Source organism: Acinetobacter sp. 243_ASPC (genome assembly GCF_001054715.1).
Taxonomy (GTDB): domain Bacteria; phylum Pseudomonadota; class Gammaproteobacteria; order Pseudomonadales; family Moraxellaceae; genus Acinetobacter; species Acinetobacter soli.
In genome coordinates this window covers 57,672-173,014 of the sequence record NZ_JVOR01000091.1, presented here as the reverse complement: position 1 = coordinate 173,014, position 115,343 = coordinate 57,672, and the positions used below count along the sequence as shown (strand labels likewise).

The window sequence follows — 115,343 nt, the reverse complement described above, 5'->3', positions numbered from 1 at the left end:
GTTAACCACTATCGAGCAACGCGTACAAACCATCAATGCTGCCATCAGTAAAGACGATGTGAAAAAAGCCATTATGGCCAACAATCCATCATTTACCGCTGCTGAAGCTGATCAAGCCGCAGAAAACTTTATGCAGGCACGTACTCAAGCCACAGTTAAAGTTCAAACCTTCTTTAACGATTTGACCGTCAACATCAATAATTCAGAGAAAAAATACGAACAGTTAAAAGAGCAAGTCCGTGAGCAGGCTGCTGCTGCTGCCAAAGCGGCTGCCAAAACTGCGTTGTGGTCGTTCATTGGATTGTTTATTGGAATGCTGGTTACGATTTTTGCAGGTCGTTTCGGTGCAACTGCATATCGCCGCTAATTAAATAATCTAAGTTTGCCTCATGGTACGGTGTGCCGTGCCATGACGGATCTCAGTATGATGGTTTCTCCTGCCAATCAGACACTCCGACACAAAATGTCGCACAAAAATGAAAAGTTTGGGCTTGAACATTTTTCATGCGCTATCATATACCTCTTTTAAAAATTCATTTTAGGATCGATTTATGAGCCAAAGCCATATCCGTATTCGAGGTGCACGTACCCATAACCTAAAAAATGTGTCTCTCGATATCCCACGTGATAAATTTGTGGTGATTACGGGACTCTCAGGCTCTGGCAAGTCATCTCTTGCATTTGATACGCTTTATGCCGAAGGCCAACGCCGTTATGTGGAATCGTTATCGGCTTATGCGCGTCAGTTTTTATCGCAAATGGAAAAACCTGATGTCGATGCAATTGAAGGCCTCAGTCCTGCAATTGCCATTGAGCAAAAATCGACAAGCCATAACCCGCGTTCGACTGTGGGAACCATTACCGAAATTTATGATTATTTACGTTTGCTCTATGCACGCGTCGGAACGCCCTATTGTCCAGAACACGATTTGCCGATGGTGGCACAAACCGTTTCCGAAATGGTCGATGCAGTCAAAGCCTTAGAAGAAGGTACAGCACTGATGCTGCTGGCACCTGTCGTGCGTGAGCGTAAAGGTGAATATTCACAGCTCTTTGAACAACTACAAGGTCAAGGCTTTGTGCGGGCTCGTGTCGATGGTGAAATTGTCGATATCGATGCGGCACCTGAATTAGACAAAAAGAAGAAACACACCATTGAAGTGGTCGTGGATCGTTTCAAAGTACGCGATGACTTGGGCAACCGGATTGCAGAATCGTTTGAAACTGCACTACGCCTCGGTGGCGACTTGGCTATTTTATCGTGGATGAACGCCGAACAGCCCGATCGTGTATTTTCGGCCAAACACTCCTGTCCGGAATGTGATCGTGCTGTGGCAGAGCTAGAACCACGGATGTTTTCTTTTAATAATCCGTTTGGTGCTTGTCCGGTCTGCGATGGCTTGGGCACGCGCAGCCATTTTAGTGCAGAAAAGCTGATTCCAGATCCGAGCTTGTCACTGAGTCAAGGTGCGGTACGCGGTTGGGATCGTCAGCGCCCGTATTATTATTCGATGCTGCAAAAAGTTGCGGAGCATTTTGAGTACTCGCTCGATACACCGTGGAATACGCTTGAAAAAGAGGTACAAAAGAAATTCTTATACGGTACCGGTAAAGAAAAAATCGATTTAAGTTATATCGATGAACGTGGCCGTCGACATAACCGCGTCATGCCATTTGAAGGCATTTTAACGCATCTCGAACGCCGTTACCGTGAAACCGAAAGTAATTATGTGCGTGACGATCTGGCACAGTATTTGTCAAATGCTGCATGTGATGCCTGTGGTGGATCTCGTCTGAATGAAATTTCCAGAAATGTGAAAGTGAAAGACAAAACCATTGCACATATTACCCAGATGTCGATTGGTGATGCCGAACAGTATTATCAAGATTTGAATCTTGAGGGTGCTAAAGGCGAAATTGCCGATAAAATTTTTAAAGAAATTCGTGAACGTCTGCACTTTCTGGTGAGTGTCGGTCTGAACTATTTAAGTTTGGCTCGTTCAGCCGAAACCTTGTCGGGCGGTGAAGCACAGCGTATTCGACTGGCCTCACAAATTGGTGCTGGCCTGATGGGTGTCATGTATGTGCTGGATGAACCTTCGATTGGTTTGCATCAGCGTGACAATGACCGTCTGCTACAAACCCTGATTCGTTTACGTGATTTGGGCAATACCGTGCTGGTGGTCGAGCACGACGAAGACGCAATCCGTGCGGCCGATCATATTATTGATATCGGGCCGGGTGCTGGGGTGCATGGCGGTGAAATTATTGCCGAAGGGACAGCCGATGAACTGAAAAAGCATCAGGACTCTCTCACCGGGCAATACCTCTCAGGCGCGCTTAAAATCGCCGTGCCGGCGCAGCGTTTGAGTTCGCCTACACCAGATCAGACCATTAAACTGTGCGGTGCAGCCGGACATAACCTTAAAAATGTGGATTTAACAATTCCACTAGGCATCATGACCTGTGTGACGGGTGTATCGGGTTCGGGCAAGTCGACCCTCATTAACCGGACCTTGCTGCCATTGGCTGCCACTCAGTTAAATGGGGCCACCACGCTTACCGCAGAAAAATTCGATTCGATTAATGGCTTACAGCATTTGGACAAGGTGGTGGATATCGATCAGAGTCCGATTGGCCGTACCCCACGTTCAAACCCGGCCACCTACACCGGATTGTTCACCCCTATTCGTGAGTTATTTGCACAGACGCCAGAAGCCAAGGCACGTGGCTACGCGGCTGGTCGCTTTTCATTTAATGTTAAAGGCGGTCGCTGTGAGGTCTGTGAAGGTGACGGCATGATCAAAGTGGCAATGCACTTTTTACCCGATATGTATGTACCGTGTGATGCCTGTCATGGCAAACGTTATAACCGTGAAACACTGGAAGTGACCTACAAAGGTAAAAATATTTCTGACGTACTGGAGATGACGGTAGAAGATGGTGCCGAATTCTTTAGTGCCATTCCAGTGATTCATCGTCGTTTGGAAACTCTTACCCAAGTGGGGCTGGGCTATATCCGTTTAGGCCAAGCAGCCACCACACTCTCTGGTGGTGAAGCGCAGCGTGTGAAACTGGCACGTGAGCTGGCCAAACGCGATACGGGCAAAACCCTGTATGTGCTAGATGAACCGACGACTGGCCTGCATTTTCATGATATTGCCAAGCTGCTCGACATCTTGCATGAGCTTCGCAACAAAGGAAATACCATTGTGGTGATTGAGCATAATCTGGATGTGATTAAAACCGCAGACTGGGTGATTGATCTTGGGCCAGAAGGTGGTGCGGGTGGCGGTCAGATTATTGCCGAAGGTACACCAGAACAAGTGGCCGAAGTGGAGATTTCGCATACGGGGCGTTTCTTAAAGCCGATGTTGAGTTAAGTTAAGCCACCATTTCGTTTCTATAAAGGGTGAATAAGGTCGACTTATTCATCCTTTTTTTATAGTTAAATGATCATTATGAAAGCGCTGCTTCCACCCGATTCTTTCCTTTGGCTTTCGACTGGAGTAAGGCGGTATCGGCTTTTTGAAATAACGTCAGCCAGTTTTCTGCTCCTACCGCTACTCCCATACTCACCGATACATCAATCTGTAATTCAATCGAAATAACCTCAATTTGGGCACGGATCATTTCTGCGACATCAAGCGCATCATTTCGTGCGATTTGCTCAATCAAAAGTAAGAATTCATCTCCACCATATCGCACCACCAGATCAAATTTTGATTCGTGAGCCATGAGTTGCCGAGCCACCGCTTGAATCACATGATCACCTGCAATGTGTCCGTGTTGATCATTGATTTGTTTAAAAAAATCGATGTCCAGTATTATCAAGCATAAATCTGACCACGGTGCCGTTCTAGCTCCCAAATAGGCATTAAGGGCCTTACGATTTGCTACACCACTTAAGGTATCGGTATGGGCAATTTTGCGAAGCTTGAGCTCGAGTTTATCTTTTTCTATTAAAACTTCTCTCAGCCTCGCAATTGCGTCAAAGAGCTCGACAAATTCACCATGTACGCGTTTACTTTTTGGTTTTTGGCGCAGCGGCGTCCGTGGATCGAACAAGTGTAAAACTTCTTCGCGGGCTTGAATTAATGGCGATAAAATATAACGCTCAATATAGTGTAGCGTTAGCACAGACACCAGTAGAGACAACAAAGACAATATCACAGTGGTAATAAATTTTTGTTTTGCTTCTGCCTGCTGTTTAGTCGCCTCATCGAGTGTTTCTTTAACCAAATAGCTTTGTAATTCAATAATCGCACTAAATTTTTTCACAAGATGTTCGGTCAGTTGCGTTGCCGTGAGTGAATACGGTTGTTTGCGGTCACTTTCTTGAATCAGGCCAGATACCAATCCGATTCCTTGATCGAGAAATTGGATTTTCACTTGATGGTATAAATAATTATATTCCGCAGTACGCGGATATTGTGTCTGCAATGTATCGATCATTTTCCATAGGTATAGCGCCTGATACTGGGTTTGCAATGATCTTGCACGGTTTTCTTCAGGAATTTGTTGTTGGTAACTGACCGAGGCAATGATATTTGAGGCCACTCGCCCAGACTGATCACGAAGATCTGAAACCAATAAAATTAAAATCATATTTCGAAACAATTCGTCATCTTGTTGATCGGAATTGATGATCTTCATTTTCAGGGCTTCACGATAATAATCCCACGCATTAAACATTTGTTTTACAGCACGATCATATTGTTGAAAACTTTTTTGTTCGGGCTGGGTCTGTGCATAACGATCGACGGACAGACGAGCTAAATTTAAATTTGGTTGTGCTTTCGTGATTAAATAATCTGCAATTTCTTTATTATCGTTTGAGCGCAACAATTGAATTGTCGTGTTCAAAGATTGATTGACCTGAGTACGATAATCAAGTAATTGTGCACGTCGCTGATCGATTTGCTCTGGCGGACTAGACATCAGTTTATTGGCAAACGCACGTTCTTTAGAAATATGATTGGCACCCTCAGAAAGTGCTTTTAATAATTTAATTTCAATTAAAGCATCATTACTTTGCTGGTATTGCTTATAGCTGCTCAAAATAAGTGGAATTGCAATTACTAAAAAACAAAGTATTAAAATGAAAACAAAAAAGAATAAACGATGACGTATTGATGAATTGGCTTTAGTGGAAGTAAAAACAATTTGACGCTGAGGATCTATTTTTTTTGACTTCACTACATTTATTTTTTGCTGATTATGTCACCATAGTTTAACTGAAGTTGCTTAAAATTTGTCAAGAACTTGTCATAGTGAAACGATACGAGCACCGAAGCTCTGAAATCATCGTGTTTCTCAATCATAATTATAAAAATAAACAATTTTGCAAATGATGAAAAATTCCGCATCATACACTTAAGGGTTAAATCATGATGTTTTTAGCTTCCTCTAAGGATGTTCTCCCAATCAAATAACATCCTTTTCGCCTAGTGACCCCTCTTGAGCACTAGGCTTTTTTTTGTCCGAATAACTGTCACGTTCCACACAATTGACACATTCAAAAGCAAAAAAATACCCAGTTTTAGGGAAAACCGGGTGAGTTGAATAATACAATCGACAGCGTTACAGAACGATAGAGGGATCATCCATTGCATTCGACGTGTATTATCAGCAAAAACAAGTACTACCCAATCAAGCTACCACCATAATGATAAACAATCAACATATTTAAAATATATTGAGATTTAAATCACATTAAAATCTATTTAATTTCAGTCAGATATTCATATTCAGTTACCAATATGTAACAATGTAAAAATAGGTAAAATTAAGATTTAACTTTAAATAAGCTTCACTTTGGTAAAAATATGTGACACAAGTCACATTAAAATCAGTTTTTACCGATAATTTAAATAATAACCATCTATTTTTACAATCGAAAAAACGATGTATATTTAACCAAAATGTAATATTTATTGTTTCATTTTCCATCTAGTCGATTGTTATACAGACTATTTTTCAGGTTGACACGATTCAATTTAACTGTATTTTTTTTGTTCAATATTTTTAAGTGTTTTTTTGAGCAACAGATGCTGGGCTGAAGACACATTGACTAAATAAATTGTTACAATAGAATGACCACAGCTTAATCTCTTGTTAATGCTGGAAACTCTTATGAAAAAACTCGGTTTAGCCACTGCTTTATTACTCGCCATGACCGGCGCTCAAGCGTATCAAGTTGAAGTTCAAGGTCAATCTGAATATGTAGATACGACTGCAAACGACAAAAACTTCACTGGTGACGTTGCTGGTACTTTCTATTTGAAAGATGTTGATGCGTCTAAAGGGCCTTTAGCCGAAGCCGCGTTCTTGAACCAAGCATCTAGCGTATCGCTTGGTTATAGCTACCAGCAATATGACCAAAACAACGGTCTTAACTACCATGTAGGTACTTACGGCGTGAAGGGCGAAACATACATCCCTACGCCATACCTACCAGTATACGCAAGCGCAACTTATAACCATACTGACGTTGATGGTAAAAATGCGATTTCTCGTGATGACAACGGTGACCGTTATGCATTAGAAGTGGGTGCAATGTTGCTTCCTAATTTCTTGATGAGCGTAGGTTACACCAGCGTTGCAAACCAGTTTGCATTAGATAACTTTGGTATCGTAAACAACGGTATTTATTCTGCTGTGAACCAAACTGCTGCGATCCAAAACGATCAAGACGCAGTAACAGCTCGTGCGAAATATGTTGGTCCAATCGATGGTACTAACATGGCAATCGGCTTTGAAGCTGCTGGTGCATTTGGTCAAGAAAACCAATACGGTTTAAAAACTGACCTTTACCTCACACCTAAGTTGAGCGTTGGTGCAACCTTCATCGGTAACGATGGCGAAGCAAACATCAAAGGTCAAGACCTTGGTGAATTCCGTCAAGCATGGGGTGGTAACGTAAACTACTTCGTTACTCCAGCAATCTCTGTTGGCGCATCGTACATCAAAGCAGATGCTAAAGGTTCTGCATTCGATACGCAAACAATCGGTTTAAATGCAAAAGCTCGTTTCTAATCGAAACTGAACTACGCATAAAAAAAGGACTCATTTGAGTCCTTTTTTTTATTGCTTCAATTAGTTGATGGTTTGGCTTCGCATCACATTTAAGAAATACAGGTGGCGTTCATACTGATCGATAATATCCTGAATCAAATCTTCTTCAGTCCAGTCCATCACATCATAGTTTTGCCCGCCCTCACGTAAAAACACTTCAGCCTGAAAATATTTATCGGTACTTTCCTGCTCGGATTGCAGCATGAAACTTGGTGGAACTGTTTCACGTGAAACCACATGATAGATAAAATTAATTTCATTGTGATGATCCACTTTGAGCATCAAGCCTTCGTCGGTTTCATGAATCTGTACCATTAACTGACGGCGCTTAAATTCGCGCTGCAAGTTATGAAAAGCATCTTTTACGCGGCCTTGAATAAATGCATCCACGTCTGCTTTAGCATGTGGATAATGCATGATCAGCCCAAGACGTTGCTGCCAGCTTCGTGGATTCTGAATGGCCCGCGGTGTGGTTCTTGCTTCCTGAATCGCCTGCATTTTGGTGGAGTCAATCCGTAATGCCTTGATCAGTCCCCAGCAAATAAACAGCATGATGACCGTAAATGGTAAGGCGCTCATGATAATCGCAGACTGTAAGGCATTGAGTCCGCCAGCGAGCAGCAGCACAATCGACAGCCCCGCCATTACCACAATCCAGAAAAGACGTTGCCACATCGGTGAATCATCCGTCTTGGCGGTAAGATAATCCACCACCAAAGCCCCAGAATCGGCAGAGGTCACAAAAAATAAAATGATCAACACTGTGGCCAATAAGCTCATCGGTCCAGCAAATGGCAATGAATTTAGAAACTCAAATAAAGCCACGGATGAATCACGTTGCACCGCCGCCAACAGCATCTGATTGCCTTCATGCAAAATACTGTAGAGTCCTGCGTTGCCCATAAAGCCCATCCAAATCAGGGTAAAACCTGTTGGAATCAGCATGACGCCGACAATAAATTCGCGAATGGTTCGTCCACGAGACACCCGCGCAATAAACATGCCGACAAAAGGTGACCATGAAATCCACCATGCCCAGTACATGATGGTCCAACCACCAATCCAGCCATTGGGTTGATAGGCATACAGATTGAAGGTCATTTCAAATAAATTAGAGATGTATTGTCCAGTGTTTTGAACCGTGGTTTGTAATAGATAAATACTTTGGCTGGCAAAGAATACAAATGCCAGTAAAACCAGAGCCAGTATCAGATTCAGCTCGGCCAGACGCTTGATGCCCTTATCGAGACCAAATCCGACAGAAAGACCCGCCATGGCACTGACCACAATAATCAAAATAACTTTGGACCACGCTGTTGATTCAAAGCCAAATAGATAATTTAAGCCTGAACCAATTTGGGTGACACCAAAGCCCAATGTGGTGGCCACACCAAAAATCGTTCCGATTGTGGCAAAGGTATCCACGGCATCACCAATGGGGCCATAAATTTTTTTACCAATCATCGGATATAAAGACGAGCGGATTTTTAAGGGTAAATCATGCCGATAGGCAAAGTAAGCCAACGAAAGAGCCACGATGGCATAAATACCCCATGCATGTAGTCCCCAGTGGAAAAAGGTCACCCGCATGGCCTGCTGTGCTGCCAGTACCGTTTCAGGCTGTCCCGAAGGCGGGCTCACATAATGCATGATCGGCTCGGCAATACCAAAAAACATCAGGCCAATCCCCATCCCCGCTGTAAACAGCATGGCAAACCATGACCGATTACTGTAGTCGGGCTGGCTATGATCGGGCCCGAGTTTGATCTTACCGCTCGATGAGCAGGCAATAAACGCCAAGATGATTAGAAACAAAGCCACGGACAACACATAAAACCAACTAAAGGATTCTGTGATCCAGTTTTTGAGCTGCTGGGTCAGAAACTCAAATGAATCTGGCATTAATAAGACAATCGCCAGAAAGATCGCAATAATGATGATCGTACTGACAAATACATTTGGATTAATATTTGCAAACCTAGATGAGGTTTTGGAAGGCATACATCCCCCATATTTTTTTTGATAAAAACCAACGACAACGATGTGTCAGAAAAATTCACTGTCGTGAAAAGCAAAAAGGCGCATTAAGCGCGTTATTATTGTATAGCCTGCTGAAAAATAAAGAAGTTACAGAGCTGTAACAGGCTATGTATCATCATGATAATTTTTTTCTGGCAAATGCGAAATATATTGCAATGCCACCAGACGTGACACCACCACGGCCAAAAACATCACGCCCATAAACATTTGAAGAATTGAAATTACCCGTGCCGCAGGGCTGATCGGAAAAATATCGGAAAGCCCGGTAGCCGATTGTAAACTAAAACTCAAAAATAATAGGTCTAACCAGCTTTGTAAGCCCTGATGATCGGGTTTACTAAAACTCATCGGCACCAACAACTGGCAAATGTTGTACAAAAAGGCAAACCCCCATGCAATGAGTGTAAACACTGCCCCTGCTGCAAATAGCTCATCTTTGGTTAGATATCGGTCTGCAAACATATAGCGCAATAAGCCATAGGCGGCATAGAAATAAGCACATGCCTCAAATCCATGCGTCAGAATCTGAATTGAAACCTGATTAAAGCCCAGTAAAATCAAGACTGAAAAAAAGAGTGCGCCCAACACAAAAAATAAGCCCGTGAGAGTAAATACACTGGTTTCACGAATGACTCGACCAATCAATAAAAGTGCCAGTACCCCCAAAATCCAAGTCAGTACACGATAGGCACCATGATCATAGGTAAAAAAAGACAAAATCAAAATGAACAGTTGCACCACCAGTAGCCAAGCCGAAGGCAGTAAACGGAAATGTTGTTTGAAATCTTGAGCAATCGACATAAAAAGAGGCGTCCCGTTCTTGTTGTTTTCATCTGAGCGAATGTCTGAATCTTGTCGTGTGCTTAAGCAAGTCGTCAAGTGATTTTATAGATGAAAGCGGAAATAGATCACGTTTTATGACATAACATTATCAAACTGCACTATTTGACCCGAAATAATCGGTGCATACTCAAAAGTATCAATGAAGCGAAGAGGGCTTTATATGCATATCAAAACAACACTCATGGGCTGCTGCATGGCCTCGCTACTGTTTGTCGGATGCAGCAAAACCAATCCGATGCTCGAGCAGCATCCAGAATATATTGGCCAGTGGAAAAGCAGTCACAGTAGTTTGGTGATTGAAAAAACCGGGCAAGTGGATTATCGGCAGAACGTGACTCAAGAACAAAAAACGCCAGATCACGATTTGAAATATGCTGCCAAGTCAGACTTAAAAGCCAGTATCAGCGACTTTAATGCACAGCAGTTTCAGATCGGTCAAGGCGAATTTAGTCAGGTGTTCAAAATTGATCGCGCGCCGTATCAGATGAATCAAAAATGGCACATGCAGCTCAACGGCGATGTATACACCAAGCAATAAAAAAAGCGCCAACGGCGCTTTTTTTATGTGTCTGACAGACGCACCTTAGTGATCTGAAGCACCCGAAATTCCAATACCGGTCATTGAACGCACATACTGCGCATCAAATGCTTTACGTTCTGCTTTGGCACGGGCCGAATTATCAGTCACCGAGAACAACCAGCAGCAAATGAACGACAACGGCATTGCAAAAATTGCTGGGCCATTAAATGGATTGATCGGTGTATCTGAGATTTTAAGTGTGTCTACCCACACGGCTTTAGACAGAATAATCAGGACTACCGCCGTCGTCAAACCAACCACGCCACCAATCACGGCGCCACGTGTGGTTAAACCTTTCCAGAACATTGACAATACAAGCACCGGGAAGTTCGCACAGCACGCCACAGAGAAGGCCAAGCCAACCATGAACGCAACGTTTTGTTTTTCAAACAAGATACCCAGAATCATGGCGAAGATTGCCAAGCCTAATGTTGCGATTTTTGACATACGCAATTCAGATTCTGGTGTGGTTTGACCTTTTTTGAATACGTTGGCATACAAGTCATGTGAAATTGCAGATGCACCCGACAAGGTCAAACCTGCCACTACAGCCAAAATGGTTGCAAAGGCAACAGCAGAGATAAAGCCCATGAACAGATCGCCACCGAGTGCATCACTCAAGTGAACCGCTGCCATGTTGTTTCCGCCGACCAATTCAAGCTTACCTGTTACCGCTGCTTTGGCAACATCAAGGAATTGCGGATTGTTCGAAACAAATAGAATCGCACCGAAACCAATAATAAACGTCAGCAAGTAGAAGTAGCCAATAAAGCCAGTCGCCACCACTACAGATTTACGCGCTTCTTTAGCATCTTTTACCGTAAAGAATCGCATCAAAATATGTGGCAGACCCGCTGTACCAAACATGAGCGCTAAGCCAAGAGAAATCGCATCAATTGGGTTGGCGGCCAGTTTCCCTGGTCCCATAATTTTTGCTGCCTCTTCCATGCTGATACTACGCACATTGGCATAAACATCGATGGCTTGGGTAAACATGTTACTGAAGCTAAATCCAACCGCTTTCATCACCATAAACGCCATGAAGGTTGCACCAGACAGCAACAGTACCGCTTTGATGATTTGTACCCATGTGGTCGCCAACATGCCGCCAAACATCACGTAGGCCATCATGAGTAAACCCACAATTACAACCGCAATGTTATAGTTCAAACCGAAAAGTAGTTTAATGAGCTGCCCTGCACCCACCATTTGCGCAATCAGATAAAACGCCACTACCACAAGCGAGCTAAAAGCTGCCAAGGTACGTACTGGTTTTTCTTCCAAACGAAATGACACCACATCAGATAAATTGTATTTACCCAAATTACGTAAACGCTCTGCGATCAAGAACAATACGATTGGCCAGCCCACCATGAAACCCAGTGAATAAAGCAAGCCATCGAAGCCTGAGCTAAAGACTAAAGCGGAAATTCCCAAGAACGATGCCGCAGACATGTAGTCACCGGCAATCGCCAAACCGTTTTGAAAACCTGAGATTCCGCCACCTGCCGTGTAGAAATCTTTGGTATTGGTGGTTTGTTTGGCTGCCCATTTGGTAATGAACAAGGTTGCACCGACAAACATCACAAACATGATAATTGCGTGCCAGTTGGTGGCCTGTTGCTGCGCTTCGCCCAAATCAGGCCCCGCAACTGCGAGGGTTGACATCAGCAAGCTGATTGCCATCAGTGCTGGCGCTTTAAATGAAGTCCATTTCATCTTAGTGCAGTCCTTTCTCATGAGTGATGTTCTCAACTTCTCTCAATGCAGCTTCATTGAGATGGTCAAGGCTGTTGTTGGCGATATACGAATACACACCGCACAAAACAAATGACAGAACAATAATGCCAAGACCAAGCGGGATACCCCAGGTGGTGACACCGCCACTAAAAGAGCTCATTAGAAACTCTTTGTTGTATCCAACCAACAACATAAAGCCCACATAGACCACCAACATAATGATGGTAAGAGTCCAACTGAGTGTGGCTTTTTTGCTGACCATTTTTTTAAATTTTGGATTCTGTAGAATTCTTTCTACCTGAACGTCATCCATAATCTGCTCCTTTTACCGCGGCCATCGTCGGACGCTTTTTGTAATCCTTTTTCTTCACGCTATAACGTTAGCAATGTTGTATGAGGTTCGTAACTTAGACTTTGGTCGCTAAATTTTAATCAACATGCAGGGCTTTAAAGTGGCTTAAGGTATGATAGGCCTGTGTTTTCATAGATTCGATCGCATGAACAGCTGGCTTATTATCGGCGGACTCGCCCTCTATATTTTAGTCTTATTTCTCTGCGCTTTTTTTGGTGAGCGGCATGCCAGCCGTTTAGGACCTCGCGGACGAATGCTGCTGTTTAGCCTGACACTGGGCGTATATTGTTCATCTTGGACCTTTTACGGCGCCACAGGTGCCGCTGTGCGAGATGGTATTATTTTCCTGCCCATTTATCTGGGTCCCCTGATTTTTATCTGGTTTGGCTACGATATTTGGCGACGCTTAGGCCGTGTTCGCCAGCACCATGCTGTCTCATCGATTGCCGACTTTATTGCCGCACGTTACGGTAAAAGCGGGACCTTGGCTTCACTGGTGACCATTTTGGCGGTGATTGCGATTATTCCGTACTTGGCGTTGCAATTGCGTGCCGTGGCATTGAGTACTGCGGTGATTTTAGATCAGGCCACCGATCATTTGACTACGGCCACCAATAGCGTATTACTCCTGACCGGCATATTGGCTTTGCTGGCCATGATGTTTGGTACACGGCAAATTGCCAATACCGAACAACATGGCGGTCTCATGCTGGCAGTCGCCTTTGAGTCATTTGTCAAGCTGTTTGCCCTGCTGTGCGTGGCGGTTTTTTTTCTGATTGAATCGCCCGCCAATATGCGACAAGTCAGTGAAGATGTCGCCAAAACCTTTCACAATGTACAGATGTTTGGTGTACCAGAAACCTTCTGGATTCAAACGCTACTTGCCGGACTGGCCATTATTTGTTTACCGCGGCAGTTTCATGTGGCGGTGGTCGAGTTACGTGACGAAAAACATATTCGCGGTGCGCGCCGCTGGTTTGCGGTGTATTTAATTTTAACCACCGTGGCAATTATTCCGATTGCCAGTTGGGCACTGCATGCATCACCTAATTTTTTAACTATTCCAGATGTGGCAGTACTGTCACTGCCATTAAGTTTTAATCAGGATTGGCTCAGCTTACTGGCATTTTTGGGAGGTTTTTCGGCATCAACCGGTATGCTTCTGGTATCGTCAGTGGCTTTGTCGATCATGCTCAGTAACGATCTGATCATGCCAGCACTCTGGCGCCTAAATTTATTATCCAGACACGATAAACGCTTACCACAATTTTTAAAGCTCACCCGACGTATTTGTATTTTGGCTGTGATGCTACTCGGGTTTTTATTTTTCCACTTTTTTAATGATATCGATCAGCTTTCAGTCTTTGGTTTACTGGCCTTTAGTGCAGTAGCACAATTTGCGCCCTCACTTATTGGAGGTTTGTACTGGCGCGGTGGAAGCCGTCAAGGCGTATATGCCGGACTCATTGTCGGTTTTTTCATGTGGACCTATACCCTGCTGTTCCCGACAATTTTAAGAAGCCTTCCAGACGCCTATCAAGCCTTCGCGCATCAGGTGCTGGTATTTGGTCCTTTTCACTTAAACCTCTTGCGCCCTGAGGCTTTGCTTGGCTTCGAATCTTTTGCGCCATTGACTCACGGGGTGATCTGGTCATTGGGCCTCAACACCATTTTGTATGTCTGGATTTCCAAGATTTATCGCCCCAGTGTGGCAGAGCAGATTCAGGCGGAAAGTTTCTTTTACTACGAAACCAAGCCTTTACCATCGCATCACACCTCAACAGATATGAGCTATCTGCATCACGATGCGGCTCGGCTTAAAGTGGGTGATTTGATCACGCTGGCCAAACGCATTACCGGTGAAGGGCCAACACAACAGGCCTTCAAACAGTTTTGTGAGCAAAATGATGTGTTGCTTAATCCCAACAGCGTCGCCAACGGCATGTGGTGGCGCTTCACCGAGCAGTATTTGGCGGGCACGATTGGGGCGGCATCTGCACGGACATTACTCACCACCGCCATGGTCAATAATGGACTGGCCTTGGGTCAGGTGGCCAATATTTTGGACCAAGCCTCGCAGTGGCAGCGCTTTAACCAGAATTTGCTCATGACCATGATCGATCATATGACCCAAGGCGTGAGCGTGGTCGATGAAAACATGTGTCTGGTGGCATGGAACAATCAATATTTAAAGCTGTTTGATTACCCGAAAGATCTGGTGTACGTCGGCTGTCCAATTGCCGATCTGATTCGTTATAACGCCGAACGCGGTGAATGCGGACCAGGCTCAATTGAAGAACATGTACGTAAGCGAATTCACTGGATGAAAGTGGGCAGCGCACATGAATTTGAACGGATTCGTAAAGATGGCCGTGTCATTCAAATGCGCGGTAATCCTATCGAAGGCGGTGGCTTTGTTACCACCTTTGCCGACATCACGGCGTTTCGTGAAAATGAGGCGATTTTGGAAGCACGGGTCAGTGATCGTACCCAGCAGCTTGAAACCGCTTTGGCCGAGCAACAGCTTGCACGTGAACAGGCCGACAAGGCCAATATGTCGAAAAGCCGCTTTATTGCTGCAGCCAGTCACGATCTGCTTCAGCCCATGCATGCGGCGCGTTTGTTTAGTACTGCATTGGAGCAAAGTGTGTCTCGTGAGGACGATCGTAAAACGCTCCAACAGCTTGATCGAGCGCTACATGGTGCCGAAAGCATGTTGTCTGCATTGCTCGATATTGCACGTCTTGAAGGCGGCTCATTACAGCCCAAACGACAGTCTTACCCACTGCATGATTTATTGAGCGATCTCGAACTGCAATTTAAGTCGATTGCAGCGCAGCGTAATATTCGCCTGAATGTCCACGATGCCAAATTCTGGATCGATACCGATCCACAGTGGATTCGTCGGATTATTCAAAACTTTGTCAGTAATGCCTTACGTTACACCGCCAAGGGCCGTGTGGTGGTGGGCGTGTTACGCCATAGCACCCGACCACAGCATATCCGTATAGGGGTATGGGATACAGGCCCAGGGATTGCAGAAGAACAGCGCATCAAACTGTTTCAAGAGTTTGAACGCTGCGGCCATACTTCGCCTTGGGGTGAACAAGGTCTAGGATTGGGTCTGGCAATTGTACAGCGTATGACCAGTTTGCTCGATCATCCGGTCGAGGTGTACTCCCAAATTGGTCAAGGCTCATGCTTTATCATTGAGGTACCTACCGTAGATGCGCCTAAAGTGATGGCACCGCAAGCACAGGCGATTCCCCTAAAAACCAAAGCTTACCGGATTTTATGTTTAGACAATGACGAAACCATTTTGGAGGGGATGAGTACGCTGTTGTCGAAATGGGGGTATGAAGTCTTTAAAGCCACAGAACCCGAACAGGCCTACACCTTGATTCAACAGCATAATATTCAGGTCTGGTTGATCGACCAGCATCTGAACAACCAGCAACTCGGCCTCGACTTTATTTTGCAGCATCGACAAGATCAGGTTCCGGTTGCACTGATTACCGCAGACTCCGATCCCGAGCTGCCACAGCGACTCAAAGAGCTCAATGTGATGTTACTCAAAAAGCCACTTAAACCGGCCGGATTACGGGCATGGTTATCTGGCTTGAAAATTTCATCTCCAACTCGCTAAAACGCTTGGCTCTACCTACCCGCTTCAGGCCATTTTTTGCAAGAAATGACCTGAAGCCATGCCACATAGACGAATGGTTGGCAAAAGTGTTCAGATAGCGCGCTTTTTTTTGGCGATTGATTGATCAAATCCAGCAAAGTACGAGTGACTATGGCAAAGTCTGACCTTTTTGTAAATGAACACTGCCATAGTTAGTTACAATTCAATAATGATTTGAAAAATATAACTTTTATCATAAAAATAGCCACTATAAAACTTTAGTCTAATATCTATTGCATTCCAAAAAACTCATAACAGTGAAAAGCAGCCCACATCAACCCGATCGGTTGATCTCTTGCAGATATAAGAAAGGACATTCGTCATGATTACCTCAGATGATGCAGCTTCATTCGATCTACACAGTTCACAGCAATTTTATCGTGAATACAGTGCCAATGCCCTGTTACCCGATATCGATTGGGACGTTTTGTTTCCACACAGTAAACTCAAAGCAGAACACAAACAGGCCCTCGATACCATATACCGCAGTGTTGTGCCACTGGCCTTGCAAGTGTTTGATGAGTTACAGCTCGACGTGTTTGAACCGGCCATGTATCGCCCACAAGGACTCGGATTATTTGAAAAACTTGCCCAAAAAGAAGAAGATCTGCTGCAACAGCTTGAATCGGAAGGCAACATGCTAGATGAAAAAATCCGCCATCAAATGTGGAGCATGTTACTTCGTGGCGGTGCGGTGTTGGTGTTTAAAGCATGGCTTGGACGAGTCAAACACGGTCATGAGGCACTGGATATGTCGCAGTTTGATGAACTATCGGATCTACTTTTTATCAAGACAGCACCTAAAAAGCTGGCCCAGCGCTTGAATGTCGACATGCGTGCCGAAGATGATCATATCTTTTTAATGTATGGCGACGATATCTTTCTGGATCGATTCAACAGCCTCGAAACGGCGGCCTTGTTTGTCGATTTAGGGGTGTATGACGCCACCTTTTTGAGCTTGCGCGATGATCGCGTGGCCGAGTATCTCAAACAAAAAGGTTATGTGACTCAAGATCAAATCGATGAACTGCACTGTGCGCTTAATCCGCTGTACTGTGACAACATTACCACCAAGCAAGACTGTCTGGCTTAAATTTTTGGCCATAAAAAAACAGGGGATTTTCCCCTGTTTTTTACATATACACTTAAATAGTTAAAGTCTTTTGTCTTCAATATTTAAGGCGTTAATCGCCAATACCGCTTGGGTACGATTTTGTACGCCCAGTTTACGGAAAATAGCGGTCACATGCGCCTTAATGGTCGCTTCTGAAACATCTAATTCATAGGCAATTTGCTTATTGAGCAAGCCTTCAGCCACCATCATTAAAACGCGAAACTGCTGCGGCGTCAGCGACTGAATACGTTCGGCCAGCTCAGTTTCATCTGCAGCGCGCGGATCGAAACTTAAATTATTAGGTAAGTTGGGTGGCAACCAGATTTCACCTTCGAGCACATGGCGGATGGCTTCGCCAATATGACTTGGATGCGCAGATTTTGGAATATAGCCCATGGCACCATGAGCAATCGCACGCTGGATAATCGAGGTCTCTTCATGTGCAGACACCACAATAATCGGTAGGGACGGATATTGCGCACGCACATGCACCAGCGCAGAAAAGCCCGATGCACCCGGTAAGTTTAAATCCAGCAATACCAGATCTGGCTCTGCTCCACTTTCTAAGCGCTCGTAAAATTCATTGACTGCTGCAGTTTCATAAATTTGAGCTTGAGGCAGACTGTATCGCACCGCCTGAATTAGGGCATGGCGAAACAGAGGATGATCATCGACGATTAAAATATTCATAAGCGAAACGAGAGATCTCTGGCGCAGTATCTTGATTTTACTCATACTGCTGGCTTTAAGGATAGAACCATATTACCCAATTTTTATATAAAATGTCGGTTAAGCCGTTAGATTTCAGTATTTTTTTCGTTTTTTCAAAATCGCTTAAAGCTTAGTGATTATTGTTATAATTTTATTAAAAATACTGAAGACCTTATCTTAAAGAAGAAAATAAAATAAATTCATAGGGTTAAAATAGCCTTTATACACCGATGAACGCGTGTGCCAATATAGAAGAAAAAACGATAAGGTTTCACAATTTGATTATTTTACCTGAGGCTGGAAATACCGATTAATAGGATCAATCGTTTTATTTGCTATTTAGGTTGATCATGCCACAACATTCAAATACTCAAAAACCACTCAATATTGTTGCCGTTTCTGGCGGTTTAAATCATCCATCTAAAACTGAAGCACTGGTTCAAGAAATTCTAAATGAGCTGGCCGATGCAACCCCGATTCAGGTGCATTTTATTAAGTTTAGCGAAATCGGTCATTTGCTTGGCGGTGCGATTTACCGTAACCAGCTTCCCCAGCGCGTGCAAGACGATCTGGCCAAGGTTGAAGCAGCCGATGCCTTGATTGTAGGTACGCCGGTATACCGTGCATCTTTTACTGGTCTATTTAAGCATTTTTTTGATTTCGTTGAACAAACCGCGCTGGTTGATGTCCCTGTTTTGCTGGCAGCCTCAGGTGGTAGTGACCGCCATGCCCTCGTACTTGAACATCAGCTACGCCCATTGTTTAGCTTTTTCCAAGCCCAAACACTGCCAATTGGCGTCTACGCCACCGATCGTGACTTTGCGAAAGACTATAGCATTCAAAGCGATTTACTTCGTGACCGTATCACGTTGGCTGTGGCACGTGCATTGCCTATTTTGGAATGGGCACCTGCCAAAGGCCAGCGCGCCGAGGTGGTCAAAGACAAAACGGCACAGGCCAACCAAAATCTGGGCATCAACAAACAAATCGAGCAGGACGAAGTTTTGCCATCGGCTGCGGTTCCCAATCTGGACGCTGCCGAATCTCGCTTGCATCCTAAAAATTTAAAAAGCAACGTGGCCTAAGCCGTACCGTTTATGAGAAGGAGTTTTGCCATGAGTCAATCAACTGCACCCATCAAATTTGCGTACTGGGTCCCCAATGTCAGTGGTGGACTCGTGGTCAGCAATATCGAACAACGAACTGACTGGAGCTACGAATACAACATTAAACTGGCTCAGGCCGCAGAAGCAAATGGCTTTGAATATGCCCTGACCCAGATTCGCTTTACTGCGGGCTACGGCGCAGAGTATCAGCATGAATCGGTGAGCTTTAGTCATGCCTTATTGGCCAAAACCGAAAAGCTTAAAGTAATTGCGGCCATATTACCCGGCCCATGGAAACCCGTACTGGCAGCCAAACAACTGGCGACCATTGACTATCTCACGCAGGGGCGTATTGCCATCAATGTGGTGAGTGGCTGGTTTAAAGGTGAGTTTGATGCCATTGGCGAACCATGGCCAGAGCACGATCAGCGCTATGCACGCTCTGAGGAATTTATCCGCAGCCTAAAGGGCATTTGGACACAAGACAATTTTAGTTTTGACGGCAAGTACTATCAGTTTCAAAACTATACCTTAAAGCCAAAACCGCTACAGCAACCGCATATCGAAGTCTTTCAAGGAGGCAGCTCACGGGCAGCACGTGATATGGCTTCCCGGGTATCGGACTGGTATTTTACCAACGGCAATAGCGTCGAGGAAATTCAAAAACAAGTACACGATATTCGCAGCAAAGCCAAGGCCAACCAGCATCAGGTTAAAATTGGCGTAAATGCCTTTATTATTGCCCGAGATACAGAACAAGAAGCGCAAGCCGTATTACAGTCAATTATTGATCAGGCCAATACCGAAGCGGTACATGCCTTTGGCGATGCCACACGTCAGGCGGGAGCTGCCAGCCCCGAAGGTGAAGGAAACTGGGCCAAGTCGACCTTCGAAGATTTAGTGCAGTATAACGATGGCTTTAAAACCAATCTGATTGGAACACCGCAGCAAATCGCAGAACGCATTGTTGCCTTGAAACATGTGGGGGTTGATCTGATTTTGTCTGGGTTTTTACATTTTATCGAAGAAGTCGAGTATTTCGGACAGCATGTGTTGCCACTGGTACGCGAACTGGAACAGCAGCAGGAAATCACCGCCAAATCTGCTTAAGGAGAAATTATAATAATAACGTGGTGGTACATACATCTTTACCCTGAGACTCGGCTCGGGGTATTTTTTTATTTTAAAAATGCTGTAACGCAATCATTCTTCAAATCACAATAACTCATGAGATAACGAAGCCCAACAATTTTACCTCAATCTGACATGGTATCGAGGGATATTCCCATTTAAGCTAAAAACATCGCATCATCAAAACGAGAATAAACCATGAAACAAGCGTTGCTGATCATTGATGTACAAAATGACTATTTTGAAGGTGGTGCAATGACACTGGCGGGCCCAGACCAAGTGCTCAGCCAGATTAATCGTCTTGAAACGTATTTTGTCGAGCAGAATTTACCGGTTATCTATATTCAGCATATCAACCCACCAGAAGCCACTTTTTTTCGTCCCAATACATCTGGAGTCGAGTTACATACCGGGCTCAAGCGCCAAGCTCATGCGATTGTCATTCCAAAAAACAAACCGAATAGTTTTTTAAATACTTCACTAGAAGACACCTTAAAAACCTTAGAGATTGAACAGTTGGTCATTACCGGCATGATGACGCACATGTGTATCGACTCCAGTACCCGTGCCGCAGCAGAGCGTGGCTATCAGCCGATTTTAATTGCCGATGCAACAGCAACACGCGATTTAACCTTTGAAAATCACACCACACCCGCCGATGCCGTACAACATGCGTTTTTGAGTGCACTCACCACCTTTGCCGATGTTCAAAGCACCGCGGCTTTTTTACAGGCGCACGCTGCAACCTGAGATTCAACACCAAAGGTCATGGTTAGGAATAAAAACTAGGATGCGGAACTTTGCCAGTTAATATCCACTCCCCGACCTCTTGATATTTATAATCGATCGGATCGTGCAAGGTTTGGGTCCGTACATTTCGCCAGAAGCGATCCAGATTCAGCGCTGCTGTAGTCGCTCTGGCACCCATCACCTGAAACATATCTTGTGTGAGCATCAGCCCCGTGCGAGTCGCTGCAATTTTCGCTGTGGCCACCGCCACCGATACCTCACCCCGTTGCTGAGCACTCAAGTCTGGCCCTTCGTTCCACGCGTTTTGTAAGAGCGTACGGGCTTTGTTGGTCAGTAAGCGGACACTTTCAAGTTGCACGTAAAATTCGGCAAAATGCTTTTGAATATAGGGGTCATCTACACTTTGCGTTGCGCTTGACGTGGCCCATGCTTTTTGATGTTGCACCGCCTGATGCGCGACTTTAAAAGCGCCCTCTGCGACGCCCAAAAACAAATGCACAAAAATCAGCTGCGCAATTAAAGGCCTTAGGCTCGAATACGGTGTACTCAGTGGCCCGGGATTGAGCAGTAATTCATGCTTTAAAATCTTGACCTGTTCAAAATGAGTTGTGCCGCTGTCGGTCTGGCGCTGTCCCATGTTATTCCAGTCGCCTAAAAAACGAATACCGTCACGTTGCGTGGGCACTACCGCAATCAGCAGTTTATCCTCTTGGGTATAACCCGAACAAAGCAGCATGTCTGAATCGATTGAACCCGAACAAAAGCTTTTTTCACCCTGAAAAATAAAAGTATCGTCGTTGAGCGCTTGCACCTGCGTACGCCGATCTAGCGGATTCAGTGCATTGCCCCAAAAGAGCTGTTGCTGAGCGGTCTGGCGAAACCAGCTCTCATACTGCTCGGGCTGGGCAAAAAGCTGAACCGTGGCAATCAGTAAGTGGTGGAAACCATAGACATGCGCCAAAGAACTATCGACCTGTGCAATCAGTTGAATGGTCTTAAAAATTGTTTCCCAGTCGGCTCCCTGCCCACCATATGCTTTGGGAATTGAAAGCGAGAGTAGTCCGCTTGCCCGAATCAAATCACGCTCAATTTTGGCCGTGCCCCCTTGCTTGTCCCGTACGGCTGCGGTTTTCTCAAACGCTGCCGCCAAGCTTTGAGCTTGTGCCAAGGGATCAAATGTCTGTGCAAAATAAGGTTGATTCATGCGCAAATCCGAAGGACCAAAACAAGGTCTAAGCCTAGCAAATCTCTGCCCACTGCTTTATGCAAATTTAGGCATAGCTTTGCTCAAAACAATAAAATAAAAACACCTCCTGCTCACTTAAGCAGGAGATGCTGTCAGTACTTAAGTGGCTGCTTTCGACGCTGGGTATACCGTATGAATCAGATGTTCAACCACGGCGGGATCTGCCAAGGTGGAGGTATCGCCCAAGCTGTCTAGCTCATTTGCCGCAATTTTTCTTAAAATGCGCCGCATGATTTTTCCAGAGCGGGTTTTGGGCAAAGCAGGTGCCCAGTGCAGCGCGTCTGGGGTAGCAATCGGTCCCAGTATTTTTCGCACCCACTGTACCAGCTCTTGACGTAATTCTTCAGACTCTTCCACACCTGCCTGTAGCGTCACAAAGGTACAAATGCCTTGCCCTTTAATGTCATGCGGCATACCCACCACCGCAGCCTCAGCCACATGCGGATGCGCAACCAGTGCACTTTCGATCTCGGCTGTACCCAAGCGGTGCCCCGAAATATTCAACACATCATCGACTCGTCCGGTAATCCAGTAATAACCGTCTTCATCACGACGTGCACCATCGCCGGTAAAGTAACGCCCGGGAAAGGTCGAGAAATAAGCTTCAATGAACCGTTTCGGATCGCCCCAGATGGTTCGCATCTGTCCTGGCCAAGCATCTTTAATCACAAGATTGCCTTCGGCAGCACCTTCAATTTCATGTCCGTCACCATCTACCAGTGCAGGTTGCACACCAAAAAATGGACGTGTAGCCGAGCCCGGTTTTAGGTCGGTTGCACCCGGAAGTGGTGCAATCAAAATTCCGCCAGTTTCGGTTTGCCACCAAGTATCAACCACCGGACAGCGTCCCTCTCCCACGACGTTGTAATACCATGACCACGCTTCCGGATTAATCGGCTCACCCACCGTGCCCAGCAGTCGTAAACTGCTCCGATCACTTTCACGTACATAGGCATCGCCTTCACGCATCATGGAGCGTATTGCCGTTGGGGCAGTATATAAAATGGTGACCTTGTGCTTATCGATAATATGTCCAATTCTGGCCCACGTCGGATATTGTGGTACACCTTCAAACATCAGCGTACTGGTACCGTTCGACAGCGGCCCGTAAATCAGGTAACTGTGCCCCGTGATCCAGCCCACATCGGCAGTACACCAATACACATCATCTTGCTTGATATCAAAAACTTCTCTGAATGTGGTGGTGGCGTACACCAAGTAGCCACCTGTGGTATGCAGTACACCTTTGGGTTTACCCGTCGAGCCGGAGGTATACAAAATAAATAACGGATCTTCTGCATTCATGGGTTCGGGTGGACACACATCATTCACTTCGGTAATCACCACGTGATACCAAAGATCACGCCCCTCTTGAAAGCGAACCGGATTACCTGTGCGATGAACCACGATCACATGCTCAACCGACTCGGTTCCCTTAACTTTTAGGGCTTCATCGACACTTTCTTTTAATGGCAGTAACTTACCGCCACGCATACCAGCATCGGCAGTGATCACCAGTTTAGCCTGACAATCTTCTATCCTGCTGGCGAGCGAATCGGGTGAAAAACCACCAAATACCACACAATGCACCGCACCAATCCGTGCACAGGCCAACATGGCGATCGCCGCTTCAGACACCATTGGCATATACAACACCACACGGTCGCCCTTTTCGATGCCATATTTTTTTAGCACGTTGGCGAAACGGCACACCTCTTCATACAGCTCTTTGAAGGAAATAATTTTATGCCGTGATGGATGATCGCCTTCCCAAATGATGGCAGGCTTGTGCGGATGTGTTTTAAGATGTCGATCCAGACAGTTGGCACATACATTTAATTGCCCGTCGGCAAACCATTCAATTTTAAAATCATCGGCCGCGTAATTGGTATTTTTAACTTGTGTAAATGGCTTGATCCAATCGACATTGCGGGCTTCTTCTGCCCAGAATCCATCAGGGTCATCGATTGATTGCTGATAGCGCGCCAAATAATCGGCTTCAATGGTTCGGGCTGTTTTTTTAAACTCTTCTGGTACTGGATAGATTTCATTCATAGTATCACTTCCTTGATTTTTAGGCCCCATCACGAGGCTTTTTTAACCGACACTGTGTTTGATCTTTTTTTGTTGTTGCTGAAGCAGTATCCACACACGTGGTTGGGCCTGACAATACGCATTTGGTCGTATATTTTTCAACCTATCAGATTCGAAACAATTTAAACACCCAAAGATTCAACATTTTTTGTATGTTGGTTGTAGTATTTCTTGAAGACATTCATACGATTGCCTGTATCCGCATCTATCTTGACGTTTCAGGCAGCGCTTCAACAGGAGGATGATATGCATTCTACCTCAACCGATCATTCCGACTGGTCATCACACCCTGCACGCCGTAACGATCACCCCTTCTCGACTCGAGGGCGCTTTAATCGTTTAAGCTACTTGGGCTGGTATGGTTTCTTTAATTTGTTACCCATTGCATTGCTGTTATTGCTTCACTTCGGCTTAGGTGTAATTCGTCTTGATTTCGGAACACTGTACGATCATGGGTTTGCATTATGGCTCGATGGCTCGGGGTGGTTGCTGCTCGCTGGCACGTTGTTATTTATCTATCTTCATCTGCTCCTTATCATTCGACGCTTACACGACACCAATCATTCTGGCTGGTGGAGCCTGCTGTTTTTACTGCCCGTGATTCAATGGATTCTACTGCTGTATTTACTGATCGCGCCGGGTTCATCTGGGGTAAATGATTATGGTCCACCCCGACCTTCTCGTTTTTTAGAAAAGCTGATGGGATGGTTGGTCGTGTTGATGTTTGTGATGAGCATTTTGGTTTTTGGACAAGCCATGCACTTTATGATGAGTACTGGCAATATCGATTTACAGCATTTAATGCTTCAGTCACACACTGGTTATTTCTAAACAAAATATGTGAAAGGTTGAGCGAATATACAGTTCATACTACACTTTCGCATTACTTTTCTCTTAACTTTTATCACATCAGGAATTCGAGTGTCTGAAGAAAATAAACTAGATCAGGTCGCATCAGATACAGCGATGCTATTGCAACAAGCGGGGCAAAAAACCACTCAATCCGTTCTACAGCATACCGAGAAATACCATGAAACTTATACTGCAATTGATAAAATTGTAGATAGTTTTTGGGAGCGTATTCCTTATTTATGTATCGCGCTTGTCGTATTTTTAGTTTTCTGGTTGTTGACCAAAGTCTTTAAACTATTCGTTGATAAAACCCTGACCAATCGTAGTTATACCCGTCAAAATTTGGTCTTGGTTCTGAATCGTGTTGGATCTGTCCTCATCTTGTTTATCGGTTTTCTGATTGCACTGGTGATTGCGATTCCAGGATTCACACCAGGCCAGCTCATGAGCGCACTCGGTATCGGTTCGGTGGCAATTGGTTTTGCATTTAAAGATATTTTCCAAAATCTGTTATCTGGCGTACTGATTTTACTGGGTGAACCGTTTCGTATTGGCGATGACATTGTTGTCAACGGAATGGAAGGTACAGTTGAAGATATCCAGATTCGCGCAACCTTTATTCGTTCCTACGATGGGCGCCGCATTGTGATTCCAAATGCCACGGTATACACCAGTGCCATTACCGTGAATACCGCCTATCAGCGCCGTCGCTGTGAGTTTGTGGTCGGAATCGGTTATGACGACGATGAACAACAAGCCAAAAGTATTATTTTGAATATTTTGGACAATAATCGTAATGTCCTCAGCCAGCCTGCATTTAGTGTGAATGTGACAGCACTGGCCGATTTTTCGGTTAACCTCACGGTGCGTTGGTGGATTGATACCACTGAAACCAATATTTCGGCTTCAGTGAGTGAGATTCAGACTGAGGTGAAACGTGCTTTTAATCAGGAAGGTATTAATATTCCTTATCCGGTACAAGAAGTAAAAGTACATAAAGAGTCGACCGCAGCATTGCCACATACTGCCTCAGCGCCTACCGACTCAGCTAAACAGTCGACCTAACACGTAAGATACTGCGGTTTCGGTTCGCAAAATACGGCTGCCTAACTGATACGTCTGGCAGCCGTTTTTTTGCATCAGTTCGACTTCATATGGAATAAAGCCACCCTCGGGGCCAATAATGAGTGAACAGCCGTGTGAAATATTGATAGGCATGGTTTGTGCGCTATACGGATGCGCCACGTAGGCTGGACGTTCTGGTTGAATCATGCCCGGTAAAATATCTTCTACAAACGGTTTGAAGCGTTTGTAGAGCTGAATGTCTGGAGCAATTGTATCGCCGGCCTGTTCTAGCCCCAGTTGTACATAATCATCAAGCTGCTGTAAAAATGGCGTTTGCCAGTAACTCTTATCCACCCGATAGCTGTGAATCAGGCAAATTCGCTCAACACCAAGTGTCACACTGTCCATGATTAAACGGCGCAGCACTTTGGGGCGTGGCAGTGCCACAATAAGCGTAACTGGAAGTTTTTTAGGACACGCTTCTTGCTGTAGCGGCATTACCTCAATAGATTGCGCTGTAATTGTCATCACTCGGGTGAGATAGCGTGCCTGCCCCAGTATCCCGACTTTGAGCGTATCTCCCACTTGCAGGTTCAGTTGCTCGCGCAAATGCATGACCTGACGCGGTGCATGAATTTGCCATGGCCCAGAGAGATTTTCTTGTGGTGGAATCAAGACCAGATTCATGTGATATATCCATCGAGCAGCGTAATATGGCGATCCAGTGCTCCCTGATTACGGGCTAAAATGGTTTGCGCATGTTGAGCACGTGCCGCGGCTTGCGCAGATGCGTTGGCATAGCTGAGTAAATACTCGACTGCCTGAAGCGCATCTGGAGCAACATCAATCGCTGCTGCCTCGACAAACTCATCTACAATGGTTTGAAAATTGAAATAACGTGGCCCAATCACCACCGGACAATCCAGTGCCATAGGTTCTAAAATATTATGACCACCGCCGGGCGTATTGAGTGATCCCCCAACAAAAGCAACCTGTGCCAGTGCATACCACAACCACAACTCTCCCATACTATCGGCCAGATAAACCTGCGTCTCGGGCATGATAGATTCGGCAAGACTGCGCCGTGAGGTATTTAAGCCTAGATCCTGACTCACACGAAAAACCTCATCAAAACGTTCGGGATGGCGTGGCACTACAATACAAAGTAGCGCAGGATCATGATTTAGATGCGTTTTAAGGGCAGTCAAAAGCTGCTGTTCTTCGGGTGCATGAGTACTGGCAAGCACCATTATTTTACGTGTGCCGAGTTGCCACTGCTGCACTAGAGATGCCGCTTGCAACCCTACCGCTTCGGGTGCATGAATATCAAATTTGATATTTCCCACCACTTGGGATTTATCTGCGGCTAGGCCCAACGCAATATAACGCTGCTGAGTATTCTGGTCTTGCGCCAATAATGCGCTCAGATTGTTCAACATCCCTCGGGTAAGACCCGCCACACGGGCATAACCCCGTGCGGATTTTTCCGACAGGCGCGCATTGATTAAGACTCGGGCGACTCCATGTTGTGCGGCCTGATCAATCAAATTGGGCCACAGCTCAGTTTCGACCAAGATTAGTATTTTAGGCTGATAACGCGCAAAAAATTCACGCAGTAAATGCACCTGATCGACTGGTAGATAAACTGCTTGAAAACGATCCTGATAGGGCGGTTTTAAAAAAAGCGTCTTGGCACGTGCTTGACCCGTTTTGGTGGTATTGGTGACCAACACCGGATGACCCGCTTGAAGATAATGTTCGATGAGTGGCTGTGCTGCATTGGTCTCACCGACTGAGACTGCATGAAACCAGATGGCATGACGATGTTGAGGAGGCTGAAATGGACCAAAACGTTCACAACATTCTTGCTGGTATGCTGCGTCACTCTGGGCACGTTTACGGATTCGCCAACGGTACAAAGGTTTGAGTAAAACCAAGGCCGCGTTGTACCACAATGGAGTCGCCAATACATCTGTCTCAATACATATTCGATGGGCAGAATATAGCAGAGCGCCATACATTTGTTAATGTATGGCGCTCTGATTAACTCACGCAAATTTAGGCGTCAAGCGTCAATTCACGTAGCGTAGGATAGTCGGTATAACCTTCTGCACCTTTGGCATACAAAGTTTCTGGATTGACATCATTCAGCGGTGCATGGTTGATCAGTCGCGTGTACAAATCAGGATTCGCGATATACGCTTTACCAAAAGATACGGCATCGGCATCGGCATTGGCCAATATACGACGCGCAGAATCTGGCGTTAGGCTTTCATTGGCAATCCATACACCACTAAATTGTTTACGCAATTCAGGCCCGATGCTGTCTGCGGCTTCATATTCACGCGAAAATACAAAAGCAATTTCTCGCTCACTGAGCTGACGCATAACATAACCGAAGGTTTCAAGTGGGTTGGCATCGCCCATATCGTGCGAATCACCGCGAGGGGCAATATGTACACCAACACGTCCAGCACCCCAAACTGCAATGAATTCATCGACAATCTGCAACAGTAAACGTGCACGATTTTCGAGTGAACCACCGTATTGATCATCACGCTGATTGGTTTGCGATTGCAAGAACTGATCGACTAAATAACCATTGGCAGCATGTAATTCTACGCCATCAAAACCAGCCAGTTTGGCCATTTCAGCCGCATGTCGGTACTGTTGAACAATCTCATCAATTTCTTCGAGCGATAATGCGCGCGGTGTCACATAAGGACGTTTCGGACGCAATAGGCTGACATGTCCTTCTGGCTGAATCGCGCTCGGTGCAACCGGGAGATCCCCATCAAGCAGCTGAGGATCTGAGATCCGGCCCACATGCCAAAGCTGCGCCACAATTTTGGCGCCTTGTGCATGAACCGCCTGAATAATGGGTTGCCAAGCATGTGCTTGTTCTTCTGTCCAAAGTCCCGGTGTATCTTCATAACCGACGGCTTTAGGAGAAATCACCGTGGCTTCCGTCAAGATCAGACCTGCATTGGCACGCTGCTGATAATACTCTTTCATCAGCGCATTTGGCACTCGGCTTTCCCCACTGCGCGAGCGAGTCAGCGGCGCCATCACCAAACGGTTTTTTAATTCAAAATCACCAACTTTTAACGGAGAACTTAGTTCAGCCATCACAACCTCAGCTTACGCTCGATTAAAGCGTTTCTTTTAAATGATCGAGATATTGCTGAATCAACGCTTCGTTGCGCGAAAAATAAGACCACTGGCCATATTTCTCTACCGTAATGAGACCTGCCTGTTGTAAAACAGACAAATGATTAGACATGGTCGATTGTGACACATTGCCTAATCGCTCAATTTGCCCGGCACAAACACCCCGCTCAAAATTGCCGCATTCTTCTGCGGCCCAGTATTTTGTTGGATGCTTGAGCCATTCCAAAATCTGACGACGAGTCGGATTGGCGAGGGCTTTAAAAATTACATCGGTATCCATAAGCAAAGCTCAAAGATTAGGGCGCAAAGCGTTGTTCAACACCATACTTTAAATTGTATCGCATAATTACGATATTAATATCTATTTTTATAAATATTAATATCGATTTTCATAGATATATTGTAAGCACAGGTAAACACGCTTTGCGGATGTTTACAATTACAAGCCTTGTTTCAAACTGGCTTCGATAAATTTATCCAGATCGCCGTCGAGTACAGCACCTGTATTTGAATTTTCGACACCAGTACGCAAGTCTTTAATACGTGAGTCATCCAGTACATAGGAGCGAATCTGGCTACCCCAGCCGATATCAGACTTCGAGTCTTCAAGGGCTTGCGCAGCTTCATTACGCTTTTGCATTTCAAGTTCGTACAATTTTGCACGTAACTGTTTCCATGCATGGTCACGGTTCGCATGCTGAGAACGCTGGTTCTGACAAGCCACCACAATCCCTGTCGGCGCGTGAGTCAAACGCACGGCAGAATCGGTTTTGTTAATGTGCTGTCCACCGGCACCCGATGCACGGTATGTATCGGTACGTACATCGGCCGGATTGATTTCAATTTCAATATTGTCATCAATTTCAGGTGAAACGAATACAGCACTAAACGAGGTATGACGACGGTTGCCACTGTCAAATGGCGACTTACGCACCAGACGATGTACACCAGACTCGGTACGTAACCAGCCATATGCGTACTCGCCTTCGACTCGGATAGTGGCCGACTTAATGCCCGCTACATCACCATCTGATTCTTCCATCAATTCAGCTTTAAAGCCATGACGCTCGATCCAGCGCATGTACATACGCAGTAACATGGAAGCCCAGTCTTGTGCCTCGGTACCACCCGAACCTGCCTGAATCTCGACATAACATGGGTTCGGGTCCATCGGATTGCTAAACATCCGGCGAAATTCGAGCTTGGCCAAGGCTTCTTCTGCCGCCACAAGCTCTGCATCAACATCTTCGAGCAGGCTTTCGTCATCGGCTTCAACGGCAAGATCCAGCATTGCTTTAGCATCGTCGAGCTGATTGGCAAGCCCATCTAAAACGTTTAGAACGTTTTCAAGCTCACCTTTTTCTTTGGCCATGGCTTGAGCACGGCTTTGGTCGTTCCAGATCGCCGGATCTTCAAGCTCGCGTAAAACTTCTTCTAGACGTTCTTTTTTTAGATCGTAGTCAAAGATACCCCCGTAGTGTTTGACTACGTTCGGTTAAATCTTTTAATTGGTTCAAATACGGATTAATTTCCACGCCACAATTCCCACATTACATTCATTTATTTCGTTGTCTAGTTTAACACAGCCCGCTTCGAGAGAGAAAAACTGCGTTTTAGTCCTATAAAAAAACCCCAATTTGTTTGAAATCTAACCCCTATAAGGCGTTATGAATTTGTTTTTACAACATTAATCTAATCTTCATTGTGGAGGTCTAAACTGGTGCGTTTTAAATACAATTGGTCACAATATTGATGATTAATTGTGCATATTCGTGATAACTTCACAAAACCCTCTAGCTTTTAATAAAACAAAACATTTTATATTTATTATAGAATATCAAAAACTTAAAAATATTTAATTACACGAATTCCACATTATTACCGTTCGGTTACGTTGGCCTAATTGACGCACTAAAATTTTTCACTAGACTGAAAGTTGTAACAAAACATTAATTATTATTTTTTGGAGGGGAGATTTTCCATGAAAAAGTTAACACTGGCATCGGCACTCTTATCTTCACTCGCGTTGGTTGGCACTGCGCATGCATACCAAGCTGAGGTAGGCGGATCACTTGATTACCTAGACCCGGACAACAGCAGCAGCGTAACTAAATTTGGTGTAGATGGCACCTACTATTTTAATCCTGTTCAAACGCGTAATTCTCCACTGGCTGAAGCTGCGTTTTTAGACCGCGCAAGTAATGTAAGCGCACAAGTTAAATATGGCGACAACAGCGGCACCAAAGATACCCAATACGGTGTAGGCGCTGAATACTACGTCCCGAATACCGATTTTTATGTAAGCGGTAATGTGGCACGTCAAGAACTTGAATACGACAATATTAATGCTGAACGTAAGAAAACAACATATGGCGCTGAAGTGGGTTATTTGCCAGCACCTGGTTTGTTAGTGGCGTTGGGTGTTAAAGGTTATGATGTCAAAGGCGGAAACGATGGTGCAGACCCAACGATTCGTGCCAAATATGTCACTCAAGTTGGTCAACATGACGTAAACCTTGAAGCCTACGGCGGCTTTGGTGATCTTGACGAATTTAGCGTACGCGGCGACTACTATCTCGATAAAACACTTAGTGTAGGTGTAGATTATTATAATGATGACACACTAGACAAAGATGAATGGGGCATCAATGCCAAGAAATTCTTAAGTCAGCAAGTGAGTGTAGAAGGTCGTGTTGGTTTTGGCGACAACTACAATACCTATGGCGTTCGTGCAGCGTATCGCTTCTAAGCAATCGGTTTAGACTTATAAAAAAACTGCTCCTCGGAGCAGTTTTTTTATGTCTGATCTAAATGTAGGATACGAAGCTGCAAATTCACACTGCCGTTAAATTCGTTTCGATCTAACTCATAGACCAAATTGACATACGGTATACTCGGATCAAATTCGAATTGATGTGCCGCATTAAATGCAATCGCATCTACGGTTCCGTACTGATCCAGCGAGAGCTTTAGCTTTAAATGAAGTTCTTTGAGCCAGCGATAATCGAGCACCTGAAAGCGGCCTTCAAACTGTGGGTAAGGAAATTTTTGTCCCCATGGGCCTAAACGCTCAATCCAGTTTAAAGTATCGAGCTGGTGTGCAGACATCGGTAAAACGCCATCTGTCCAGAGTACCGCGTCCAGTAAAGATTCATCCATTTGAGCAACATACTGGGTAAAAATACGTTTAAACTCATCGAAATAATGTTTTTTCAGCGTTAAACCCGCCGCCGCCGCATGTCCACCAAAATGACTGACCAAATGCGGATATTGCTCAGCCACCTGCTCAATGGTATCGCGAATGTGAATACCATCAATGGAACGTGCAGAGCCCTTGATGTGCTCGCCATCGGTATCGGGTGCAAACACAATGGTTGGTCGATGAAACTGCTCTTTTAAACGCCCTGCAACAATACCAATCACGCCTTGATGCCAACTCTCTTCGAACAACACCAGCGCTGGTGGAATTTGTGTTTCATTGAGTTGAAGTGTTTCCAGATAGCCCAGTGCCTGCTGTTTCATTTCAGTTTCGACTTGACGGCGCTCTAGATTTAGCCGATTAAGTTGCTCTGCAATTGGATAAGCCGTTTTGAAATCTGGCGCCATCAGGCATTCAATTCCAATATTCATACTGTCCATCCGACCAGCAGCATTGATACGAGGCCCAAGCACAAAACCTAAATCCTGTGCTTTAAGCGTTGCAGCGTCACGCTTGGCAATCTCGAGCAAGGCTAAAATACCCGGCCGACACTGCTGTTGCTGAATACGCTTGAGTCCTGCATCGACCAAAATCCGGTTGTTGTAATCTAGCGTCGCGACATCGGCATACGTGCCCAGCGCCACCAAATCCAGATATTGACTGATTTTGCAGCTCGATTTTTGTTGCTGCTGACGTAAAGTACACAAATGCGCAAGTAAATAAAACGCCACGCCCACACCGGCCAAGGCTTTACTTGGAAAGGCACACTCAAGCTGATTGGGATTGACCACCGCTTCGGCATCGGGTGGCTGTTTGGTGGTGAGGTGATGATCGGTAATAATCACCTGCATGCCTAATGCCTGCGCGCGCGCTACTCCAGCATGACTGGATATTCCGTTGTCTACAGTAATCAGTAAATCTGGTGCGAAAGTGGTTTCGGCCAGTTCTGCAATTGCAGGCGTCAGCCCATAACCGTATTTAAAACGATCCGGTACGATATAATCGACATGGGCGCCCAACGCTTTGAGCACCAAACACATCAATGCCGTGCTGGTCGCACCGTCTGCATCGTAATCGCCCACAATCACAATATGCTCATGCCGATCAATCGCTGCATCGATCAACGCTGTTGCAGTGGCCAAATCTTTGAGTTCTGGCTTGAGCAAATGCCGTAACTTTAAATCCAGTTCCTGTTCGGACTGCACACCGCGTCGCGCCAAAATCTGTGCAAGAAATTCAGGCACCGCCTGAAAAGATTCTGGCGGCGTGAGTAAAGGGCGCTGCTTGATCTGAACGAAGTTCATTAAGGCATTAATCGTTGCATGATCCATTGATCATCATGCTTGTCATAGCTGATTCGATCGTGCATCCGATTACGTCGACCCTGCCAGAACTCATAGTGATCTGGCTGTACCCGATAACCGCCCCAGAAGGCTGGCTTTTCAATCTCGGCCTGATCTTGCACCTGCTCATGAAATGCCTTAAAGCGCTGTTCAAGCAATTCACGGCTTGCAATCACCCCGCTTTGCGGCGTACTTAAATGTGCTGCAATCTGGCTATCGCGTGGGCGTTTATGATAATACGCCGTCGACTCAGCCTCTGGAATCTTGACCACACTGCCACTGACACGGATCTGGCGCTCAAGACTCGGCCAGTAAAACAGTAATTCAGCAAAGGCTGATTCGGCCAAATCAAGCCCTTTTTGGCTATCGTAGTTGGTATAAAAGTCATACCCCTGTTCAGTCGCACCACGGAGTAAAACCGTTCGAACGTGCGGCCGACCAGCACGGTTACACGTCGCCAGTGACATAGCATAGGGTTCAAGAAAATTCTCTTGCAAGGCATGGTTAAACCACTGTAAAAACTGGCCATGTGGATTTGGATCCACTTGACCCTCATCTAACTGCCCTTTTTCGTAGCTTAAACGCAGCTCACTCAGATCTTTAATGGTATCTGTCATCTGAATCTCTCTTATGCAGCAGCATGTTCACGGACGCAGTCTGCTAAACGATGCGCTAGGGTCGTCACTTCTTCTTCGTTATCGCCTTCCACCATCACACGAATCACAGGTTCGGTTCCTGATTTTCGAATCAGTAAACGTCCACGTCCTTTAAGTTGTGCTTCGGCCTGATTAAACTCCTGTGCCAGTTCAGGAATAGCATACGGATCGATCATTTGATCCAGACGTACATTGACCAATACCTGTGGGAACAGCTCAAAACCAGCCACAAGCTCATGCAAGGCTTTGCCTTTTTCAACCATAACAGTCAACACTTGCAAGGCAGCAATAATGGCATCACCCGTGGTGCTCTTGTCGAGTGTCAAGATATGACCAGATGGCTCACCACCAATCACCCATTCATTTTCTTCAAGCGCCTGAAGCACATAGCGGTCACCAACTTTGGCACGCACAAATGGCACTTCGGCTTTGGCCAGTGCTAACTCGAGCGCCATATTGCTCATCACTGTCCCGACGATACCTGCCGGTTTCTTTCTGGCCTGGGTCGCCAGAATATACAGAATATGATCGCCATCGACCAATTGTCCGAATTTATCCACTAAAATCACGCGATCAGCATCGCCATCAAAGGCAATACCTAAATCTGCTTTATAATGCACCACGGCCTTTTGTAAGTTTTCTGGATGGGTCGAACCACAATGTTCATTGATGTTCATACCCGTCGGATCGTTATACAGCGCAATCACTTTTGCACCGAGTTCACGAAACACCGATGGCCCGACATTGTAGGCAGCACCATTGGCACAATCCACCACAATGGTCAAACTGCGTAAGTCGAAATGATAGGGAAAGGTAGATTTACAAAACTCGATATAGCGACCATTAGCATCCTTCACACGGACACTTTTACCTAAATTGGCGGTATCTTCAATCAAAAGCTCATGCTCAAGCTCCTGATTGATCGCATCTTGTAAATCATCAGGCAGTTTTTTGCCTTCACCTGAAAAGAATTTAATACCGTTATCGAAATAAGGATTGTGCGATGCGGAAATCACAATACCGGCATCGGCATGTAAGGCACGTGTGAGATGTGCAATAGCAGGCGTCGGTAACGGCCCGAGTAGGTGGACATAAACACCTGCGGCGTTTAAACCGGCCTGTAAAGCAGACTCTAAAATATAGCCAGATAAACGGGTATCTTTACCTAAAACAACAATGGGTTTATGAATTGGACTTGTTCGTTTTAATACTTTTCCAGCGGCAAACCCTAACTTTAGTGCAAATTCAGGTGTGATCGGCGTTACACCGAATTTTCCACGAATGCCATCGGTTCCAAAATAACTCATTTTTGACTCACTTTTCATTTTATGGTGACGCCACCATCCATGTGTTTACTTTACACCAAATCAAAAACGCCGTCAGTGGACTGACGGCGTTTTTCACTGAGGTCCGTAAGTGGTAATTAACCAATACGGTAGTTCGGTGCTTCCTTCGTAATCGTCACATCGTGAACGTGTGACTCTTGCATACCTGCTGCTGTGATTTTCACAAACTGGGTATTTTGGTGCATCGCTTCGATGTCGGCAGAGCCTGTATAACCCATAGATGAACGTAGGCCGCCCATCATCTGATGTACAATCGCGCTCATTGGCCCCTTGTAAGGCACACGACCTTCAATCCCTTCCGGCACCAACTTTTCCACACCCGCTTTCGCGTCTTGGAAATAACGGTCTGATGAACCACTCACACCCGACATCGCACCCAATGAACCCATACCACGATACGCTTTGTAATAGCGACCTTGGAACAATTCAACTTCACCTGGCGCCTCTTCGGTACCTGCCATCAAAGATCCGACCATAATGGTGCTTGCACCAGCCGCAATCGCTTTCGCCATATCACCAGAGAAGCGAATACCGCCGTCTGCGATCAATGGAATTTCACCTTTGAGGGCACGTGCCACGTTGTCAATCGCAGAAATTTGAGGTACACCAATACCTGCAACAATACGCGTGGTACAGATCGAACCTGGACCAATACCAACTTTGACCGCATCTGCACCCGCATCAAGCAATGCCAAGGCTGCATCTGCAGTTGCGATGTTGCCGCCAATCACTTGTACTTGCGGATAGTTCTGCTTCACCCAACGTACACGCTCAATCACACCGGCTGAGTGACCGTGTGCGGTATCGACCACAATCACATCTGCACCAGCATCGACCAGTGCTTCAACACGTGCAGGGGTTTCAGCACCTGTGCCGACTGCTGCGCCAACACGTAAACGACCTAAATCATCTTTACAGCTGTTTGGATAAAGCTCGGCTTTACGAAAATCGGTTACGGTGATCAGACCTTTTAAGGCATGATGATCATCAACAACCAAGACTTTTTCGATACGATGCTTTTGAAGCAACGCTTGAATACTTTCTTTTGACGCACCTTCTTTCACCGTCACTAAACGATCTTGAGGGGTCATAATATTGCTAACAGGTTGCTCAAGATTGGTTTCAAAACGTGTATCTCGACCGGTCACAATACCCACAACCTTGCCGTCCTGTACCACAGGCACACCACTAATGTTATTGGCTTGCGTAATGGCAATCAATTCACGTACGGTGGTTTGAGGGGTTACAGTAATCGGATCTTTGACCATACCGGCTTCGAATTTTTTGACACGACGAACTTCAGCTGCTTGAGCTGCAATGTCCATGTTTTTGTGCAAAATACCGATACCACCGTTTTGCGCCATTGCAATGGCCATACGTGATTCAGTCACGGTATCCATTGCAGCCGAAACGAGTGGAATATTTAGTTGAATGCCGCGAGTCAAACGTGTCTTTAAGGAGACATCTTTTGGGAGAACTGTAGAATAGGCAGGGAGTAATAAGACATCATCGAAGGTTAACGCTTCTTGAACGATGGTCAGCATAACAATCTCACTGGTAATTTCCGTGAGCTATTATAAACAAATTTGCGCTTAAATTTCATTTTTTCTTGCGCTAATTTTTAAATTCTAACACTTGTTACATCAATCAGCGCCCAGAAGGCGCTGAAATAATTAAATTAATTCCGCTTTTTTCATTTCACTTTTAAAGTATGCATAGTAAATCGGTGCAGCCACCAAGCCAATCAGCCCAAAAACGGCCTGAAATACCAGCATCGCAATTAATAGCTCCCACGCCTTGGCATTAATTCGCTGACCAATAATATCGGCATTTAAGAAGTATTCCAGTTTATGAATCAGAACCAGATACAACAGGGCAATGGCCGCCGTAGTAAAAGACACGCTCATGGCGGATAAAACAATCAAGGTATTGGACATTAAGTTACCAATCACGGGCAACAGGCCAAATACAAAGGTTAAAATCACCAAGGTTTTTCCAAAAGGCAAATGCATTCCCATCAGCGGTAAGGCAATGAAAATAAACAGTCCCGATAAAATCGTATTGATCAGAGAAATTTTGACCTGCGCAAAGACGATATTCTTGAAGGCACGGTATAACGTATCTAAGCGCTGCAGAAAAACGCGCCGAAACATTGGCATGTCTTTTTCGTCTTGATTCGGATGTAGTGAAATCAAGGCACCTAAGATCATGCCGACAATCATGGTGACAAAACCATGCAATACATCGGTTCCGGCATGTTGCAACGTGATCAGATGCTCTTTGGATAAGCGCAGCAAAGTATCTTTCATCTCATCGATACTTTCAGGTACAAATCCAGGAAAATACCCGCCCACTTCACTTTGAAATTTTTTGAGCAAGGCATCCAGATTGGCATTGACCTCAGCCAGCCCACCGCCGCGTAAATCATGCACCACATAGGCACTTAAACTCACCATGAGCAGTACCAACAGACTGATAATCACCACACTAAATAATGCCACCACCGTTACACGGCCATACTTTCGATTGGAAAAGCGCTCGACATAGGGACTTAAACTGGTGACCAACGCGTAAACCAGTAAACCCGACAAAAGCCCAGGCAACAGATGTAGCGGTAAAATCATGAGTAAACTGATGGTCATGATCAGATAACTGGCAATTACACACTGACGCTCATTTAGTAATGGCATACATGAATCCTTTTTCCTGCGTTCACTACAGATTTCTGATGCTTGAAGAATTTTTTTATATGAGGCTTGAGTAAGTTTCGCTGCTCACTCATGATTTATTTTAGCGCAAAATAAACATGATCCGATTTTTTCTGATACGACTTTTTGAAAAAAACGCGCATGAGATTGCGCGTTTTTAGGTCGACTTGATTTTTTATAGCAATTTAAAAGAAGTAATGCTGTACCAGTGTAGATACACCCACCACTAAGAAAATAGCCGCGCCAATCTTGTGAATGAGCGAAATAGGTAAACGATCGGCCATTTTGTTGCCAATAAATACCGCTGGTGCATTGGCAATCATCATGCCGACAGTGGTCCCGAGCATTACCCAAAACACACTGTCAAAACGTGCTGCCAGTGCAACGGTCGCGATCTGGGTTTTATCGCCAATTTCTGCCAAGAAAAATAAAATAAAGGTGGCGCCAAATACCCCAAAGCGTTGCCATTTATTGATGCTATCGGTTTCGTCATCGAGCTTGTCTGGCACCAGCATCCACAGCGCCATTGCAATAAAGCCAATGGCCAATACCCACACCATAACGGTAGGATTTAAGACGGTCGTCAGCCACTGTCCTAATACCGCAGATAAACCATGGTTAATGGTGGTCGCCAATAAAATCGCGATTAAGATAGGAACAGGTTTGCGGAACCGGGCTGCGAGTAAAAGCGCAAGGAGCTGGGTTTTGTCGCCCATTTCAGCAAGGGCAACAACAGAAGTCGAAATCAGGAATTCTTGCATATCTGTTCTCTGGCTAGCATAACGTACCGATGACTTACCGCCCCTGCTAGCCAAATGTGCAGAACGATAAACCAAAGGTCTTGCCAACTCGGAAACACACGTATGCGTTTAAGCTATGATGACCATGTTCTGTGGAACAATTATGTTGATCATCACCTATTTACATTGCGTAAATAGAGGCTACTCCCCAATGAAGTGAATTGATTATACCTGTTTGATCGCCTAGTTTCAATTTGCTTTGATCTGAAACACATATTCAACCACTTTAAATCAAAAAACCCTGCCGAAGCAGGGTTTTTAAATAAACGATGACTTAGATCAGTAAGCTGCGGATATCTTGCAACAATTTGGTCAGCTTGTTGGTAAAACGCGCTGCATCGGCACCATTAATCACACGGTGGTCATACGACAATGACAACGGTAACATCAAGCGAGGCTCAAAATCTTTGCCATTCCATACTGGCTGCATCGCAGCAGGTGAAATACCTAAAATCGCCACTTGTGGCCAGTTCACTAACGGTGTAAAGGCTGTTCCGCCAATCGCGCCCAAGCTTGAAATGGTGAAATTGGCACCTTGCAAGTCTTTTGGTGATAATTTCTTATCACGTGCCTTTTGACCAATTACACCTAGCTCAACCGCGATCTGCTTAATCGATTTCTGATCTGGGTTACGTAGTACCGGTACAGTCAAACCGTCTGGCGTTGCAACAGCAATCCCCATATGGATTTCGTTGCGAAGCAGTACTGATTTACCATCGTCAGACAAATGACCAGCAAACTCACGCTCTTCTTTGAGCAGGTGTGCCACAGCCTTGATGATAAACGCCATGATGGTCAGGCTGATGCCTTCTTTCTTGAAGTTACCCTTCAAGTCATTGCGCCATGCTTCAAGCTCAGTAATATCCGCATGATCAAACTGAGTCACTTGCGGAATAAAGTTATTGAGCGACAATTGCGGAATCGAAACTTGCTGTAAACGCGTCAGTGCTTTTTCTTCAACGCCACCAAATGCGCTGAAATCTGGCAATGACGGCAAGCCTGATGCCACTGCAGCCACTGCTGCTTTTGGCGCAGCAACTGGTGCAGTTAAGCGCTGCTTCACGTATGCATAAATGTCTTCTTTAATCAGACGACCATGCTCACCAGAATTTTTGACCTGTGCCAACACCACACCCAATTCACGGGCGAGTTTACGTACAGCTGGACCAGCATAGACTTTGGCATTTTCAGCTTCTTGCTCTTTGGTCAATTTGCTGTCTTGGCTTGCCTGTGGCGCTGCATGATCAGCTTTGGCAGCAGGTGTAGGCGCTGCTTTTGGTGCCGCTGATGCAGGTGCTGCTTCAGCTTTTGCTGGTGCTGCTTTCGGTGCACTTGGCGCTGCGCCTTCGGCTTCAACTGTAATCAGCAGTACGCCTTCTTGAACATCTTGTCCGGCTTGAACATGCACGGCTTTAACCACGCCTGAAACCGAACTTGGAACTTCAACTGTTGCCTTGTCCGATTCAACCACCACGATACTTTCGTCTTTGGTGATTTTGTCGCCCACTTTGACCAAAATCTCAGCCACTGCAGCCTTGTCCACACCTAAATCTGGAACATTGACCTCAACATCACCCGCAGGTGCGTTTGATTCAGTAGCAGGTTGTGCCGTTTCTGCCGCAGATTCTTTGGCAGGTGCATTAGTGCTTGATGCAGCAGGTGCTTGTTCAGGCGCAGCAGATGCACCGCCCGCTGTTTTAAGCTTAAGCAGCACAACACCTTCTTGAACCGTGTCGCCTTCTTTGATCGCAATAGACACCACAGTACCTGTTGCTGTACTTGGCACTTCAACCGACGCTTTGTCCGATTCAAGCAAAACTAGACTGTCATTTTCGGCAATCTCGTCGCCAACTTTCACCAAAATCTCGGCAACTGTTGCTTTTTCTACACCAATGTCAGGAACCTGAACCTCAATTTCCTGAGTTGCACCGCCAGCAGCAGGCTGTGCAGCTGGTGCTTCTTGTGCAGGTGCTGCTTCTTGTGCAACTGGTTTTTCTTCTGGTGCTGGCGCAGCGGCAGGTTCTGCCATTGCACCCTCACTTTCAAGCTCAACCAAGTCTGTACCTTCAGTGACTTCATCACCAAGGCTAACCAAAATACGTTTGACCACACCAGCTGCTGTACTTGGTACTTCAACCGATGCTTTGTCCGATTCGAGCAAGATCAGGCTGTCGTTTTCAGAAATCGTGTCACCAACCTTTACCAAGATTTCAGCAACCGTTGCTTTATCTACGCCAATATCAGGTGTTTTCACTTGCATGTCTTAGTTCCCCTCACCTGAGTGTTCTTCATACGCTGCCACAGGATGAACCTCTGGATGCGTCTGTGGCGCCCATGCAACTGGACGGTCTGTTTCGAGTTCGAAGCTTGAAATCGCATCTTTCACCAGACGGTTTTCTACTTCACCTTCATCAGCCAGTTTTTTCAGTGTTGCCACCACAATGTGAGCTGCATCGACACCGAAGTAGCTACGTAGGTTGGCACGCGTATCTGAACGGCCATAACCATCGGTACCCAAAGTCACGTATGGACGGTTGTCTGGGAGGTAGGCACGAATCTGTTCGCTATAAGCACGCATATGATCCGTTGCCGATACCACGATACCGTCTGTACCACGAAGCTGCTGAGATACCCAAGATTCTTTGGTTTCTTCGGTTAGCGGATGCAAGCGGTTGTATTCATCACAGGCCATACCGTCGCGCGCCAACTCGTTGAAGCTGGTAACACTCCAGATATTTGAGTGAATTTGATATTCTTCACGCAAGATTTTCGCCGCTTTGATGACTTCACGTAAGATCACGCCAGAACCAAGTAACTGAACAGTGGCTTTTTCATCTTTTTCAAACAGGTACATACCACGTTTGATGCCTTCTTCAGCGCCTTTTGGCATTTCTGGATGCTCGTAGTTTTCGTTCATGAGCGTTAGGTAATAGAATACACGCTCTTGATTGACATACATGCGCTTCAAGCCATCATGTACGACCACTGCAAGCTCATAACCGAAACATGGATCATAAGAAATACAGTTTGGAATCGTTCCTGCAAGGATATGCGAGTGACCATCTTGGTGCTGTAAGCCTTCACCGTTTAGCGTCGTACGGCCAGCGGTCGCGCCCAACAAGAAACCTTGTGCCTGTGCATCGCCTGCTGCCCATGCAATATCACCGATACGCTGGAAACCAAACATTGAGTAATACATGTACATCGGAATCATTGGCAAGTTATTGGTTGAATAACTGGTTGCCAACGCGGCCCATGCACTCATCGCACCCGCTTCGTTGATGCCTTCTTGCAACATGTGACCGTCTTTTGCTTCACGGTAGTTCATGAGCTGTTCATTGTCTTCTGGGGTATATTTCTGACCATGAGCAGCATAAATACCCAACTGGCGGAACATCCCTTCAAGACCGAAGGTACGTGCTTCATCTGGCACGATTGGCACTACGCGATCTTTAATCGCTTTTTCTTTTAACAACGACGCGATCAAACGCACCATCACCATGGTGGTCGATTGTTCTTTACCGTTGCTACCGCTCAACACACTGTCAAATACTGAAATTTCAGGAATCGCCAAAGATTCGCTTTCTTTACGACGTGCAGGCAGATAACCACCTAAAGCCTCACGACGCGCTTTCATGTATTTAAGTTCTGGCGAGTTTTCCGCAGGACGATAGAACGGCAGATCTTCTAATTGCTCATCGTTAAATGGCAAGTTAAAACGGTTACGTACATATTTGAGTGAGTCAACATGCATTTTCTTGATTTGGTGCGTTTTGTTGACCGCTTCAATTTCGTCAGACAAACCGTAACCTTTCACAGTTTTTGCCAGAATAACGGTTGGCTGACCAGTGCTCTTCATTGCCTCAGCATAAGCTGCGTATACTTTGTACGGATCGTGACCACCACGATTCAGATTGTCGATATCTTCATCGCTTAAGTTTTTCACCAGCTCTTCAGCTTCTGGATATTTACCAAAGAAGTGCGCACGGGTGTAAGCACCACCTTTTACTTGGTAGCGTTGGTAGTCACCATCAACTGCTTCATCCATAATTGCTTTAAGTGCACCTGAGGTGTCTTTGGCCAAAAGTGGATCCCAATGACGGCCCCAAACCACTTTGATCACGCGCCATCCGGCACCGCGGAACAATGATTCAAGCTCTTGAATAATTTTACCGTTACCACGTACAGGGCCATCAAGACGCTGTAAGTTACAGTTGACTACCCAGATCAGGTTGTCGAGTTTCTCACGACCTGCCAGTGAAATTGCACCAGTACTTTCTGGCTCATCCATCTCGCCATCGCCGAGATATGCCCAGACTTTACGGTCTTCTTCTTTGATCAGACGACGGTTCATCAAGTACTTTTGAATATGTGCTTGATAAATCGACATGATTGGACCCAAGCCCATCGATACGGTTGGGAACTGCCAGTAATCTGGCATTAAGTACGGATGTGGATAGCTTGATAGACCATTGCCATTTACTTCACGGCGGAAATTATTGAGTTGGTCTTCTGTCAAACGGCCTTCAAGAAAAGAACGCGCATAAATACCAGGTGCACAGTGACCTTGATAGTAGATCATGTCGCCGCCAAAGCTGTCGCTGTTGGCACGGAAGAAGTGGTTAAATCCAACGTCGTAAAGCGTTGCTGAAGATGCAAAGCTGGCCAAGTGACCACCTAAGTCGTCGCCTGTTTTGTTGGCACGTAGTACCATGGCCAACGCGTTCCAACGGATCAATGCACGAATACGGCGTTCCATGTCTTGATCGCCCGGCATTGCAGGCTGTTCATCCACAGAAATTGTATTGAGATAAGGTGTATTCAAGCGTTGAATGGGAACATGCTTCGCAATCGCGCGTTGATAAAGCTTTTCCAATAAAAAAGCTGCACGTTCAGTTCCCATGTGCTGTAAAACCGAATCAAATGCATCTTGCCATTCTTGGGTTTCTTGTGCGTCGGAATCACCATAAAACGCCATAGTTCACCTTTTCCTTAGTCTTTTGTCTAGGGTGTATTTTTATCATATTTACCGCCATGCAAGTTATCCCCGCAGGTGAATACAGATAGGCACTATTATTTAGATAATAAATACTGATTGACTTTTTATAACCCAAAATAACAAAAAAACGCCAATTAAAGCTGTTTTTTTATACACGAGTATTTGAAATTTGATGTTAGAGTCAAATTTGGCTTAACAATACACAAACCGCGACTTTTGCGCGGTTTGTGTATTGTTAAGAATTTATGTAAAGCAAGATTTAATAAAACAGGAGTCAGATGGATATAAAGAACTTATGGCAACATGGCAAGATAAGAACCTGGATTCTTGCGCTGACCGTCTTTCACCACTTCAAAGTGTAAATGTGGTCCCGTGCAGCGCCCTGTACAGCCAACATTGGCAATGTGCTCACCCGCACCTACACGGTCACCGACCTGTACCATTACGCGTGAAGCATGTGCATAGCGTGTGAGGTAACCGTTGCCGTGATTAATCTCGACATATTGACCATAACCTGTACCCCAACCCGCCTTGGTCACAATACCCGGGCCAGAAGCATAGATCGGTGTACCACTTGGCGCAGAGAGATCAATTCCTTCATGTGCGCGTGTGGTGCCGAGTAAAGTTCGTGTACCAAATTCCGAAGAGACACGCACCATGTCTGGCAATGGATGCGTTACTAACCATGAGTAAGGGCTGTTATTTGAGGCGGCGCTATAACGCGAAGAAGAGGATTTACCGTACTTTTTTTCGATGCTTTGATTGTTCAGTTCAGTTGTTTTTTCTCGTAAGGTGACTGAAACCTGTGTCTTACCGGGAATATCCAAATCGTCTGGATGCGTGTAAGAACCTTGACTGAGTGTACGGGAAAGCTGTTCGAGTCGGTCGGATGATGTATCTGTCTGGTCAATCGTTTGGTAATCAGCGAAAGCAACTGATGCGGCAGAAGCTGCCAGAGAAAAAGCAAGTAAAATTCGACGCGTATGCATAAAAAACCTCGTGAAACTGTTCTTACTAAAAGTTCCTTGCGTGATCTCTTCCTTGATATCCATTGAATGACGCGTATAAGATGAGACATTGCCTGTAGTGAGTCACGACTATGTCTGAACCTAAAAACGTGTTTCAACAAACAAGAAAACACATAAAAACAGGAAACTTAACGTTTCTTACAACGCAAGTTGCACAGTGGCAAAAACTTACGAAATTAATTCAACCCTTATTGCCGCAACCTGAAAAATGGCAAGTAGTCTGTTATCAATATGGTGTCTTGACCCTCACCGGCGAAAATCAGGCCATGATTAGTCAGCTCGGTTATCTTCAAACACAATACATTACGAAATTAGCTCAACTAGAAGGCTTACACGAACTGCAACGACTCCAAGTGCGTTTACGACCAAAATCGCAACTTCCCCCAACATCATCACCGTCAGTTACCTCTCTCCCACCAGAAACCCAAGATATGTTACAAGGTGCTGCTGGTTTGGTGAGCGACCCTAAGCTTAGCCAAGCTTTACTACGTTTGGCAAGCAATAAAAAATAATCTCGAGCGTTAGGTCTGGCTCGTGGTGCGTCAAATTTGTGATGCAGTTATCTCTTTAAAGAATTACACTATAACATAACAACTGCGAGACAATGACTTAGCCGATGTTTACGTAAGAAATTGGGCAATCCTGTGCGTCATCAAATGTTACAATTTTATAATTAGCTGGATCACTTTGTACGTTGCGAAGTAACTGGTTATTTAAAGCATGACCAGATTTGTAGCCATCGAACTTGGCAATAATCTGATGACCCATCAAATACAAGTCCCCTACGGCGTCTAATATCTTATGGCGTACAAACTCATCCGAAAAACGCAAGCCTTCTTCATTCACAACACCGGTATCATCTACACCAATGGCATTTTCAAGACTGGCGCCTAGTGCAAGATTATTGGCTTTTAAGTAATCCAAATCTTTCATGAAGCCAAATGTACGTGCTTCACTCACCTCGTATACAAACGTTTCGGTCGAAAAATCAATCGTGGCTGACTGGTATTCTTTGGCAAAGGCTGGATGATCAAAATCAATGGTAAAATTAAGTTGAAAGCCATCGTGCGGAGTAAAAATGGCTTTTTTATCGTTGATCAGGGCTTCAACAGGTTTTAAGATTTTTATAAACTTTTTTGGGGCATCCTGTTCACACAGTTCACCTTGCATCAATAAATAGATAAACGGCCCTGCACTACCATCCATAATCGGGACTTCCGAGGCAGACACTTCAATAATCAGGTTATCTATTCCCAATCCTGCAATTGCACTCATGACATGCTCAATGGTGCCCACTTTGACATTATCAATGACCAGATTGGAACACATGAATGCTTCTTGAATGAGCAAAGCATCGGCGTGAATGTCGACTGGTGGATCTAAATCAATCCGGCGAAATACAATGCCACCGTCAATTGCATGAGGCAAAAAATTGATCATGACCTTCTGACCACTATGAAGACCAATGCCACTCGCCTTAACCACGCGTTTGAGGGTACGTTGTTTCAACATGCTACGCTTACTTTATCTCTAAAAACCGATATAAGTTAGCATATTTAGCTATTGATAAAAAATAAAAAAGGTAGTGAATCTCACTACCTTTTAGTTAACTCAATAACGTTATTATTTACGTTGTTGATTTTTAAGATAATCCTGAATACTCATCGGTGAAGAGCGTGGTGAAGAGCTTGGTGCAGCTGCCGCTTCAACACCCTGACGCTTGTTAATCGCTGGTACGTCATCGTCATCAGTTGTATGTGCACTTGGTACATTCACATGATGTTGAACATGACGTTTACGCGGTTCTGCTTCAGAGGCATTACGCGTTAACCCTGTTGCAATCACAGTCACACGTAATTCATCGCGTGCTTCAGGGTCAAATACCGTACCGTAGAAAATCTCGCCTTCATCAAGATCGACAATCTGGTTAACCACGTCGGTAATAATCTCGGTTTCACGCAAGGTAATATCATCACCACCAGTAATGTTGATCAATACACCCTTGGCATTAATGATATTGACATTATCGAGCAGCGGACTGCGAATGGCTTGCTCAGCTGCCTGACGCGCACGATCTTCACCACGGCCTAAACCAGCACCCATCATGGCGTAGCCACGGGTACTCATGGCAGTTTTCAAATCGGCGAAGTCAAGGTTGATGTGACCACGATTGACTACTAAATCAAAGATACTACGTACCGCATTAAGCAAGACATCATCTGCTTTTTTATACGCATCACGCATTGAGATGTCGCCATAGACACTGAGCAAACGCTGATTTGGAATAATAATCAATGAATCAACATGTGCCTCAAGTGCTTCTATACCTTTTTCGGCAGCACGCAAACGACGGCGGCCTTCAAAGTTAAATGGCGTTGTTACTACACCAACGGTTAAGATGCCCATCTCTTGTGCGATTTCGGCCACAACTGGCGCAGCACCAGTTCCGGTTCCACCGCCCATACCGGCAGTCACAAACACCATATCGGTGCCTTCTAAATGCTGGCGGATAATTTCGCGGCTTTCTTCTGCTGCAATCTGACCCACTTCTGGGTTTGCACCTGCCCCCAAACCACGTGTGCTTTGCTCACCAAGCTGCATCTTAAAAGGTGCATTCATGCTATCTAAAGCTTGCTTGTCTGTATTGGCACAAACAAATTTCACACCTTTGATGTCGGATTGCACCATGTGCTGTACGGCATTTCCGCCACCACCACCTACACCAAACACAGTGAAACGGGCTTGACCGTTGCTATCGCTTAGTTCATCTTCTATAAATTCAAATGAGGCCATGACCTGTAGAGTTCCCTAATTCATATTGGCAGTCACTTCAGCCCGTATACTGCCTTGATCTTTAATAAAACTTCATTTTTAGGATGCTGCTCAAGAGTGACCTTGTCAAGTACGACAATTTTCTATTACAACTTCCCAACAATATTGTCCAAAAATACATACACCTTAAAAGATGGCTTTCAACTTGGTATTTAAGGTATTCCAACCATTTGCAACCCGATTCCACAATGAACGCTGGGCGACCTCTTCAGAATCTTCAACGGTATCTTGCAGTTCACTTTGGCTAAACATCAGTAAGCCCGCAGCTGTGGCATACATCGAGCGACGCATAGCCGCCTGATGCTGTTCATCAGCATACACCTGTAATGGCGGATTACCTAAATGTGCCGAAACACCCAGTATACGGCGTGCCAGACTCACCATACCTTCAATCTGACAAGCATCACCTGTTAAAACCACACCATGATACAGACCATGAATGGCACCACTACGCTCAAGTTCATCACGAACCTGACCTAAAATCTCTTCATAGCGTGCAATGATGATTTCTGCTAGCTCAATACGACTAATGGTTTGTGGCCCATCAATCGCTTGTACCTGAATCATCTGATCGGGTTTGATCGCACTCAAATCCACGCAACCATGCAGAATTTTAATACGTTCTGCTTCTTCCGTGGTGGTTTGCAGTACTGCTGCAATGTCACGAGTTACATTTTCCCCACCGCGCTGCAGAGTACGTGCCAGTGCTAAACGTCCGTCTAAATATACCGCAAGATTAGAAATACCTGCACCCATATCGAGCAAACATACACCATATTCTTTTTCGTCTTTGAGCAGGCTGGCTTCAGCAGTCGCCAAACACGACACCACCATCTTTTCAACACCAATGTTGGCGCCTTTCATGGCTCGATCCAGATTCTGCATGATACTGATCGGCATCATCATCAGCTGATAATGACCGGTCATGCTATGCGCCGACATATTGATCGGATTTTGTACCCACTCTGATTCGTCGTCGAGCTCAAAACCTAACGGCACCGCACTGGCCAAATAATAATCTGGCGTGACATGACTGGCTTTGGCCAGCTCTAAGGCACGTACCACTTCATTGGTGGTGATGGTGTGGTCGGCTTTGGCAATCGGCGTTCGGCCAGAGGCATAAAAACTTTGTAATTCTGTTGTTGGAATTGACACCCATGCCGTGTGCACACGACATTCCGCCATATTCTCTGCTTCAGCCACTGCATTTTTAATTGCCGAAATGACCTTATCGAGACTGACGATTTTTCCTTTATTCATGCCACGGTTGCGTGCAGTCGCCATCCCGATGACTTGAATGTTATCCGGTGCGTGAACTTTACCAATTAAAACTGAAACTTTATGCGTCCCAATGTCAATCGCAACAATCGAGGGAACAGCTTCACTCATTACTCACTACCATTCGTTCGTTGTGTAATATGGCAAAATGCCTGTTATTTTTAAAGCCAAACATTATGGCTTTGCTGTTATTCCAGATGCAACATTTGTGTCATCACTCGTTACAACAAACTGACCATTTAGTATCTTAGGCGGTGTGCCTGTTTTCCATTGTAGTGATAATCCATTTCTATAGCGTAAATCAATGGCTGAGATTTTGGACCACACTGGTTTCAGGTCAGTTTGAGCCAGATGGCTTAAACGTTGCAGTTTACTCATGGTTTGATCTTGATCCACAATAATACGCAGACCAGAATCAAATTGCATAAACCACGTCATACGCTCGGTGAGATAAAGCTCGGTTAAACGTAAATTGACGGGCTGGAATAATTGATTAATTTCGTTATAGCGACGCATCATGGCCTTCGACTGGGTGATTGGCCCATGTAGCATCGGTAAATTTGGATGGTTTTTGAGCTCGGCTTCTGCATACACATCGCCGCTGTCACTGAGCAATCGACCCGTGCCCCAGCGTGCAATTGGATGTCGCGGCATAATCCGTACACGAATACTATTGGGCCAAGCACGTGATACCACTACGCGATCTACCCAAGAAATCTCTAGTGCTTTGTCGCGGATCTGCTCCAGATCCGAGGTAAAGTAATTTTCTTTGATGATGGGTCGTATATGCTGCTCAAGCTGTGATTGCTCGATACCAGAGCGTGTGCCGACAATGTCTAAATCGGCAATTTTTGCATCGGTAATCACTTTATACAAACCAAACACGCCAGCAGCCAGCACCAGAAATGCAATACACAGCAAGATCCAGCCACCAATATTGGCAAGCTTTTGCTTGCGCGTGGGTGGCTTTTCATGAATGGATGTAATCGCCGCTCGTTTACGACGCATGGATGCTGGAAGCTGAGCCATATTTAGTGTGTCGAACCTGTAAGAGTTTGCGCTAAAATTTCAACGCACAGTGCATCAAAATCGATTCCAACGGCCTGCGCAGCCTTTGGTACAAGCGAATGGCTGGTCATTCCCGGTACAGTATTGATTTCGAGCAACCAGAAGTTTCCATGCTCATCCTGCATCGCATCGACACGCCCCCAACCACTGGCTCCAACGGCATGAAAGGCACGCAAAGTGAGTGCTTGTAGTTTCTTTTCATCGGCATCGGACAATCCCGACGGAATACCGTATTGCACATCGTTACGCTGATACTTGGCATCGTAATCGTAAAACGCCACGTCTTGAGGTGGCTGCAAACGAATGACAGGCAAAGCTTGACCATTGAGCACCACAATCGTGTACTCGCGCCCCGTGATCCATTGTTCAGCCATTACCACGGCATCATGGGCGGTTGCTTTTTCAATGGCGGTTGCAAAGTCTGCCATTTTTTCGACTTTACTCATGCCAATACTTGAGCCTTCATGTACTGGCTTGATGATCACAGGCAGGTTAAGAGACGCCACAATTTCGTTCAAATCTGAATCTTTATTGATAATCCGGTAAGGTGCAGTCGGTAAGTCACTGCCCTGCCAAATTTGCTTGGTCTTAATTTTATCCATGCCAATCGCGGAGCCTTGTACACCTGTTCCGGTATAAGGAATATCTAACCATTCCAGTACACCTTGAATCTGGCCGTCTTCCCCGCCCCGACCATGCAATACGATAAACGCGCGATCGTAGCCCACCAGTTCGGTGACGCTACGTTCTTTAGGATCAAATGCTTCTGCTTGAACACCCGAACGTAACAATGCATCGAGTACGGCCTGACCACTATCTAAAGAAACTTCTCGCTCAGCTGATTTCCCACCAAACAACACGGCAACTTTGCCGAACTTTGACGCATTTGACACGTTTTTATCCTTAAATTTTTCGCACACTGAATCTGACCAAAACCATTACACTGATTTTAAATACAAATGCTGCTGGGCAAGATCGACTGAAATTGCTCCCACGTTACCCGCACCTTGCGTCAATAACAAGTCATTTGCTTGTAACACTTTTTGTATGATGTTGGGCAAATTGCCTTCAACAGGATCGACCAAAATAGGCTCTACATCACCACGTAGGCGGATACTTCGTGCCAAGGCGCGGCTGTCGGCACCAACAATCGGCTTTTCACCCGCAGGGTAAACTTCGAGCAACAGTAGTTGGTCCACCTGTGACAACACTTCTACGAAATCATCGAAACAGTCACGGGTACGGCTGTAACGATGCGGTTGAAACATCATGACCAGACGACGATCCGGATGGCTTTGGCGGGCCGCTTTAATGGTGGCTTCGACTTCTTTTGGATGGTGACCATAGTCATCGACCAGTTTGACATCTCCATCACCAAGTGCATATTTACCTTGCACCTGAAAACGGCGTCCAACACCACTAAAACCTTCTAGCGCACGGCCAATGGCTGCATCGGAAACTCCTTCATCGGTGGCCACACCAATCGCTGCAAGTGCATTTAAAATATTGTGCAGCCCTGGCTGATTAACCGTCAGACGCAGTGGCTCTCGATCTTTACGCAGTACGGTAAAATGCGACTGCATGCCTTCTTGCACCACGTCCACAGCACGAATATCGTTGTCTTCATTAAAGCCATAGGTCAAGGTTGGACGGCCAAAACGTGGCATGATTTCACGCACATTCTGATCATCACCACAGACCACAGCCAAACCATAAAATGGCAAACGATGAATAAACTCAACAAAGGTATCTTTTAATTTGTCGAAGCTTCCACCGTAGGTATCCATATGGTCCGCATCGACATTGGTAATAATGGCGGCCATTGGTTGCAAATATAAAAATGAGGCGTCGGATTCATCAGCTTCGGCCACAATAAAGCGACTTGCACCGAGCGCAGCATTCACTCCGGTACGATTGAGCAAACCGCCAATCACATAAGTTGGATCCAGATTTTCTTCGGCCAACATGGTGGTCAGCAAGCTGGTGGTTGTGGTTTTACCATGCGTGCCTGCAACTGCAATCCCATGACGGTAGCGCATCAGCTCACCCAGCATTTCTGCACGGCGCACCACAGGAATACGCTGTTCCATCGCTGCTTTAATTTCAGGATTTTCCTGATCGATGGCTGTCGATACCACCAGTACATCTACAGCTTTCAGGTTTTCGGCACTGTGTCCGATATAAACTTTTACGCCTTTTTCTTCAAGCTGTGCCGTGGTTTTAGAGGCTTTGATATCCGATCCAGATACTTTATACCCTTGGTTTTTTAAAACTTCTGCAATGCCGCACATCCCAGCACCACCGATTCCCACAAAATAAATGTGTTTAATACGGCGCATCTCAGGAACTTTAATGAGTTTTTTGGCTTGATCGGCTGGGGTTGTTGGTGACATAGGGCACTCTAACTTACAAAGTTTCAATAAGGTCTACCACGTGTTGGGTAGCATTGGGTTGCGCATGTTGGCGGGCTTTCACGGCCATTTCAGAGAGTAACTGACGATTCATGAGCGGGCGCAACAATGCATCGAGCGTTTCTGGCGTCATGCTAGATTGTTGGCAAATTTTGGCAGCACCGACATCAGCTAAAAACTTGGCATTGGCAGTTTGGTGATCATCCACTGCGATGGGTAACGGAACAAAAACTGCCGCCACACCGGCTGTTGCCACTTCAGTGACGGTTAGCGCACCAGCACGGCAAATGATCAGATCGGCATCGCTATAAGCCTGTGCCATATCTTCGATAAACGGCATCACTTGTACATGTACATGAGAGGGTGCATTGGCATAGCGTGCACGGGTGTCATCAAGCTGTTTTTGCCCACATTGATGAAAAATATTGAGCGACAATCCGAGCTTTAACAGCGCCTCTGGCAGACGTTCATTGAGTGCCTGTGCTCCCAACGATCCGCCTACAATTAAAATATTTAGTGGTTGGCCAGCTGCTTCACGGCTGTCATAGCGCCACTTCGGACTAAGAATGGCTGAAATTTCCTGACGCACCGGATTACCTGTGGTTACGACTTTGCTATGTGCAGGAAACGTATTGGGGAAAGCTTCACAGACTTTTGCAGCAACACGTGCGAGCTGCGTATTGGTAAAGCCTGCAACCGCATTTTGCTCATGAATCAGCACCGGTATCCCTAAAATACGCGCGGCAAGCCCACCAGGCCCTGCCACATAACCACCGAAGCCCGCGACTGCATCGATTTTGAGCTGCTTCATATAACGCATGGCACTGTACGTGGCTTTCATGATTTTAAATGGTGCCATGAGTTTACGCACCGCACCATTGCCACGCACACCTTGAATATCAATCTGATAAATCGGGATATTCTGGTCTTTGAGCAGTCGATTTTCCATTCCTGCAGGTGTTGCCAGCCATGCCACTTGGCACCCTTGTTGCTGCAATTTTTTTGCAACCGCCAATGCGGGAAAGACATGACCGCCTGTACCGGCAGCCATCATCATGACATGTTTGGATTTACGTTGTGATGCATCAGTCACGGTATACTTCTTTAGCTCAAAAACAAGGGAAATAACAGTTATTTATTTAGCGGATTATTCTAATCCTAAAGCACACGCAACGAAAAGCTTATTTCACGTGTTTGCAACATAAAGCATAGTGTTTTTTGGTTGTTCTACAGCAAAAAATATATTAACTGAATAAAAATCAAAATAATCATTTTTAGAATTATCTAATGTCCTTGCAGACACTGGCCGACAAGGACATAGCGTGATTTATTTTTTACTGTGGACGATCTGCTTCGAGCACATCAAATAACATATCGGCAATCGAAGTACCAAACTGCGCATCGATCTCCCGGATACAGGTTGGACTGGTCACGTTGATTTCCGTGACGTAATTTCCAATAACATCGAGCCCGACAAAGACCAAGCCTTTTTCACGTAAAAATGGCCCCACTTTGGCTGCAATTTTTTTGTCATTTTCCGTGAGTGGACGTGCTTCACCTAAACCACCAGCAGCCAAATTCCCTCGCACTTCTCCATTTTGCGGAATGCGTGCTAAACAGTACGGCACTGGCTCACCATTGATCATCAATATTCGTTTATCGCCATCTACAATTTCAGGGATATAGCGCTGCGCCATGATCGGACGCGTTCCCATTTCTGTGAGCATTTCCAAAGTTGAGCCAATATTCTGCCCGCCTTGATGCAGGCGGAAAATTCCCATCCCGCCCATCCCGTCGAGCGGTTTAACAATCACATCACTATGCGCTTGAATGAACTCACGGATTAAGCTCTGCTGCGATGTTACCAGTGTCGGCACTTGTAGCTCTGGAAACTGCGTGGCAAAGAGTTTTTCGTTACAGTCACGCAGGGACTGCGGTTTATTGATGATCCACACCCCTTCACGCTCCGCCTGCTCCAAAATGTAGGTGGTATAGACAAAGTTCATGTCAAACGGCGGATCTTTACGCATCAAGATCACATCGTAGTCGGCTAGCGACTGTTTCTGCTTCTCGCCCAGTTCGTAATAGTGCTGGTAATCTTCAAATACGGTGAGAGGTGCAATCAGACCACAGGCCTTACCTTGATCGATATATAAGTCGTGCTGTAATGCATATCCCAATTGATGACCTCGTCGGCTCGCTGCCCACAGCATGGCCATAGTCGAATCTTTTTTAAGATTCACCGTTTCAATCGGATCCATTACGACAAGTACACGCATAATCTGACGCTCATCTGTTGAGTTGTGGCAAAAGTATAGCGAATTTTTTATCTCACGCCGAACAGCAGCATAAAACAACACAGATCACAAAAAAAGGCAAAGATCCGAAATCTTTGCCTTTTCAACTACAGCGCAGGAAAACTGTGACTTTCAATGTTGATGAAAGGCCGATTAAAAATCGCTTTCTTCATACATGTGAGACATGCGTTTTTGTTTGGTATTCAAATAATCTTGATTGAAAATATTCAGTCCGACTGTTAATCGCACACGATCAACCACATTGATTCCTAAATCTTGTAGTGCTTTTATTTTTAAAGGATTATTGGTAATTAATTTCACTTTTTCTACCTTGAGATGACCCAGCATAATCGAGCACATATCATAGCGACGCGCATCGGCAGGAAGGTTGAGCAATAAATTCGCATCGACTGTATCATGCCCCTGATCTTGCAATGCATAGGCGCGAATTTTATTGGTTAAGCCAATGCCACGCCCTTCCTGACGCAAATACAGAATCACACCTTGCCCTGCATCATGAATCATCTTCATCGTGGCATGCAATTGAGGACCACAATCACACTTGAGTGAGCCGAAAGCATCCCCCGTTAAACACTCTGAGTGAATGCGCACCAACACGGGTTGTCCAGAGAGATCCGCACCGCCTTTACTCAGCGCCACATGCTCTTCGCCCGTTTTGGGATCTTGAAACACATGAATGTCGAAATCACCATAAGCGGTCGGTAATTTTGATTTTGCAACGAATTCTATAGCCATGAGTTTATCCGCTTGTAAAAAACCAGTGAGATCAAACCCGGATACATCATCATTAATGACAAGATCAGGCGCTTTGAATAGCTTCTATGAAGCGACAAATCTAAATCCGAATTTAATAAGAAGAAGGCCCACTGGATTCAAAAGGTTAGTGAGTTTTTGCCGCAATATATGCAATAAAAAAGTGCTACAGCCACTGGTACATCATCATTTTCGATTTTAGGGTAACGACAGTACAGTGAATTTTTTGTGAACGCATCCAAGCGTTCGATGATAGTGATTTGTTTAGTCAGATCGGTATCAGCGTGTAGAAAATCTTACACTATTTACTTTTTACTCATAAACCATGTGAATTTGACGTGAAGACTTACATTTAAATGACCAATTTACATCGATCAAAAATAATTCTTTTATTTACAAAATTTGATCACAACTCTAACTTAAGAATAGTAAATCGTTCACGATTTATACAGGACACAATTAGAACACAGCGGAATAACAAATGCGACTGGGGAAGTTGATCACTCATTCCTTGTACCTTGTTTAACCACTCCAAACAGTGCTGGAAATAAAACTCATGAAAAAAAGTATATTGGCATTGGCACTTGCATCGGCAAGCTGCCTTTTGATTACAGGATGCAACTCAGACTCCGATAGCGATGATAACGTATCATCAAATGCTACAGGAGATACCATCATATTAACTGCAGATGGCTCCATTGCCTCTGTAAACCGCGACACGCCAGATCAGATTGTATCATCGAAAAAAATCTCCATGCTGCAAGCCAACGATCAGCTTGTGGGGATCGATTATCGTCCGAAAGATGAAAAGCTTTATGCCGTTGGCTTACAAGGTAATTTGTATACCGTCGATCCGAGTACTGGTGCAGCGACTTTCTTAAGAAAGTTAACGGCTGACCCGACAGATACCACTGATGGTAATGCGCCTTTTACTAAAATTAATGGCGATGCAGAACTGATTACGGTCAATTTTAACCCCGTGGCCGATCGTTTACGTGTCATCACCAATACAGGGCAAAATCTACGCATCAACGTCGACACTGGTGCGACGATTACAGACCTCGATATCAACCCGACCACCAGCAGTCCAGTCATTGTTGCCGCTGCCTATACCAATGCATTTGCAGGCACCGCGACCACACGCTTATTTAGTATCGACCAGACCACCGACAGCATTTACTTACAAAACGCCAATGCGGGTACACTGGGAACTTCTGCACGACTTGCAGAAGGACTGGATTTCCAAGGTGGCAGCGGTTTTGATATCGATCCAGTGAGTAATGTTGGCTATGCGGCCTTAAAAGCGGCAGGAAGCTACAAACTGTATCAAATTAATGTCGGGAATGTGGGCACCAGTAACCCTGCCGTATTTAATAGTGCGGCGCTGGCCAGCAGCTTCAATACTTCAGGCATTCGCGGACTGGCACTCAAACGTGCCAAAGATACCACCGCGACAGGTATTGGCTTAAATGCCAACAATAAGCTGGTGGTGTTCTCGTTGAGCACACCAAATAGCGTCCAAGAGCGTTCAATTAGTGGCGTACAGGTCGATGAGAAATTTATTGGTATCGATTACCGACTACGCACCACCACCGATAAGTCTGGCGTATTGTACGGTCTGACCAACAAAGCCAATCTCTATACCATCAATACCGATACAGGCGTCGCCACTTTGGTAACCCCTCTTAAGCCTGCTACGGGTAGTAGTTACGCCGGCTTACAAGGAACCTCTTTTGCAGTGGACTTTAACCCTGCGGCGGATCGCTTACGTGTGATCAGTAACACTGGACAAAGCCTGCGTATTAATGTCGATACGGGCGAAACCATTAAAGATGGTGACATTAATGGCATTGCGGGTGCAATTGTCACAGCAGCGGCGTATACCAACAGCTTCAAAACTGTAATCAGTGGCGTAGCAACCGAACTGTTTGATCTTGATCAAACCAATCAAACGCTGGTCAAACAAGATCCGCCAAACAACGGTACGATTAACCGAATTGGTGGGCTAGGAATTAGCTTGGGCACCGACAACGGCTTTGATATTGCAGGTGGTGATAACGGTCTGGCACTGGCAACAGTGGCAGGAAGTACTGGGCCTTCTGTGCTTTATCGAGTTGATATCAATACCACAACCACCAGCGATACCCGCGCACGCGCAGCAGTCAGCGTTGATGGTACGCCAAATGTGGCAGCATCGACTATTGGTACGTCAAGCACAGCGCCATTGATTGATCTGGCAATTTTGTTGAAGTAAAAAATACGCATGGGCAGACTTGCTTTGAATGAGTGAATCTGCCCCCTAAGCGTAGACTTATTTCTTAATTCCTTTCTCAACCGCACGACGATCTATAAGTCCTTATCTAGACTGACATAAAAAAACATTATTCAGCATGAAAAGCAATCACCAGGTTTTTCAAGAAACACATCCTTTTAAAAGTGATTCACATTCATTAAATTGACACTGAGTGGATTTAGCTTAAAGCACCTATAACTCATTACTGGGGGCTTTATTCATGCACGCATATTCTCGTCAATTGAGTCGCTTGTGCCTAATCTGTGGCTTAAGTTTTCTATTCATCAGTTGTAAAAATAGCAACTCTCAAAATAGCACCTCAATCTCTCCCTCTACAGCCAATTCGATCAGTGGGCTACGCTTGATTGGCGACTATAACATTGCTGCCCAAACTCAGTTTAATGGGGTTGAATTTGGAGGAATTTCTGGAATTGATCGAGACAGTGAAGGTCATTATTGGGCGATCTCGGACGATCGTGGTGAAGTCGCGAATCCTCGTGCCTATGTTTTAGATATCGCACTAGATGCCAACCAAATATCATCCATTACCATCAATAAAATGATTTATCTACATAATGAAAATAATCAATTGCATCCGATAGGCCGTAAAACTATCGATCCGGAATCGATACGAATGGCTCAAAATGGTCATGTTTATACCTCAAGTGAAGGAAATTATTCCAGCAACAGCACCGATCTGTACCAACCTTTTATACGTGAATATAGCTTAAATGGCTCAATTATTAGACAATTTGATATTCCAAAAGCTTTTTATTATCAAGATAATCTGACGCAAGGTGGACGCAGTAATAAATTATTTGAAGCGCTGACCTTAACACCCAAAGGACAATTATTTGCTGCGACGGAAGATGCCTTAATTCAAGATGGACCAATGACCAGTATCAACAATGGTAGCGTCATTCGGTTTTTAAAATTTGATATCAACACAGGACAAAACACAGCGCAATACGCTTATGATATCCCCAAAATTCCGGTAGACAGTCCACCAGAGACCTTTCGACCAGACAATGGTGTTTCAGAAATGCTGGCATTAAGTGAAAATGAATTTTTGGTGATTGAACGTGCATATGCCGATTTGGTAGGCAATACGATTCGAATTGTGAAGGCAACGATTCAGCCAAACACAACTGACGTGCGTCAAATTTCAAGTTTAGTCAATGCACAATACCAATCTATATCTAAGCAAACACTTCTTGAACTTCCGATTCAATACAACTCTATCAAAATTGAAAATATTGAAGGCATCAGTTGGGGGCCTACATTGGCCAATGGCCATCGTACACTCATTTTAGTTTCAGACAATAACTTCCAAAATCAAAAAAAATACCCAGTTTTTAGCTTTTGAAGTATTGCCTTAAATCAAATGATGCATATCTCTAAAATAAAACGATAACCGCTTAAGTGTGGATCGAGATACTGCACTCAGATGCTGGAATCATCTCGCTTGCTTTAGTGACACGACACTGTATCTTGAAACAGTTAATCGAATAGAGCACATATAACATGCAACTTTATCGCTATTTAACCGGTCCAGACGATGCCCAGTTTTGTGCAAGAGTCAGCAAAGCCTTGAATCAGGGCTGGACATTATACGGCGCACCGACCATGACATTTAACGGCACTCAGGTCATTGTAGGGCAAGCCATTACCAAAGAAGTGGATGCCGCTTACGAACCAGAAGCAGATATGCTCGAAACGCTCAAACAACATGCCTAAATTAAAAATGCCTGTCTCGTGACAGGCATTTTTAATATTTAAATCTGTTTTTAAACGGTCATTTACGCCAGCGTTGTTTCACCTACATGATGATAGGCACGGTTGAAATAAACCAAACCTTGCTCATGATGCTGCTGACGAATTGCCACAATCGGACAAATAAAAATGGTGTGTGTGCCCACTTGCTGAATTTGCTCGATTTCACAATCAAAGCTGACCAATGCATCATTTAAAACCGGCGAACCTGTTTCCAGCTCAATCCATTGGCCATGTTGAAAGCGTTCTTCAGGACTAAGCTTCGATGCAAACACTGTCGAGAGCTGCTCATGCTGGGCACCGAGTACATTCACACTCAGGATTTTATTTTTGAGAAAATGCGCGTGAGAGCTGGCAGACTGATTCATGCAAACCAATAAAGTAGGTGGTGTATCGGTCACGCTACACACCGCAGATGCAGTAAATCCGTAGCGCCCTGACATACCCGCTGTGGTCACAACGCTGACCGCACTGGATAATAACGACATTGCGTTTCGAAAGTCTGTTGCTGCAACCATTCCCATCTTCCTCAATTGAATCCTGTGCCCAACAGGCACAGGTCACCGACTGAATTTACTGATTCACCCCAAGGCATTTATATCCCCAGGATGATTAAAACGCTTAGGCTGAAAGTTCACGGCGAATAATTTCGGCACCTGCACTCAAGGCCTGTAATTTACCGCGTGCAACGTGACGTGCGAGTGGAGTCATACCGCAGTTGGTCGATGGATACAATTTATCTGCATCAACAAACTGCAAGGCTTTACGCAAGGTATCTGCCACTTCTTCCGGTGTTTCAACCGTATTGGTTGCAACATCAATTGCACCCACCATGACTTTTTTACCACGGATCAGTTCAATCAGATCCATAGGTACACGTGAATTGTGACATTCAAGTGAGATAATGTCGATCTTTGACTGCTGTAGCTTTGGAAAGGCTTCTTCATACTGACGCCATTCTGAACCAAGCGTTTTCTTCCAGTCTGTATTGGCTTTAATGCCATAACCATAGCAGATATGTACTGCTGTTTCGCATTTAAGACCTTCAAGCGCACGCTCAAGTGTGGCAACGCCCCAGTCATTGACTTCATCAAAGAATACGTTAAATGCTGGTTCATCGAACTGGATGATGTCTACACCCGCTGCTTCTAATTCTAACGCTTCTTGGTTCAGAATTTTAGCAAATTCCCACGCTAACTTTTCACGGCTCTTGTAGTGCGCATCAAATAGGGTATCGATCATGGTCATTGGGCCAGGCAGTGCCCATTTAATTGGTTGTGTGGTTTGCTGACGCAGAAACTTGGCATCTTCTACAAATACCGGCTTCTGGCGTGAAACTGCGCCGACAACCGTTGGTACGCTGGCATCGTAACGGTTACGAATTCGGACCGTTTCACGCTTTTCAAAATCTACGCCATCAAGATGCTCAATAAAGGTGGTCACGAAATGCTGACGCGTTTGTTCACCATCACTGACGATATCAATACCAGCATGTACCTGCTCTTGCAAAGACACAAGCAATGCGTCACGTTTGCCTTGTACTAGATCATCGCCTTCGAGTTTCCACGGTGACCAAAGTTTTTCAGGTTCTGCAATCCAAGACGGTTTTGGTAAGCTGCCAGCAGTTGATGTCGGTAATACACGTTTCATAATCAATAATCTTCTATCTTAAGTTAAACAGCAGCACAATTTTTTTCAGCGTAAGTCTTTTTATCCGAATGACCTGTTTCTGTGTAAGTTGCAGCCCATTGCGTCAAAATATCTTGGTACGGTTTGATGAAGTGTTCTTCTGTCCACTTGCCTTGTTTGATTGCCAACTGACTACGCTCTTCGCGGTCATACACAATGCGTGTCAATGAGAAATCTTGATGCTTTAAGCTTGGCTGATAAATTTTTCCAGCGGCTGAGTTGGCATTGTAAATTTCTGGACGATAAATCTTCTGGAAACTTTCCATGGTGCTGATGGTCGCAATCAGCTCAAGATCGGTATAATCACGTAGTAAGTCACCTTGGAAATAAAATGCCAGTGGTGCCACGCTATTTTTTGGCATGAAATAACGGACTTTTAGACCCATTTTGGCAAAATATTCATCGGTCAATGAATAAGCTTCTTGTTGATATTCCACACCCAGTACAGGATGCTCATTGGTCGTGCGGTGATAAGTCTTGGTGTTCGATACGCTTAAGCAAATTACAGGCTGCTTGGCAAAGTTCTGCTTGTAGGCTGCTGAGTTGACGAACGACTTAAAGATTTTACCGTGTAAATCGCCATAATTTTCTGGAATGCTAAACTTTGCCTGATTTTTATTATGTTCCAAGAGCAAAACGCTAAAATCGTAATCCCGAACATACGAAGAAAAGTTATTGCCCACAATACCATCTATACGCTGATTGGTTTGATAATCGATGATTGTGGTTTTTAAAATTTCAATCGTTGGAAACGTTTCACCGTTGCCTTCAACATCAATCCCGACCGAAATAATATCGAGTTCTAAGGCGTAACGATCACCATTTGGATTATCCCACTGGGCAAGATCATTGAAACGATTATTGATCATCGTCAATGTATTACGCAGATTCTCTTCACGAGCTTCGCCTCTGGCTAAATTCGCAAAATTGGTGGTAATGCGCGTATTGTCGGCTGGACGATAATTTTCGTCAAAACGAATACTCTTAATCGAAAATTCAAACGCTTTACTCATGGTGATCTGCCCCTATTCTCTATGCAGACAGTTATACCCGAAGCCTTAGATGAATAAAAATGATTTAGTTTCACAGCAAACTGAGTAAAATTCATGTTTAGCCTAATAGCCCCATAAATAAAGGCATTCAGCGATTGGCTAAAATGAATCTAAGGGTTCAGTGGACGTTTTTAATGGTGATTTATTCTGCAATCTTGATATTAATGACATTTCAGCGCACGCGATGTAATCGCAAATAAAAAAAGGAAGCCGATGCTTCCTTTTTGATTACTCAATATTAAATGCCGTATTTCAAACGGTAATCTTCCATTTTGGCTAACGCTTGAGTTTCACCTTTGGCTTCAAGATAATTCATTAAATCTTTCATGGTGATCAAGGCATGAACCGGGATCTCAAGCTCTTTTTGAACTTCCTGAATGGCAGATAATTGGCCATGACCACGCTCTTGACGATCGAGTGCCACCAGCACGCCTGCAATGGTTGCCCCTGCATTTTTTAAAATGGTGACCACTTCACGAATGGCGGTGCCTGCGGTAATTACATCATCGATAATCCAGACCTTTTTACCTTCAACCGCAGCGCCGACCAGCACACCACCTTCACCATGATCTTTGGCTTCTTTACGGTTAAAGCCCCACGGCACACTTTTACCATGCACTTGCGATAATGCCACCGCTGTTGCGGCAACAAACGGAATACCTTTATAGGCAGGGCCAAAAATGACATCGACATGCTGACATTGCATCAATTGATCGGCATAGCCTTGCGCCAGTAGCGACAATGCTTCACCATCGTTTAACAAACCTGCGTTAAAAAAATACGGACTGACACGTCCTGATTTTAAGGTAAACTCACCAAATTTAAGCACACCGCGTGATAACGCGAGTTCGATAAAGGCTTGCGGGTTAAAAGACGATGGCGTTGTCATAGGTGCTCCAGATTCATCAATTGAGGTCAAACTTGCGCATGATACCAAAGGATCAGTATCCAAGTGATGTAAAAATTCTACGAGTCGTTTCAATCAACGTAAATGGCTTACGTGCATCGGTCACTAAAGGCCTACTGGAATGGTTAGAAAAGTCCGAGGCAGACGTGGTATGTATGCAAGAAAGCCGCATCACGCATGCCCAATGGACCGATAAATTTAAACCCGAAGGCTGGTATACGCACCTGTTTCCTGCCGAACGTGCAGGTTATGCAGGTACCGCGATTTATAGCCGTATTCCCTTTCGCGCTGTTCAGGACGGTTTGGGCTTTGAACTGGCTGATTCTCAAGGTCGCTTTATTGCCGCCGAGTTTGATTTGGGCCTTGAACAGCCAGCCTATGTCTGCTCCTTGTATCTTCCGTCTGGATCTTCTGGCGATGAAGCCCAGGCGCGTAAAGATGTGTTTTTAGAGCAATACGCCCAGATCTTAAAGCAATGGCGCGATGAAAATAAATCGATCATCGTATGTGGTGATTACAACATCGTGCACAAGCGTATCGATATTAAAAACTGGTCGGGCAATCAAAAGTCGTCGGGCTGTTTACTGCACGAACGTGCATGGCTCGATCATATTTATGATGAACTCGGTTATGTCGATACTTTTCGTGAGGTTCGCCCTGAAGCAGAGCTGTACTCGTGGTGGTCAAACCGTGGTCAGGCGCGTGCTAAAAATGTAGGATGGCGAATTGACTATCATGCGTGTTCCCCAGACTGGAAATCCCGTACCGTTAATGCTTGGGTATATAAAGATGAATGGTTTAGCGACCATGCACCGGTCATTGTGGATTATCAAATTAGCTAATTCAGTGTACATACGTACACTGAATAAACGTCAAAAACCTACATTTGTTGTGGAAATTTAGTATTTTTATTTCATAGGTTTAAGCGCATTATACACACACGGCACAGGGACATGTCAGGATGACAAAGGGATAGGACGCCGTAGGACGAATACGATAACCGGATGGTTATTTCAAGGATGTGACATTGGACGTTGAAATGAGACCCGCATGATCAGGATGATTAAATGCGGGTTTTCTCTATTTAAATATCCAATTTTATTTTTATATCTTCATACTTCTTTTAAATCTATTTAAACACTGTCATGTGTCAATCTTATGACATTTTCAAACTTTTATCTGCATCTTGTTTGTCTGTATTTCTGCAAAGGTTATTCCACGTGATTACAGATTGGCGTTGCACTGGTGCTTTTTAAGATTTTTAGATAGGCTTAAGCGCTTGTGATGAGAAAAGTTGATGATCATGCTGGAAATTTACGGAATCAAAAATTGTAGTTCAATGAAAAAAGCGTTTGATGCACTCGATGCCAACGGCTTGCGTTACACATTTCACGATTATAAAAAGCAAGGTATTGATGCCGAAACCCTCGGTGTGTGGCTAGAAAACATCGGCCCAGAGCTTTTAGTGAATAAAAAAGGCACCACATGGCGCAAACTCAGCCCAGAACAACAACAAGCAGCACTTTCTGATACTGCCACACTGATTCAAACTCTGATTGAGCAGCCAAGTATCATTAAACGTCCGGTTCTCAAAACAGACTCTGGTTTTGTCGTTGGCTTCGATGCCGATACATATGCGGCATTAAAAGGCTAAACCGTTCAAAGCAAACAGCCGAATGACTCATTCGGCTGTTAATACAAATTTATGACTTCATGTACTTAGCTTACACGAACCCATGTCTGGTTACGCCCAAGTGCAGAAATACCGATGTAGCCACGTAAGTTCAGCTTTTTCCCGCCTTCGGCAATCTCACCTTTGAGTCGGTAAGTTTTACCAGTTTTTGGGTCCATGATATTCCCGCCGTCATAACTGGTGCCGCCAGTATTCTTCAGGTTGTGAACAATGGTCACGCCTTTAAGCGGTTTATTTTTGTATGGGCCTTCACACTCAGTACAGCCATTTTCTTGGCCTGGTGTAAGCACATTCTGGATGGTACCCGATAAGGTGCCATTTTTTTGCTCGGTAAATTTGACAATCGCTTTGGGTTGGTTGGTTTTATCATCAATGGTTTTCCATACCGTACCATTGAGCGGATCGGCCGCATTTGCCAAAACCGTTGCGCCTAGCAATCCTAATGCCAATGCTATTTTTTTCATTTTTGTCCAATATCCTTGTAGTCTTAACCGACAGTTATAGTATTAAAAACTCACAACAATAATGCAATTTTTGTATGTGACTATTTAGTGTAGCCTTGTTAATCGCAGGGGAAAAAACATATACATTGCGAATAAACTGTAAAAATCTGCAACACCACTATAGGTTGTAAATTATGTGGAAACAATATTTTACCGAAACAATTTTAAAAACCACGATACGAACACCAAGCCGTTTTAGCTTGCCACCCACAACGCTGCGAATTGCACTTGAGCAAATGTGCCGGATTTTTCCCGTGAATAAAACCGTGACCGTGCGTTCAGTGCGCTTGGCGGGCGTTCGTGCCGAGGAAATCAAACCGCAATCGTCTTCGACACAGCTTATTTTTCATATTCACGGCGGTGCCTTTTTTCTGGGAAGCTTAAATACCCACCGTGCCTTTATGACCGATCTGGCAGCGCGCACCCAGATGCAAATTCTGCATGTCGATTATCCACTTTCTCCAGAGGCGCGTTTTCCAGAAGCATTAGATGCTTTATACGATATTTACCATATCTTGCTCGATCAAGGTGTTTTGGCCAAAGATATCATCTTGTCTGGCGATTCTTGTGGTGCAAATCTGGCGCTCGCTCTGGCGCTGCGTTTAAAAGATAATCAGGATCCTTTACCAAGTGGCCTGATTTTAATGTCACCATTTTTAGATCTGACATTGAGTAGTGAATCACTGCGCCTAAATAAAAAGCACGATGCCTTACTCTCAATTGAAGTACTTGAAGCTGGCATTGAATACTACATCGGCTCACGTATAGCACGTGATGATCCGCGCGTTTCGCCACTTTTTGCAGATCTGTCAGGTTTGCCACCAACCTTGGTTCAGGTGGGGTCAAAAGAAATCTTGCTTGATGATGCCAAGCGTTTTCGCGATTATGCAAAAGCTGCGCATGTAAAAGTTGATTTCAAACTCTATACCGGCATGTGGCATAACTTCCATATGTTTAATGCATGGTTTGATGATGCCAAACAGGCTATTTCAGATCTTGCCGTATTTGCTCATCAACTTGATCGTGATTAAATGCAAGCTGGCATTTTGCCAGCGGCATTTCAAAAATAATAAGAAGAAATATCTGATACATCATAATAAATGCTATCTTAAACTCTGAAATCTAATAGAAGTCATGGATAATTTGGCATGACAAAAACAAATTCTAGACTTTGGTCTTTCATTTTTAGCATGTATATGAAGAATCCTATTATTAATTGGACGGTTCTTGAAAAATGCAAACTCATCATCCTGCTGTCATCTGGCATGATTTTGAGCTGGATTATCTGGAAGCTTTTTGTACTGCTACATCCAGAGCTATGGAAATATGTAAATATTAGATTAATCAAAATTGACATGTGGGTCTGCAGCCTCACATTGACTCTTTTAATTTTCTTGATGTATCTGTGTCATTATCATGCACATAAAATCTGGATCCAGAAAGTTATTCCTATTGTCACTATTTATCTGTTTGCGCTGATCCTATACCATGGCAGCTATATGACGGGTTCTTTAAGCCCCGCCACCGCAGTAGGGTATATCAGTACAGTGGTCATTGGTTTAATTTTATTTGACCGCTGGCTCATTTATATTACCTTGATTCCAGCGACCTTATTACTACTCATAACTGGCTATCTAAGCCTGAAGCAATACATTCCCTATGCACCAGTTTTTAATATCGCTGCCCTAAAACCATCACCTGCACAGCATAACTTTTGGGTGGGTAGTATGGTGTTTTTTTCAGTGCCTATCCTAATTGGCTTTTTTGGTTTATTTGAAATTTTACTTTCTCAATGGCGCGAGCGTGAATATGAAATCAAGCGTCTCAGTCAACTAGACTTTCTGACCAATCTTTTAAATCGTCGTAGCATTAACGAGGCGCTCAATACATTACAGCATGATCACACTCCCCAAAGCTATGCCATTATTTTGCTGGATGTCGATCACTTTAAGCATATTAATGATCAGTATGGACATCACACTGGTGATCAAGTGCTCATTGCAATCGCTGAATGCCTGCGCCAACACTCACGCCAGCAAGACAAAATTGGACGCTTTGGTGGCGAGGAATTTATTGTACTGTTGCCGCAAACCTCGCTTCGCGCAGCACGACAGGTTGCAGAGCGTTATAGACTCGCACTAGAAACGCTGATCATTTCGCCCTCTAAACATCTGCATATTCAGGTCAGTGCCAGCTTTGGTGTCGCAAGTTGCAACGAGGCTGAGGATAGCTCGCAAATTTTAACTCAAGCCGATCAGGCGCTGTATTTGGCCAAAGCCTGTGGTCGAAATCAAGTCAAAAGCTACACGGGTGATATCCAGCAATTTGCACATCATTGATGTGTCTTAACGCTGCGCTTCAAAAGCATGAACCTGTTGCAAAAGTTCATTTTTACTAAAGGCACCAGTCAATCTAAGGCCGCGAATTTCTTTATGCTGACGATCTAAAAACACATAAGTGGGTGGCCCTAAAATTTCCCATTGATTCAGCAATTGCTGATGAGAGGCATCATAACGGCTTAAATCCAGCTTGATCAGATAATACGGCTGAAGAGCAGTCTGTACCTCGGCATCTTTTAAAATACGATGCTCGATCGGCTGACACGCCACACACCAGTCGGCATACACATCAATAATCACGGCTTGATTGGCAGGCGCATTTTGCAAAAGCTGCTGAAAGTCTTCAGCCGTATTTGCCACATGCCATGTATTGCTTGAGGCCTGTGTGTCGGTGAGCCAACGCTGCGTATGTTGATACTGATCATAGGCGACAAACGGAATCACCAGCAGCAACAGCACCATATATAGCCACTTTAACTGGTCGCGATATTTTACGAGTCGATACACCGCGTAGATGATAAATCCGAGGCCTAACACTAAACTCAACAGCTGAATGATGACATCAGGCAACAAGGGACGAATAAAGTAAATCGCCAGCGCCAGCATAATAAAGGCAAAGATCACCTTGATCTGGTTCATCCAGTCGCCGGCTTTTGGCAAAATTTTGGTGCCCAAAAAGGTGGCAATTAACAGCGGAATGCCCATACCAAAGCCCAGACAGAACAGCAACAACGCGCCGCGAAGCTGGTCTTGGGTTTGGGCAATAAAGAGTAAGGTACCGGCCAACGGTGCCGTCATACAAGGCCCCACCAACAGGGCAGAAATAATGCCCATGACGGCTGCCCCCACAAGGGTACCACCTTGTTGTACCGATTGAATCCGATCTAACTTGTTGGTCAGTGCTTGTGGTAATTTCAGCTCAAACAAGCCAAATAAATTTAAGGCAAACATCACAAACAACAGGCTAAAACCAATAATGGTGGCCGGTTGCTGTAACCAGCGCTGAAAATTCAGACCCGCAGAAGATGCAATCAATCCCAGTACTGCATACACAGCCGCCATACTTACCACAAAGGTCAATGCCACAGCCCACGCTTTGAAACCCTTGCTTTCGCGCACAATCAAGGAGGTCAAAATTGGCAACATCGGTAGTGAACATGGTGTAAATGCAAGTAAGGCCCCCAAGCCCATAAACAACAAAACGGTATAGCCGAGTGAATGCTGTTCAAGTTGCGATGTCCATGCCTGATCTTGTGCCACTGGCGCTGTACTTGTGGGTTTGGTTGGTGTGGCCGTATCTGCTGCCGTGGCGGTGGTTTCATTTTTTGCAGATGAAAGTCCTGCAAGATCGGTCAGGCGTTTGGGTGCATTCGCAGTTGTATTTTGCGCATTGATCAGACCATCAGCATCGGTTTCAAAATCGAAGGTCTGTGGAGGGTAGCAAATCCGATCTTTGGCACAGCCCTGCCACGTTACTTGATAGTGCTGTGAAGGTTGAGTGCGAATCGAAAAATGCACCTGATCATAATAAACTTTGGTGTGACCAAAGTTGTCATCGAACTGATCAATCGCCTTCGGTAGTTTCAGGCTGAGCGGTTGATTACCTTGGCGCACCTCAAATTTGTGCTGGTATAAATAATAATTTGGCTGAATATTCCATGACAATTCAGCCTGATCCTGAGAGGTCGATTCAACATTAAACGAAAATGCCTGCTCGGGAGACAGTAATCCTTCAGCAGCCTGCGCATGTTGCACAAGCATGAAGATCAAGACAATCCATGCACCCAAGCTCGCGGCAATGTTGTTTTGTAGACGAATCGACATCTGCATAAATATTTTTACACCTTAGATTTAAAACAGGTAAGACACACCAAAACCACCGGTGTAACCGCGATCATTACCATTGAGCTGTACACCAACGCTGGCATCAAACTGGGTACGATCATTCAGTGCATAAATCACACCGGTACCTAGACCATATTCATAATCTTGACTTTCGGCTTTACGATACACAAACTCGGAAAACCCTGACCATTTGCCCCCAAACTTATAGCCCAGTGTCGGTACTGCAGTGACCGCCCAGTTGCTGTTTTGAACTTCGTAAAACATGCTGATCGAAGTTTCAAGTAAGTCGCTGTAGTCGTAGGCAACGGTCGAGCCTAGGCTATAAATATCATCATGTGCAGAAAACTCGTCATTGCCTGTAGCAATCACGGCCTGAGCCAATACTGCCATCGTGAGTCGGTCATCGTTCAGATCAATGGCTTTTTTCAAACCCACACTGATATCGCCCAAACCATGGGTTTCATTTTTAACGCCTGCACGTTTGTACTGCGACCAAAATGGCCCCTGCCAGCCCAATTGCAATTCTAAATCTTGCGTCAAACCGGTTCGTAAAAGCACGTCCCCATTGACGGTGGTCACGCGTTCTTTAGCCCCATCGACATTGGCTTCGGTGTAAGAGACCGATGGAAGTCCCTGCTCCCATGCCAATTTCCCCACTGGCGTTATACCAGTCCCAAAGCCGGTTCCGGGACGATCAAATGAAAATTCAGCCGCAAAACTACTAATGCTGGCCGTTGTACCCAATATAAAAACCAATGTTTGTAATTTTTTCATCGTTTTACCCTGTGTTTTAAGTCAATTCTTTTGACATTTTGGCGCCATGTTGACGCAGTAACTCCAATGTCTGTTTTTCTTCTGTTAATGCTTCAGACCAGTCAATTTCGTCGTAGTCACAATCAAAAAATAAATCACTGATCGATGACAGGATCGTCAGACCTTCTTCATCACGCGTATTCGGATCAACCTTCTCTTCAAGCAGACGCTGTACCACCGGGACACACGCTGAGCTTGCCGCATCCCATAGCGGACCATAGAGCTCCTCTGCATCCCACAAATGCAGATTGGCTTTGGCCTGAATCAGTTCTTCTAAAATATCAAGATGCACTTGAAGCTGTTGCTTCTTTTGCTCTTCAGTGAGTGGCTCACCCGATTCATAGGCTTCGCATACATTTTCCCACCACTGAAACAAGCCGTCACACAGAATCGAAATTGGCGGGCCTTTTTCAAGATCGATGAAATTCGGATCGAGACCTGATGCCAACAGGCGTTTAACCTGTTCAAGGTCTAATTCTTCGATGGCCTGAACAAAGGCTTTTTGTTGGTCTGTTAACATGAGCATCTCACAAAGCTAAAGAGTATAAAGAAAGGTTTGCTGTTATTTTTTCATTTATTAGATACGAATTAAAGCATACTCAGAAAAATACTACTGTTGAATCGTGTAGTCGTCCAATCATACCTGTAAATTGTGATGACATAAAAAAAGCCCTTTCGGGCTTTTTTTGATGACTGACTTATTCTTCGTCAGCAAATTCAACTCGACCACCACGTGTCGGCTCTAGTTTTTCAAAGGTATGTTCAAGGTTACGTTTCAGTTTATCAATCGCACCATGAATTGATAGATCGACATTTCTTGCTTTATGGCTCACCGCAATTGGCTTTAAACCTGCCGGGCGCGCTTCGATTAAACAGCGAATGTCTTCATCACCACGTTTTTCACCGTTTTCATCGCTCAGATGAACCGAAAAATGGGTAATGCGTTCTGAATGACGTTGAAATTCTTTAGAAAGTTCTGCACGAACATAATCAATTAAACGTTCACTACTTTGGATGTGTTTATCTGTGCGGATTTCAATATTCATAATCCCATCCTCTTTATATCTGTAATTCTATATAACAATCTATGCAAAACTTAATTGGCACGTTTTGAGCATGCTTTAATTTGGTGCTGTTGTATATCAACATTGTGTAATGGCTTGTTATCTCCTTTTATCCATCTGTGAGATGTTGTTTTTGGGTCTTTGAAGATCTTCTCTAACTTCAATATCCGTCTATACTCAAAAATATGCAAGCTGATTTTTTTATTTTTTTCGTCATTTTGATCAAAAAGGATGCATGATTGTGACCGCGTCGTATTTAAGAGGCCAAGACCTCATCGAGCAACTGAACACTACCCCCTACTCTCGCGACTTAATCGGTTATCATGGCCAGCCACCGCATGCCAACTGGCCCAATCAAGCCAAAATTGCCGTACAGTTCGTACTTAACTACGAAGAAGGCGGTGAAAACCATATTGAGCATGGCGATGCCGGTTCAGAGCAGTTTTTATCGGACATTATTGGTGCAGCAAGCTTCCCGTCCAAACATATGTCGATGGATTCGATGTACGAATATGGTGCACGTGCAGGCTTTTGGCGGATTCATCAGGAATTTCAAAAACGTGGCCTACCCATGACCATTTTTGGTGTGGGTATGGCTTTGGCACGTCATCCGCATATTGTAGACGCGATTAAAAACAGTCCTTACGATGTGGTTTCTCATGGGCAGCGCTGGATTCATTATCAAGATATGGATCTTGAGACTGAGCGCATGTATATGGATCAGGCACTCTCTGTATTAGAAGCGCTCTTTGGCGAAACACCCATCGGTTGGTATACCGGCCGCGATAGCCCCAATACGCGTCAGCTCTTGGCGGAGTTCCCACAGATTCAATACGATTGTGACTATTACGGCGATGATCTGCCGTTTTGGACCACGCTGACCCAACCCGATGGCAGCACCCGACCGCACTTAATTATCCCTTACACGCTTGAATCGAATGACATGAAATTTTGCTCACCGGGTGGCTTTAACAGTGGCGAGCAGTTTTTTCAGTATCTCAAAGATGCCTTTGATGTGCTCTATGCTGAAGGTGAAACTGCACCAAAAATGCTCTCTATCGGCATGCATTGCCGCATTTTAGGTCGCCCTGGACGCTTCAAGGCACTACAACGCTTTTTAGATTATGTGCAGTCACATGATCGAGTGTGGATCTGTCGCCGTAACGATATCGCCAAACACTGGTATACGCAGCATCCTTATCAGGCACCTTAAAGCGCCTGAAAACATATCTAAATAGACATCATCATTAAATAGATATCTCCATTATTTCGCTTTGGAGATATCTATTCCCAGTGGCATTGTAATTGCTCCATAATCAGGAAGTACCTTTTTGCATATGGATGAAAACAGTGCGTTTTTCTGAATTTAATGCTGCGCCGATCGACGATGCAAAGACCGTGTTGCATGCATGTGTACATATTCCATCATGGACTCAGACACTAAGCCAACAGCGTCCCTATTCATCTCGTGATGAGCTACTGAGCACCGCGGCAAATCAAGCCGAACGCTGGACGTGGCAAGATATTGAAGCAGCGCTGGCGACGCATCCGCGTATCGGTGAAAAGAAAGCCAAACAAGCGTTGACTGAGCGCGAAGCCGCATTTTCAGATGCAGAGCAATCGGGGGTAAAGCAAGATGAAACCACGCAACGCGCACTTTTTGAAGGCAATATGGCCTATGAAGAAAAGTTTGGTTTTATTTTCTTGATCAAGGCCGCAGGTTTGAGCAGTGACCAAATGCTCAGTGCGTTGAACCAGCGTTTGTCGCATGATATCGACACCGAAAAACAAATCGTGCATGAACAGCTTGCAGCGATTGCCCTTTTAAGACTTTCTCAAGGAATTGAGCCATGATTAGCACGCATATTTTAGATACGCATCTGGGTAAACCCGCGCAAAATGTAGATGTCCGTCTCTACGACGCCACCACACGCACGCTGCTAGGCCAAGGCCGCACCGACCAAGATGGCCGTTTAAAAGCATTTGGTTTAACGCAAATAAGCGCTGGCGCCTATTTACTCGAATATGATGTAGCACCTTATTTTGCACAGAAACAGCTCAAGACTTTTTTCCCCAATGTATTGATTCAATTCAATATTGAAAACCCGGAAGAGCATTATCATGTGCCACTTTTAATTAGTCCTTTTGCTTACTCGACCTATCGTGGCAGCTAATACAACACCTTTTTGCGATACGCTCGTTTATCAGTGCCATCATGGCGAGGAACACCTTTAAAACCAGATCATTACAAAGCCAAGGGACTGGCTTTGTATAAACTGCCGAGTTTTAGTGAAAGTTTAAATTCTGCTTTTATTTTAGCCCCGGCGCGCTATTATTGACGCGCTTTTATGGGGATAAAATTTATGAAGCTGACGCAACTGGCCTGTGCCGCATTGATGATGACTGGCAGCGCCGCACTATATGCGAAACCGATCTGGCAAGATTTTAGTGTGACAGGGCTTTACGGGGAAAATTACGAAGTGGTGGATAAAAAGGAAACCACCATTACGCTTGAATATGCAGCCAAAGTGAAATATGCCGATGTGTTCTTTTTTATGGATCGCATGCGTGGCAGCGACGATTATAAAAGTACCTACTTCGAGCTTTCACCTCGTTTTAGCTTAGGTGAAATTACTGGGCATTCCTTTGCCTATGGGCCAATCAAAGATGTGTTGGTGTCGACCACATGGGAAAGCAACAGTGCCAATGGCAATAACTTTGACAACTTCCTTTACGGCTTCGCGGTCGATTTCAACGTCCCGTATTTTCAGTATTTTGCACTGAACTTTTACCGTGCCAATAACGAAAAAACCGACGATGACTACCAGATGACAGCGGTCTATGCGCTACCATTTAAAGTTGCTCAGGAAGAGTTCTTGGTAGACGGATTCATGGACTGGTCAACCGCTGAAGGCGATCATGCCAGCGAATTAAACTGGACCACGCAGTACAAATGGAACGTGGGCAAGCATATTTCACCAGACACACGTTTGTATTTAGGTATTGAGCATTCCATCTGGAATAACAAATTTGGCTTAAAAGGTTTCGACGAGCATAACGTCAGTGCCTTGGTCAAATACCACTTCTAAAATATCAACATCGGGATACGCCATGTATCCCGATGCCAACTCATCTAGACCTCTAAAGGCTTTAATCCAGCGGGTTTCCGACAATATTGCCAATAATGCCATTCATAATGTGCAACCCTTTTTCCTGACGCAATTCTGCATACCATGCATGGGTCACAGCTTCATCTTTCATATGCGTCACATCACAGCGTTTACGGGCCCGAAGTACCATTTCATTGGCGCGTTGGTTGCGCTTCTCCTGATAACGTTTCAGCGCGTCTTCTATACTTAAAGTATTGATTTGCAGTGAACGTGCCAGATAAATTGCATCTTCCATCGCCTGACAGCCACCTTGCCCGATATCCGGCGTGGTGCTGTGCGCAGCATCGCCTACTAAAACCACGCGACCTTTGTAGAACTGTGCAAACGGCTCGATATCACAAATTTCGACCCGATTGGTTTTTTGCGGATCTAAGCGCTCAATCAGGGTTTGCACTTGCGGACACCAGCCTGAGAAATATCCTTTTAATTGCTCTTTATAAGTAGATCTGTCATTTTCCAAACCCGCAGCTAATGGCACATCTAAAAAGAAATAAAAGCGACCATTGGCCACAGGCATGAGTGAAGCACGTTTACCTTCGCCCACATAGGTGGTCCAATGATGTGGGCCAGCCAAATCTTCAGAAATCTCGACCAGACCGTTCCAGTTGACATAACCGGCATAACGGCGCTCGACCTGCTCACCCAAAACGTAAGCACGGGTAATTGAATGCGTTCCATCAGCGCCTACCAGTATATCGGCATGCGTGCTGCTACCATCGGCAAAGTGGATTTCGACCCCTTGTTCAACTTCTTTCAAGGACATCATGCGCTTACCCAAATGAATATCATCGTGGCCAAATTCATCCATCAGCATGGCTTGTAGTTCGGCACGAGAAACCGGATAAGGGCGCTGACCCACCTCTTCAATTAAAGGCTGCAAACTGAATTCGGTCATGACTTCGCCGCTCAGACCATCCACATAAGCCAGATGATCCATCTGCCCGCCGAGTCGCGCAATTTTATCGGCCAAACCGAGATAATTCAAGCATTTGACGCCATTGGACCAGAGGGAAATGGCAGCACCAACCGGAAGAATTTGCTCCGCTTGCTCATAAATGCGGACTTGGTGACCAAACTTTTTTAAGGCAATACCTGTCGTTAAGCCGCCCATACCTGCACCAATAATGACCACATTCATGTGTTACTCCTTATTTTTACGACACTTTTATCTTATATTGTCTTAAGCCAAATCCATGCCACGTGTAGGGAAATGCACCAGATTATTAGAATTGGCATATACCCTGCATAACAAAGCACGATGATGATGCATTTTTGTGTCATTCTGAGTTAAAAAGACACATCAACTTACGTCAAGTTGATCTTGATTAATTACTTATAACGGAAATATACAATGGCCACGCTTCTTGCACCAGCATTTGAACTCCCATCAGCACTACATTCGCTAACCAATCTGGCAGATACCAGAATTGGCGCTCAAATTGTTGAATGTTCAGATGATTTTTTTGCTGAGGCAAAGCGGATGCTGCAATTTGAAGCACCAATCTTTGTCGAAGATAAGTTTGACGACAACGGAAAATGGATGGATGGATGGGAAACCCGTCGTAAACGTCATGCTGGTTATGATTGGTGCATTGTGAAACTTGGTGTTGCAGGCACGATTCAGGCTGTCGATATTGACACCACTTTTTTTACCGGCAATTATCCGGCATCTGCCTCATTAGAGGGCTGCTATGCACCAAATGGAGACACTGCACACGCAAAGTGGCAACCACTTTTGGGCAATTCGATTTTAGGGCCAAGCCAGCATCATGTTTTTGATGTGAATCAAGACGGTATTTTCACGCATATTCGACTGAATATTTTTCCAGATGGTGGTATAGCACGTTTACGTGTCTATGGTGAGGTCCAGATTCAGACCACAGATACAGACCAAACCTTAGATTTACTGGCGTTACAAAACGGTGGCCGCGTCATTGCCTATAGCGACGCACATTTTGGTCATCCGCGTAATTTGATTAATCCGGGCCGTGGTGTAAACATGGGTGATGGCTGGGAAACCAAACGTCGCCGTGCACCAGGATTTGACTGGTGCGTACTGGCACTGGGCAAAGCAGGAAAAATCGACAAAATTGAGATCGATACGGCACACTTTAAAGGGAATTACCCTGCGCAAGTATCAATCCAAGCCATTTATATTGAAAATGCTACCGACCCACAGTTAATTCCGCAAAGCATGTTCTGGCCATTCCTTCTAGAAGCGCAAGATATGCAGATGGATCATGTCCATGCGTATATCAATGAAATTTTGGCACACGAAAAAATTTCTCATATTCGCGTGAATATGATTCCAGATGGTGGCATTAGCCGTATTCGTCTATGGGGCAAACTGGTCTAAACCGAGAATTCATTATGCCGCAACGAAACATTCAGATTCAGCCACTCACTGTTGAAAACTTTCAGGCCTTTGGCGAGGTGATCAGCTGTACAGGGCATGCCTTTTTTCACATTAACGATGCGCATACCGAGCGCTATCATGCCATTGTTGAAACGGAAATTCAGGGTGAAGCCAAAGCTGGTATTAGTATTTTTCGAAATATCAAAGCCACTGCTGTGCCATTTCAAATCGAAATGCTTGAGCGACATCCTGCGGGTTCGCAAGCATTTATTCCGATGCAGGGTCAGAAGTTTCTGATTGTGGTCGCCTTGGCCTCAAAGACGCATCCCGATCAACCAGATCTCGATCAGATTCATGCGTTTGTGTCTGATGGCAGTCAGGGGGTGAATTATCGTGCTGGCACATGGCATCATCCATTACTGACACTTGAAGCACCCAGCGACTTTGCTGTGATTGATCGGATTGGTACAGGCCACAATTGTGATGTGTATCGATTCGAGCAACCGGTTTGCATCCAAGAAATGATATAAAGTTTCGCTACGCATTGGCCCCGATTCGTCGGGGCTTTTGATTTTATATTGCGCTAAACTTCGCTAACATAGCGTGTATGACATGAAAACAGAACAAGACCAATGACGACATTTTTTAAACTGAGTGTATTACTATTAGGCACTGCAATCGCACAAATTAGTGCTGCCGAAATTTCATATGAACAAGAACTTAAGCAAGGCTGCGCCAAGATTAAATCCTATGCACAGCTAGGGAAAAAATATTACGATCAGCGCGACTATGCTAAAGCGATCGATCAGTTTGAATTACAGGCGTCATGGACACATTTTTGTATTTTAAATCAGGAAGAAAGTGGCTCTAAATTGACTGCACGCGATATGGATCTGGCCAACAATAATGTGGGGCTCAGTTATGCCAAAAATGGACAGCCGCTCTGGGCGCGTGCATGGTTCTTGCGCGATGGCACGACAGATACCAGTCGTTTTAATTTAAAACAGTTGCCTCCACCTGCGATTTCTAGCAGCCTTGAAGGCACCTATGTAAGACCAAATGGTTTCGGGCAATGGAATTACGTTTTTGTCAGCAAAAAAGCCAAAAGCTATCAAATCGATTTTCAAGGTTATTATTTTGGATTACGCGGTCTGATTTATGGCCCCAATATGGGTAACTTCACGATTCAAATGCCGCTGAGTCAAAAACAGGCACAGTACCGTTATCAAGACTGTAAAATCGATTTAGCATTTAATGCAGATACCAAAATCGGTCAGTTTATTACCATCAAACAAAGTGAAAGTGACTCCGCATGTGGCTTTGGTCACAACGTATTTGCCGATGGCATCTATCAAAAAGTCGAGTCGGACTTAAATCAAAAAACCAGAAAAGGCTCGCCATAACTTCAAAATACGGAAATACCCATACGCAATGATGCGTTAATGCGAAAATAGACAGACTTGTATAAAGATTTACTTAACCCTATAATTTTTAAAATTTTATTACGATTAAAAAAATCCTTAATAAAAATTAGGGTCTGTCGAGTTTAAGTTATGGTCATTGAAGTTTTTTTACGTGCATTTTTACTGCTTTTTATTTCCGGAATTGGTTGGGGCGTTGGTAAAAGGTTTAAGTTAGATTCTAAAGATATTGCGGCACTCTTGGTCTATGTAATTTCGCCATTTGTTATTTTTTACGCCATAACTGAGTCACCAGCCAACTGGCGCTATTTAAAGTATTCTGCTGGTGCTTTCTTATTGGCTTCTTTTATGGCCATGCTAGGGCTGATATTCGCGCGACTTTTCTGGAAAGACAGTCGAGTCCATTTATTTGGTTTTGCCGCAGGAACAGGAAATACGGGTTATTTTGCCTTGCCTCTGGTTTTGGCAATTTTTGATCCAACACAAATCGCGATTGCCATATTTATTATTATTGGCATCAATTTATATGAATTTACAGTTGGCTATTTTATTACGGCAAAAGGCAACAGTACGTATCGAGAAAGTTTGATCAAAGTCATCAAAATGCCAATTATTTATGCGGCGATACTGGGCATATTATTTAAATATCTCGATCTGAATCTTAATCCGATCGTGTCATCATTTTTAAGTAATTTTAAAGGTGCTTATAGTGTTTTAGGAATGATGACGATTGGAATCACCATCGCGAAATTCACCAAGATCGAATTTGACTGGCTCTATTCAATTTTATCAATTTTCTGGAAACATATCGTGTATCCGGTGGTGGGTTTTGTCATTTTCTATCTCATTTTTCCGACTGATATTTTAGTGCTACAAGTGATTGCCTTAATGGTAGCAACACCTATGGCCGCCAATGTGGTGGTGATTTCAAATAATTTAGGTTTACATCCAGAAAAAGCCGCCACTTCGGTGATGCTCAGCACCGTACTTTCCGTCGTGACTGTTCCGCTCGCGCTGTACTTCGTCACTCAGTATTTGTAGGCTTAAATTGCTCTATAAAAAACCCTGTTTTCAAACAGGGTTTTTTTCATTAAACAGCAATATCAGCCAAGTTGCCTTTTTGTTCTAACCAGTGCTTACGGTCGGCTGAGCGCTTCTTGGCCAGTAACTTGTCGAGTAAACCCGCGGTCATGTGTGCATCATCCAGATCCAGCTGAACCAGTCTGCGCGTATCTGGGTCCATGGTGGTTTCACGCAGCTGACTGGCGTTCATTTCACCCAAGCCCTTAAATCGGGTAATTTGCGGATTTTTGGTTTTTAACTTGCTCAGGATTGAATCGAGTTCTTCATCATCCAAGGCATAAAACACATCCTTTCCGGCATCGATTCGAAACAAAGGCGGCATGGCCACATACAAATGCCCTTCTTCGACCAAAGCTGGAAAATGCTTTACAAACAAAGCACACAGCAAAGTGGCAATATGCAAACCATCCGAGTCCGCATCGGCCAGAATACAAACCTTGCCGTAGCGCAGTTCTGATAAATCATCACTGCCCGGATCGACACCAATGGCAATCGCAATGTCGTGCACTTCCTGTGAGGCCAGTACCTCATCTGACGACACTTCCCACGTATTTAAAATTTTGCCGCGAATCGGCATGATGGCCTGAAAGTTTTTATCTCGCGCCTGCTTGGCACTGCCCCCTGCCGAGTCACCTTCGACAATAAACAGCTCAGATTCTTCTCGGGTTTGGCCCGCACAGTCGGCCAGTTTGCCGGGCAATGCCGGCCCTGAGACTATTTTTTTGCGCTCAACTTTTTTTGCGGCTTTTAAACGGCGCCCTGCTTTGGAAATGGCCATTTCCGCCAGTTGCATGGCAATTTCGGCATGCTGATTCAGCCACAGCGCAAAGGCATCTTTGGCAATATTGAGTACAATTCCCGAGGCTTCACGGCTCGATAAACGCTCTTTGGTTTGGCCAGAAAATTGCGGCTCTTGAAACTTAAGCGACAAAATAAAATTCACGCCATCCCAAACATCTTCTGCCGAGAGTTTAAGATTACGTGGCAATAAGTTACGTAGCTCACAAAACTCACGCAAGGCTTCTGTCACGCCAGAGCGTAAACCATTGACATGCGTACCGCCTTGCGCCGTTGGAATGAGGTTGACATAACTTTCCTGAATCTGCTCGCCACCTTCAACATTCCAGCAAATGGCAAATTCACAGCTGGCGCGCTCTGCCTGTCCGCTACTTAAAAAAGCTGGTGCAGGCAAAATCTCACGATCTTCGAGTTCGTCCATGAGATAATCGACCAAACCATTTTCGAATTGCCATTCGATGGTTTCGTTATTGATTTGATCCTCATAAATAATTTGTAAGCCGGCTGCCAAAACAGCTTTGGCCTTTAAATTGTGCTTGAGTGCTTTCAGTGCAAATTTAGGTGAATCAAAATATTTGGCTTCTGGCCAGAATCGAACCGTGGTTCCCGAAGCACGTTTCGGTGCTTTACCCGTCTGTACCGCTAAAGGGCCAGTAGGTTCACCGTGCTCAAATACCATTTTATACAGGTTGCCCTGACGCTGAACATCGACCTCTACCCGACTCGACAAGGCATTGACCACAGAAATGCCCACACCGTGTAATCCACCAGAAAACTGATAATTATCCGTGCTAAATTTCCCCCCAGCGTGCAGCTTGGTCAAAATAATCTCGATACCGCTTTGGCCATATTCCGGATGGATATCCACCGGCATACCTCGGCCATTATCTTCGACCGATAACGAGCCATCTTGATACACGGTGACGCGGATTTTGTTGGCGTGCCCGGCCAATGCTTCATCGACAGCATTGTCAATCACTTCCTGCGCCAGATGGTTTGGTCGTGTTGTATCGGTATACATACCGGGACGACGACGAACCGGATCTAAACCTGACAAAACTTCAAGTGACTGAGCCGTATATTGTGACACGTTGGGGGACTTCCTTTATTTTAGCGAATAGGACAAAAATGCCAGAATAAATGGCAGTTTTTTTTCAAAATCTTCCATGGCATGGTTACCATGTGCATCCGTGAAAATCAAGGATACAGGCGATGACTGAGTATAATAGCGCTGTGCTTCGCGATAATCCAAAACTTCGTCGCCCTGTTGTAACAGCACGAGTATTTTGTCGGCAACCTCGAGTTGAGTGACCGCGATCTGTTCAAGTTCAATCAGTTGCTGATGATCAAGCGTCCAGCCAGCTGCCACGGTATACGGCAAGGCTTCATCTGCAAATAGCTCGCGAAACAGTTGCCATGGTCGCATGGCCGGATTAATGAGCACAGCAGGCAGATGATGTTTTGCGACAAGTTGAGTCGCATAAAAGCCGCCCAGACTACTGCCGACCAGCGCGACATCGGAAAGTGATTCAACCAATTGATCAAGTTTTTGCATGACCTGAAGCGGCGGCAGATTTAGATCGGGTAAATGTACAGATACCTCTGGATCTTTCTCGGCAAATTGCTTGAGCTGCTGCCCCTTGATGGACTGCGGGCTGCTTCTAAAGCCATGTAAATAGATCAGATTCATCACTACGAACCACGTATAATGAGTAAAAACGGTAAGGCTATATAGGTTTTTTGTTGCAATACGCGATTGTCAGACAAAAAACATCTCTCTACGCGCCATTCATCAGTATGTTGAAACATTGCACTGTATAGCGCTTAAGATGACATATAAACTGTTTTATAGCCTGAAGCATATGAAAAATAAAGTATCGGGCCTTGTGAGTCGGGGAAAATAATCATGACCAGTCTAACTCCACTTCATGAGACATATTGCAAATGGGACCGTACACCGCCCAGTCAAGCGGATGTGCTTGAAGGCCTTGCGCAACTGGTGAGCACCAGCTTGTGGGGGGTGCATGATATTGTGCAAATCATTCATCATGAAATTTTAAAAAATACGCTGGGGATGAGCGAACAACAATCCAGTCGGTTTTTGCGTATTCCGCAAGTTCAAAATATCTATACCTTTTCATACAGCATGCTGCAGCGTTATGGCCGTATGTTTATTGCACCCAGTTTGCGTCGTATTATCGAAAAATTTCCAATTTTGCATGACAAACCGCTGACCCCGATGCTGCATTTTTTGGTGGGCGCATTAAACGGTGTACTCGGTGATTATTTACTCAAATATCAAAATCCGTTGGCACTTCCGATGGTGCTTTATGATCATTATGGCGCCTTGCAACAAGGTGATCTGGCTGGCCGTGTGGTAATTTTTGTGCATGGCCTGTGCATGAATCATACCGATTGGTCAAACCGTAATTTTGGCGGCATTGGAGAGCGGCTGCTGGCCCAGCGCGACAACAATTTTATGTTGTATCTGAATTACAATACGGGTCGGCGTATTTCTGCCAATGGCCGTAGCCTGTCAAATACACTTGAAGATCTGATTAACCGAAATCCGGGCATTACCAGTATTGATTTAATCGGTCATAGTATGGGTGGACTGGTGTCGCGCAGTGCGCTGTTTTATGGCAAGCAAAATATGTATCGCTGGATACAGATGGTCGATAATCTGGTCTGTATTGGCTCGCCTCACCACGGCGCGGTACTTGAGCGTTTTGGCTTTTCATTGCAAGATCGACTCGGGCGCTTTCCCTTTGTGAAGTTAATTGGCCATCTGGTCAATATTCGCAGCAACGGGATTTTAGACTTGCGTCATGGCAGTGTCCGAGATGATGACTGGGAACATTTAGAAGCCCGAATTGGGCTCATGGATGACAATCGTAAACCGGCTCCACTACCGTCTCATATCAATACCTTTTTAATTGCGGGCACAGTCGAGTTTAAAAACGTTAAAAATAAGGCCCTTTCGATTATTGGAGATTATCTGGTCAGTGTAAAAAGTGCTTTGGGCGAACATCCTAATCCACGCTTTCATTTAAAAGTTCCCGATGCCCACAAAGCGGTTTTTAATGGACTGAACCATTTTGAAATTCAGTACCATTCGAGTGTTGCAGAGCAGATCACACGCTGGTTTTATCCTGAGCATCAAGATTATGTCACCACAGGTGTCCAAACGCATATGATCAATGTTCCTCAGCATTCAACGCCATCACTTCATGGCATTGCGGAAACCTAAAATCAACTCGAAAAAAATCCCGAATGATGCAACATCATTCGGGATTGTGTATTGCATTTCTATTTTTTCTTGGCGTAGATCGGGTAATGGCGTAAAAGCTGCCACACGCAGATCGCCAAGATGAGCACAAAATACGCCAAAGACCATACCGGTAAGGACTGACCCAGAAAGGTCCAGTCAATTGCGGCACACTCACCAGAGCCTTGTAACACTTGCTGCATGACGGTTTTAAGTGGCAATGCATCGAGCAAATAGTTCAGGCCCGGCCCACAGCTAGGCACCTGATCGGGTGGCAACGTCTGTAACCAGACATGACGCGATGCCACACCCACCGACCACAAAATCCCCAGTGAAGCCAAGAAGGCATAAAAGCGTTTCACTGCATTTGAAACTGGATTATGCAAAAATGCGATCAGTGCAATGATGCCCATCGCCATCAGCCCGACACGCTGAAAAATACACAGCGGGCAAGGTTCAAGTCCTTTTACATGCTCCAAGTAGAGCGCAAAAGACATGCCGACAATACTGGCCAGAACCAATACACCACTTACGAAGCGATAACTCCACTGCATGCGCATTCCTCAAAATTGTTATCGAAATTGAGCAAGATAATCCTCAAAGCTGAGCGAGGATTCTTGTTCGAGTTGATACTGTTGTTGACGTGACTGTTGAGCAAGCTGCTCGAAATAGGTTTGTTTTTCAGCACTTAACGAATATTGATCATAGATATTTGCATGTTGCTCGGCCAAAACACTGCCAAAGCTCCATGTTCCACCGTGGGTCAAGGTGTCTTTTATCACTTGTGCCGACAAAGACTGATTCACGTCATCAATGCGCTGCTGCATAACGCGCAAAGCATCACTGTACAACGATGTCTGGTAGCTTTCATCGAGCAACTCGGCACAGGCTTGCATTTCATTCACATGCTGACGCGCCCAGTCACGTACAGCGTAAACTCCGTCAGAGGTCTCAATTTGAGCCGTTTTCGCGCGACCCCGATTGACCACTTCAGTTTGGTTACGCTCAATCATATCTTGCTCATCACTCTCAAGTGGCGGGCTGTCCAGAAGCAAGCAATACAAAGCGAGTACCTCTAAAAAGCCTGCTGTGTTTTCATCAATTCCGATCGGACTATACGGATTGACATCAACAGCACGCAACTCTACATAGCCAACCCCACGGTTACGTAACGCATCCGATGGCGTTTCACCGCCTTGCGGCACCTGCTTTGGGCGCACCAGACTGTAATATTCGTTTTCGATTTGCAGCACATGATCATTAATCTGGATCGGCTTACCTTGATCATCATTTAAGCCCAGCGCGCTAAAGGCCTCATACGGCGTTTTTACCGCATTTTGCAAACCTTCCAGATATCCATTTAGATTGTTGTAATGAATGCCGAGTTTCTTCTGGGCCGAGTTTTGATAACCCAGACGACCCATTCTCAATGCGGTTGCATCGGGTAAATATAATGTTCCACGAACCAGTGGCAGCAAATGATGCTCGCGTCCAGTCAGAAAACAGCGGCATACGGACGGACTTGCCCCAACCAAAAAAATTACCAGTGGCGTCAGGCGGATAAAATTACGAATCAGGGCAAAATAGCGATGGCTTCGATAATCTTGCAAGTTCATCTGCTGAAGCGCATGGTCGGTTTCATGCGCCTGCAAGGCTTCAAATAACGTGTCTGGAAATGACAGATTGTAATGCACACCCGAAATGGTTTGCATACGACGGCCGTAGCGTACACCTAGCCCGCGTCGATACAGCGTTTTAAAGCGACCAATATTGGATGTGCCATAATTGGCCAGCGGAATTTGTTCTTCTTCATCATCGAGCATACATGGCATTGAAAGTGGCCATAACTTCTCACCTTCATCGAGATGCCCATGCACCACCGCATGAATGTCTTTAAGTTCGCTTAAAACTTCTTCAATACTGGCTTTGGGCGGTGTAATAAACTCCATCAAGGCTTCAGAGTAATCGGTGGTGATGCGTGAATGCGTCAGTGCCGAACCCAGACCGTGCGGATGGGGTTGCTGTGATAAAAAGCCGTTGCCTTGCATACGCAAGCTCTCGCGCTCGATGCCCCGCAACATGCCGTTTAATAATGACGAATCCACCCAAGTTTGCACTACAGATTGAGAGGTCGAATTGGGTTGACTCATGGACAATGCTCGCTAATGATAGAACTACTACACAAAATCATAATGTTATTAGTATAACGTGAATTATGTTGGGCATAGCAGCGGCAAAACTAATTTCGAAAAAATTGAATATTTTCATTTCGGCACTTTTTTATCACAAACTTAGTATTTAAGACATGCAAGATTTGTGATTTTATTGAAGAATATCTGCTAACGAGCTGTAATTTCGATGAATTATCAAGACGTATTGGATTTCTGGTTTGCCCCCGAACACACCGATTTTTGGTATGCCAAAGACCTGGCATTTGATCAGCTGATTCGAACACGTTTTGAGGCAATACATCGGCAGGCCTGTGCCGTCGAGCTTTGGTCATGGCGACACACACCAGAAGGCCGTCTGGCCGAAATCATTGTGCTGGATCATTTTTCACGCAATCTTTATCGTGACAACGCCAGTGCATTTGCTCAAGATCCACTCGCGCTGGGCCTTGCACAAGAGGCGATCGCGCTCAAACTCGATGCACAGTTAAGCCCAGAGCAGCGCTCATTTTTATATATGCCGTTTATGCACAGTGAATCGAAAGCCATTCATGAGTTTGCGCTCAAACTGTTTCAGCGCTTGGGTAATGAAACCAACCTAAGCTTTGAAAAAAAGCATAAGCAGATTATTGATCGATTTGGCCGCTATCCGCACCGTAACGCCATTTTGGGGCGCACCTCCAGTGCGGAGGAGCTTGAATTTCTTACCCAGCCCGGCAGTCATTTCTGATACGTCTGGGCTAATTTTGCCTCGTCCTTATTGGAGGTTGTTATGAAATATCTTCCTGTTTCGATATTGCTTGCCACGAGTCTGGCTTTTACCGGCTGTGCCAGCTTACCGCATAAACCCAGAACCTTCGATCAACTGGGGCAATTTTCCAGTTATCCGCTAAATAGCCAAAGTTTTCGCATTGGCTTTAAAGCGGATTCCTCCGTAAGTTATGGCGCCGCAGAAGAAATCACCTTGGTCAAGGCTGCGCAAACAACACTCAAAAATGGCTTCCGCTTTTTTAAGGTGCTGAATGATCCAAGCAATATGGCCCAGAAACCACCGCGTCAGGCTGTAGTATATTCATCGCCAAGTATGTATTACCCTTACGGTTATTACCGACGCCATCCTGCCTTTTGGCCGGATCCGTTCTTTGATACCCCACAAGTGGTCAATCTCGATCCGGTTGAAGTGTCTTATACTATTGCATGTTTTAAAGATCAGAAAACAGCGCCGTCAGATGCTTTTGATGCCACTTTGATTCTTCGCTCACTGGGTGCCAAGTATGGTTTGGGCCCAAATGGCGAAGTGCTTATGCCTCAGCCTGCTGCTGCGCCGAATATGCCCAAAAACTGACCCCAAGGACTAAGCAAAGCCTATGCAGCCAGCGTCTACAACCCATTCTCCCAACCTCCACCGTAGCAAACGTCTGGCGACGATCGCGCTGATCAGTGCGGTCGTGATGTGGATTTTGCTGATGATTGCAGCAAAATTCTTCCCTGAATATGCATGGGTGATCCATATTTTTATGCTGGGTGCCGAAGCGGGCGTGGTGGGTGGGCTCGCAGACTGGTATGCCATCACAGTTCTGTTTCGTAATCCTTTTGGAAAAATTCCAATTCCCAAGTTTTTACTTGATCACACCGAAATTATTCCGCGCAATAAAGCCCGAATTGCCGAGTCGATGGGACGCTTTGTACAGGAAAACTTTCTGTCGCCGCAGGTGGTCGAGCAAAGCCTGAACAAGACCGACCTGAGCCTGGCAGTCGGTCAATGGCTTGAAAATCCTAAAAATAATACCCAAGTGGTGCAGTTGATCCAGCAGACCGTGCCGAAATTATTTGAATTTGTAGGGCAGCAGCAAATCGCGCAGTTTATTCAGAGTAACAGCGTAGAGTGGGTAAAAAGTACTAAAATCAATGCACTGGCCAGCGAAATGCTGCGTGCGGTGCTTGAAAATGACTTTCATCAAGATGTGTTACAGCGTGGTCTAGATCTCGCACATGAATGGATTGTGACGCATCCAGAACAAGCCCGTGAACTGACCCGTACCTTGTTTAAAGAGCTGGGGGTATGGAAACTGGCCAAAGGAGCCAGCTGGATTGGAATTGATGTACAACAACGTACCATCGATTCACTGATCGAAAAAGTGGAATCGATGCTGGCCGATCCTGAACATCCGTGGCGCCAAGGGATTGAAGAATATACCCAAACCCTGATGCTGCAACTTTCGGATGGTCAAAGTGATGCCAGCCAGCGCCTCAATGCAGGCAAAGATGCCTTGCTGGACAGTCCACAGGTCTTAAACTTTATCAGCGGTGCCGTGGTGATTTTATGCGATGCCGTGAAGCGCGATTTACTTAAAGCTGACTCTGGCATTGCACACAACTTGCAGGTGGCCATTCAGCAGGTGGGGCATAATCTGGTTCAAAACGCGGCCGTGCGTCAGGTACTTAATGAGAAAATGACTGGCTTGGCCATCGTGTTTAGTGATCAGTACAGCGATAAAATTATTCGCTACATCAGTGAACGCATTCACGAATGGGATTCCAGCGAAATGATCGGAAAGATTGAAAATGAAGTGGGTGGCGATTTACACATGATCCGGGTCAATGGCGTGGTCGTGGGTGCCTTTATTGGACTGACGCTCGGGATTATCCGTGCATTGTTCGATTATATGCTATAACCGATTGATCATTATTGCGTGGACATTCAACCAATGCAGCCCCTTCAGTTTAAGCTGGCCAATCAGGGTGTGACCATTTTTAGCACCATGACTGCTCTGGCGCAGCGCCTTAAAGCCATTAATCTGTCTCAGGGATTTCCTGACTTTGCCGCACCCGATGCACTAATTGAAGCCCTGTGTGATGCGACACGCAGTGGTTATAATCAATATGCACCGGGCGATGGCTGGCTGCCCCTAAGGGAACAGGTTGCAGCATTGTTTCTGAGCCGCGATCAGCTCCTGATTGATCCTGTGCATGAAGTAACCATCACGCCGGGAGCCACCATTGGGATTTTTGCAGCGATTCAAGCGGTGGTGCAGGCAGGCGATGAAGTGATTGTATTTGATCCCAGCTATGACAGTTATGCACCGGCAGTGCGGGTCGCGGGTGGAATTCCGGTCCATATTGCGCTTAAGGCACCCAATTTTGCGGTAGACTGGAGCGAGGTGAAGGCCGCAATCCGCCCACATACCCGCATGATTATTGTCAATACACCGCATAATCCCACCGGAACACTATGGTCATTAGACGACTGGCAGCAGCTGATTGAGCTGGTCGAACAGCATGACTTACTGGTGTTGTCCGATGAAGTCTATGAGCATCTGGTCTTCGATCAGCAGCGTCATTATAGCGCGTTGCATTTTCCAGCGCTCAGGGCACGTAGTTTTGTGGTGGGTTCATTTGGCAAAACCTGTCATGTGACTGGCTGGAAAACCGGCTACTGCGTGGCCAGTCCAGTGCTCATGCAGGGCTTTCGGCAAATTTATCAATATGCCAATTTTTGTGGCAATACCCCAGCACAAGTTGCCTTGGCTGAGTACATGCGCCAGCACCCCACTCATATTCCAGCGCTTCCTGATTTTTATCAGGCCAAACGCGATCTGTTTAATCAAAGGCTCAGCACAAGCCATTTTCAGTTTACGCCCACACCGGGAACATATTTCCAATGCGTCGATTACAGCGCTATTCGACCCGATTTAACCGATGTGGAGATGTGCTATTTCTTGGCTGAACAGTATGGTGTGGTGGCTATTCCCTTAAGTGTTTTTTATCAATCACCCGATCCGAAGATGCGTTTAATCCGCTTCTGCTTTGCAAAAACAGAACAGACACTCACACAAGCGACACAGCGTCTTGCAGAGTGCTCGCCTTGGCTATCATAAAATAGAAAATATATTCACTATACCCTACCCCGCACGTGCTATTTTGAAATCAAAGATCAATAAAATCGCACGTGCCAAGGAGAGCCAATGTCCCCAAAACGCTCGTTGATTACAGAGCAGAAGTTATGGAAAACATTTTTAATTTTTTTGCTTCCTTTAATTGCAACCAATACCTTACAAAGTCTATCGGGAACCATTAATACCGTCTTTGTCGGACAAATGATGGGTGTCAATGCCGTTGCGGCAGTGGCCGTCTTTTTTCCAATTCTGTTTTGTATGATGGCGTTTATTATTGGGCTATCGGCAGGCTCTACGGTCTTAATTGGTCAGGCTTGGGGCGCACAAAATATTGAAAAAGTCCGAACCGTAGTCGGCTCTACGTTGTTTATGACCCTCATCATAGGTTGTGTGATTGCAGGACTCGGCGTGTTCTTTAGCCGTGAAATTCTGACCCTTCTGGGCACCGATGCCAAAGTGATGCATTTGTCGTTGCCCTATGTGCAATGGATGCTGGCGGGTAGTCCGCTGTTGTTTGTCTATATTATTTATACCTCGATCTTGCGTGGTGTAGGCGACAGCATCACGCCATTGATTGCGCTCGGCATGACCAGCTTGATTGGGCTGGTGATCACACCCGTGTTAATCGGCGGTTATTTTGGTTTTCCCAAAATGGGCATTGTCTCACCCGCCATTGCAACTATTTTCGGTTATGTACTGGTTTTAGGGTTTCTGGCGATTTACCTGAATAAAAAGAATCATCCGCTGAAGCCCGACTGGGCACTGCTGCGTCATATTCGGCATAACCGCGAAGTCAGTCCACTGATTTTACGTTTGGGTATTCCAACCGGTATTCAGATGATCACCACCTCGGTGGCCGGACTGGTCATTGTCGGGCTGGTCAATCGCTTCGGTGCGAATGCAACTGCGGCCTATGGTGCAGTGAATCAAGTGTTGAATTATATTCAGTTTCCGGCACTCTCTATCTCGATTGCGGCTTCTATTTTTGGGGCACAAGCAATTGGTATGGGGAAATCGGATCTATTGTCCCGAGTCACGCGTACGGCTCTAGGAATGAATATCGCCATTACTGGTAGTCTGGTGGTCTTAGCGTATTTATTTTCAAAGTATTTAATGGCACTGTTTATCACTGATCCAAGTGTGGTCGAGTTGGGTCAAGAATTGCTGTTTATTGTACTCTGGTCGATTTTATTTTTTGGCGCCGGTTCAATTTTTGCCTCGATCATGCGTGCCAGCGGGACAGTGAATGTACCGATGATCATTAATATTGTGGCCATCTTATTGATTGAAGTCCCTTGTGCGTACTGGTTCAGTTCAATGTGGGGCTTAAAAGGTATCTGGATTGCTTATGCGCTGGCTTTTGTATGCTTGAGTTTTTTACAGGCGGCTTATTATCAGTTTGTCTGGAAGAAAAAGGCCGTTCGCGCACTGATTTAATTAGGGCGATAAAAAAAGGACCGATACTGTATCGGTCCTTTTTTTCAGCGCATAGCATGAAATACTTAGAATTTTTTACTCATTGAAGTCGCCAGTGCAGTCACTTTCTGGTATCCCGTTGGGAACAGACGCTGCATTAGATCCAGTGTCTTGGCATCGTTACCAATCAGTACACGGCGCTTGTCTTTACGCACCGCATCTAAGATTTGGCGAGCCGCCTCTTCAGGTGGGCAACGCAACAGCTTATTAAACGATTTGATCGATTTTTCCGGATGCATTCCCAGTGTTTTCAAGCTGTCATTCATTTTGGCAGCGTTGGCAATATTGGTTCGAATTCCTCCCGGATGAACACATAATGCGCTTACGCCACAATTTTCAATATCCAGTTCTTGACGCAACGATTCGGTAAAGCCACGTACTGCAAATTTTGATGCATTATAAGCCGATTGGGTGGGCTGCGCCGTCAAACCAAAAAGACTGGAAATATTGATAATATGCCCCTCTTTGCTTTGTTTAATCAGCGGCAAAAACTCTTTGGTGCCATAAATCACGCCCCAAAAGTTAATGTTCATTATCCATTCCAGATCTTCATAGCTTTCGCCTTCAACTGTTGAGCCAAGCGCGACACCGGCATTGTTGAAGATCATATTGACCGAGCCGTGGTTTTGCACGGTTTCTTGTGCCCACTGCTTAACAGCGTGGCGGTCGGCCACATCGACTTTTTTGGTGGTCACGCGAATTTGATAGGGTTTGAGTAGCGCAACTGTGGCCTCTAAGCCTGCTTCGTTTACATCACTCAACGACAAGTGACAGCCTTCTTTTGCAAGCAATAGCGCCAATTGCTGACCAATCCCTGAACCTGCACCGGTAATCGCTGCCACTTTATTTTTAAAATTTTTCATGTTCGCTTCCTTCAAGTTTGAGCGATTGACCCATTTTGCCACGTCGCACTCAACATCACTATATTTTTGACAATTCAGATTGTCAATATAGTCCAAGTACCAGCAAATACCAACACCAGCCGATGACTGATTCGGTCATTTGTAAAAAAACTTGCTACACTAATAACAGACTTTCGGAGAACCCTTGCAGCGATGACCGCAGCCAAACTTGATCGACACAGTGCGTCGTCTTCCAAAAAAAAATCGCAGGAGCGCCAGTTTAAGGGGCTGTCCCTGACCGAGCGGAAAACGGCAAGACGAGAAAAACTTATCGAAGCTGGAATTGAGGCCTATGGCACTTCAGGCTTTTTTTCTGTAACCGTCAAAGACATTTGTAATCAAGCCAAGCTCACAGAGCGTTACTTTTACGAATCTTTTAAAAAGAGCGAAGACCTGTTTCAGACGATCTTTTTAAAACAGATCGAAACGCTGCAAAATAATGTGATGCAAGCCGTCATGAAACACAACGCCACGCCGGAAAACATGATCGATGCGGGCTTAACTGCCCTCTTGCGCACGCTTAAAGACGATCCACGCTTGGCGCGTATTATTTATATCGATGCCATGCTGGTACAGGAATTACATAATCAGGCCACCATTCAAGAAACCATGATGCGTTTTGATCGCATGATTCAGGCACTGGTGATGCTGAGTATGCCCAATCTGCGTTATAGCGAGCAAGAGCTTTCACTGGTTTCTTCAGGTCTAAACGGTTATGTCACACAGGTGGCGATTCGCTGGGTGATGGGTGGCTTCAAACAATCTTTAGATGATGTGCTGTTTGCCTGCCGGATTGTGTTTGTGTCGCTGCTGGAAAAGCTGTCACACGATCCGGCTCAATCTAAAGCTTGACCACAGCCTAGATCGATGAAATCTCAATGACGACGCCCGTATTAAACGATCGGATTGTGGTTTTATTTGTCACAATTCATTGCAAAAATCCACTTCAGTGCAATTTTTGCAATGATACTGTCATAATTAATCTTTGTAATAAGCCTGTCATAAATAAAAGCGGTTTACCGTTTGAACCCTTATAGGATATTGCGCTGTGAAAGATGACTATATTTTAATCGTCGATGATGAATTACCCATCCGCGAAATGATCCATACCTCTTTGGATATGGCAGGCTTTCAATGTTTGCAGGCAGAAGATGCGAAACAGGCACATCAGATGATTGTCGATCAGCGCCCAGTTCTGGTATTACTCGACTGGATGTTACCCGGCGGGATCAGTGGGGTCGATCTGTGTCGCCGTCTCAAACGTGACGAAAATCTGGCTGAAATTCCAGTGATTATGCTCACTGCACGTGGCGAAGAAGACCATAAGGTACAAGGCCTAGATGCAGGTGCAGACGACTACATGACCAAACCGTTTTCCACACGTGAATTGGTTTCTCGTATTAAAGCCGTGTTGCGTCGTGCCAATGCACTCAGCGGTGAAAAAGTGATTGATGCCAACGGCTTGATTTTAGATCCAGTCAGTCAGCGTGTCAGTTTTGGCAGCAATATCTTAGACATGGGTCCAACCGAGTATCGTCTTTTGGCCTTTTTTATGACCCATCCTGAACGCGCCTATACCCGCGCACAGTTGCTCGATCAGGTCTGGGGTGGCAATGTTTATATTGAAGACCGAACTATTGATGTACATATCCGACGCCTGCGTAAGGTACTCGAACCTTTTGGTGTCGATCGTTTTGTACAGACCGTGCGTGGCACGGGATATCGCTTCTCGACCCGCGCAGATTTGGCAGCAGGCTAAGACTTGACTATGTACGAACCGTATCCTGTCCCCGAACTGGCACGTGAGCATAAACGTTTTCGTTACAGTAGCTTATGGGCATTTGCCAAACAGGATTTACGCCTACTGGCCTTTCTTCTGGTGATTGCCGCCTGTATTGGTCTGGGTTTGGGCTACTTTTGGGCCGGTATTTTTATTGCCTTTCTGATTTTTTTTGGCTTGCAGCTTCGGTCGTTGTACATTGTCAATGAATGGATCTCGAATCGTCCCTACGATACCCCGCCCAATTTAAACGGTATCTGGGGCGCGTTGTTATTCAATGTATATCGCGCACAGCGTCAAGAGCGGATTGTACAGGCCGAAATGGTCGGACTGATTGACCGTGCGCAATCGTCATTGATTGCACTCAATGAAGCCGTGGTGCTAATTGATGACCTGCACCAGATTGAATGGTGTAACCCAGCGGCAGAAGGTTTACTGGGCATCAAGATTCTCGATCGCGGTCACAATATTTTAAGTATTTTACGCCAGCCCAAATTTATTGAATATTTTAATCATATTGATCAGGCGCCCGACGGCATCAAAATCAAATCGTCGTTGTTTGACGATCAGTATGTACAGATCAAACTGACTCGTTTTGGCGAGCAAAGTCGTTTGCTGGTGGCCTACGATGTTACCCGAATTCACAATCTTGAGCAGATGCGTAAAGATTTTGTCGACAATATTTCGCATGAATTGCGTACGCCTCTGACCGTTTTGAGCGGCTATATCGAAACATTCACCGATCAGGAAGATTTAAATCCACGCTGGAAACGCGCTTTCGATCAAATGCAATCACAAACCAAACGCATGAATGCACTGGTGAATGATCTGCTGTTACTTTCGAATCTGGAAAATAATAAAACCATTGCCAAAAATCAGATCATTGAAATGCCAAGTCTGATGAATCAGCTTTTTGACGACGCCCAAGCCTACAATGTCGACTACGGACATACCCTAAATCTGGATATCGACAGCCATTGCGATCTGATTGGCTCCGATATGGAAATTGCCAGCGCCTTTAGTAATCTGATCACCAATGCCATCAAGTACACGCCCAAGGGCGGAATTATTACTATTGGTTGGCACGACGATGGCGAGCACGGCTACTTTACCGTACAAGACAACGGCATTGGTATAGATCCCAAACACTTGCCGCGTTTGACCGAACGTTTTTACCGTGTCGACAGCGCCCGCAGCCGTGCCACAGGCGGAACGGGTCTTGGGTTGGCCATCGTTAAACATGTGCTGATGCAGCACGGCGCTTATCTCGATGTCGTATCTAAAGAAAATGAAGGTTCGACGTTCAAGGCCATTTTCCCCAAAGAACGTTTGTACCAGATGATGTAAACACACCCTCTGCTCTGTATTGCTGGGCAGCACAACATGCTGATTCCATCTGTTAAAACCGCCACAATCTGCGTATAGTGGCGGTTATTGTTTTTATAATCATAACAAATCTTGATTAAGCCCCCTTCAAGATGGGCTATACGAGCAATCGACATGACACAGTACACCGGCCAGAGCCCAAAACAGTACTATCAGGCTCTGATTCAGCAGCAAGCCATTTTGGCTGATCCTTCGCAGCAGGCGGCAATTGAACAATTAAATGAGATCTGGGAGAAACTGGAACGCCCCAAAGCATTTTTTATACAGCGCCCTATTCGTGGGCTTTATATGTGGGGCAGCGTTGGCAGCGGTAAAACATGGCTGATGGATATTTTTTACCAGTCCTTAAGCTATAAAAAGAAAGTCCGCATCCATTTTCATCATTTTCTCAAAAATATTCATCAGCAGCTGGTGCATTACCGCGGCACGCGTGATCCACTTCAACACATTGCCAATGACCTGATTAAAAAATATAAACTGATCTGCTTCGATGAGTTTTTTGTCAGCAATGTCACTGATGCGATGATCTTGTCCAATCTGTTTAACTTACTGTTTGCCAAGCGCGTGATTTTAGTGGCAACGTCGAATATCGATCCAGATAATTTGTACAAGCATGGCTTACATCGAGAGCGTTTCTTACCGACCATCCGCCATATTCATACGCATTGCCACATTCTCAAGATTGGCAATGCCCTGGATTATCGCGTGGTAAAAGGCCACCATGTTCTGGATCAGTTTTTCTATTCGCCCCTCGATGCAACGGCCGATGCATGGTTAAGCAGTATTTATCGGCGTCTGACCCAGCACAATGCACATCCCACGCTGATTCAAATCAATCATCGCGATTTAGAGGCACTTGGCGTACATGAGCACGTGGCGTGGTTCAGCTTTGATCGGCTGTGCCGCGATGCACGTAGTCCGGCAGATTTTATCGAGCTGTGTCGTCGCTATGACCATGTGCTGATTAGCAATATCACCGAGTTAACGGACGCCATTTACGATGCAGTGCGACGCTTTATTTATCTGATTGATGAGTTGTATGAGCAAAAAGTAGTGCTGTATTTGACTGCTGAGCAGCCGATTGAACAGCTCTACACAGGTGAAAAGCTCAAATTCGAATTTCAGCGCACCTTTTCGCGCTTACAAGAAATGCAAAGTCGTGACTATCACGAGGCACGTATAGCCGTCACGCACAAATAGATTCATTAAAACCATAAGCTGCTGCGTAGAGGTCTTGCTTGCCACATCTCGATCTCGCGCAGTCGATGATTCACACAATAAAAACGGAGTTTAGCGTGGCTTTTATCGATTTTTCCATCGTTCAGATCAGTGTCATGCTCATGGCTGTTCTGTGTTCGTATATTATTTTTGGGATGATTGGCTTTGGAACGGCGCTGATTGCCAGCCCAGTTCTCCTCCAGTTTTTACCATTGGCCGAGATTATTCCCTTACTGGCACTTCTAGATTTATGTGCTGCCCTGTCGAATCTCATCAGAGATGGTAAAAAAGCCGATATGACCGAGCTTAAACGGCTGATTCCGCTGATGTGTGTGGGTAGTCTGATCGGATTTTTATTGCTGCTTAAAATTAAACCTGAAACGTCTTTATTGGCTTTTGCGGTATTTATTCTACTTTATGCGCTTTATGCATTAAGTGGAATTCAACCTGAGCGTCGCTTTGACTCCAAACATGTTGTTCCTTTTGGATTCGGCGGTGGGTTATTGGGTGCCATGTTTGGCAGTGGCGGATTTATGTATTCGATTTATTTAAATGGTCGCTTACAAGATCCACAAAAAATCCGTATCACACAAACCACACTCATTGGCTGTAGTACGCTGCTACGCGTCATCCTATTTGCACTTGCTGGGGTGTATTTTTCGTGGCACATCTTCGCACTGATGCTGCTTTTTATACCATCGATGCTGATTGGCAGCTACGTGGGAAAACACATCACGCTTAAACTCTCTAAAGTGCAATTTTTAAAAATTATTCATGTGGTGATTTTTTTCTCTGGGCTTTCAATTTTACTGAAATATGCTTTGACCCATTCATAATTTTTGACCGTGTACAGCCTGTCTACTCAGGCTGTACACGACACACATATTTATTAAAGGGTGTGGCCGAGTTTCTCACCCATGACCACCACCGAGTTGGCTTTAAACTGGCTTTCCCAAGCCATTTTGTCTTTTTCAAACAAAACAATCGCGGTAGAACCCAAGTAAAAACGACCCAGCTCATCGCCTTTTTCAAGCACCACATCATGATGGTTCAGCTCAAGGCGTCCAGTCGGTTTCACCTTGCCTGTGACCACGGTTTCAATTCCAGCCACAATCATCGCGCCCACCAGCACAACGGCCATACGGCCCAGCTCGGTATCAAACAGGCACACCATACGCTCGTTACGTGCAAACAGACCCGGAATATTTTCGGCTGTCACCTGATTCACCGAAAACAGCTCACCCGGAATATACAAGGTTTCGGTTAAACGGCCTGTTAGCGGCATATGCACACGATGATAATCGCGTGGCGATAGATACACCGTTGCAAATTGCCCGTGTTTAAATGGCTGCGCCAGTTGCGGATCGCCAATCAGTTTTTCAACCGAAAAAGACTGTCCTTTGGCCTGAAACACCTCACCGTCATCGATACTGCCGATTTGTGAAATGGCACCATCGGCAGGCGACACAATACTGTCTTGGGCATTGTCGACCACACGGACGCCATCTTTTAAGGCACGGGTAAAAAATTCGTTAAAAGATTTGTACTTTAGGGCATCGGCCTGTTGTGCAATCGATAAATCAATGCCGTATTTGCTTTTGAACGCCTGAATGACCGCGGTTTTGACCAGCAGATTTTCACTCTCGGCAAGCTTACCCACCACGCGACTTAACTGATGCTGTGGCACAAGCGATTGTGCTTTTATAAATAAATCTTTTTTTAATCGTGACGTTAAGCTCAAAATGGCTGTTCTCCGGTAATCACAGGACTATCGAGGCGATTGCCCCATTCACTCCATGCCCCGTCGTAAGCACGCACCGGCCAATCAAGCAAACGTGCCAAAATATACGCCAATCCCGAACGATGGTGGGACTGACAATACACAATAACAGGCTGGTCAAGACGAAAGCCGAGCTGTTGCAATCGGTGCTGAGTGCGTTCAAATGGATGCAATTTTAGATGATTTTCGCGGTTTAGGGCAGTACTCCATTCAAAATGAAGTGCGCCGGGCATATGTCCACCGCGTCGGGCAGCCAGTCTTAATCCGGTATATTCGTCATGTGTGCGGCAATCCCAAAGCTGTACCGATTGACTGTCAATCAAGGTGCGCAGCTCATCATACTGGATTTGATATTGGGCAGCATGTGAAGTATCGACTGGGTATAAATGACTGACGGGTTCAACCGTATCCACCTCGGACGTGGTGGGTAATCCGGCGCCAAGCCACGCATGAATCCCGCCATTAAGCAAACTGGTTTGGGTAAATCCGAGGCAGTGTAAGGTCCAGATCAGTCGTCCTGCCCATGCACCACCTTCGTCGTCGTAGACCACTACATGATGTGAGGGTGAAAGATTCAAATGGCGAATCAGGGCTTCAAGTTGAGCCTGATCGGGTAAGAGTCCCGTAGCGAGTTCTTCCTGACGAACCAGTTGTGCCGGACGAAGCGCGTAAGCATGTGCCAAATGCAATTGTTCATACACCGAGCTTCGGCTTAAATCGACAATACGCAACTGCGGATGATCCAGATACGCCAGTAGTTCGTCGGGCTCTATCAATAAACCCAAATTGATTTCAGGTACGGCCATTTCGTTTTAATCACATTCTCTAGGTTTGCCATGCCTCATCTTAGCATACGCTTTTTTCAGGTCTTTCTGTTTTTCATGCATCTTTAGCAGAAAAAGTGCAATCACTTTTACACCAGCGCCACATCTTCAATGTCAAATACCTGACGTAAATAGGCCAAGAACGTGTCGTTATCGGTCATGGTTTTGCCCGGACTGTCTGAAATTTTCGCCACAGACTGTCCATTGCACTCGACCAGCTTTAATACAATATTAAGTGGCGTTTGCCCCATATCATTGGTGAGGTTGGTGCCAATCCCAAAACTGACTTTAAAGCGGTCTTTAAAATACTGATGCAATTCCCATGCCTTTTGTAAGGTCAGGCCATCGCTGAAAGTTAGCATTTTGGTTTTGGTATCAATTTTTAATTGTCGATAATGTGCATAGGCCTTGTCGCCCCATTCGTACGGGTCGCCACTATCGTGACGCAACCCATCAAACAGCTTGGCAAAGTACAGATCGAAATCGCGCAAGAACGCATCCATCCCCACCACATCGGTCAGGGCAATACCCAAATCGCCACGATATTCTTGTACCCATGCCTCTAGGGCCGCTTTTTGAAAATTGCGCAATCTTACGTCAAGTGCCTGAAAGGCCTGCAAAAATTCATGTGCCATGGTACCAATTGGCGTAATATTTAATTCTTTGGCCAGCAATACATTGCTGGTACCCCGAAACACATGCGGTGAGCTACGATGAAACGACTCGACCACGTGCTTTTGCCATTCTAGACTGTAGCGACGACGGGTACCAAAATCGGACACTAGAAATGGCGGTTCGTCGTTTGCGTGCTGCGCTTCATACTGCTTGAGTAATTCAAGTTTGGCTTGCAGGCGTCGTTCACCCTCTTCAAGCACAGCCTCAGTGCGAATACGCCGGAAATACAATTCATTGACAATCGCCAGTACAAAAATCTCAAACATCATGGCCTGAATCATCGGGCCTTCAACACTAATGTCCAAACGGCCTTTGGCATCGATACTGGCACGAATAAAACGGCGTTTGAGCTGAAACAGCTCTAAATAATCGACAAAGTCGCTTTTAATAAATCGAAAGGAACGCAAATATTGCAGTTCATCATCTTTGAACTTGAGCGCACATAAGTGATCGAGTTGTTCATTTAGATCATCCAGAATATCCGTCAGTGGATAAACCGTTTGATCCAGATTACGGCAGCGAAACTGGTACACACTGTGCGTCTGGGGGAATTGATGTAGCACCACCTGCAACATGGTAAATTTATAAAGATCGGTATCGAGTAATGAATGAATGATTGGAGACATAGACAACAAACATGCAGGTTAGCTTTATGCATTAAACCACATTTTTTTGGCAAGAATCACCTTGATTTGTATAAGACCTTTGTCCTGTCAGCACTGTGGCAATGTGCTGACTTTTGCTGTATTTCTGATAGTATTTTGCACATTTCGTTTTTGAGATTTGTCATGCGCGCACTACTACAACGCGTCCTTGAAGCCCACGTGGTGGTCGATGGACATACCACAGGAGCGATCCAGCATGGACTTCTGGTTTTTTTAGGTCTAGGTAAAGACGATGACCTCGACAAAGGTAAAAAACTGATCGATAAGATTTTAAAGTACCGGATTTTCGATGATGAAAACGGCAAAATGGGCTGGAATATCGATCAGGCGCAGGGAGGCTTACTGCTGGTGTCACAGTTTACCTTAATGGCTCAGACCCAAAAAGGCTTGCGTCCCGATTTTGGGCCAGCGATGCCACCGCAAGACGCCAAAGTACTCTATGAACAATTGGTGGAGTATGCCAAATCGCAATTTGCTCGGGTTGAAACCGGAATATTTGCAGCCGATATGAAAGTGCATCTGATCAACGATGGCCCAGTGACGTTTCAGCTCGAGATTTAAAACTAACCTTAAAAAAAACAGGCGCCCGATACCGAGCGCCTGCTGTACACATCTATTCTGACTTAGAACGATTTGCCGGTTTTTTCTTTTAAAAACTGGCGAGCTTGCTTGATCTTGAGCTTCACTGGCTTTGGTAGCTTTGGTGGAATCAGTTTTGCTGCCTGATTAAACCAGACCAACAGACTAAAATCGCCTTCCATTTTGATCGTGCCATTTTGCATCCCCGTCATAAACGCGGTTGGATCACCTTTGATCAAGGTTTTAACGCCCTGCTCACTGTCGGCAAATTGCAAAATAAAATCTGCTTTTTCTGCACTGCCCGCGGCTGTCTCGATTTGACCGTGATTGACGATGATTTGGCGCGCAAAACCCAAATCGGTGCCAATCTGAATACGAAAGGCACGGTCATGTGTGAGTTCAATAAATTTCGGGCAGGTACGTGCCAACTGCTTCATACGTAAAGCCAAACCCATGACCAGTAAGTCAAGCGGATCGGTACTTAAGTCGACCAGAGGTAACTTCACGACAGGTAGAGAAGAAAGTTTCATGACATTTAAGCCTATTTGTATTCTTATCAAAAAATGAACTGGGTCATCCTAGCACAAATGTATCGGCAGCTATACTGTGTTTCGTTCATAAAAGATGATAAAAAAAGTAAAAAAAGGCACAGCCGGACTGCACCTGATTTATGACTGGATCACACCGTTTAGCGGCTCGAATATTGCTGCTGATCGTCCTCATAGACAGGGGTGTGTTCGATATACTGACGATTTGCCAAGGCTTTTTGTGCGCGCTTGTCTTCTCGCAGTAGAATGATGGTGACCGTGACCATCGACAGGCTTAATGCCGCAAGATAACTGTAGGTGACCGGCAGTTCAAATACGGTCTGTACCCCAAAACGTACAACCTCGATCAAGCCCCAAAAAAACATACCTGCAAACATGAAACCGAGCCAATGACGGTACGGCGAAAAGAATACAACAGCTAGTGCAAGCACGATCATCCCGACACCAAGCAGTGTGGCGAAGCTGGCTGTTACCATACTAAACCTCCGTCTAAGATTAAGTTTCTGCATCCCGAGCAGAACATCAAGTTAAGTCCCTTCACGCATTCAACATCGTGCATTCAACAACGCATCTGTTTTTGTCTGTAGCTGCATTATGGAGGGTTTTTTTTAGAAAAAAAGAGTCAAAATGGCTTGTGACGACACACCCTGTCGCAACATTATTTTGTCATTACACATTTTCAACCATCAAAAAAAGCGCCGTTCTAGAGCTGATCGTTGTTGGCGTGTCATTACAACGCCATATCCTCAAAAAGCAGTGTTTTTTAATTTTTTTTTGCGCGATACGTTTCAAAATTTATCAATCGACGTGTTGGGCTAAGGGGCTGGATTGGATGGGAATTTCATATAAAAAACGCCGCTCATCGAGCAGCGTTCAAAGCTTGAGAATCGAGCCTTTTAGGCACGTGTCAGATCCTTGTCATGTACCCCAAGTAAATACAGTACACCGTCCAAACCTACACTCGAAATGGCCTGATTGGCATTTTGACGCACCAATGGCTTGGCACGAAATGCCACACCCAATCCGGCAATCGACAGCATTGGCAGATCATTCGCGCCATCACCAACTGCAATAGCCTGTTCAAGTGAAATGCCCATTCGCTGTGCTAGATCACGCAACAGTTCGGCTTTACGGGCGCCATCAACAATGGCACCTTTTACCTCACCAGTCACCACACCTGCCTCAACATCTAAAATATTGGCATGTACTTCGTCTATGCCGAGTTTATCTTGTAGATATTCGGCAAAATATTGAAAACCACCCGATAAAATCGCGGTGCGGTAGCCCAATGCTTTTAAAGTCGAAATCAGGCGCTCTGCCCCTTCGGTAATGGTCAGGCGTTCAGCAATACGCGGCAGTACCGAGGCATCCAAACCTTTAAGCAAGGCCACACGTGCACGGAAGCTTTGCTGGAAATCCAGCTCGCCCTGCATGGCACGCTCGGTAATTTCAGCCACCTGCTCGCCAACCCCTGCTTCACATGCCAGTTCGTCAATCACTTCTTGCTCAATCAGGGTCGAATCCATATCGAAACAGACCAAACGACGATTACGGCGATAGGCGTTGTCTTCTTGAACTGCCACATCGATATTGAGTTCACCAGAAAGACTTAAACATGCCGCGCGCATGGCCTGAGCATCGAGCATTTGCCCACTTAAACCAAACTGTACACAGGCACGTTGCGGTGCATCTTGCTGCGAACCCAGTGCTGGGCGGCCTGATAAACGGGTCACTGTTTCAATATTGAAGCCCTGATCGGAGACAATTTTGGTAACAGCTTGTAAATGTGAAGCGGTCAATTCTGGCGCCAATGCAGTCACGATATAGCGTGTACGGCCACCTTCGCTGACCCACTGATCGTATTCTGCACTTGAGATGGGTTTAAAGCGCACAGTCAGTCCAATATCATGTGCTAGAATCAAAATTTCCTTCATCGCTAGTGCTGTAGCGGTTTCGTCATCGGATGCAACCACGATGCCCAAGGTGAGCTGATTATGAATAACGGCCTGGCCGACATCTAGAATATGTAAGGAATGAACGGACAATACCTGCATTAATCGGGTGAACTGATTAGGTTGGTCGGGTCCCAAAAAAGAGATAAGAATGATTTCTCGCATGAATTGACTCGGGTTTGAGCTACAACTATTGTAAGAATCATAATCGAAATTGAATCTATTTGCCTTGGAAGTTTACGTTGAATGCACCTCGACAAGGGCTATTTGCTAGCCTATTAATCGTAAGTTTTGCTTTGCATACCTTTTTAATGGTGATTGCAACCACCCATCAACTCAATGAGAACCGTGCGAGTCAGGGGCAACTGATGACCAGTCAACTGGTCACCGACAGTCTGACCGAGCTGGAACCGGCCAATACGGTATCCTTGGCATTGATTGCCAACCGTTATGCCACCAACCCAAGCGTGGCCTCAATCCGTATTCTGGATGCCAACAAGCAGGTACTGGCCACCAGTGGTATGGAAAAAACTCGCCAAGGCGAAGTGTTTGTACGGGATGCACTGCAAAACGAAAAGAAAGTCGGCACCATTGAAATCACACTGATTAAACCCAGCATTGGTGAAATCTTAAGAACCCAGTGGTTGACCATTTTGGCCATGTTTGTGATTCACTTGCTCCTCTGGCTGGCATATCGCGCCATTGCTCGACCAAGCCGCAGTGAATATTTGGCACGCATCAACAGTGAAACTCGCTTAAAGCATGAAATCCAGCAATTGATTCAGGCGCTTGAAACAGAAAAGCAAAATACCATCACCTTGGTGGCACAGGCCAAACAGCAGGCGCAGCAAAAAGCCATTCAGATTCCAGACGTGGTATTGCCTGAGCACACGCAAGGCGATCAGGCGGTGGCACTGAATATTCAGTTTTACGATCCGAAACAATTACTCAATAGCGTCAACCAGTCTGTTTCGGTGCCCTACTTCAAGCTCTGCCAGATCTTTTTACAAAAAAGCATTGAGCTGAGCTGCAAGCATTACCATGTGAATCCAAACGAGATTCAGGTGGTCAATGAATTTCAGCAACAGGGCGCCAACTTGATCATGAGTAAGCCAACTACACAAGGTACACTGTGTTTACTCATGACAGGCGCAGTGTTCCAGTTGCTTTCTGACGTACTGTACAAGCGTTATCGTGAAGACAAACGTTTTGCCCTGCAAACCCGTTTTGCCGTCTCGACTGCCGTTGAGGCCATGCAACTTAATCCACTCGAGGCAGCGCAGCGCCTGACTGGCTATTTGCATGCCAAAGAATCTGCATTGCACCTCAATCACCATCAGCTTAAAGTAGTGGGTGAGGCATTCCAGTTGGTTGCCATGCCGAATCCAAGTAATGTGATGACCCGTCATGCCTTTATGATGAACGGTATGAACAATGACTGCGCCGAGACTGCACAGCGTATTCGCACCGAGATTCTGATGGGAAAAAAGGCACGCGCATCGATTGATGCCTCTTTAGACCATACCTCAAAAATCTAAGTCCGCTTTCACATCACCAAAACCCGCGCTGGCGGGTTTTTTTTGTTTTTTATGCGCTGAATTATCAGAAAATGCGAAAAGTTCATTCTTTTTATGACTAAAACGTTGATTATTTCGTGGACAGAATGCTTTAATTTCGATCCATTTAGGCTTTTCAAGTGACTTCGGTTCTGTGTATAAAGAGATGCCAGAAAGTAAATGCATGCAGCATAGGCAAATTCGGTGAAAACACGCTAAACTATGCTGCAAATTGTGAAAGATAATCGTCTTCGGACACAGTGAGAAGGGAAAGGCTTATGCCACTAAGTGATGTGGAAGCGCTTGTCGAAGATATCCGTGCAGGCAAAATGGTCATTCTAATTGATGATGAAGACCGTGAAAATGAAGGTGATCTAGTCATTGCTGCGACGCATGTACGTCCGCAAGACATCAACTTTATGATCACGCACGCGCGTGGACTGGTCTGCCTGACCCTAAGCCGCGAACGCTGCCAGCAGTTAAACCTGCCGCTCATGGTCGACCAGAACGGCGCACAGCACAGCACGAACTTTACCTTATCGATCGAAGCCGCAGAAGGCATCACCACCGGTATTTCGGCAGCAGAACGTGCCCACACCATTCGCACTGCCGTGGCTGCGCATGCCAAACCAAGCGATATTGTACAACCGGGCCATATCTTTCCTTTAATGGCACAACCAGGCGGTGTTCTTCACCGTGCTGGTCATACTGAAGCAGGCTGTGATCTGGCTCGTCTAGCCGGGCTTGAACCTGCATCGGTGATTTGCGAAATCATCAACGAAGACGGCACCATGGCACGTCGCCCCGATTTAGAAGTCTTTGCAGAAAAGCATGGTTTAAAGATTGGAACCATTGCCGATCTCATTCATTACCGTATGACCAATGAACAGACGGTCGAGCGCTTGAGCCAGCAAACTATCGAAACCGAATACGGTCACTTTGAGCTCTTCCGCTACCGTGAAGTTGGAAATCCGGATATCCATCTGGCACTGGTCAAAGGTGAGCCGCGTGAAGGCGTCACCACCGTGCGTGTTCATGGCTTTAACCCGACCCGCGACTTGCTCAAACTCAATAAGCAAGGCGGTGAGCCGGCGTGGAATCTGGATCGTGCTTTAAGCACCATTGCTGCCGCAGAGCGTGGCGTATTGGTCTGGATTGGACAGGATCATTTACAAGATTTGGGCCCTGCCCTTGAAAGCTTGACCAAACCGAAACCGTTAAAATCAAATGCTGCGCTGTCACAGCAATATCAAACGATTGGAGTCGGTGCACAAATTTTACGTGATTTGGGCGTGGAAAAAATGAATCTGCTCAGTTCACCTTTACGTTTTAACGCGCTGTCTGGCTTTAACTTGGAAGTGGTGAAATACATCACCGCAGATCAAACTCTAGAAAACTAATCGAGGTTGTTATGGCAATTCGCCGTATTGAAGGTTTATTACATCTCGCGAGCGAAGGCCGTTACGCGATTTTAGTGGGTCGTTTTAACAGTTTTGTCGTTGAGCATTTACTCGAAGGTGCAATTGACACCTTGAAACGTCATGGCGTTAGCGAGGATAATATCACTGTTGCTTACGCACCAGGTGCTTGGGAATTGCCAATCGTTGCTAAAAAATTGGCTGATTCTAACAAATTTGATGCCATTATTGCTTTAGGCGCAGTCATTCGTGGAAGTACTCCACATTTCGACTTCGTTGCAGGCGAATGTGCCAAAGGCCTTGGTGTGGTTGCACTTGAAAGTAGTCTTCCGGTTATCAATGGTGTATTGACAACTGACAGTATCGAACAGGCAATTGAACGTTCGGGTACAAAAGCAGGTAATAAAGGTTCTGAAGCAGCCTTAACTGCAATTGAAATGGTTAATCTGTTAAAGGCAATCTAAAGCATGTCGCAAACACTCCAAGCCGCTTATGCAGCGAAACGTAAAGCACGTCGTTTTGCTGTACAAGGCATTTATGAATGGCAAATGAGCCACAACCCTGTGCATGAAATTGAAGCACGTACCCGTGTCGAAAATGCGATGCACAAGGTCGATCTCAGCTACTATCATGAATTGCTCACGCAAGTGGTTGCACAACATGAAACATTGGATACGTTACTTGTTCCGGTACTAGACCGCGAACTCAGTGCCCTGGATGGCGTCGAATTGGCAACCTTACGTTTAGGTGCATATGAACTTCGAGACCATCTCGAGATCCCGTATCGTGTTGTTCTGGACGAAGCGATTGAGCTGGCCAAACATTTTGGTGGTGCCGATAGCCACAAATACATCAATGGTGTTCTTGATCGTTTGGCTTCTCGACTTCGTGAAGCTGAAAAACAACAAGCCAACTAAGGCGTGTTGCGTGCATGGCTGAGTTTTCTGTAATTGACCAATATTTTTCCCGTTCGGCCTTACATGGCGATGAACTCGGTGTTGGTGACGACTCAGCCCTGCTTACGCCGCCACATGGCCAGCAACTGGTCATCTGTACAGATACCCTGATTGCGGGTCGGCATTTTCCACTTAGCACCTCTGCCCATGCCATTGGCTGGAAAAGTGTTGCAGTTAATTTGTCTGATATTGCTGCAATGGGAGCTAAACCACACAGTATTTTGCTGGCACTTAGCCTTCCTAAAGTCGATCACGACTGGTTAAGTGAGTTTAGTCGTGGCCTATATCAATGCTGTGATCAATTTGGGGTACACCTGATTGGTGGCGATACCACACAGAGCCCGCACCTCACTATTACGGTGACGGCGCTTGGTTATGTCGATCAGCAGCAAGCCGTATGCCGATCTGGCGCACAGGTGGGTGACTATGTGGTGGTCAGTGGTCAAGTGGGTGACGCTGCCTATGGTCTGGCACATTTAGGCTCTGCCTTGCAGCAGCGACTGGATTATCCAACACCACGCTGCGAACTCGGACAACGCCTGAAAGGGCTTGCATCAAGCATGATTGATGTGTCCGACGGTTTGGCCCAAGATCTGGGGCATATTTTAAAAGCATCTCATGTTGGGGCGCAGCTCGATCTTGAGCAGCTACCGCTCGACCCTGCACTCGAAGCGCTTGAAAATACAGCCAAGTGGCAGTTTGCACTTGCAGGGGGCGACGACTATGAGCTGTGTTTTACCATCTCACCTGAACATTTTGAACAACTTCAACAGTATTCTCTCGATACCAAAATCACAAAAATTGGTCAGATTACCGCACAACAACAATTGACCTATCATTATCAAGGACAGGACTACCCGCTTCAACTGCATGGATACCAACACTTTGCCTAAACCTTCAATCGACTTCAAACGCATGTCTTGGTTCAATCGCTGCATCGTATTTTGTGGTGTTGGCTTTGGTTCAGGCTTGGCGCCCAAAGCACCCGGCACTTTTGGCTCGGCCTTTGCCTTACTGTTCATTCCGTTTTGGGTCTGGATCGGTTTTTATCCAAGTGTGGCTCTGATTGCACTGATGAGTGTAATCGGGATTTTTTTCTGTGGGAAAACCGCAGAACTGATGGGTGTACACGATGATGGCCGGATTGTCTGGGACGAATTTGCAGGACAATCGATTACCGTATTGCCTTTAATCTATTTTAATGTAATGGATGTAAAATGGGCCCTCATCAGTTTTGCCCTCTTCCGGCTGTTCGATGTGTGGAAGCCGTGGCCCATTCGAGTGATTGATCGACAGGTGCACGGCGGATTTGGCATTATGCTTGATGATCTGATTGCAGGGCTCTGGGCTGCACTGTGTATTTTGATATATTTATCACTGGTCTAAACCGTTAAGTAGGTTATTCATGACAACGACCGTTATTATTCTTGCTGCGGGCAAAGGAACGCGTATGCGCTCTAGCCTTCCTAAAGTATTACAGCCTTTGGCGGGCCGTCCTTTGCTCGGACACGTCATTCAAACGGCAAAACAACTGCATGCACAAAATATTATTACCATCTATGGACACGGTGGTGAACACGTTCAGCAACAATTTCAGCAAGAAAATATTCAGTGGGTTGAGCAAGCCGAACAACTGGGCACAGGTCATGCGGTTCAGATGACGTTACCCGTGTTACCACAAGAAGGCATGTCACTGATTTTGTATGGCGATGTGCCGTTGGTGCGCCAAGAAACTCTCGATCAGCTCCTTGCCGTATCAAGTGCGACAGGCATTGGCATGATCACGCTCAATGTGGACAATCCGACTGGATACGGACGCATCATTCGTGACAACGACAAGATTCAAGCGATTGTGGAACATAAAGATGCCACTGAGCAACAGCGTCAGATTCAGGAAATCAATACTGGCATCTATTGCGTCAGTAATCAGAAACTGCACGCATGGTTGCCAAAGCTATCGAATAACAACGCCCAAGGTGAATACTATCTCACCGATATTGTGGCCATGGCCGTTGCCGACGGTTTGGAAATTGCATCAATTCAGCCCGAACTGGCCTATGAAGTAGAAGGCGTCAATGACCGTCTACAACTGGCAGCGCTCGAGCGCGAATTTCAATTGCAACAAGCCAAAAGCCTGATGCAGCAGGGTCTCACCTTGAGTGATCCGGCTCGTTTTGATGTGCGTGGTACCCTCAAAATCGGACAAGATGTCAAAATCGATATCAATGTGATTATTGAAGGTGACTGTGAACTGGGCGATTTTGTCGAAATTGGCGCAGGTTGCATATTAAAAAATACCCGTATTGCTGCTGGCACAAAAGTGCAACCTTACAGCGTGTTTGAAAATGCGGTTGTGGGTGAAAATACCCTGATCGGACCATTTGCGCGCTTGCGTCCGGGTGCAGAGCTGGCCAACGACGTACACATCGGCAACTTCGTTGAAGTGAAAAATACCCGTATCGGGGTCGGCTCAAAAGCCAACCATTTTACCTATCTGGGCGATGCCGAAGTTGGTGCTGGTTCGAATATTGGTGCAGGGACCATTACCTGCAATTATGATGGTGCAAATAAATTTAAAACCGTGATTGGCGATGCTGCATTTATTGGCTCTAACAGTTCACTGGTCGCGCCTATACATATTGGCAATGGTGCCACTGTGGGTGCAGGTTCGGTGATTACCCGTGATGTGAGCGACAATGCACTGGCATTTGAGCGCGCGCAACAAATTGAAAAAGCAAATTATCAACGTCCGCAAAAGTTGAAAAAATAAGAGGTATTAGGCATGTGTGGTATCGTCGGAGGCGTTGCAGAACGCAACATTAGTGAGATTTTAATTGAAGGTCTCAAACGCCTTGAATACCGCGGATACGACTCTGCGGGCGTTGCATTGGTGAGTCCATCGCATATCCTGCGCGAGCGCCGTGTAGGAAAAGTGGCCAATTTGGCCGAGGCCGTTGCACAGAGCAAATTAAGCGGCTCTCTAGGTATTGCACATACACGCTGGGCCACGCATGGTAAACCGACCGAACAAAATGCACATCCGCATATTTCGGGTGATCTGGCTGTGGTGCACAACGGTATTATTGAAAACTATCAAGAGCTTAAAGATGACCTAGAAGCGCTAGGCTATGTCTTTACCTCACAAACCGACACCGAAGTCGTGGCGCATCTGGTGCATCATGCGCTTAAAGAGCAAACCAGTTTGCTCGATGCGGTTCGTAGCGTAGTGCCAGAGCTTAAAGGCGCTTATGCGCTGGGTATTGTGCATAAGGATCATCCAGATGAGTTGATCACCGTACGCGAAGGTTCGCCTTTGGTGATTGGTGTGGGGATTGGTGAAAACTTTATCAGTTCAGATCAGTTGGCGCTTTTACCTGTGACCAATCGCTTTGTGTATTTGGAAGAAGGTGATATTGCCCGTCTGACCCGTGACAGCATTGAAATTTATGCACATGGCGAAAAAATCGAGCGTCCGGTTAAAGAGCTTGATGCTGCGGTCAGTAATGCATCGAAAGGCGAATACAAGCACTACATGCTCAAAGAGATTTATGAGCAGCCTGAAGCCATTCAACAAACCATTTCACAAGCCTTAAATGGCAATGCATTGCGTGATGATTTCTTGCACTTGGCCGAAGTGGATTTTAAACAGATCCAAAACGTACAGATTATTGCCTGCGGTACCAGTTACCACGCCGGTATGATTGCCAAGTACTGGTTTGAGCAATTGATTAATGTGCCGTGTCAGGTGGAGATTGCTAGCGAGTTTCGTTATCGCTCACCAGTGATTGTGGCGAATACTTTGTATATCTGTATTTCTCAGTCTGGTGAAACTGCCGACACCTTGGCAGCGCTACGTGACACACAAAAGCGTGCCAAAGCCAAAGATATTCAGATCTCGACTCTGACCATTTGTAACGTAGCCACGTCATCGATGGTACGCGAAACAGATCATCATTTGCTAACCCTCGCAGGCCCAGAAATTGGTGTGGCTTCGACCAAAGCCTTTACCACTCAGCTTGCAGCATTGATGCTGCTCATTTTGAAAATTGGTCAGGTGAAGCAGCAAATTGCCGCTGAACAAATTTCAGAGATTGCATCGCAATTGTGGCATTGTCCAAAAGTCATGCTCGATACTTTGCAACACAATACGGAAATTTTACGTTTATCTGAACTGTTTGTTGAGAAGCAGCACTGCTTGTTCTTGGGCCGCGGTACACATTATCCGATTGCCCTTGAAGGTGCATTGAAACTGAAAGAAATTTCGTATATTCATGCCGAAGGCTATGCCGCGGGTGAGTTAAAACATGGCCCGTTGGCCTTGGTCGATAACGAGATGCCTGTGGTCATTTTGGCGCCGCAAGACGATATGCTCGACAAACTTAAATCGAATATGGAAGAAGTTCAGGCACGTGGTGGTGAACTGTTTGTGTTTGCCGATGAAAACAGCGGTATTCGCGACAAAGACCGTCAGCATGTGGTTTTGATTCCAGATGTGAATGCTTGGCTGGCACCGATTGTGTACAGTATTCCGGTACAGTTACTGTCGTATCATGTGGCGGTATTGCGTGGTACAGATGTCGATCAACCACGTAACCTTGCAAAATCAGTTACTGTAGAATAAGCAACTGATTTTTAAAACTAATTTTATATGAGAGTAATAAATTCTCATACTGAATTACTTAAAAAATCCAGACAAGCGATGCTCTAGAAATGCATCGCTGTGTGGATTTTTTTATGTTTGTGAAATAAGCCGCTAAATTTAGATTCTATTTGACATCAACAATTCAACCTGCATCTATTGCAGGTTTTTTTATCTATTTAAATTTTTATCTATCAATATAATTACATTATTCATAAATAAATTTCGTATTGCGTAATTATAAAAAATCCGTATGATAAAAGATAAAGAGATTACTGATATGCCAAGGAATGCTGACATGAGCGTGCATTTATCTTCATTTATCGAGGTTTCCCCGACTTCGGATTTTCCTATTCAGAATTTGCCTTACGGAATTTTTAGCGAAACCACAACAGGTAAACGCCGTGTAGGCGTGGCACTCGGCGACTGGGTGGTCGATCTGGCGGCACTTGAGCGTGCAGGGCTTTTAACTCTCCAAGAGGGTGAACAGTTTTTCGACCAACCCACCTTAAATAAATTTATTGAAAGTGGTAAAGCACATTGGCACAGCACGCGACAAACCTTGCAGCGCTTATTGTCTAAAAATGAATCGACGCTTCGCGATAACACCACGCTTCGCCAGCACGCTTTTTATCAGCAAAGCGACGTGGTGATGCATTTACCTGTACATATTCCGGGCTATACCGATTTTTATTCGTCTAAAGAACACGCCACCAATGTGGGCTGCATGTTTCGTGACCCCAAAAATGCGTTATTGCCGAACTGGTCTGAGCTACCTGTGGGCTATAACGGACGCGCCAGCTCGGTGGTGGTAAGCGGTACCAATATTGTGCGTCCATCGGGTCAAATCAAATTGCCCGATCAGGAGCGTCCTGTCTTTTCAGCCTGTCGCAAGTTGGATTTTGAACTGGAAACGGGCTTTATTGTGGGCAAGGCAACTCACCTAGGTGAACCGATTTCAATTGAAAACGCATGGGATCATATTTTTGGTATGGTGCTGTTTAACGACTGGTCGGCGCGCGATTTGCAACAGTGGGAATATGTACCACTCGGGCCGTTCAATGCCAAAACTTTTGCCTCTTCCATCTCGCCATGGATTGTCACGCTAGAGGCACTTGAACCGTTTCGAACGCATTCGCCACAACAAGATCCACTGCCACTGGCTTATTTACAAGAAGATCTTTCGGCCAATAGTTACGACATTTATTTATCGGTAGAACTCAAAGCTGCCGAACAACAACATGCAGATGTGATTTGCAGCACCAATTTTAAATATATGTACTGGTCGATGGCACAACAACTAACCCATCACACGGTGGCAGGCTGTAATGTACAAGTGGGTGACTTAATGGGGTCAGGTACTATTTCTGGCCCGACTCCAGATTCTTATGGCTCGCTGCTTGAACTCACATGGAATAATACGCGCCTATTGCAACTTTCAAACGGTGAGCAGCGCGGCTTTTTACAAGATGGCGATACGCTAATCATGAAAGGCTATTGTGAAAAAAATGGCTTACGAATTGGCTTTGGCGAAGTGACAGGCACGATCTTGCCGGCACGTCAATTCGCTTTTCAAGAAACCGAAGCACAGGAACGCACCAAGTATGCAACTGTATAGCTATTTTAGAAGCTCGGCGGCATTTCGAGTCCGCATTGCACTTGCGCTTAAAGGACTGACTGCCGAAATTGTACCCGTTCATTTACTTCAAGATGGCGGTCAGCAACACTCACCTGCGTATGCACAGCTTAATCCGAGCGAGCTGGTGCCGACCTTAAAAGATCAAGAGCATGTTCTGACCCAGTCGCTGAGTATTCTTGAATATCTTGAAGAGCAATATCCAGATCCAAGACTTTTGCCGCAAGCGGCCCATATACGCGCCCAAGTTCGTGCCTTTTGTCTCAATATTGCCTGTGATATTCATCCGCTAAATAACCTGCGGGTACTGCAATATTTAACAGATACGCTTAAGCTCTCTGATATCGAAAAAAATAAATGGTATCAGCACTGGATCGTGACTGGCCTAAATAGCCTGGAAGCCCAATTACAGGCGACGGCAGGTAAATTTTGTTTTGGTGATCAGCTGACCATGGCAGATTGCTGTCTGATTCCACAAGTTTATAACGCCAAACGCTTTCAAATTGATTTAAGCGCCTATCCACTTATTGAAGCGGTCTATGCACAGTGTATGACCCTCCCGGCGTTTATTGAAGCGGCGCCAGAACAACAACCCGATGCTGCATAAAATAAGGACATGAGCATGACATTTAAAATCGAACAAATCCACCATGTGGCTTATCGCTGCAAAGACGCCAAAGAAACCGTCGAATGGTACAAAAAGAATCTGCATATGGATTTTATTTTGGCCTTTGCCGAAGATCATGTGCCCTCAACCAAAGCCTTCGACCCATATATGCATCTGTTTTTAGATGCGGGCAATGGCAACGTCTTGGCATTTTTTGAGTTGCCAAATCAACCGGATATGGGCCGAGATGAAAATACCCCGAAATGGGTACAGCATCTGGCACTGCGTGTAAAAGACGAAGCCACCTTACTTGAGGCCA

104 protein-coding genes and 1 riboswitch (2 of these 105 cut by a window edge) are annotated in these 115,343 nt (G+C 45.4%); of the genes, 51 read left to right on the top strand and 53 right to left on the bottom strand.

What is annotated here, in order from left to right:
* Both ADA42_RS11565 and uvrA read left to right on the top strand, forming a co-directional pair.
* Positions 1-367, top strand: partial view of a hypothetical protein gene (locus ADA42_RS11565; protein ID WP_048765302.1) — the 3' portion only. It extends 647 nt beyond the left edge of the window; the window shows 367 of its 1,014 coding nt (coding positions 648-1,014); its start codon lies beyond the left edge, outside the window; it ends in the stop codon at positions 365-367.
* 184 nt (positions 368-551) lie between these two features.
* On the top strand, positions 552-3,383 hold the full coding sequence (gene uvrA, locus ADA42_RS11560; RefSeq protein ID WP_004934020.1) for an excinuclease ABC subunit UvrA: 2,832 nt from the start codon (positions 552-554) through the stop codon (positions 3,381-3,383).
* A gap of 76 nt (positions 3,384-3,459) precedes the next feature.
* Here uvrA and ADA42_RS11555 read toward each other — a convergent pair whose 3' ends face one another.
* Complete coding sequence (locus ADA42_RS11555; RefSeq protein WP_228137567.1) at positions 3,460-5,061, bottom strand: GGDEF domain-containing protein; 1,602 nt, start codon at positions 5,059-5,061, stop codon at positions 3,460-3,462.
* 1,074 nt (positions 5,062-6,135) lie between these two features.
* Here ADA42_RS11555 and omp33-36 point away from each other — a divergent pair.
* Positions 6,136-7,038: a porin Omp33-36 gene (omp33-36, locus tag ADA42_RS11550; RefSeq protein ID WP_004934013.1), complete on the top strand. Its 903-nt coding sequence runs from the start codon at positions 6,136-6,138 to the stop codon at positions 7,036-7,038.
* A gap of 60 nt (positions 7,039-7,098) precedes the next feature.
* Here omp33-36 and ADA42_RS11545 read toward each other — a convergent pair whose 3' ends face one another.
* Together ADA42_RS11545 and ADA42_RS11540 are read right to left on the bottom strand one after the other, a co-directional pair.
* Positions 7,099-9,078, bottom strand: coding sequence for a BCCT family transporter (locus ADA42_RS11545; RefSeq protein WP_048765297.1), 1,980 nt, complete (start codon positions 9,076-9,078; stop codon positions 7,099-7,101).
* A 144-nt stretch (positions 9,079-9,222) separates the two neighbouring features.
* Positions 9,223-9,918: an ion channel gene (locus ADA42_RS11540; RefSeq protein WP_048765296.1), complete on the bottom strand. Its 696-nt coding sequence runs from the start codon at positions 9,916-9,918 to the stop codon at positions 9,223-9,225.
* A 202-nt stretch (positions 9,919-10,120) separates the two neighbouring features.
* Here ADA42_RS11540 and ADA42_RS11535 point away from each other — a divergent pair, with 202 nt between their 5' ends.
* Positions 10,121-10,498 (top strand): hypothetical protein, encoded by a 378-nt coding sequence (locus tag ADA42_RS11535; protein WP_048765294.1) that lies wholly within the window; start codon positions 10,121-10,123, stop codon positions 10,496-10,498.
* Between the two features lie 45 nt (positions 10,499-10,543).
* On the opposite strand, the gene ADA42_RS11530 is transcribed toward ADA42_RS11535, so the two are convergent.
* Complete coding sequence (locus ADA42_RS11530; protein ID WP_004934002.1) at positions 10,544-12,259, bottom strand: cation acetate symporter; 1,716 nt, start codon at positions 12,257-12,259, stop codon at positions 10,544-10,546.
* 1 nt (position 12,260) lies between these two features.
* The gene (locus ADA42_RS11525) at positions 12,261-12,593 is read right to left on the bottom strand and encodes a DUF485 domain-containing protein (protein WP_004934001.1); all 333 of its coding nucleotides are present in this window, start codon (positions 12,591-12,593) and stop codon (positions 12,261-12,263) included.
* Positions 12,594-12,777: 184 nt separating this feature from the next.
* On the opposite strand from ADA42_RS11525, the gene ADA42_RS11520 reads away from it, so the two are divergent.
* Together ADA42_RS11520 and ADA42_RS11515 are read left to right on the top strand one after the other, a co-directional pair.
* Entirely contained in the window at positions 12,778-16,278 is a 3,501-nt protein-coding gene (locus ADA42_RS11520; RefSeq protein WP_004933997.1) for a PAS domain-containing hybrid sensor histidine kinase/response regulator, read from the top strand.
* Positions 16,279-16,639: 361 nt separating this feature from the next.
* On the top strand, positions 16,640-17,410 hold the full coding sequence (locus tag ADA42_RS11515) for a hypothetical protein (protein WP_004944834.1): 771 nt from the start codon (positions 16,640-16,642) through the stop codon (positions 17,408-17,410).
* A 60-nt stretch (positions 17,411-17,470) separates the two neighbouring features.
* On the opposite strand, the gene ADA42_RS11510 is transcribed toward ADA42_RS11515, so the two are convergent.
* The gene (locus ADA42_RS11510; RefSeq protein WP_004933991.1) at positions 17,471-18,121 is read right to left on the bottom strand and encodes a response regulator; all 651 of its coding nucleotides are present in this window, start codon (positions 18,119-18,121) and stop codon (positions 17,471-17,473) included.
* Between the two features lie 371 nt (positions 18,122-18,492).
* Between ADA42_RS11510 and msuE the strand changes: the two genes are divergently transcribed.
* From msuE to ADA42_RS11495, 3 genes are all read left to right on the top strand, one after another.
* A complete protein-coding gene (gene msuE, locus ADA42_RS11505) occupies positions 18,493-19,227 on the top strand; it encodes an FMN reductase (RefSeq protein ID WP_004944832.1) in 735 nt (244 codons plus the stop codon).
* Positions 19,228-19,257: 30 nt separating this feature from the next.
* Positions 19,258-20,358 (top strand): dimethylsulfone monooxygenase SfnG, encoded by a 1,101-nt coding sequence (gene sfnG / locus ADA42_RS11500; protein ID WP_004933984.1) that lies wholly within the window; start codon positions 19,258-19,260, stop codon positions 20,356-20,358.
* Positions 20,359-20,577: 219 nt separating this feature from the next.
* Complete coding sequence (locus ADA42_RS11495; RefSeq protein ID WP_048765293.1) at positions 20,578-21,129, top strand: cysteine hydrolase family protein; 552 nt, start codon at positions 20,578-20,580, stop codon at positions 21,127-21,129.
* A gap of 22 nt (positions 21,130-21,151) precedes the next feature.
* Here the strand turns inward: ADA42_RS11495 and ADA42_RS11490 are convergent, their stop codons facing one another.
* Positions 21,152-22,333, bottom strand: coding sequence for an acyl-CoA dehydrogenase family protein (locus ADA42_RS11490; protein ID WP_048765291.1), 1,182 nt, complete (start codon positions 22,331-22,333; stop codon positions 21,152-21,154).
* Between the two features lie 141 nt (positions 22,334-22,474).
* A complete protein-coding gene (gene acs, locus ADA42_RS11485) occupies positions 22,475-24,430 on the bottom strand; it encodes an acetate--CoA ligase (RefSeq protein WP_004933976.1) in 1,956 nt (651 codons plus the stop codon).
* A gap of 285 nt (positions 24,431-24,715) precedes the next feature.
* Between acs and ADA42_RS11480 the strand changes: the two genes are divergently transcribed.
* Both ADA42_RS11480 and ADA42_RS11475 read left to right on the top strand, forming a co-directional pair.
* Entirely contained in the window at positions 24,716-25,300 is a 585-nt protein-coding gene (locus tag ADA42_RS11480) for a DUF805 domain-containing protein (RefSeq protein WP_048765289.1), read from the top strand.
* 135 nt (positions 25,301-25,435) lie between these two features.
* Positions 25,436-26,386: a mechanosensitive ion channel family protein gene (locus ADA42_RS11475; RefSeq protein ID WP_227264946.1), complete on the top strand. Its 951-nt coding sequence runs from the start codon at positions 25,436-25,438 to the stop codon at positions 26,384-26,386.
* On the opposite strand, the gene ADA42_RS11470 is transcribed toward ADA42_RS11475, so the two are convergent.
* The 5 genes from ADA42_RS11470 to prfB all read right to left on the bottom strand — a co-directional run bounded on the left by ADA42_RS11470 (position 26,366) and on the right by prfB (position 31,092).
* Positions 26,366-27,073 carry a 16S rRNA (uracil(1498)-N(3))-methyltransferase gene (locus ADA42_RS11470; RefSeq protein WP_048765287.1) on the bottom strand — a complete coding sequence of 236 codons (708 nt, stop codon included), beginning with the start codon at positions 27,071-27,073 and terminating at the stop codon, positions 26,366-26,368. The two genes, ADA42_RS11475 and ADA42_RS11470, sit on opposite strands and share 21 nt — an antisense overlap.
* On the bottom strand, positions 27,070-28,353 hold the full coding sequence (locus ADA42_RS11465) for a 3-deoxy-D-manno-octulosonic acid transferase (RefSeq protein ID WP_048765285.1): 1,284 nt from the start codon (positions 28,351-28,353) through the stop codon (positions 27,070-27,072). Before ADA42_RS11465 ends, ADA42_RS11470 begins: the two co-directional genes overlap by 4 nt.
* A gap of 91 nt (positions 28,354-28,444) precedes the next feature.
* A complete protein-coding gene (locus ADA42_RS11460) occupies positions 28,445-29,515 on the bottom strand; it encodes an alkene reductase (RefSeq protein ID WP_048765284.1) in 1,071 nt (356 codons plus the stop codon).
* A 22-nt stretch (positions 29,516-29,537) separates the two neighbouring features.
* Positions 29,538-29,837 carry an ArsR/SmtB family transcription factor gene (locus ADA42_RS11455; protein ID WP_004933957.1) on the bottom strand — a complete coding sequence of 100 codons (300 nt, stop codon included), beginning with the start codon at positions 29,835-29,837 and terminating at the stop codon, positions 29,538-29,540.
* Between the two features lie 159 nt (positions 29,838-29,996).
* Positions 29,997-31,092, bottom strand: a protein-coding gene (gene prfB, locus ADA42_RS11450) for a peptide chain release factor 2 (protein ID WP_119690053.1) whose coding sequence is annotated in 2 segments (ribosomal slippage) — positions 29,997-31,019 and positions 31,021-31,092 — 1,095 coding nt in all. Because the reading frame shifts where the segments join, the coding sequence is not laid out codon by codon here.
* Positions 31,093-31,538: 446 nt separating this feature from the next.
* On the opposite strand from prfB, the gene ADA42_RS11445 reads away from it, so the two are divergent.
* Positions 31,539-32,306, top strand: a complete 768-nt coding sequence (locus ADA42_RS11445; RefSeq protein ID WP_004933950.1) for a putative porin — start codon at positions 31,539-31,541, stop codon at positions 32,304-32,306.
* Positions 32,307-32,353: 47 nt separating this feature from the next.
* On the opposite strand, the gene recJ is transcribed toward ADA42_RS11445, so the two are convergent.
* From recJ to ADA42_RS11400, 9 genes are all read right to left on the bottom strand, one after another.
* Positions 32,354-34,060, bottom strand: a complete 1,707-nt coding sequence (recJ, locus tag ADA42_RS11440; RefSeq protein WP_048765282.1) for a single-stranded-DNA-specific exonuclease RecJ — start codon at positions 34,058-34,060, stop codon at positions 32,354-32,356.
* On the bottom strand, positions 34,060-34,716 hold the full coding sequence (pdxH, locus tag ADA42_RS11435; protein WP_004933945.1) for a pyridoxamine 5'-phosphate oxidase: 657 nt from the start codon (positions 34,714-34,716) through the stop codon (positions 34,060-34,062). Before pdxH ends, recJ begins: the two co-directional genes overlap by 1 nt.
* 11 nt (positions 34,717-34,727) lie before the next feature.
* On the bottom strand, positions 34,728-36,062 hold the full coding sequence (glmM, locus tag ADA42_RS11430) for a phosphoglucosamine mutase (protein WP_004933937.1): 1,335 nt from the start codon (positions 36,060-36,062) through the stop codon (positions 34,728-34,730).
* A 116-nt stretch (positions 36,063-36,178) separates the two neighbouring features.
* Entirely contained in the window at positions 36,179-37,645 is a 1,467-nt protein-coding gene (guaB, locus tag ADA42_RS11425) for an IMP dehydrogenase (protein ID WP_004933934.1), read from the bottom strand.
* Between the two features lie 129 nt (positions 37,646-37,774).
* Positions 37,775-38,791, bottom strand: a complete 1,017-nt coding sequence (locus ADA42_RS11420; protein ID WP_004944810.1) for an AI-2E family transporter — start codon at positions 38,789-38,791, stop codon at positions 37,775-37,777.
* A gap of 203 nt (positions 38,792-38,994) precedes the next feature.
* Positions 38,995-39,570 (bottom strand): TMEM165/GDT1 family protein, encoded by a 576-nt coding sequence (locus ADA42_RS11415; protein ID WP_004933930.1) that lies wholly within the window; start codon positions 39,568-39,570, stop codon positions 38,995-38,997.
* Between the two features lie 31 nt (positions 39,571-39,601).
* Positions 39,602-39,771: riboswitch (yybP-ykoY riboswitch) on the bottom strand.
* A gap of 112 nt (positions 39,772-39,883) precedes the next feature.
* A complete protein-coding gene (locus ADA42_RS11410; protein ID WP_048765280.1) occupies positions 39,884-41,869 on the bottom strand; it encodes a 2-oxo acid dehydrogenase subunit E2 in 1,986 nt (661 codons plus the stop codon).
* A 3-nt stretch (positions 41,870-41,872) separates the two neighbouring features.
* Positions 41,873-44,587: a pyruvate dehydrogenase (acetyl-transferring), homodimeric type gene (gene aceE / locus ADA42_RS11405; RefSeq protein WP_004933924.1), complete on the bottom strand. Its 2,715-nt coding sequence runs from the start codon at positions 44,585-44,587 to the stop codon at positions 41,873-41,875.
* A 314-nt stretch (positions 44,588-44,901) separates the two neighbouring features.
* Positions 44,902-45,597: a M23 family metallopeptidase gene (locus ADA42_RS11400; RefSeq protein ID WP_004933921.1), complete on the bottom strand. Its 696-nt coding sequence runs from the start codon at positions 45,595-45,597 to the stop codon at positions 44,902-44,904.
* A gap of 110 nt (positions 45,598-45,707) precedes the next feature.
* Between ADA42_RS11400 and ADA42_RS11395 the strand changes: the two genes are divergently transcribed.
* Positions 45,708-46,148 (top strand): hypothetical protein, encoded by a 441-nt coding sequence (locus ADA42_RS11395; protein ID WP_004933917.1) that lies wholly within the window; start codon positions 45,708-45,710, stop codon positions 46,146-46,148.
* A gap of 97 nt (positions 46,149-46,245) precedes the next feature.
* Here the strand turns inward: ADA42_RS11395 and lpxC are convergent, their stop codons facing one another.
* From lpxC to ribA, 9 genes are all read right to left on the bottom strand, one after another.
* On the bottom strand, positions 46,246-47,148 hold the full coding sequence (lpxC, locus tag ADA42_RS11390) for a UDP-3-O-acyl-N-acetylglucosamine deacetylase (RefSeq protein ID WP_004933914.1): 903 nt from the start codon (positions 47,146-47,148) through the stop codon (positions 46,246-46,248).
* A 111-nt stretch (positions 47,149-47,259) separates the two neighbouring features.
* The gene (gene ftsZ / locus ADA42_RS11385) at positions 47,260-48,429 is read right to left on the bottom strand and encodes a cell division protein FtsZ (protein WP_004933913.1); all 1,170 of its coding nucleotides are present in this window, start codon (positions 48,427-48,429) and stop codon (positions 47,260-47,262) included.
* A gap of 165 nt (positions 48,430-48,594) precedes the next feature.
* Positions 48,595-49,857: a cell division protein FtsA gene (ftsA, locus tag ADA42_RS11380; RefSeq protein ID WP_004933909.1), complete on the bottom strand. Its 1,263-nt coding sequence runs from the start codon at positions 49,855-49,857 to the stop codon at positions 48,595-48,597.
* Positions 49,858-49,920: 63 nt separating this feature from the next.
* Positions 49,921-50,775: a cell division protein FtsQ/DivIB gene (locus tag ADA42_RS11375; RefSeq protein ID WP_048765279.1), complete on the bottom strand. Its 855-nt coding sequence runs from the start codon at positions 50,773-50,775 to the stop codon at positions 49,921-49,923.
* A gap of 2 nt (positions 50,776-50,777) precedes the next feature.
* The gene (locus tag ADA42_RS11370) at positions 50,778-51,707 is read right to left on the bottom strand and encodes a D-alanine--D-alanine ligase (RefSeq protein ID WP_004944800.1); all 930 of its coding nucleotides are present in this window, start codon (positions 51,705-51,707) and stop codon (positions 50,778-50,780) included.
* 45 nt (positions 51,708-51,752) lie between these two features.
* Positions 51,753-53,207, bottom strand: coding sequence for a UDP-N-acetylmuramate--L-alanine ligase (murC, locus tag ADA42_RS11365; protein WP_048765278.1), 1,455 nt, complete (start codon positions 53,205-53,207; stop codon positions 51,753-51,755).
* Positions 53,208-53,220: 13 nt separating this feature from the next.
* The gene (murG, locus tag ADA42_RS11360; protein WP_048765277.1) at positions 53,221-54,318 is read right to left on the bottom strand and encodes an undecaprenyldiphospho-muramoylpentapeptide beta-N-acetylglucosaminyltransferase; all 1,098 of its coding nucleotides are present in this window, start codon (positions 54,316-54,318) and stop codon (positions 53,221-53,223) included.
* Positions 54,319-54,559: 241 nt separating this feature from the next.
* The gene (gene gshB / locus ADA42_RS11355; RefSeq protein WP_004944798.1) at positions 54,560-55,504 is read right to left on the bottom strand and encodes a glutathione synthase; all 945 of its coding nucleotides are present in this window, start codon (positions 55,502-55,504) and stop codon (positions 54,560-54,562) included.
* 171 nt (positions 55,505-55,675) lie between these two features.
* Complete coding sequence (ribA, locus tag ADA42_RS11350; RefSeq protein WP_048765276.1) at positions 55,676-56,278, bottom strand: GTP cyclohydrolase II; 603 nt, start codon at positions 56,276-56,278, stop codon at positions 55,676-55,678.
* Positions 56,279-56,852: 574 nt separating this feature from the next.
* Between ribA and ADA42_RS11345 the strand changes: the two genes are divergently transcribed.
* The 3 genes from ADA42_RS11345 (at position 56,853) to ADA42_RS11335 (ending at position 60,326) form a co-directional block, all read left to right on the top strand.
* The gene (locus ADA42_RS11345; RefSeq protein WP_048765275.1) at positions 56,853-58,550 is read left to right on the top strand and encodes a DUF4394 domain-containing protein; all 1,698 of its coding nucleotides are present in this window, start codon (positions 56,853-56,855) and stop codon (positions 58,548-58,550) included.
* A gap of 259 nt (positions 58,551-58,809) precedes the next feature.
* The gene (locus ADA42_RS11340; RefSeq protein ID WP_241485703.1) at positions 58,810-59,955 is read left to right on the top strand and encodes an esterase-like activity of phytase family protein; all 1,146 of its coding nucleotides are present in this window, start codon (positions 58,810-58,812) and stop codon (positions 59,953-59,955) included.
* Positions 59,956-60,113: 158 nt separating this feature from the next.
* A complete protein-coding gene (locus ADA42_RS11335; RefSeq protein ID WP_004933879.1) occupies positions 60,114-60,326 on the top strand; it encodes a DUF1737 domain-containing protein in 213 nt (70 codons plus the stop codon).
* Positions 60,327-60,388: 62 nt separating this feature from the next.
* Here the strand turns inward: ADA42_RS11335 and ADA42_RS11330 are convergent, their stop codons facing one another.
* The 4 genes from ADA42_RS11330 to pyrE all read right to left on the bottom strand — a co-directional run bounded on the left by ADA42_RS11330 (position 60,389) and on the right by pyrE (position 63,992).
* Entirely contained in the window at positions 60,389-60,880 is a 492-nt protein-coding gene (locus ADA42_RS11330; RefSeq protein ID WP_048765366.1) for a flavin reductase, read from the bottom strand.
* Positions 60,881-60,983: 103 nt separating this feature from the next.
* Positions 60,984-62,012, bottom strand: a complete 1,029-nt coding sequence (locus tag ADA42_RS11325) for a methionine synthase (protein WP_048765274.1) — start codon at positions 62,010-62,012, stop codon at positions 60,984-60,986.
* A gap of 23 nt (positions 62,013-62,035) precedes the next feature.
* Complete coding sequence (locus ADA42_RS11320) at positions 62,036-63,064, bottom strand: DUF1852 domain-containing protein (RefSeq protein ID WP_004933869.1); 1,029 nt, start codon at positions 63,062-63,064, stop codon at positions 62,036-62,038.
* Between the two features lie 277 nt (positions 63,065-63,341).
* Complete coding sequence (gene pyrE / locus ADA42_RS11315) at positions 63,342-63,992, bottom strand: orotate phosphoribosyltransferase (RefSeq protein WP_048765273.1); 651 nt, start codon at positions 63,990-63,992, stop codon at positions 63,342-63,344.
* Between the two features lie 38 nt (positions 63,993-64,030).
* Here pyrE and ADA42_RS11310 point away from each other — a divergent pair, with 38 nt between their 5' ends.
* Both ADA42_RS11310 and ADA42_RS11305 read left to right on the top strand, forming a co-directional pair.
* A complete protein-coding gene (locus ADA42_RS11310; RefSeq protein WP_048765272.1) occupies positions 64,031-64,852 on the top strand; it encodes an exodeoxyribonuclease III in 822 nt (273 codons plus the stop codon).
* 461 nt (positions 64,853-65,313) lie between these two features.
* Positions 65,314-65,664, top strand: coding sequence for an arsenate reductase (locus ADA42_RS11305; RefSeq protein WP_039909803.1), 351 nt, complete (start codon positions 65,314-65,316; stop codon positions 65,662-65,664).
* Positions 65,665-65,729: 65 nt separating this feature from the next.
* On the opposite strand, the gene ADA42_RS11300 is transcribed toward ADA42_RS11305, so the two are convergent.
* The gene (locus tag ADA42_RS11300; RefSeq protein WP_004933856.1) at positions 65,730-66,167 is read right to left on the bottom strand and encodes a DUF2147 domain-containing protein; all 438 of its coding nucleotides are present in this window, start codon (positions 66,165-66,167) and stop codon (positions 65,730-65,732) included.
* A gap of 173 nt (positions 66,168-66,340) precedes the next feature.
* Between ADA42_RS11300 and ADA42_RS11295 the strand changes: the two genes are divergently transcribed.
* Both ADA42_RS11295 and ADA42_RS11290 read left to right on the top strand, forming a co-directional pair.
* The gene (locus ADA42_RS11295; RefSeq protein WP_048765271.1) at positions 66,341-67,237 is read left to right on the top strand and encodes an alpha/beta hydrolase; all 897 of its coding nucleotides are present in this window, start codon (positions 66,341-66,343) and stop codon (positions 67,235-67,237) included.
* 117 nt (positions 67,238-67,354) lie between these two features.
* Positions 67,355-68,545: a GGDEF domain-containing protein gene (locus tag ADA42_RS11290; protein ID WP_048765270.1), complete on the top strand. Its 1,191-nt coding sequence runs from the start codon at positions 67,355-67,357 to the stop codon at positions 68,543-68,545.
* Positions 68,546-68,551: 6 nt separating this feature from the next.
* Here the strand turns inward: ADA42_RS11290 and dsbD are convergent, their stop codons facing one another.
* The 4 genes from dsbD to ADA42_RS11270 form a co-directional block, all read right to left on the bottom strand.
* Positions 68,552-70,375, bottom strand: coding sequence for a protein-disulfide reductase DsbD (dsbD, locus tag ADA42_RS11285; protein ID WP_048765269.1), 1,824 nt, complete (start codon positions 70,373-70,375; stop codon positions 68,552-68,554).
* A 21-nt stretch (positions 70,376-70,396) separates the two neighbouring features.
* Positions 70,397-71,164 (bottom strand): transporter, encoded by a 768-nt coding sequence (locus tag ADA42_RS11280; RefSeq protein ID WP_004933844.1) that lies wholly within the window; start codon positions 71,162-71,164, stop codon positions 70,397-70,399.
* Between the two features lie 16 nt (positions 71,165-71,180).
* Complete coding sequence (locus tag ADA42_RS11275) at positions 71,181-71,723, bottom strand: ankyrin repeat domain-containing protein (RefSeq protein WP_004933840.1); 543 nt, start codon at positions 71,721-71,723, stop codon at positions 71,181-71,183.
* Positions 71,724-71,901: 178 nt separating this feature from the next.
* On the bottom strand, positions 71,902-72,249 hold the full coding sequence (locus tag ADA42_RS11270; protein ID WP_004933837.1) for an HPF/RaiA family ribosome-associated protein: 348 nt from the start codon (positions 72,247-72,249) through the stop codon (positions 71,902-71,904).
* 259 nt (positions 72,250-72,508) lie between these two features.
* On the opposite strand from ADA42_RS11270, the gene puuE reads away from it, so the two are divergent.
* The 4 genes from puuE (at position 72,509) to ADA42_RS11250 (ending at position 75,356) form a co-directional block, all read left to right on the top strand.
* A complete protein-coding gene (gene puuE, locus ADA42_RS11265) occupies positions 72,509-73,480 on the top strand; it encodes an allantoinase PuuE (RefSeq protein WP_004933834.1) in 972 nt (323 codons plus the stop codon).
* 137 nt (positions 73,481-73,617) lie between these two features.
* Positions 73,618-74,121, top strand: coding sequence for a 2-oxo-4-hydroxy-4-carboxy-5-ureidoimidazoline decarboxylase (uraD, locus tag ADA42_RS11260; protein WP_171063719.1), 504 nt, complete (start codon positions 73,618-73,620; stop codon positions 74,119-74,121).
* A complete protein-coding gene (gene uraH / locus ADA42_RS11255; protein WP_025095621.1) occupies positions 74,118-74,441 on the top strand; it encodes a hydroxyisourate hydrolase in 324 nt (107 codons plus the stop codon). The genes uraD and uraH overlap by 4 nt, the downstream gene beginning before the upstream one ends.
* Positions 74,442-74,630: 189 nt before the next feature.
* The gene (locus tag ADA42_RS11250) at positions 74,631-75,356 is read left to right on the top strand and encodes an outer membrane protein OmpK (RefSeq protein ID WP_004933826.1); all 726 of its coding nucleotides are present in this window, start codon (positions 74,631-74,633) and stop codon (positions 75,354-75,356) included.
* Positions 75,357-75,417: 61 nt separating this feature from the next.
* On the opposite strand, the gene hpxO is transcribed toward ADA42_RS11250, so the two are convergent.
* Positions 75,418-76,575 (bottom strand): FAD-dependent urate hydroxylase HpxO, encoded by a 1,158-nt coding sequence (gene hpxO / locus ADA42_RS11245; RefSeq protein ID WP_004944763.1) that lies wholly within the window; start codon positions 76,573-76,575, stop codon positions 75,418-75,420.
* A gap of 213 nt (positions 76,576-76,788) precedes the next feature.
* On the opposite strand from hpxO, the gene alc reads away from it, so the two are divergent.
* The 4 genes from alc (at position 76,789) to ADA42_RS11225 (ending at position 80,255) form a co-directional block, all read left to right on the top strand.
* Positions 76,789-77,793 (top strand): allantoicase, encoded by a 1,005-nt coding sequence (gene alc / locus ADA42_RS11240; protein ID WP_048765267.1) that lies wholly within the window; start codon positions 76,789-76,791, stop codon positions 77,791-77,793.
* Between the two features lie 14 nt (positions 77,794-77,807).
* Positions 77,808-78,323 carry an ureidoglycolate lyase gene (locus ADA42_RS11235; protein WP_048765364.1) on the top strand — a complete coding sequence of 172 codons (516 nt, stop codon included), beginning with the start codon at positions 77,808-77,810 and terminating at the stop codon, positions 78,321-78,323.
* Positions 78,324-78,425: 102 nt separating this feature from the next.
* Positions 78,426-79,196, top strand: a complete 771-nt coding sequence (locus ADA42_RS11230; protein WP_048765266.1) for a hypothetical protein — start codon at positions 78,426-78,428, stop codon at positions 79,194-79,196.
* Positions 79,197-79,346: 150 nt separating this feature from the next.
* Positions 79,347-80,255 (top strand): AEC family transporter, encoded by a 909-nt coding sequence (locus tag ADA42_RS11225; RefSeq protein WP_004933810.1) that lies wholly within the window; start codon positions 79,347-79,349, stop codon positions 80,253-80,255.
* Positions 80,256-80,304: 49 nt separating this feature from the next.
* On the opposite strand, the gene parE is transcribed toward ADA42_RS11225, so the two are convergent.
* Positions 80,305-82,185, bottom strand: a complete 1,881-nt coding sequence (parE, locus tag ADA42_RS11220) for a DNA topoisomerase IV subunit B (RefSeq protein ID WP_048765265.1) — start codon at positions 82,183-82,185, stop codon at positions 80,305-80,307.
* A gap of 15 nt (positions 82,186-82,200) precedes the next feature.
* Positions 82,201-82,785: a YqiA/YcfP family alpha/beta fold hydrolase gene (locus ADA42_RS11215; protein ID WP_048765264.1), complete on the bottom strand. Its 585-nt coding sequence runs from the start codon at positions 82,783-82,785 to the stop codon at positions 82,201-82,203.
* A 216-nt stretch (positions 82,786-83,001) separates the two neighbouring features.
* Here ADA42_RS11215 and ADA42_RS11210 point away from each other — a divergent pair, with 216 nt between their 5' ends.
* Complete coding sequence (locus ADA42_RS11210) at positions 83,002-84,345, top strand: GPI inositol-deacylase (protein ID WP_004933805.1); 1,344 nt, start codon at positions 83,002-83,004, stop codon at positions 84,343-84,345.
* A 59-nt stretch (positions 84,346-84,404) separates the two neighbouring features.
* Here the strand turns inward: ADA42_RS11210 and ADA42_RS11205 are convergent, their stop codons facing one another.
* Entirely contained in the window at positions 84,405-84,917 is a 513-nt protein-coding gene (locus tag ADA42_RS11205) for a disulfide bond formation protein B (protein WP_025095628.1), read from the bottom strand.
* Between the two features lie 18 nt (positions 84,918-84,935).
* Positions 84,936-86,513, bottom strand: a complete 1,578-nt coding sequence (gshA, locus tag ADA42_RS11200) for a glutamate--cysteine ligase (RefSeq protein WP_048765263.1) — start codon at positions 86,511-86,513, stop codon at positions 84,936-84,938.
* Positions 86,514-86,721: 208 nt separating this feature from the next.
* On the opposite strand from gshA, the gene ADA42_RS11195 reads away from it, so the two are divergent.
* The 5 genes from ADA42_RS11195 (at position 86,722) to ADA42_RS11175 (ending at position 91,864) form a co-directional block, all read left to right on the top strand.
* The gene (locus ADA42_RS11195; protein WP_048765262.1) at positions 86,722-87,261 is read left to right on the top strand and encodes a DUF924 family protein; all 540 of its coding nucleotides are present in this window, start codon (positions 86,722-86,724) and stop codon (positions 87,259-87,261) included.
* A gap of 42 nt (positions 87,262-87,303) precedes the next feature.
* A complete protein-coding gene (locus tag ADA42_RS11190; protein ID WP_025095631.1) occupies positions 87,304-87,876 on the top strand; it encodes a CC0125/CC1285 family lipoprotein in 573 nt (190 codons plus the stop codon).
* Between the two features lie 22 nt (positions 87,877-87,898).
* Entirely contained in the window at positions 87,899-89,206 is a 1,308-nt protein-coding gene (locus ADA42_RS11185; RefSeq protein ID WP_004933790.1) for a DUF445 domain-containing protein, read from the top strand.
* A 33-nt stretch (positions 89,207-89,239) separates the two neighbouring features.
* The gene (locus ADA42_RS11180; RefSeq protein WP_048765258.1) at positions 89,240-90,409 is read left to right on the top strand and encodes a methionine aminotransferase; all 1,170 of its coding nucleotides are present in this window, start codon (positions 89,240-89,242) and stop codon (positions 90,407-90,409) included.
* A gap of 87 nt (positions 90,410-90,496) precedes the next feature.
* A complete protein-coding gene (locus ADA42_RS11175) occupies positions 90,497-91,864 on the top strand; it encodes an MATE family efflux transporter (RefSeq protein ID WP_004933784.1) in 1,368 nt (455 codons plus the stop codon).
* A 65-nt stretch (positions 91,865-91,929) separates the two neighbouring features.
* Here the strand turns inward: ADA42_RS11175 and ADA42_RS11170 are convergent, their stop codons facing one another.
* Entirely contained in the window at positions 91,930-92,766 is an 837-nt protein-coding gene (locus tag ADA42_RS11170; protein ID WP_004933779.1) for an SDR family NAD(P)-dependent oxidoreductase, read from the bottom strand.
* Positions 92,767-92,958: 192 nt separating this feature from the next.
* Here ADA42_RS11170 and ADA42_RS11165 point away from each other — a divergent pair, with 192 nt between their 5' ends.
* The 5 genes from ADA42_RS11165 (at position 92,959) to ADA42_RS11145 (ending at position 98,025) form a co-directional block, all read left to right on the top strand.
* Entirely contained in the window at positions 92,959-93,657 is a 699-nt protein-coding gene (locus tag ADA42_RS11165; RefSeq protein WP_048765255.1) for a TetR/AcrR family transcriptional regulator, read from the top strand.
* Positions 93,658-93,853: 196 nt separating this feature from the next.
* Positions 93,854-94,564 (top strand): phosphate regulon transcriptional regulator PhoB, encoded by a 711-nt coding sequence (gene phoB / locus ADA42_RS11160; RefSeq protein WP_004933773.1) that lies wholly within the window; start codon positions 93,854-93,856, stop codon positions 94,562-94,564.
* A 9-nt stretch (positions 94,565-94,573) separates the two neighbouring features.
* Positions 94,574-95,932 (top strand): phosphate regulon sensor histidine kinase PhoR, encoded by a 1,359-nt coding sequence (gene phoR, locus ADA42_RS11155; protein ID WP_004933769.1) that lies wholly within the window; start codon positions 94,574-94,576, stop codon positions 95,930-95,932.
* A 153-nt stretch (positions 95,933-96,085) separates the two neighbouring features.
* Positions 96,086-97,171, top strand: coding sequence for a cell division protein ZapE (zapE, locus tag ADA42_RS11150; protein WP_048765253.1), 1,086 nt, complete (start codon positions 96,086-96,088; stop codon positions 97,169-97,171).
* A gap of 95 nt (positions 97,172-97,266) precedes the next feature.
* Positions 97,267-98,025 (top strand): sulfite exporter TauE/SafE family protein, encoded by a 759-nt coding sequence (locus tag ADA42_RS11145; protein ID WP_048765251.1) that lies wholly within the window; start codon positions 97,267-97,269, stop codon positions 98,023-98,025.
* A 53-nt stretch (positions 98,026-98,078) separates the two neighbouring features.
* Here the strand turns inward: ADA42_RS11145 and asd are convergent, their stop codons facing one another.
* The 3 genes from asd to pncB all read right to left on the bottom strand — a co-directional run bounded on the left by asd (position 98,079) and on the right by pncB (position 101,094).
* Positions 98,079-98,930 (bottom strand): archaetidylserine decarboxylase, encoded by an 852-nt coding sequence (asd, locus tag ADA42_RS11140; RefSeq protein WP_004944709.1) that lies wholly within the window; start codon positions 98,928-98,930, stop codon positions 98,079-98,081.
* Positions 98,927-99,775 (bottom strand): sulfurtransferase, encoded by an 849-nt coding sequence (locus ADA42_RS11135; RefSeq protein ID WP_048765248.1) that lies wholly within the window; start codon positions 99,773-99,775, stop codon positions 98,927-98,929. The genes asd and ADA42_RS11135 overlap by 4 nt, the downstream gene beginning before the upstream one ends.
* Positions 99,776-99,882: 107 nt before the next feature.
* Entirely contained in the window at positions 99,883-101,094 is a 1,212-nt protein-coding gene (gene pncB / locus ADA42_RS11130) for a nicotinate phosphoribosyltransferase (RefSeq protein WP_004933750.1), read from the bottom strand.
* A gap of 162 nt (positions 101,095-101,256) precedes the next feature.
* Between pncB and dtd the strand changes: the two genes are divergently transcribed.
* Positions 101,257-101,694, top strand: a complete 438-nt coding sequence (dtd, locus tag ADA42_RS11125; protein WP_048765245.1) for a D-aminoacyl-tRNA deacylase — start codon at positions 101,257-101,259, stop codon at positions 101,692-101,694.
* Between the two features lie 62 nt (positions 101,695-101,756).
* Here dtd and ADA42_RS11120 read toward each other — a convergent pair whose 3' ends face one another.
* The 3 genes from ADA42_RS11120 to serB all read right to left on the bottom strand — a co-directional run bounded on the left by ADA42_RS11120 (position 101,757) and on the right by serB (position 104,377).
* Positions 101,757-102,242, bottom strand: a complete 486-nt coding sequence (locus tag ADA42_RS11120; RefSeq protein WP_004933745.1) for a hypothetical protein — start codon at positions 102,240-102,242, stop codon at positions 101,757-101,759.
* Between the two features lie 158 nt (positions 102,243-102,400).
* Entirely contained in the window at positions 102,401-102,736 is a 336-nt protein-coding gene (gene aciT / locus ADA42_RS11115) for a ciprofloxacin tolerance protein AciT (RefSeq protein WP_004933743.1), read from the bottom strand.
* Positions 102,737-103,156: 420 nt separating this feature from the next.
* Positions 103,157-104,377: a phosphoserine phosphatase SerB gene (serB, locus tag ADA42_RS11105; protein ID WP_004933741.1), complete on the bottom strand. Its 1,221-nt coding sequence runs from the start codon at positions 104,375-104,377 to the stop codon at positions 103,157-103,159.
* Between the two features lie 59 nt (positions 104,378-104,436).
* Between serB and ADA42_RS11100 the strand changes: the two genes are divergently transcribed.
* Complete coding sequence (locus ADA42_RS11100; protein ID WP_171063718.1) at positions 104,437-105,750, top strand: hypothetical protein; 1,314 nt, start codon at positions 104,437-104,439, stop codon at positions 105,748-105,750.
* Here ADA42_RS11100 and ADA42_RS11095 read toward each other — a convergent pair.
* Positions 105,739-105,954 carry a hypothetical protein gene (locus ADA42_RS11095; RefSeq protein WP_048765242.1) on the bottom strand — a complete coding sequence of 72 codons (216 nt, stop codon included), beginning with the start codon at positions 105,952-105,954 and terminating at the stop codon, positions 105,739-105,741. The genes ADA42_RS11100 and ADA42_RS11095 overlap by 12 nt on opposite strands.
* Before the next feature lie 92 nt (positions 105,955-106,046).
* Here ADA42_RS11095 and ribBA point away from each other — a divergent pair, with 92 nt between their 5' ends.
* The 10 genes from ribBA to ADA42_RS11045 form a co-directional block, all read left to right on the top strand.
* Positions 106,047-107,168: a bifunctional 3,4-dihydroxy-2-butanone-4-phosphate synthase/GTP cyclohydrolase II gene (gene ribBA, locus ADA42_RS11090; RefSeq protein ID WP_004944690.1), complete on the top strand. Its 1,122-nt coding sequence runs from the start codon at positions 106,047-106,049 to the stop codon at positions 107,166-107,168.
* An 11-nt stretch (positions 107,169-107,179) separates the two neighbouring features.
* Complete coding sequence (ribE, locus tag ADA42_RS11085; RefSeq protein ID WP_004933736.1) at positions 107,180-107,650, top strand: 6,7-dimethyl-8-ribityllumazine synthase; 471 nt, start codon at positions 107,180-107,182, stop codon at positions 107,648-107,650.
* A gap of 3 nt (positions 107,651-107,653) precedes the next feature.
* Positions 107,654-108,103 carry a transcription antitermination factor NusB gene (nusB, locus tag ADA42_RS11080; RefSeq protein WP_004933735.1) on the top strand — a complete coding sequence of 150 codons (450 nt, stop codon included), beginning with the start codon at positions 107,654-107,656 and terminating at the stop codon, positions 108,101-108,103.
* Positions 108,104-108,117: 14 nt separating this feature from the next.
* Complete coding sequence (gene thiL, locus ADA42_RS11075) at positions 108,118-109,035, top strand: thiamine-phosphate kinase (RefSeq protein ID WP_048765239.1); 918 nt, start codon at positions 108,118-108,120, stop codon at positions 109,033-109,035.
* Complete coding sequence (locus tag ADA42_RS11070) at positions 109,013-109,528, top strand: phosphatidylglycerophosphatase A (protein ID WP_004944685.1); 516 nt, start codon at positions 109,013-109,015, stop codon at positions 109,526-109,528. The genes thiL and ADA42_RS11070 overlap by 23 nt, the downstream gene beginning before the upstream one ends.
* 19 nt (positions 109,529-109,547) lie before the next feature.
* Positions 109,548-110,912, top strand: a complete 1,365-nt coding sequence (glmU, locus tag ADA42_RS11065) for a bifunctional UDP-N-acetylglucosamine diphosphorylase/glucosamine-1-phosphate N-acetyltransferase GlmU (RefSeq protein ID WP_048765236.1) — start codon at positions 109,548-109,550, stop codon at positions 110,910-110,912.
* A gap of 12 nt (positions 110,913-110,924) precedes the next feature.
* Entirely contained in the window at positions 110,925-112,763 is a 1,839-nt protein-coding gene (gene glmS, locus ADA42_RS11060; RefSeq protein ID WP_048765232.1) for a glutamine--fructose-6-phosphate transaminase (isomerizing), read from the top strand.
* A 316-nt stretch (positions 112,764-113,079) separates the two neighbouring features.
* Positions 113,080-114,399, top strand: a complete 1,320-nt coding sequence (fahA, locus tag ADA42_RS11055; RefSeq protein WP_048765230.1) for a fumarylacetoacetase — start codon at positions 113,080-113,082, stop codon at positions 114,397-114,399.
* Positions 114,386-115,024: a maleylacetoacetate isomerase gene (gene maiA / locus ADA42_RS11050; RefSeq protein ID WP_048765227.1), complete on the top strand. Its 639-nt coding sequence runs from the start codon at positions 114,386-114,388 to the stop codon at positions 115,022-115,024. The genes fahA and maiA overlap by 14 nt, the downstream gene beginning before the upstream one ends.
* Positions 115,025-115,039: 15 nt before the next feature.
* On the top strand, positions 115,040-115,343 hold the 5' portion of the coding sequence (locus ADA42_RS11045; RefSeq protein ID WP_048765225.1) for a VOC family protein. It continues 248 nt past the right edge of the window; only the first 304 of its 552 coding nucleotides appear in the window; it begins with the start codon at positions 115,040-115,042; its stop codon lies off the right edge, out of view.

Bases quoted from the DNA above. Each gene is read 5' to 3' on its own strand.
- uvrA (WP_004934020.1), top strand. From the start codon at position 552: ATGAGCCAAAGCCATATCCGTATTCGAGGTGCACGTACCCATAACCTA.
- omp33-36 (WP_004934013.1), top strand. From the start codon at position 6,136: ATGAAAAAACTCGGTTTAGCCACTGCTTTATTACTCGCCATGACCGGC.
- ADA42_RS11545 (WP_048765297.1), bottom strand. From the start codon at position 9,078: ATGCCTTCCAAAACCTCATCTAGGTTTGCAAATATTAATCCAAATGTA.
- ADA42_RS11540 (WP_048765296.1), bottom strand. From the start codon at position 9,918: ATGTCGATTGCTCAAGATTTCAAACAACATTTCCGTTTACTGCCTTCG.
- ADA42_RS11535 (WP_048765294.1), top strand. From the start codon at position 10,121: ATGCATATCAAAACAACACTCATGGGCTGCTGCATGGCCTCGCTACTG.
- ADA42_RS11530 (WP_004934002.1), bottom strand. From the start codon at position 12,259: ATGAAATGGACTTCATTTAAAGCGCCAGCACTGATGGCAATCAGCTTG.
- ADA42_RS11525 (WP_004934001.1), bottom strand. From the start codon at position 12,593: ATGGATGACGTTCAGGTAGAAAGAATTCTACAGAATCCAAAATTTAAA.
- ADA42_RS11520 (WP_004933997.1), top strand. From the start codon at position 12,778: ATGAACAGCTGGCTTATTATCGGCGGACTCGCCCTCTATATTTTAGTC.
- ADA42_RS11515 (WP_004944834.1), top strand. From the start codon at position 16,640: ATGATTACCTCAGATGATGCAGCTTCATTCGATCTACACAGTTCACAG.
- ADA42_RS11510 (WP_004933991.1), bottom strand. From the start codon at position 18,121: ATGAATATTTTAATCGTCGATGATCATCCTCTGTTTCGCCATGCCCTA.
- msuE (WP_004944832.1), top strand. From the start codon at position 18,493: ATGCCACAACATTCAAATACTCAAAAACCACTCAATATTGTTGCCGTT.
- sfnG (WP_004933984.1), top strand. From the start codon at position 19,258: ATGAGTCAATCAACTGCACCCATCAAATTTGCGTACTGGGTCCCCAAT.
- ADA42_RS11495 (WP_048765293.1), top strand. From the start codon at position 20,578: ATGAAACAAGCGTTGCTGATCATTGATGTACAAAATGACTATTTTGAA.
- ADA42_RS11490 (WP_048765291.1), bottom strand. From the start codon at position 22,333: ATGAATCAACCTTATTTTGCACAGACATTTGATCCCTTGGCACAAGCT.
- acs (WP_004933976.1), bottom strand. From the start codon at position 24,430: ATGAATGAAATCTATCCAGTACCAGAAGAGTTTAAAAAAACAGCCCGA.
- ADA42_RS11480 (WP_048765289.1), top strand. From the start codon at position 24,716: ATGCATTCTACCTCAACCGATCATTCCGACTGGTCATCACACCCTGCA.
- ADA42_RS11475 (WP_227264946.1), top strand. From the start codon at position 25,436: ATGCTATTGCAACAAGCGGGGCAAAAAACCACTCAATCCGTTCTACAG.
- ADA42_RS11470 (WP_048765287.1), bottom strand. From the start codon at position 27,073: ATGAATCTGGTCTTGATTCCACCACAAGAAAATCTCTCTGGGCCATGG.
- ADA42_RS11460 (WP_048765284.1), bottom strand. From the start codon at position 29,515: ATGGCTGAACTAAGTTCTCCGTTAAAAGTTGGTGATTTTGAATTAAAA.
- ADA42_RS11455 (WP_004933957.1), bottom strand. From the start codon at position 29,837: ATGGATACCGATGTAATTTTTAAAGCCCTCGCCAATCCGACTCGTCGT.
- ADA42_RS11445 (WP_004933950.1), top strand. From the start codon at position 31,539: ATGAAAAAGTTAACACTGGCATCGGCACTCTTATCTTCACTCGCGTTG.
- recJ (WP_048765282.1), bottom strand. From the start codon at position 34,060: ATGAACTTCGTTCAGATCAAGCAGCGCCCTTTACTCACGCCGCCAGAA.
- pdxH (WP_004933945.1), bottom strand. From the start codon at position 34,716: ATGACAGATACCATTAAAGATCTGAGTGAGCTGCGTTTAAGCTACGAA.
- glmM (WP_004933937.1), bottom strand. From the start codon at position 36,062: ATGAGTTATTTTGGAACCGATGGCATTCGTGGAAAATTCGGTGTAACG.
- guaB (WP_004933934.1), bottom strand. From the start codon at position 37,645: ATGCTGACCATCGTTCAAGAAGCGTTAACCTTCGATGATGTCTTATTA.
- ADA42_RS11420 (WP_004944810.1), bottom strand. From the start codon at position 38,791: ATGCCATTACTAAATGAGCGTCAGTGTGTAATTGCCAGTTATCTGATC.
- ADA42_RS11415 (WP_004933930.1), bottom strand. From the start codon at position 39,570: ATGCAAGAATTCCTGATTTCGACTTCTGTTGTTGCCCTTGCTGAAATG.
- ADA42_RS11410 (WP_048765280.1), bottom strand. From the start codon at position 41,869: ATGCAAGTGAAAACACCTGATATTGGCGTAGATAAAGCAACGGTTGCT.
- aceE (WP_004933924.1), bottom strand. From the start codon at position 44,587: ATGGCGTTTTATGGTGATTCCGACGCACAAGAAACCCAAGAATGGCAA.
- ADA42_RS11400 (WP_004933921.1), bottom strand. From the start codon at position 45,597: ATGCATACGCGTCGAATTTTACTTGCTTTTTCTCTGGCAGCTTCTGCC.
- ADA42_RS11395 (WP_004933917.1), top strand. From the start codon at position 45,708: ATGTCTGAACCTAAAAACGTGTTTCAACAAACAAGAAAACACATAAAA.
- lpxC (WP_004933914.1), bottom strand. From the start codon at position 47,148: ATGTTGAAACAACGTACCCTCAAACGCGTGGTTAAGGCGAGTGGCATT.
- ftsZ (WP_004933913.1), bottom strand. From the start codon at position 48,429: ATGGCCTCATTTGAATTTATAGAAGATGAACTAAGCGATAGCAACGGT.
- ftsA (WP_004933909.1), bottom strand. From the start codon at position 49,857: ATGAGTGAAGCTGTTCCCTCGATTGTTGCGATTGACATTGGGACGCAT.
- ADA42_RS11375 (WP_048765279.1), bottom strand. From the start codon at position 50,775: ATGGCTCAGCTTCCAGCATCCATGCGTCGTAAACGAGCGGCGATTACA.
- murC (WP_048765278.1), bottom strand. From the start codon at position 53,207: ATGTCACCAACAACCCCAGCCGATCAAGCCAAAAAACTCATTAAAGTT.
- gshB (WP_004944798.1), bottom strand. From the start codon at position 55,504: ATGCGTGTACTTGTCGTAATGGATCCGATTGAAACGGTGAATCTTAAA.
- ribA (WP_048765276.1), bottom strand. From the start codon at position 56,278: ATGGCTATAGAATTCGTTGCAAAATCAAAATTACCGACCGCTTATGGT.
- ADA42_RS11345 (WP_048765275.1), top strand. From the start codon at position 56,853: ATGAAAAAAAGTATATTGGCATTGGCACTTGCATCGGCAAGCTGCCTT.
- ADA42_RS11340 (WP_241485703.1), top strand. From the start codon at position 58,810: ATGCACGCATATTCTCGTCAATTGAGTCGCTTGTGCCTAATCTGTGGC.
- ADA42_RS11335 (WP_004933879.1), top strand. From the start codon at position 60,114: ATGCAACTTTATCGCTATTTAACCGGTCCAGACGATGCCCAGTTTTGT.
- ADA42_RS11330 (WP_048765366.1), bottom strand. From the start codon at position 60,880: ATGGTTGCAGCAACAGACTTTCGAAACGCAATGTCGTTATTATCCAGT.
- ADA42_RS11325 (WP_048765274.1), bottom strand. From the start codon at position 62,012: ATGAAACGTGTATTACCGACATCAACTGCTGGCAGCTTACCAAAACCG.
- ADA42_RS11320 (WP_004933869.1), bottom strand. From the start codon at position 63,064: ATGAGTAAAGCGTTTGAATTTTCGATTAAGAGTATTCGTTTTGACGAA.
- pyrE (WP_048765273.1), bottom strand. From the start codon at position 63,992: ATGACAACGCCATCGTCTTTTAACCCGCAAGCCTTTATCGAACTCGCG.
- ADA42_RS11310 (WP_048765272.1), top strand. From the start codon at position 64,031: ATGATACCAAAGGATCAGTATCCAAGTGATGTAAAAATTCTACGAGTC.
- ADA42_RS11305 (WP_039909803.1), top strand. From the start codon at position 65,314: ATGCTGGAAATTTACGGAATCAAAAATTGTAGTTCAATGAAAAAAGCG.
- ADA42_RS11300 (WP_004933856.1), bottom strand. From the start codon at position 66,167: ATGAAAAAAATAGCATTGGCATTAGGATTGCTAGGCGCAACGGTTTTG.
- ADA42_RS11295 (WP_048765271.1), top strand. From the start codon at position 66,341: ATGTGGAAACAATATTTTACCGAAACAATTTTAAAAACCACGATACGA.
- ADA42_RS11290 (WP_048765270.1), top strand. From the start codon at position 67,355: ATGACAAAAACAAATTCTAGACTTTGGTCTTTCATTTTTAGCATGTAT.
- dsbD (WP_048765269.1), bottom strand. From the start codon at position 70,375: ATGCAGATGTCGATTCGTCTACAAAACAACATTGCCGCGAGCTTGGGT.
- ADA42_RS11280 (WP_004933844.1), bottom strand. From the start codon at position 71,164: ATGAAAAAATTACAAACATTGGTTTTTATATTGGGTACAACGGCCAGC.
- ADA42_RS11275 (WP_004933840.1), bottom strand. From the start codon at position 71,723: ATGTTAACAGACCAACAAAAAGCCTTTGTTCAGGCCATCGAAGAATTA.
- ADA42_RS11270 (WP_004933837.1), bottom strand. From the start codon at position 72,249: ATGAATATTGAAATCCGCACAGATAAACACATCCAAAGTAGTGAACGT.
- uraH (WP_025095621.1), top strand. From the start codon at position 74,118: ATGATTAGCACGCATATTTTAGATACGCATCTGGGTAAACCCGCGCAA.
- ADA42_RS11250 (WP_004933826.1), top strand. From the start codon at position 74,631: ATGAAGCTGACGCAACTGGCCTGTGCCGCATTGATGATGACTGGCAGC.
- hpxO (WP_004944763.1), bottom strand. From the start codon at position 76,575: ATGAATGTGGTCATTATTGGTGCAGGTATGGGCGGCTTAACGACAGGT.
- alc (WP_048765267.1), top strand. From the start codon at position 76,789: ATGGCCACGCTTCTTGCACCAGCATTTGAACTCCCATCAGCACTACAT.
- ADA42_RS11235 (WP_048765364.1), top strand. From the start codon at position 77,808: ATGCCGCAACGAAACATTCAGATTCAGCCACTCACTGTTGAAAACTTT.
- ADA42_RS11230 (WP_048765266.1), top strand. From the start codon at position 78,426: ATGACGACATTTTTTAAACTGAGTGTATTACTATTAGGCACTGCAATC.
- ADA42_RS11225 (WP_004933810.1), top strand. From the start codon at position 79,347: ATGGTCATTGAAGTTTTTTTACGTGCATTTTTACTGCTTTTTATTTCC.
- ADA42_RS11215 (WP_048765264.1), bottom strand. From the start codon at position 82,785: ATGAATCTGATCTATTTACATGGCTTTAGAAGCAGCCCGCAGTCCATC.
- ADA42_RS11210 (WP_004933805.1), top strand. From the start codon at position 83,002: ATGACCAGTCTAACTCCACTTCATGAGACATATTGCAAATGGGACCGT.
- ADA42_RS11205 (WP_025095628.1), bottom strand. From the start codon at position 84,917: ATGCAGTGGAGTTATCGCTTCGTAAGTGGTGTATTGGTTCTGGCCAGT.
- gshA (WP_048765263.1), bottom strand. From the start codon at position 86,513: ATGAGTCAACCCAATTCGACCTCTCAATCTGTAGTGCAAACTTGGGTG.
- ADA42_RS11195 (WP_048765262.1), top strand. From the start codon at position 86,722: ATGAATTATCAAGACGTATTGGATTTCTGGTTTGCCCCCGAACACACC.
- ADA42_RS11190 (WP_025095631.1), top strand. From the start codon at position 87,304: ATGAAATATCTTCCTGTTTCGATATTGCTTGCCACGAGTCTGGCTTTT.
- ADA42_RS11185 (WP_004933790.1), top strand. From the start codon at position 87,899: ATGCAGCCAGCGTCTACAACCCATTCTCCCAACCTCCACCGTAGCAAA.
- ADA42_RS11180 (WP_048765258.1), top strand. From the start codon at position 89,240: ATGCAGCCCCTTCAGTTTAAGCTGGCCAATCAGGGTGTGACCATTTTT.
- ADA42_RS11175 (WP_004933784.1), top strand. From the start codon at position 90,497: ATGTCCCCAAAACGCTCGTTGATTACAGAGCAGAAGTTATGGAAAACA.
- ADA42_RS11170 (WP_004933779.1), bottom strand. From the start codon at position 92,766: ATGAAAAATTTTAAAAATAAAGTGGCAGCGATTACCGGTGCAGGTTCA.
- ADA42_RS11165 (WP_048765255.1), top strand. From the start codon at position 92,959: ATGACCGCAGCCAAACTTGATCGACACAGTGCGTCGTCTTCCAAAAAA.
- phoR (WP_004933769.1), top strand. From the start codon at position 94,574: ATGTACGAACCGTATCCTGTCCCCGAACTGGCACGTGAGCATAAACGT.
- zapE (WP_048765253.1), top strand. From the start codon at position 96,086: ATGACACAGTACACCGGCCAGAGCCCAAAACAGTACTATCAGGCTCTG.
- ADA42_RS11135 (WP_048765248.1), bottom strand. From the start codon at position 99,775: ATGGCCGTACCTGAAATCAATTTGGGTTTATTGATAGAGCCCGACGAA.
- pncB (WP_004933750.1), bottom strand. From the start codon at position 101,094: ATGTCTCCAATCATTCATTCATTACTCGATACCGATCTTTATAAATTT.
- dtd (WP_048765245.1), top strand. From the start codon at position 101,257: ATGCGCGCACTACTACAACGCGTCCTTGAAGCCCACGTGGTGGTCGAT.
- ADA42_RS11120 (WP_004933745.1), bottom strand. From the start codon at position 102,242: ATGAAACTTTCTTCTCTACCTGTCGTGAAGTTACCTCTGGTCGACTTA.
- aciT (WP_004933743.1), bottom strand. From the start codon at position 102,736: ATGGTAACAGCCAGCTTCGCCACACTGCTTGGTGTCGGGATGATCGTG.
- serB (WP_004933741.1), bottom strand. From the start codon at position 104,377: ATGCGAGAAATCATTCTTATCTCTTTTTTGGGACCCGACCAACCTAAT.
- ADA42_RS11095 (WP_048765242.1), bottom strand. From the start codon at position 105,954: ATGCATTTACTTTCTGGCATCTCTTTATACACAGAACCGAAGTCACTT.
- ribBA (WP_004944690.1), top strand. From the start codon at position 106,047: ATGCCACTAAGTGATGTGGAAGCGCTTGTCGAAGATATCCGTGCAGGC.
- ribE (WP_004933736.1), top strand. From the start codon at position 107,180: ATGGCAATTCGCCGTATTGAAGGTTTATTACATCTCGCGAGCGAAGGC.
- nusB (WP_004933735.1), top strand. From the start codon at position 107,654: ATGTCGCAAACACTCCAAGCCGCTTATGCAGCGAAACGTAAAGCACGT.
- thiL (WP_048765239.1), top strand. From the start codon at position 108,118: ATGGCTGAGTTTTCTGTAATTGACCAATATTTTTCCCGTTCGGCCTTA.
- ADA42_RS11070 (WP_004944685.1), top strand. From the start codon at position 109,013: ATGGATACCAACACTTTGCCTAAACCTTCAATCGACTTCAAACGCATG.
- glmU (WP_048765236.1), top strand. From the start codon at position 109,548: ATGACAACGACCGTTATTATTCTTGCTGCGGGCAAAGGAACGCGTATG.
- glmS (WP_048765232.1), top strand. From the start codon at position 110,925: ATGTGTGGTATCGTCGGAGGCGTTGCAGAACGCAACATTAGTGAGATT.
- fahA (WP_048765230.1), top strand. From the start codon at position 113,080: ATGAGCGTGCATTTATCTTCATTTATCGAGGTTTCCCCGACTTCGGAT.
- maiA (WP_048765227.1), top strand. From the start codon at position 114,386: ATGCAACTGTATAGCTATTTTAGAAGCTCGGCGGCATTTCGAGTCCGC.